Source organism: Mycobacterium paragordonae (genome assembly GCF_003614435.1).
In the GTDB taxonomy this organism is placed as follows: Bacteria; Actinomycetota; Actinomycetes; order Mycobacteriales; family Mycobacteriaceae; genus Mycobacterium; species Mycobacterium paragordonae.
Genome location: NZ_CP025546.1, coordinates 5913427 through 6028158, shown reverse-complemented (window position 1 = coordinate 6028158; position 114732 = coordinate 5913427). Strand labels below are relative to the sequence as shown.

Below are 114732 nucleotides of genomic sequence, written 5' to 3'. Positions count from 1 at the left end.
GCCGGCGGCAGCCTGGGCGGGGGTGACGGTGTTGTTGCCGTTCACCGTCGCCTGAACGGAATCGTTTGGCGTTGCACCGTTTTGCAGGCTCGTGCACACGGCGCGGCCGGTCGCGGCGGCCGTGGTCGGGTCGGTCACGGTGAGGCCGGGGATGCCGGACACCATGTTGACGAAGGCCTGGTCCGGGTCGGGCGGCCGTTGCGGCGGTGGCGGTGTTTGCGGGACGGGCGCTTGCGGGGCAGGCGCTTTCGGCACCGGAGCGACCGGTGCCGAAACAGCGGCCGGGGCTGAAGCATGGGGGCCAACGGAGGCCGGGGCAGGCGCGTGCGGCGCAGCGGAAGCCGGCGCGGGTGGCGGCGGTGGCGGCGCGTCGTTGGGCGGTGGCGGCACTGGCGCCGCGGGCGGTGCCGCCTCCGCGGCCAGCTGAGCCCGCGCCGTGACCGGTGCCGCAACGGGCGCGCCGACGTCCGGTTTGTCGTCGGCCGGGTAGCTACTGGCACCGACGCCGACCAGCGCGACCGCTGTTGCCGCGGCCGCGAAGATCCGCCGCCTCCGGCGTTGCGGCTCAGCGGTGGCTGCCGCGCTGGCGGGCTTGGGCGTGAGCGTGGGTGTTCTGACTGCCAGGGGTCTGGGCATGGTCCAGACCGAGTTGGTTGATTGTCCGATGGCGTGCACTGCGCGGGTGAATGCGTCGGCGAAGTGGGTGCATCGGTCGAATCGTTCGGTGGGGTCTTTGGCCAGGGCGATGGCGAAGACCGGGTCGAAGGCCGTCAGGGTGGGGCGGATTTCGGCGAGTTTCGGCGGTGGGGTGTTGAGGTGGCGGCTGATCACCACGGCGGGGTTGGTGTGGGGGAACAGCGGGGCCCCGGTCAGCAGGTGAAAGGCGGTGGCGGCCAGCGCGTATTGGTCGGCGCGGCCGTCGATGGGTTCGTCGGTCAACTGCTCGGGCGCGGCATAGGGGAAGGTGCCGATCATCATGTTGGTCGCGGTCAGGCCGCCGGTGTCGCCGATGGTGCGGGCGATACCGAAGTCACCCAACAGGATTCGCTGCTCCTCGGTGCCCGGGGCGGCGAGCAGAATGTTGGCCGGACCGACATCGCGGTGCAGCACGTCGTGATGGCGATGGGCGTAATCCAGTGCGGCCGCGATCGCTTCGATGATCACCCCGACCTGCGCGGCGGGCATGCCGGCCGGATACTGCTCGCGCAGCAGGCTCGCGGCGTCGGTGCCGTCGACGAAGTCCATCGCGATCCACAGTTGGCCGTCGGATTCGCCTCTGTCGTTGATGCGCACGATGTTGGGATGCCACAGCGCCGCGGCCAAGTCGGCTTCTTTGATGAAGCGCCGGCGGTAGGCCGGGTCGGCGCAGATGTCGTCGTTGAGTATCTTCAGCGCCTCCTGGCGCGGCAGGCGCGGATGCTGAGCGAGGTAGACCTCACCCATACCGCCGGCCCCCAACAACCGGTTAATTGTGTACCCGGCAAACACATCTCCGGCACCCAGGCCCACACCGGGACCCAGATGAACTGAGCTAATCATCGCACCGTCCGTAACAGAACATGCCGAGCGCAGCCTCGGCGCCAGCCCGCATTGCTGATCCGATGTTACCCGCCGATTCAACGGGTAGTCACGCTTAGTTTCCTATGAGTTTACCTTGCGTTCACCTTGACGTCCGGGGGCACGTGCGCGGGACACGGTCGACCGATGGATTCAGCAGCGGCCTCATGCCCGCGAGAACGGCAGCGGCGCAGGGAAATACGACAGCTAGTGCGGATATTGCGGACAGTAGACGCCGATGGCGGCGTTGACGCCCGCGGCAGCCTGCGCGGGAGTGAGGCCATTGTTCCCGTTGACGGTCGCCTGCACAGAATCATTGGGGCTTCCCCCGTTCTTCAGGCTCTTGCAGATCGCGCGGCCCGTTGCAGCGGCCGTTCCCGGGTCGGTGACGGTGAGCCCGGGAATGTGGGATAGCTGGTCGACGAATGTCTGGTCGCGATCGACCGCTGCCCGCTGCGGTGGGGGCGCGGGCGGTTTCACGAGCGGTGTGGTCGGAGCGGAAGCGGCAGCGGGTACCGAGGCGCCAGAAACGGGAGTCGGCGCAGGTAGGGGTGCCGGTACCGGTGCAGGTGCAGGTGCAGGTGCATTAAGTGGTGGTGCCAGCGCCACCGCATGTTGAGGCGTTGCCACACCTGCGGGCGAGGCCAGCGGTCTGCCGCCGGAGGGCTGGTATCCGCCGGCGCCGACCCCTACCAGGACGACGACCGCGGCGGCCGCCGCGACCCTCCGTCGGCGTCTTCGTTGTGGTGTCGCAGGCGCCGAGGTCGTCAGCGTGGGTTCTCTGACTGCCAGGGGTCTGGGCATGGTCCAGACCGAGTTGGTTGATTGTCCGATGGCGTGTACTGCGCGGGTGAATGCGTCGGCGAAGTGGGTGCATCGGTCGAATCGTTCGGTGGGGTCTTTGGCTAGTGCGATGGCGAAGACCGGGTCGAAGGCCGTCAGGGTGGGGCGGATTTCGGCGAGTTTCGGCGGTGGGGTGTTGAGGTGGCGGCTGATCACCACGGCGGGGTTGGTGTGGGGGAACAGTGGGGCCCCGGTCAGCAGGTGAAAGGCGGTGGCGGCCAGGGCGTATTGGTCGGCGCGGCCGTCGATGGGTTCGTCGGTCAACTGCTCGGGCGCGGCATAGGGGAAGGTGCCGATCATCATGTTGGTCGCGGTCAGGCCGCCGGTGTCGCCGATGGTGCGGGCGATACCGAAGTCACCCAACAGGATTCGCTGCTCCTCGGTGCCCGGGGCAGCGAGCAGAATGTTGGCCGGACCGACATCGCGGTGCAAGACGTCGTGATGGTGATGGGCGTAATCCAGTGCGGCCGCGATCGCTTCGATGATCACCCCGACCTGCGCGGCGGGCATGCCGGCTGGATACTGCTCGCGCAGCAGGCTCGCGGCGTCGGTGCCGTCGACGAAGTCCATCGCGATCCACAGTTGGCCGTCGGATTCGCCTCTGTCGTTGATGCGCACGATGTTGGGATGCCACAGCGCCGCGGCCAGGTCGGCCTCTTTGATGAAGCGCCGCCGATAGGCCGGGTCGGCGCAGATGTCGTCGTTGAGTATCTTCAGTGCCTCCTGGCGCGGCAGGCGTGGATGCTGGGCGAGGTAGACCTCACCCATACCGCCGGACCCCAACAACCGGTCAATTGTGTACCCGGCAAACACATCTCCGGCACCCAAGCCCACACCGGGACCCAGATGAACTGAGCTAATCAACGCACCGCCCCTCAACGGAAATCGCTGCATTGACGTTACCCAGTGAAGATCGCGAATCAGCTCTTCGTTTCCTGTGAGCTTGCCGTTAGTCGACTTTGGCGGCTTGCAACACCGCACCTCCGGATCAGAACGCGGCGACTTGCCCGTCCCGCCGTGGGTCGCTGGCCGCGAGATACCCGTCCTGCAGTCGCCAGATCGCCTGACAACTGCCGAACGCGTTGTAGTCGTCCACGGTCAGCAGGTCGTGTCCGCGCTGCCGCAACTCGTCGAGCGTCGCCGCGGGAAATCCCTTCTCGCAGGCCACTTGCAGGCCATCCACCCAGCGAAAGCGGGGGCCGTCGCAGGCCGCCTGCGGATTCTGGTCATAGTCCGCGATGCGCACCAGCACCTGCACGTGACCCTGCGGCTGCATCGGACCGCCCATCACCCCGAAACTCATCACCGGAGCCCCGTCTTTGGTGACGAAGCCGGGAATGATCGTGTGAAAGGGTCGCTTGGCCGGACCGATCCGGTTGGGATGACCCGGAGTCACCACGAAATTCGCGCCCCGGTTCTGCAGTGCGATGCCGGTGTCCGGCACCACCACTCCGGAGCCGAATCCCATGTAGTTCGATTGGATCATCGACACCATCAGTCCGGAAGCATCGGCGGCGGTCAGATAAACCGTGCCACCCCTTGGTGTTCCGGCCGAGGCGGGCTTTGCGCGCCGCGGGTCGATCAGCGCGGCCCGCTGACGGAGATACTCACTGTCGAGAAGTCGTTCGGTGGTCACGGTCATGTGGTCTATGTCGGCGACACACGCGTGCGCGTCCGCAAACGCCAGTTTCACAGCCTCGATCTGCAGGTGGACGCTATCGGCGGAATCAACCGGCAACGAGGATATGTCGAACTGGTCGAGGATACCCAGCGCCATCAAGGCGACGATGCCCTGACCGTTCGGCGGTATCTCGTGCACGGTGTATCCGCGGTATGCACCGCTGATGGTGCCGACCCAGTCGGCGCGGTGGGCCGCCAGGTCGCTGGCCCGCATCGTGCCGCCGTGCGCCGTCGAGTGCGCCTCGAGTCTGGCAGCCAACTCGCCGCGGTAGAACGCCTCGCCGCCGGATTCCGCGATCTTCTCCAGCGTGGCCGCATGGTCGGGGAACGTGAACAACTCCCCGGCTTTCGGTGCTCGTCCGTTCGGCAGGAAGGCCGCGGCGAATCCGGGCTGCGACGCGAAGACCGGAACCTGGGCCTCCCACTGCGACGCCACCATCGGAGACACCAGAAAGCCGTTGCGGCCGTAGGAGATAGCGGGCGCGAACAGCTGATCGAACGGCAGCCTGCCGAACCTCTCATGTAGCTGCATCCATCCCGACACGGCCCCGGGCACCGTCACCGAATTCCAGCCGAACGCCGGAACCCCTTGATCGCCAAAGTATTCCGGCGTCCACGTCGCGGGTGAGCGTCCTGACGCGTTGAGGCCGTGCAACTGCTCACCGTCCCAGACGATCGCGAACGCGTCCGATCCGATGCCGTTGGACACGGGTTCGACGATCGTCAGCGTGATCGCGGTGGCGATGGCCGCGTCGACCGCGTTGCCGCCGGCGGCGAGCATCGACAGCCCGGCCTGAGCGGCCAGCGGTTGAGAGGTACAGACCACGTTGGCGCCGAGTACGGGCGTGCGAGGCCAGGAGTACGGATTGTGCCAGCCGAAAGGTGCGCTCACATGACGACGGTAGACATGGTGACGACTACGCCGTCAATATCGGCGCCATCCACGTCATCTCGGCCGGCAGCTGCGAACTCCAGAACCCGCCGTCGTGACCGCCCGGTGAAAAACCGCCGGCCGGAGGGTTCGGCAGCTGAGCGATGAACTGCTTGGTCGCCGAATAGAACGGGTCGCTGTCGCCGCAGTCGATGCGGATCGGGATGGAACCCAGTGTCGGCATGCCCCACACCGAATTGGCCGCATAGTCGTCGGGCCCGTCGAAGGCACCGGGCGCGGCCGCGCCAGAGGACGTCCACAGCGCGGGGCTCACCGCGCAGATCGCCGCGGTGCGGCCGGGACCCAACCGTCCGCCGAGCAGCAAAGCTCCGTAGCCGCCCATCGACCAGCCCAGAAACCCCACCCGCGAGGTATCGAGACCGTGGCTGTCCAGCATCGGGATCAGCTCGTTCAGCACCATCGCCCCGGCGTCGTCACCGTCGGCCCGCTTGTGCCAGTAGCCGCCGCCACCATCGACTGAGACGACTGCAAACGGCGGCAACCCGGCGTTGACGGCCTGCGCCAAGCCCTGTTCGACGCCGCCGGCCATCACGGCCGCCGCGTCGTTGCCTTTCCCGTGCAGCGCTATGACCGGCCGCAGCGGTTTGGTCTGGCCCGGTGGGCGCGCGATCGCCCAGTTGGTCGATATCCCGCCCCGGGCGGCCGAGACAAACGAGCCCGTCAGCATGGTCGGGGCCGCCTGCGCGGGGGGTGCCGGATCCAGCGGCCGTGCCGGCGCCAATGGAACGTTTGTCCCAGTCCAGGAAACTGGGGCGGCGCCCGACGTCCGGGGCTGAAACAGCACGTCGAGCGCATATGCGCCGCCCGCGCCGCATGCGGCCGCGGCTCCGAGGCGCAGCACGGCGCGGCGGCTGATGTCTGGCATGCGGGTCATCATGCCATGTTCGTTTCGCGAAAATGGCAATGCAGTACCACTTTGACTGGCAGCATGGGTGGGCGTGACAGCAGCAGCAGTTACTCCAAAAGGAGAACGTCGGCGGTACGCGTTGGTAAGCGCTGCCGCCGAGCTGCTCGGCGAAGGCGGGTTCGAAGCGGTGCGCCACCGGGCGGTTGCCCGGAGGGCCGGCCTGCCGCTGGCGTCTACCACCTACTACTTTTCGTCCCTCGATGATCTGATCGCCCGCGCGGTCGAACACATCGGAATGATCGAGGTGGCGCAGTTGCGGGCCAGGGTCAACGCCCTGTCCCGGCGGCGCCGGGGACCGGAGACCACCGCTGACGTGCTGGTCGACTTGCTGGTGGGGGACGTATCCGGACCGGGGCTCGCTGAGCAGCTGATATCGCGATATGAGCGTCATATCGCCTGTACCCGCCTCCCCGCGTTGCGGGAGAGCATGCGGCGCAGCCTGCGCCAGCGCGCCGAAGCGGTCGCCGAGGCAATCGAGAGATCGGGGAGATCGGTCCAGATCGAGCTGGTGTGCACCCTGATCTGTGCGGTTGACGGTTCGGTGGTCTCCGCGCTGGTGGAAGGACGCGATCCGCGTACCGCGGCGATGGCGACGGTGATTGACCTGATCGAGGTGCTGGCCCCGGTCGATCAGCCGCCGGTGCGGGTCATCAGCACATCCCTGGGCAACGACGGCGTCGCGATATAACCCGTCGCGGCGTCGCCGTAGATGGTGATGTCGTCGGGTCGACGCTGCGCGTAGAGCGCTACATAGGCGCAGACCACGGCGTCGACGGGATCTTCGGCGCGCCGCAGTTGGCTCTTGCGCTGCGCCGTCAGGACGGCGTCGCGCAGCCGGATCCAGTCGGCGTGGTCGCGGACGCGCAGCGGTACCGGCGCGTCGGCCAAGGTCTCGACCAGATCCATCAGCCGCAGTAACTCCGACCTGAGCTGGTCGATGTCGCGGCCCGGCTTGGCTTTGTACTTCAGCGTGCGAGGCAGCTGGAACAGGGCGACCATCGCCGCGTGCGGATACACCTCGAGCGCGCGGCGGGGGATCGCCGAATACGGGTCGAGGTCCAGGTGCAGCGCTTGAGCGAGCCGCGCGGCCCGCGGCCCGTCGGCGAATTCGGGTTTGCCGGTGTTGGCCGGATGCGCCCCCGCCTCGAACCTGCGGAAATCCCGGTTGAGTGCGGTCTCTGCAGGGCGCTGGCCGGTCGGATTGGTCACCACCAGCGGCGCATCGAAACCCACCACGCACTCGGCGCGCACCCACGGACGCAACGCGTTTAGCACTTCGTCGTCGGTGCGGACCGCGCCGACGCTGACCAGGAGGCCGTCGTCGTCGACCACTGCGATCCCGGTCGGGTTGCGGCCGGCCCAGGCGAGATCGACGCCCGCGAAGTGCATGGCGGCATCATGTCAGTTGCGCCCCGCTCGCGCCGCACTCACGCCTTCCTGGGCCGCACTCGCACCGCACCTGGTGCCCCCGGTGAACGCCACCTGCGCCGCGGTGATCACTGCCCGGAGCGCGCCTCGCCGTGCCCGCCTCGCAGCGACACGGTGACTTGTCGCTGCGAGGCGGGCAAAGGAAGTGCCTTCCCGGCGCAGAGACTGCTGTGACAGTTGGGATTTGGCCGGGTCGGCGGCGGTTCGGCCCAGGCCCGCCCCCGACCGTAAGCTGTGTGTTCGTGAGCATTCCGAACGTGCTGGCCAACCGGTACGCAAGCGCCGAGATGGTGGCGATCTGGTCGCCCGAGGCCAAGGTGGTCGCCGAGCGGCGGCTGTGGCTGGCCGTGTTGCGGGCGCAGCTGGCGCTCGGGGTCGATGTCCCGGCCGAAGCAATCGCCGATTACGAGCGGGTTCTGGACAACGTCGATCTGGCCTCCATCGCGGCGCGTGAGCGAGTGCTGCGCCACGACGTCAAGGCCCGCATCGAAGAATTCAACGCGCTCGCCGGCCACGAGCACGTGCACAAGGGCATGACCAGCCGGGATCTGACCGAGAACGTGGAGCAACTGCAGATCCGGCAGTCCCTGGAACTGGTGTTCGCCCACGGGGTGGCGGTGGTGGCCCGGCTCGCCGAGCGGGCCGTGGCTTACCGCGACCTGGTGATGGCCGGGCGCAGCCACAACGTCGCCGCTCAGGCCACCACCCTGGGCAAGCGGTTCGCCTCGGCCGCGCAGGAGACGCTGATCGCGCTGACCAGGCTGCGGGAACTGATCGACCGCTACCCGCTGCGCGGCATCAAAGGCCCGATGGGCACCGCGCAGGACATGCTGGACCTGCTCGACGGCGACACGGCCAAACTGGCCGAGCTTGAGCAACAGGTTGCCGATTTCCTGGGCTTCGCAACGGTTTTGCACAGCGTCGGGCAGGTTTATCCCCGGTCGCTGGACCACGACGTGATCTCCGCGCTGGTCCAGCTGGGCGCTGGACCGTCGTCGCTGGCACACACCATCCGGCTGATGGCCGGGCACGAGCTGGTCACCGAAGGATTCGCCGAAGGCCAGGTCGGCTCGTCGGCCATGCCGCACAAGATGAACACCCGCAGCTGCGAACGGGTCAACGGACTGCAGGTGGTGCTGCGCGGCTACGCCTCGATGGCCGCCGAACTAGCCGGCGCCCAGTGGAACGAGGGCGACGTCTTCTGCTCGGTGGTGCGCCGAGTTGCGTTGCCGGACAGTTTCTTTGCCATCGACGGTCAGATCGAGACGTTCCTGACGGTGCTCGACGAATTCGGTGCGTACCCGGCGGTGATCCAGCGTGAACTGGACCGCTATCTGCCGTTCCTGGCGACCACCAAGGTGCTGATCGCCGCGGTGCGTGCGGGTATGGGCCGCGAATCCGCGCACCACGTGATCCGCGAACACGCGGTGGCCACCGCGCTGGCCATGCGGGAACGCGGCGCCGAGCCGGATCTGTTGGCACGGTTGGCCGCCGACGACCGGCTGCCGTTGGACCGGGCGGCGCTCGACGCCGCACTGGCCGACAAGGAGGCCTTCGTCGGCGCGGCCGGCGACCAGGTCGACAAGGTGGCCGCCGCCGTGGACGAACTGGTGACCCGCCATCCGGAGGCGGCCAAGTACGCGCCCGGGGCAATCCTGTGACCACGGCGGTGACGGGCATCGACTTCACCGATCTGGACAACTTCGCCGACGGGTTCCCGCACGAGTTGTTCGCCCTCCACCGCCGCGAGGCACCGGTGTTCTGGCACGAGCCCACCGACAACACCCCCGATGGCGAAGGCTTCTGGTCGGTGGCCACCCACGCGGAAACCCTTGAGGTGCTGCGTGATCCGGTGACGTACTCCTCGGTGACCGGTGGCTCCCGCCCGTTCGGCGGCACGCTGCTGCAGGATCTGGCGATCGCGGGCCAGGTGCTCAACATGATGGACGACCCCCGGCACTCGCAGATCCGGCGGCTGGTCAGCTCCGGCCTCACGCCCCGGATGATTCGCCGGGTTGAGGACGATCTGCGGGCGCGGGCACGCCGCCTGGTCGACGACGTGGTGCCCGGCGAGCCGTTCGACTTCCTGGTCGACATCGCCGCCGAGCTGCCGATGCAGATGATCTGCATTCTGTTGGGAGTGCCGGAATCCGAACGGCATTGGCTGTTCGAAGCGATCGAACCGCAATTCGACTTCGGTGGTTCGCGCAAAGCGGCGCTTTCGCAGCTGTCCATCGAAGAAGCCGGGTCGCGGATGTACACCTACGGGCAGGAGTTGATCGCCGCCAAGCGCGCGCAGCCCACCGACGACATGCTGTCGGTGGTCGCCAACGCCATGCTCGAAGACGAAGCCGCCCAAGCCTTGTCCGATCTCGAGGTGTACCTTTTCTTCAGCCTGCTGTTCAGTGCCGGGGCGGAGACGACGCGCAACGCGGTCGCGGGCGGACTGCTGGCGCTGGCCGAGCATCCGGACCAATTGCGTTTGCTGAGAGATGATTTCGAGTTATTGCCGACGGCCGTCGAGGAGATCATTCGCTGGACCTCGCCGTCGCCGTCCAAGCGCCGCACCGCGACCCGCGACGTCACGCTCGGCGGACAGCCGATCGAGGCGGGCCAGAAGGTGCAGATCTGGGAAGGTTCGGCCAACCGCGACGACACCGTCTTCGAGCGCGCGGCACAGTTCGACATCGCCCGTAAACCCAACCCCCACCTGGGGTTCGGCCAGGGAGTGCACTACTGCCTGGGCGCCAACCTGGCCCGGCTGGAACTCCGCGTGTTGTACGAGGAACTGTTGTCGCGGTTCGGCGCCGTCCGACTGGTGGAACCCCCGGAGTGGACACGCAGCAACCGGCACACCGGCATCCGGCACCTGGTCGTGGAATTGCACGCGGGGTAGTGAGACCGCCGCCCGACGTATTCGCCGCCGTCATGGCGACCGGGATACTGTCGATCGGCGCGGACCAGCACCACTACCTCAAGATCAGCGAAACCCTTGGCGTGCTGGCCACTTCCGGCCTGGTAGCCCTGCTTGCCCTGGCGCTGCTGACCCGCAGTCTCGCGTCGTGGGACCGCACCGACCCCGACGTGACGCTGCGGCTGTTCAGCTTCGTCGCGGCCTGCGCCGTGCTGGACAGTCGGCTGGCCGGCGTCGAACCCGTGGTGGTGGCACTCGCCGTCACGGCGTCGCTGTCCTGGCTGGCGCTGGTGGTGCTCACCATACGCAACATGGCCGCCAATTCCTGGACGGCACTGCGGGATCGGGCGCATGGCGCATGGGAACTGGGCAGCGTGGGCACCTCCGGGCTGGCGATCGTCGCGACCCAGGTAGCGCGGCACGAGCCCGGATGGTTCTGGGCCGCGGTGCCGCTGTGGGTGGCGGGACTGTGCAGTTACGGCCTGATGACGTGGCTGATTCTGTGGCGGGCGATCAACGAACGCGAGCATCTCGACGGCTTCGCGCCCGATTCGTGGATCCTGATGGGAGGGTTGGCCATTGCGACTCTGGCCGGGGACAGCGTCTACCGCCTGGCCCCCGGCTGGCTGGCCTCTCCGGTCCGGACGGCGACCGTGGTGACGTGGGCGGCCGCCACCTTGTGGATCCCGCCACTGATCTACTTCGGCCTGCAACGGATCAGCCGGCGACCCGGCACCCTGCAATTCGCCGGCATCTGGTGGGCCATGGTCTTCCCGCTCGGCATGTACTCTGCGGCCACCGCCGCCACGGCGGCCGAGCTCGGCAGGCCGACGCTGCGAACGGTGTCGCTGGTGTTCTTCTGGGTCGCGCTGACGACATGGGTGATCGTCGTCGTCGCCGGGCTGTTGAAGGTGCGGCGCGCAGCCTAGCCCGGGCCGACCGCCTAGGGCATGCGCAACCTGATCCCGGCCGCCCGCAGTTCCAGTGCGGCCAACCCGCGAATGACCATCGGATCCTCCTGGCGCCAGCCGCCGACCGGGTCGGCACTGACCGCCGCGAGCTTGGCGGGTGACCGGTTGGCCAACGCCCGGAACGCCAGCAGTTGCTGGCCGGCCGCCGTCGCCGCCAGGGCGGTCACCACCCACTTGCGCCGGAAGAACCGCCACCGCAGCAACAGCCAGGGCACGGTCACCGCCAGTATCGGAGGCGACGCGACCGCCAGCGCCAGCACCCAGGCCAGCCAGCTGGCCGTGTAATCCAGGCTGTGGCCCGCGCCCGCCACGTCCAGTGCCGCCTGGCTGGCCGCGTCGAGCGGCTTGCCGAGCGCATCGCCGAGCAGCGGAACGTTGTGGGCGCCGTGCCCCGCCGATGCCAGGTTGCCGGCCAGGTCCTTGGAGCCGCTCTCCACTTGCCGGCCGGCCTCGGCGATCGTCGCGATCGCGTCGTGCACCGCGATGCCGACGAACACCCAGATGACCGTCCACAGCGAAATGGTGATGTCGCTGATCAGTTGACCGAACAGGCGGAAGGGCCGGGTGGAGTACGGCAGGTACCTCGTCATGCCTCCGATACCAGCACAGCTCGCCCCCGAATGGTGCGGGCTCGCCCGATAGGCTGACCCGATGCGACCCCCTCTGTCCGATTACCAGCATGTAGCCAGTGGCAAAGTGCGGGAGATTTACCGGGTCGACGACGACCACCTGCTGTTGGTCGCCACCGACCGGATCTCCGCGTACGACTTCATCCTGGACAGCTCGATTCCCGATAAGGGCCGCATCCTGACCGCGATGAGCGTCTTCTTCTTCGGACTCGTGGACGCCCCCAATCACCTGGCCGGGCCGCCCGACGATCCGCGCATCCCCGAGGAGGTGCTCGGCCGGGCGCTGCTGGTGCACCGGCTGGAGATGCTCGAGGTGGAGTGCGTCGCCCGTGGCTACCTGACCGGCTCGGGGCTGCTGGACTACCAGGCGACCGGGACGGTCTGCGGTATCGCGTTGCCGCCGGGATTGGTGGAGGCCAGCAAGTTCGCCGAGCCGCTGTTCACTCCAGCCACCAAGGCGGAGCTGGGCAGCCACGACGAGAACATTTCGTTCGACCGGGTGATCGAACTGGTGGGCGCCGTGGTGGCCAACCAGCTGCGGGACCGCACCCTGCAGATCTACGTCCAGGCCGCCGACCACGCGTTGACCAAGGGAATTATCATCGCGGACACCAAATTCGAGTTCGGCACCGACCGCGACGGCAACCTGCTGCTGGCCGACGAGATCTTCACCCCCGACTCGTCGCGCTACTGGCCGGCCGATGAATACCGGCCCGGCGTGGTGCAGAACAGCTTTGACAAGCAGTTCGTCCGCAACTGGCTCACCAGCCCCGAGTCCGGCTGGGACCGCCACGGCACCGAACCGCCGCCGCCGCTGCCCGATGACATCATCGACGCCACCCGCGGACGTTATATCGAAGCCTACGAACGGATTTCGGGACTGCGCTTCGACGACTGGATCGGCGCATGACCGACGCGCAGGTGCCGCCCACCGCCAAACGCGTAGAGACGCGGCGCGAATTTCACGGCGATGTCTTCATCGACCCCTATGAGTGGCTGCGGGACAAGGACAATCCCGAGGTCATCGGCTACCTCGAAGCCGAGAACGAGTACGCCGATCAACACACCGCCCACCTGGAGTCGCTACGGCAGCAGATCTTCGACGAGATCAAGTCGCGCACCAAGGAGACCGACCTGTCGGTGCCGACCCGGCGCGGCGACTGGTGGTACTACGCAAGGACTTTCGAAGGCAAGCAGTACGGCGTGCATTGCCGTTGCCCGGTCACCGATCCCGACGACTGGAACCCCCCGCAATTCGACGAGCACACCGAGATTCCCGGCGAGCAGGTCTTGCTCGACGAGAACGTCGAAGCCGAGGGCCACGACTTTTTCACCCTGGGTGCGGCCAGTGTGAGCCTCGACGCCAATCTGCTGGCCTACTCGGTGGATGTTAAAGGCGACGAGCGATACACATTGCGGTTCAAAGATTTACGCACCGGTGAGGTCTATCCCGACGAGATCGCCGATATCGGTGCCGGGGCCACCTGGGCGGCCGACCACCGCACCGTCTACTACAGCACCGTGGATGAGGCATGGCGTCCCGACACCGTGTGGCGCTACCGACTGGGTTCCGGCGGACCGTCCGAGCGGGTCTACCACGAGCCCGACGAACGGTTCTGGCTCGGCGTGGGCCGCACCCGCAGTAACGCCCACGTGCTGATCGCGGCCGGGTCGTCAATCACCTCGGAGGTGCGCTACGCCGACGCGGCCGACCCCGACGCCGAGTTCACCGTGGTGCTGCCGCGGCGCGAGGGCGTTGAGTACTCGGTGGAGCACGCCGTGGTGGGTGGGCAGGACAGGTTCCTGATCCTGCACAACGAGGATGCGGTCAACTTCACCCTGGTGGAGGCTCCGGTCGACGACCCGACGCGGCAACGCACCCTGATCGAGCACCGCGACGACGTCCGCCTGGACGGCGTGGACGCCTTCGCCGACCACCTGCTGGTCAGCTACCGGCGGGCGGCGCTGCCGCGAATCCAGCTGTGGCCGTTCGACTCTGACGGCACTTACGGCGAGCCGCAGGAGATCTCGTTCGACTCCGAACTGATGTCGGCCGGACTGGGGGCCAATCCGAACTGGCGCTCGCCCAAGCTGCGGGTGGGAGCCGGGTCGTTCGTCACGCCGGTGCGGATCTACGACCTCGACCTGACCACCGGGGAACGCACGCTGCTCAAAGAACAACCGGTGTTGGGCGGGTACCGCCGCGAGGACTACGTCGAGCGCCGCGACTGGGCGCAAGCGGCGGACGGCACCCGGGTGCCGATCTCGATCGTTCACCGGGCGGGCATCGAATTGCCAGCTCCCGCACTGGTTTACGGCTACGGAGCCTACGAGATCTGCGAGGATCCCCGGTTTTCGATTGCCCGGCTCTCGTTGCTGGACCGCGGCATGGTGTTCGTCATCGCCCATGTCCGGGGCGGCGGCGAGATGGGCCGGTTGTGGTACGAGCACGGCAAGCTGCTGGAGAAGAAGAACACGTTCACCGACTTCATCGCGGTGGCACAGCATCTCGTCGACAGCGGGCTGACCACTCCGCAGCAACTGGTGGCACTGGGGGGCAGTGCCGGCGGCCTGCTGATGGGCGCGGTGGCCAATATGGCGCCGGAACTGTTCGCCGGCATCCTGGCCCAGGTGCCGTTCGTCGACCCGTTGACCACCATCCTGGATCCATCGCTGCCGCTGACCGTCACCGAATGGGACGAATGGGGAAACCCGTTGGCCGACAAGGACGTCTACGCGTACATGAAGTCGTATTCGCCGTACGAGAACGTGGCGGCCAAGCAGTATCCCGCGATTCTGGCGATGACATCGCTGAATGACACCCGGGTCTACTACGTCGAACCCGCCAAGTGGGTGGCCGCGCTGCGACACGCCAATACTGACGGCAGTCCGGTGCTGTTGAAGACCCAGATGAAAGCCGGGCACGGCGGAATCAGCGGTCGCTACGAACGGTGGAAGGAAACCGCTTTCCAGTACTCGTGGCTGTTGACGACGGCGCAGGGCGTTAAGGCGCAGGGCGGCTAAGCGGCGGGTTTGCGAGGCAGAAACGACGCCGGGACCAGCGTGCTCGCCACCAGTGCGACCGCGATGAGCATCACCACGGTGTAGGCGTGCGAGAGGTCATGCAGCAGGTTGGTGGTGAAATCGGGCCCGAGGGTCCGGGGCGGTATCGCCGACGGGTCCAGCGGCACTCCCCGCCGCGCGGCTTCCTGTTGCCGGCGGGCGAGTTCATTTGCCGCGGAGATGTTCTCGCTGTGGTTGAACTGACTGGTCAGCACCATGGACATCAGCGCGGTCCCGATCGAGCCGCCTACCTGGAAGTTGACGCTGATCAGCGTCGAACCGCGGGCGATGTCGTGCGGGCTCAGCGCCTGGACGGACGCCCCGGACAGGGGCATCATGGTGCAGCCCATGCCCATCCCCAGGATGCCCAGCCCGATCAGCAGGATCGGTGAGAAGTCGGCCTGGCGGGCGACGCCGACGGTGAAGATCGCAAGTCCCGCCGTGATGAGCGAGATGCCGAGCAGCACCGACTTACCCGGGCCTTTGCGGTCCATGAAGACCCCGGCCCACGGCATCGTCAGCATGGCGCCGAGGCCCTGGGGAATCAGGTGTAATCCGGATTGCATCGGGGTCTGCCGCATCACCTGCTGCAGGTAGCTGGGGAGCAGCAGCAGCGACCCGAAGAAGGCGATCGAGAAGATGAACGCCGTGACATTGGCGTAGGTGACCGCCGGGATCCGGAACAGTCGCAGGTCGATCAGCGGGTGATCCGCCCGGTGCGAGGCATGCAGTACGAAGGCGACGATCAGCACCAGGCCGACGATCCCCGGTATCAAGACGTGCCGGTCGGCCAGCGTGCCGCGCCCGGGGATGGAGGACACCCCGAACAGAAAGGTGGCCAGCCCGGGTGACAACAACAGCACGCCGACGGCGTCGAAGGTCTCCGACGGCGCCGGTTCATCCGGCGGGAACACGAACTTGGCCAGCAAGAACGCGATCAGCCCGATCGGCAGATTGATCAGGAAGATCCAGGGCCAACTGAAGGCGTTGATCAGCCAGCCGCCCAGGATCGGGCCGCCGATCGGTCCGAGCAGCATCGGAATGCCCAACACCGACATCAGCCGGCCCAGCCGCTTCGGGCCCGCGACCCGGGTCAGGATCGTGAATCCGAGCGGCATCAGCATGCCGCCGCACATTCCTTGTACGGCCCGAAACACATTCAGCAGCAGGATGCTCGGCGCGATGGCGCACAACAGGGACCCCGCCATGAATGCCACTACCGAACCCATCCACAGCCGCTTGGTGCCGAAACGGTCGGCCGCCCAACCGGCCAACGGGATGACGGTGGCCAGTGCCAGCGTGTAGCCGGTCATCGTCCAGCCGACGACGGTCTGCGTCGACTCGAATTGAACGATGAAGGTGCGTTGCGCGACGCTGACGACGGTGGTGTCCACCGACAACATCACCGAGGCCAGAATGCACACGCCGGCGACTCGGAGGGTGGCGGCATCAAGTTTGTCGGGATAGTCGAGGGCCGCCGACGTTCCCGGGGTGGTGGTGCGCAGCGCGGCGTCGGCCGGTGCGGAGGGCGCCTTATCCATGGCGTTGCTGAGCATATCTAACGGATTGTGGCCGACGCTTCAAGGGGAGGCCCGTTCGAGCTGATCAAAGGGCGGATATACGTCTGCCGTCCGTGTGTCCTTCACCGCCTCGACACCTGTACTCGGCAAACTGCAAATATGTCTGGAAAACTGATCGTCTCGGTTTCAGGGATCGGCGAGCAAACACTGACCGACGTCGCAGACTTCTGCGCGCAGATGGATGCCCGGTCGGTGCCTGTGTCGTTGCTCGCGGCACCGCGGCTGGGCAGTGACTATCGACTCGACCGCGACCCGCGCACTGTGGCGTGGTTGACCGAGCGGCGTGCCCAGGGTGACGCCCTGGTGCTGCACGGCTACAACGAGGCCGCCACCAAGAAGCGGCGTGGTGAGTTTGCGACGCTGCATGCACACGAGGCCAACCTGCGCATCAAGGCCGCCGACCGGGTGCTCGAGCATCTGGGCCTGCGCACCCGGCTGTTCGCGGCACCTGGCTGGCTCGTCTCCCCCGGAGTCATCAAGGCCTTGCCCAACAACGGTTTTCGCTTCGTCGCCGACGCGTACGGAATGACCGACCTGGTCCGCGATCACACGGTGCGGGCCCGCGTGCTGGGTATCGGCGAAGGATTCCTCGCCGAACCGTGGTGGTGCCGGATGGTGGTGCTGTCCGCCGACCGGATCGCACGGCGCGGCGGCGTGGTGCGGATCGCCGTGGCCGCCCGGCACCTGCGCAAGCCCGGCCCCCGGCAGGCCATGCTGGATGCCGTCGACCTGGCCCTGCTGCAGGAATGCACGCCCACCGTGTACAGCTGGCAGTCCGGCAGAGCGGTGCTGGACGCCGCTTAACGCTCCGCGGGTGCGGTCCGGCAGCGGGCACTACCGTGTACCCCCATGGATAACCCGGACGACTTCACCGCTGACGCCATCATCGTCGGAGCTGGATTGGCCGGGCTGGTGGCGGCCTGCGAATTAGTGGACCGTGGCCTGCGGGTGCTCATCCTGGATCAGGAGAACAGTGCCAACCTCGGCGGTCAGGCCTACTGGTCGTTCGGTGGCCTGTTCTTCGTCGACAGCCCCGAGCAGCGCCGACTCGGAATCCACGACAGTCACGAACTCGCCCTGCAGGATTGGCTGGGGACGGCCGCGTTCGACCGCCCCGAGGACTACTGGCCGGAGCAGTGGGCGCACGCGTACGTCGATTTCGCGGCGGGGGAGAAGCGCAGTTGGCTGCGGGCGCGCGGGCTGAAGATCTTCCCGGTGGTCGGATGGGCCGAGCGCGGCGGTTACGACGCGCAGGGACACGGCAATTCGGTGCCGCGTTTCCATATCACCTGGGGGACCGGGCCTGCTCTGGTGGAGATCTTCGCGCGTCAGCTGCGGGATAGGCCCAACGTGCGGTTCGCGCATCGCCACCAGGTTGACCGGCTGATCGTGGAGGGCGACGCGGTGACCGGGGTGCGGGGCACCGTCCTGGAACCCTCCGATGAACCGCGCGGCGTAGCGTCGTCGCGAAAGGCTCTGAGCAAGTTCGAATTTCGGGCCTCTGCGGTAGTGGTCACGAGCGGCGGTATCGGCGGCAACCACGACCTGGTGCGAAAGAACTGGCCGCGCCGGATGGGACGGGCGCCCAAGCAGATGCTCAGCGGAGTGCCGGCCCACGTCGACGGCCGGATGATCGGCATCGCCCAGAAGGCCGGCGCGCGGGTGATCAACCCCGACCGGATGTGGCACTACACCGAGGGCATCACCAACTATGACCCGATCTGGCCGCAACACGGCATCCGGATCATTCCCGGCCCGTCGTCGCTGTGGCTGGATGGGGCGGGAAATCGATTGCCGGTGCCCCTGTTCCCCGGTTTCGACACGCTGAGCACCTTGGAGTACATCGCCGCGAGCGGATACGATTACACGTGGTTTGTGTTGAACGCCAAGATCATTGAGAAGGAATTCGCCCTGTCGGGTCAGGAGCAGAATCCGGACCTGACCGGGCAGAGTCTGCGCCGCCTGGTGCGGGCGCGGACCCGGTCCGGCCCGCCGGGGCCGGTGCAGGCGTTCATCGACCGCGGGGTGGACTTCGTCAGCGCCGCGACGCTGCCGGAACTGGTGGAGGCCATGAACGGGCTGCCCGATGTGGAGCCGCTGGACTACGAGACCGTCGAGGCCGCGGTCACCTCGCGCGATCGTGAGGTGGCCAACAAGTTCACCAAGGACGGTCAGATCACCGCGATCCGCGCCGCCCGAGGGTATCTCGGCGACCGGCTGGGCCGCGTGGTGGCGCCGCACCGGCTGGTCGACCCCAAGGCCGGACCGCTGATCGCCGTCAAGCTGCATATCCTGACTCGAAAGACGTTGGGCGGCATAGAAACCGACCTGGATTCCCGGGTGCTGAAGTCCGACGGCACCCCGATCACCGGGTTGTACGCGGCGGGCGAGGCTGCAGGTTTCGGCGGCGGCGGGGTGCATGGTTACCGCGCCTTGGAGGGGACCTTCCTGGGCGGCTGCATTTTCTCCGGCCGCGCCGCCGGCCGCGGTGTGGCCGACGACATCACCTGACGGTCCGTGGCGCGAGCAGACGCGAAATCGCACGCTCTGGCACTAAATCGTGCGATTTGGCGTCTGCTCGCCAGCCGGCCCCAGCCCACCTCAGAAGGTGACCGCGTCCTCCTCCGGCAACACCTGGAAATCGGTGCTGGTCATTTCGGTCAGCCGGCCGTAGTAGATCCCCCGCGCCTCGGGTGCGACCACACCCTGGTGGATGGGCACCGCCCGCTGCGGCGCCACGGCGCGCAGATAGTCGACGGCCTCCGAGATCTTCATCCACGGGGCGGCGGCCGGAGTGGCCAGGACGTCCACCGGCTCCTCCGGAACGAACAACGCGTCACCGGGATGCATCAACCGGGCGCGGTGTTCGCCGTCGCCGACCAGAAACGAAATGTTCTCTATCACCGGTATTTCCGGGTGGATGACGGCATGCCGTCCGCCGACCGCCCGAATGCTGAGCTGCCCGACCGCGAGTTCGTCGCCGACATGCACCGCCCGGCACGGCTCACCGAGCTGCTCGGTGGTCTGCGGGTCGGCGTACAGCACGGCGTCCGGGTTGCCCTCGAGCAGGGCGGGCAGCCGCGAGACGTCGACGTGGTCGGGATGTTGGTGGGTGATCAGAACGGCCGACAGGCCGGTGATCCCTTCGAAGCCATGCGCGAAAGTTCCGGGATCGAAAAGGATCTTGGTCTGACCGAACTCGGCGAGTAAACAGGAATGTCCGAAATGCGTCAGTTGCATGTCTACGATTGTGCCTTGATGGGAGCTGTTCAGCTGAGGGTGTTTCTGGCGACCATGATGGTCGCCGGCAGCTTCGCGATCGCCCTCGTCGCCGCTACCCCCGCACAATCCGAGCCGGAAACCTGCCCACCGGTGTGCGATCAGATCCCGGGCGGCGCGTGGATCGGCCAGCGGTCGATACCCCTGCACGCGGTCTACAAGTGGCCGGCCCTGGCCGGCATCGACACCGCCGTGACCGGCGGAGCGACCCCGCAATTCAAGTTTGAGCAGGTATGCAACACCATGACGTTCCCCCAGGACAGCCGCAACTCCGCGGTGGCGGCCCGGGCCACGGTGGCCGGGCAGGAGGGGCAGTGGCAGCTGTATGCCCAGATCCTGCACTGGCGTGGGGACACCGCACGCGGCGGCGCGCTCGCCGCGTCGGTATTCGGCACCGCCGTAGCCGCTCTGCGCGGATGTCAGCTGGGAGCGCCCGCACAATCGCCCTCGGTCACCGACGACGAACCAACCAGGATGGCCGCGGTGATCAGTGGGCCCGTCATCATGCACACCTATCTGGTCGCGCATGTGGCGAGCAGCACGATCAGCGAACTCACCCTGTGGGCAGCCGGGACCCCGCAGGTGGACTGGCCGGTGCTCAGCGACGCCGCCGTCCTGGACGCCCTGATCGCCCCGCTGTGCGAGGCCTACATCGCCTCCTGTCCCTAACTGAAAAATCAACGGAGACAATGAAACTCGACGTCCTTTACAGCGCCGCCAAACATCCCTGGCCGCAGCTTCGCGACAAGGTATTGCAGGCCGAAGCCGAAGGCTTTGGCAGAGCGTGGGTTTTCGACCACATCTCCGGAGCCATGTTGTCCGGGACCCGGATGCTGGAGTGCTTCACCCTTGCCGGTGCACTGGCGGCCGCGACCTCCACCATCGGTAACGGCACCCTCGTGGTGAACGCGGCCAACCGGCCGGCCGGAGTGGCGGTCGCGGCGGCCGCTTCGGTGCAGGAGATCAGCGGCGGGCGTTTCGTCTTCGGCCTCGGCGCCGGTGCCGCACCCGGCACCTCGTGGGCCCGGGAGCACGATCTGCTGAACATCCCGCTGCATGACTCGATACGCGAGCGCCACCGCCACCTGGTTCACGTCCTGGACCTCTGCGACGCTCAGTGGGACCCCGATCGGGCGGAGAGCTGGGCCGGATTCCCGCTCCCGTCCCCCCGCCCGCCGCTGTTGCTCGGGGTCAACAGCCTGCGGCTGGCCAAGATCGCCGGCGCACGATGTGACGCCATGAACATTGCGCTCGACCACCCCCGGATCGCGGAGTTCATCGCGGCGGCCCGCTCCGCCCGCACCGCCTCTGACCTGGCCGGTCGCAGCTTCGAGGTCAATGCGTGGACAGCGCTGAGTGACGCCGCCCTGGATCCGGACGGGGACGCGCAGCGCCGCATCACCGAGCTCGGTGGCGACGGCCTGGTTCTGGTCGCCTAGGTATCGCGGCGGTCGGTAGAGTTGGCCCGGACGCGGAGGCGTCAGAGCCGAGGAGGAACGCAGTGGCCCGGGTGGTCGTGCATGTGATGCCCAAAGCAGAGATTCTTGACCCGCAAGGTCAGGCGATTGTCGGTGCGCTGGGGCGGCTGGGGCATCCCGGAATCTCAGATGTCCGTCAGGGCAAGCGATTTGAGTTGGAAGTCGACGACACCGTGGATGACTCTCAGCTCGCCGAGATCGCGGAATCGCTGCTGGCGAACACGGTGATCGAGGACTGGACCATCAGCCGGGACCCGCAGTGACGGCACGGATCGGCATCATCACCTTTCCGGGCACCCTCGACGACGTCGATGCCGCGCGAGCGGCACGCATGGTGGGCGCCGAGGCGGTCAGCCTGTGGCACGCCGACGCCGACCTCAAAAGCGTCGACGCCGTGGTGGTCCCCGGCGGCTTCTCCTACGGTGACTACCTGCGCGCCGGCGCCATCGCCAGGTTCGCGCCGGTGATGGGGGAAGTGGTCGCCGCAGCGGGCCGCGGCATGCCGGTGCTGGGCATCTGCAACGGCTTTCAGGTGCTCTGCGAGGCGGGTCTGCTCCCGGGTGCCCTGACGCGCAATATCGGGCTGCACTTCGTCTGCCGCGACGTCTGGCTGAGCGTCTCGTCCACCTCGACCGCGTGGACATCGCGTTTCGAGTCCGACGCCGACCTGCTGATCCCCTTGAAGTCCGGCGAGGGCCGCTACGTCGCACCCAAGCAGGTGCTCGAACAACTCGAAGGCGACGGACGGGTGGTGTTCCGCTACCGCGAGAACATCAACGGCTCCCTGCACGACATCGCCGGCATCAGCTCGGCCAACGGACGCGTGGTGGGCTTGATGCCGCACCCCGAGCACGCCATCGAAGCCCTGACCGGTCCCTCCGACGACGGTCTGGGACTGTTCTACTCGGCGCTCGACGCCGTTCTCACTGCCTGACCGGTCAGGCCGACAAGCTGGCGTACGGTGCTGCGGCGCTGCGTAATTCATCGAACGCCACGCTCAGCGCGTCGGTCGCGTCATGCGGATCGTCGAACGTCTGGTCGTCGGTCAGCACCGCGATGCCCAGGCGGTCCGCGTAGCTCCACACGGTGATGTTGACCGGAGCGCCAGGGGAGAGCACTCCCGTCGAATAGATCTCCGTGACCGCAGCGCCGCCCACGAAGCCCCGGGTGCGCGGCCCGATCACGCTGGAAACCGCCACATTCATGATCCTATTCGGTTCTTCGCGGCGGCCCAGCCAGCTGAACAGGGCCGGGGCCAACGGGGCGGGCAGGTACTCCATGAAGCGCCCGTACAGCCGGGGGCCGAGGACTTCGTGGTCTTCCTTTGCGATCCGGGTCGCCAGCGCCACCAGACGCACCCGCTCGACCGGATCGGCGATGTGCACCGGCAACGAGATGGACAGGCCGCTGATCTCGTTGCCGGTCACCCGGTCGGACTTGTCCGTGGCCGTCGGCACCGACGCGATGATCGGGCGCTCAGCGCCCCCTTCGTATTTGACCAACAGTCTCCGCAATCCACCGGCGGCGATCGACAGGATCAGATCGTTGACGGTCACCCCCAGGTCGGCGGCGGTGGCCTTGACATCCCCCAACGGCATTGTGGCGCTGGCGAATCGGCGCTCAGGTGACACCACGTGGTTGAGAAACGTGGGCGGGGCGTCGAACGGCGTGGCCAGATCGGGTTGCGGGCCGCGCTCCCGGTCGCGACGGCGCACCCGGCCGAAGCCGACCGCCGCATCCCTGATGAGTCCCGGCAACGCCAGCAACCGTCGCAGCTGGCTGCGCACCGCCGTCAGCATCAGCCTGGCGGATGTCGCTGCCGGGCAATCGGTTTCGGGCTCGACGGAAGTCACCTCGGTGAGATCCAGCAGGCGGGCGAGCAGGTTCGCCGATGCGATGCCGTCGGCCAGCGCATGGTGCACCTTGCCGATGACCGCGCACCGGCCGCCGGCCAGCCCTTCGGCGAAGTGAAACTCCCACAACGGTCGGCTGCGATCCAAAGGCGTGGAGGCGATTTCGCCGATCACCTCGTCCAGCTCCCGGCGTCCGCCCGGCGCCGGGACCCGAACCCGCCGCAGGTGGTAGTCCAGGTCGACTTCGCAGTTCTCCTGCCAGACCGGGTGGTCCAGCCGCCACGGAACCTCAATGAGCCGGTAGCGCAACGGCTCCAGCAGGCGCAACCGGTTGAGCAGGTGCTGCCGGAAAGCCTCGAAACCGAAGTCGCCGTCGGCGGGAGCTGTCGTCGCGTCGATGACGAACACCTTCAAGGTGTGGGTGTGCAGGTTGGGCGTCTCGCTGTAGAGCAGCATCGCGTCCATACCGTTGAGTCTCTTCATGTCACACCCGCTATCCCAGAATCGGCAGTCGGCGCTGCCCGGCCAGCCGGTCCAGCGCGGCCTGCATGACCGAGCGCACGTACTCGTCGACCTCGGCGACGTCGGGATCGTCGCCGAACCGGGCCACCACGTCGATCGGCTCCAGCACCTCGGTGACCACCTTCGCCGGCAGTGGCACGTTCGGCGGAAACAGCACGCTCAGTCCGAACGGGAACCCGAAGCTCACCGGAAGAATGTCCATCCGGGCCTTGGTCAGACCCAACTTGCGGGCCAGCCAGTTGCCTCGGGTGAGGAACAACTGGGTCTCCTGGGCGCCGATTGACACCGTCGGCACAATCGGCACTCCGGCTTCGATCGCCGTTCTGACATAGCCGGTGCGGCCGTTGAAGTCGACGGTGTTGGCACCCAGCGTGGGCCGGTAGGAGTCGTAGTCACCGCCGGGAAAGACCAGCACTACCGCGCCGGAATGCAGCGCCGCCGCGGCGTTCTCCCGGCTCGCCTCGATCACCCCCAGTCGGCGCAGCCAGCCGTCCATCGGGCCCATGAACAGGCCGTAGTGACCCAGGGTGTAGACCGGCCGGTCGTAGTCGAAGGCGTCGTAGTACGCCGGCGAGAAGATGAACACATCCGGGGTGAACATGCCCCCGGAATGGTTGGACACCACCAGCGCGCCCCCGGCCGCCGGCAGGTTGTCGAGGTGTCGCACTTCGGCGCGGTGCCAGAGCCTGACCGCGGGCGCGACCGTGTCGATGACCTGTTTGGTGAAGGCGGGATCCCACTTGGCGATCTCGCGCTCGTCGCTATTGGTGGCGTTCATACTCCCCGGCTTTCTGTGAGGCGGATTACTCTGTCGGCGCTCTCTACGTCTATAGAGGATATGTTAATCTCAGAATAAGAGAATGTCATTATCAGTAGATGTGGCATACCGCACACGGCGCGAGTTCAGGAGCGAAAATGACCGAAACAGTGCTTGTCACCGGGGCTTTCGGACTGGTTGGAACGCAGACGGTGCGGCAGCTGGCCGCTCGCGGCCACCGGGTGGTCGCCGCGGATCTGGGCACCGCGGCACACCGCCGCGCCGCCAGATCGCTGCCCGAGGGCGTCGAGGCGCGCTGGGCGGACCTCACGGACCCCGACGCGGTGGCCGGTCTGGTCATCGGGGCCGAGCCGACGGTCATCATTCATCTGGCCGCGGTCATCCCGCCGGTGATCTACGGGCAGCCGGAACTGGCGCGGCTGGTCAACGTCGACGCCACGGTGTCGCTGCTGCGGGCCGCCGAGTCCTGCCGGCGGCCGCCCCGTTTCATTCAGGCCTCGAGCAACGCCGTGCACGGGGCCCGCAACCCGCACCGCCACCAGGGTCTGCTGACGGCGCAGACGCCGCTCACCCCCTCCGATCTGTACGGCGCACACAAGGCCGAGGCCGAACACCATGTGCGGCTCTCGGGGCTGGACTGGGTGATTCTGCGCCTCGGTGGGGTGATGAGCGTCGAACCCGGCGCGATGCCCTTCACCGTCGACGCGCTGTTCTTCGAGAGCGCCCTGCCCGTCGACGGGCGGATGCACAGCGTGGACGTGCGCGACGTGGCGAACGCGTTCGCCACCGCGACGACCAGCGATCAGGTGGTCGGCGAGATCCTGCTCGTCGCCGGGGATGAGTCGCACATGCTGCGGCAGGGCGAGGTCGGCGCCGCACTGGCGGCCACCCGCGGCCTCGACAACGTCCTGCCCGTCGGCCGGCCCGGTGACCCGGACAGCGACGAGGATTGGTTCGTCACCGACTGGATGGACACCACTCGCGCGCAACAGCTGCTGTCGTTCCAGCGTCATCCGTGGCCGGACATGCTCGCTGAAATGCGCGCGGCGACCGGCTGGCGGCGATACCCGATGAAATTGGTGGCGCCCGTCGTGCGGCGGCTACTCGCCGGCCGGGCGGCCTACCGCGATGCGCCCGGGTGCCACGCCGACCCGTGGGGCGCCATCCGCGCCAAGCTCGGTGAGCCGCGGCCTGACCGGGTGCTGACCGGCCGTTTGGGCTAGCTTGCGTCGAGCAACAGCGGCGGCGTGGCTAGATCCGCGGCCAGGGTCATCCGGCTGAAGAGATCGATCGCGGCCGCGGTAGCGCGGTCCGCGAACGCCGCGAGATCGTCGAAGCGCACCCGCTCACCGATCCACCGGGACTGCTCGGCCGTGACGCCGATGCGCTGCGGGTCGGACGATCCGTGCACGATCGCGGTGACGTCGCGGTGCTGCTCGTTCCAGCTGCCGGCCAGGTCGGCCAACCGCGCGTGTTCGGAGGCGGCGAAGAAGCACGCGGGGGTGACCCGGATCGTGAACACGTCGGGGTGCAGAGGTGGGATTTCGAGATGAACATGCAGGCGCAGGGCGGTGTTGAGGACGAAGAAGAACTCGCCATCGTGCCGGCCGCGGAAGTAACGCCGCGCCCGGGTGCACAGGTAGCGTTCGATCAGATTGGTGTTCAGCGGCTCGCCCATGGGCTCAGACATGGTCCCATGCTCCGGTGCCCGGCTATGTGGAGCCTTGCGTCCGGGCCAGGAAATCCGAAGAATCAGTTGAGAATTCGCTGAGCGACTCGGCTCACGCGGCGGGAATCCGCGGAATGATTTCGCTGCCGACGATGTCGAGATACTCGGACTCCACGACGTGCGGAATCGTGACGAGAAACTGGTCGATGCCGCAGCGTTGGTACTCCATGATGCGCTCGATGCAGCGCTCGGGCGATCCAGTGATCAGCCCCGAATCGGGGATGGACGCGAACTCGGAGCGGATGCGTGTCTCCTGTTCGGCGGAGCCGGTGGGCGCCAGCAGCACCGTGACCGACATGCGCAGCGTTGCCGGGTCCCGGCCCGCCGACTCGCAGGCCCGGTTCAGAAAGTCGCGACGCTCGCTCACCTGTTGAGCCGACCACCACCGCACGTTGAGACCATGGGCCGACCGGGCGGCGATCCGTTGCACGCGATCGCCCTCCCCGCCGATCCACAACGGCGGATGGGGCCGCTGGACCGGAGGTGGATCGCAGATGGCGCCGTTCAAGGTGTAGAACTGGCCCGCGTAGCTGGGATTGGGCTGCGTCCACACCGCCTTCATCACCTCGAGCGACTCGGCCAGTGCCGAGACTCGTTCGCGCACAGGCGGAAACGGGATCCCGTAAGCGTCGAACTCACGCTGGAACCAACCGGCGCCCAGCCCGAGATCGAGGCGACCTTCGGAGATGACGTCGAGCGTCGCGGCCATCTTCGCCAGCACCGACGGGTGGCGGTAGGAGTTGCACAGCACGCTGGTGCCCAGGCGCAGCCGGGTGGTGTCCCGCGCCAGCGCGCTGAGTGCGGTCCAGCACTCCAGCAACGGAAGTGAGGTGGGAGGTGCGCTGGACTCCGCGCCGCTCGATTCACCGCTGATGCCGGCGTCTTTGACGTAGTCGTCGGGACTGATCGTGAGGAAGTGGTCGCACAGCCATACCGAATCGAAGTCGTAACGCTCTGCCTTATGCGAGACGGCGACCATGTCGGGATAGGCGCTCACTGCCAGGCCGTTGACGGTCAGCGCCAGGATGAGGCCGAATCGAGTGCCGGAAGTCATTGGTCAGTACCCACTTTCGATGATGCCGGCACCTGGGCCGTCGAGATTTCGCGGCAATGTGACGGAGAACCGGTACCGCTCTGGGCGATGGTGGAAGACCACGACTTCGAGAGGTTTGTCGTCTTCGGTGTAGGTGATCCGGTCGACTACGAGGACGGGTGCGCCGGCCGGGAGGTCCAGCGCAGTGGCGATCTCATCCGAAGCCCCCGCCGCATGAATCTCGTAGCCGGCACGACCGATGTGCACGCCCAACCGCTCCCACATCGTGTACGTGGTCTCGGTTGCCGGCATGCCTTTCAGTAACGGCTCGACGGCCGGCCCCAGGCGCGTGGGGAGGTATGCGGTGACGACGGCCAGCGGTTGCTCGTTGGTGCGGAAGAGCCGAACCACGCACAGCACTTCCGGTGCACCGAGGATGTCGGAAATCCGTTGCGGCGCGGCGATAATCTCCTGAGAGAGCACATCCACCTGCGGGGTGATACCCGAGTCGGAGAGCACCTCGGTGATGGTGCGGACGCCGCGGGAGAGTTCTTGCTTGACGGGTTCGGCGACGAAGGTGCCCAGTCCCTGGCGCCGAATCAGCCACCCCTGGTTCTCGAGCATCCCGACCGCCGCGCGCACGGTCACCCGGCTCAATCCGGTTCGATCGATCAATTCCTTTTCGCTGGGTAACCGGCCGCCCTCGGGTAGCCGTTGCGCCACGATCTGTGCTTTCAGGGCCTCCGCGAGTTGGGTGGTCGCCGGCACGCTGCCTCGCGAGATCCGGAGGTCGGCGGCGTCGAGGTCTAACCGCGGATCGGCAGATGTCATAGGACGTATTAAAACGTCTTATGGCATCGACGTCAAGTGCTGTAATGGTCGGGTGGGCTTCGTCGTCGAGCGCTTCGACCATGTGGTGATCAACTGCCGCGATGTCCAGGCCACCGCGCAGTGGTACGAGCGGGTTCTGGGCATGACGCGCGAGACGTTCGGCGAATCCAGCAGAACCGCGCTGCGCTTCGGCGACCAGAAGATCAACCTGCGCCCAATCGGCGCGCTCGCCGACGATCCTGACTGGGTCACCGGTTCGGTCGAAGCGGCGGGCTCGGAAGACCTGTGCCTGATCACCCGCACGACTCCTGAAGAGGTGCGGGCGCACCTCGTCGCGTGTGGCGTCGACATCGTGGCGGGGCCGGTGACACGAACCGGCGCGCTAGGGCCGATGACATCGCACTACTGCCGAGACATCGACGGCAATCTGATCGAGATAGCCGTGTACTGAGCGCCTCTCACAGGGGATAGAGCTCCGGCAGGTTCACCACAATCGCCTCCTGGCTGTTGCGGGCGATGACCACCTCGGCCGGAGTGGCCGGGTCCGGGTTTTCCTCCCGGTGCGGCACGAACGGCGGGACGAAGATGTAGTCACCGGGCTCGGTCTTGATGCGCACTTCCTGTACGCCATCGTGAAAGACGAACTCCGGGTGGCCACTTCGCACATAGATCGCCGTCTCGGACTCACCGTGGTGGTGATTGCCCGACGCCGTGTCCGGTTCGATGTACGTCTCGCCCATCCAGAGCTGCTGCGCGCCCACGGATTTGCCGCTGATGGCGGCGAAGCGTTGCAGCCCGTCGGTCTGGGCGGTATCCGCGTCGAGTTCGGAGGCCCGGATGTGGTGAACGCGCTTGCGGCGTTCGTCAACCCCGCAGGCGTCGGAGGGTGCGGTGGCGCCGGCGTCGAAGTCAGGGTGGAATCCGTCCATCGGGGCTCCTTCTGTCAGACCGCGACTTCCATCAGACCACTTCCATCAGACCACTTCCATCAGACCAAGACGACAAACGAATCGCGATAGCCTTCAAGCAGTCTCAGCCACAGTTCACTGATCGTCGGAAAGCACGGCACGGCGTGCCACAACCGCTCGACAGGGACCTGGCCCGCGACGGCGATGGTGGCCGCGTGCAGCAGCTCGGTAACCCCGGGGCCCACCAGGGTCACGCCGAGTACGTGTCGGGTATCGACGTCCACCACCATGCGGGCCCGGCCGGTGTATCCGTCGGCGAACAGCTTCGCTCCGGTCACCACATCGCCGATCTCGACGTCGATGATCTTGGCGCGGTGGCCTTTCTGAGCGGCTTGCTCGGCGGTCAGTCCGACGGCGGCCGCTTCGGGGTCGGTGAAGAATGCCTGCGGTACGGCGTGATGGTCGGCGGTGGTTGCGTGTTCACCCCACGGCGTGGTGTCGAGGGGCTTCCCGGCGGCGCGGGCGCCGATGGCCGCACCGGCAATGCGGGCCTGGTACTTGCCCTGATGGGTCAGCAGCGCCCGGTGATTGACGTCGCCGGCGGCGTAGAGCCAGCCGTCGCCGACGGCTGTCACCCGGCAGGTGTCGTCTACCTCGAGCCAGCTGCCCGGGGTCAATCCGATTGATTCCAAACCGATGTCGGCCGTCAACGGCACCCGCCCGGTGGCGAACAGAATTTCGTCGACCTCCAAGTCGGTGCCGTCGTCGAGGGTCAGGCCTATCGGGCCTTCCGGGTCCGGCCGCCTCAGCTCGCGGACTGAAACGCCCAGGCGCACATCGACGCCTGCCGCCGCCAGTCCTTGCCCGACGAGGTCGCCGACGAACGGTTCCATTCGCGGCAGCAGCTGAGAACCCCGAACCAGCAAGGTCACCGCCGAGCCCAAACCTTGCCAGGCCGTCGCCATTTCGACACCCACACCACCGGCACCGACGACCGCGAGCCGGCCCGGGACCGAACTGCTGTCGGTGGCCTGCCGGTTGGTCCACGGATTGGCTTCGCTGATTCCGGGCAGATCGGGGAGCGCCGGGCCGGTGCCGGTGCAGATGACGACCGCGTGCCGTGCTTCCAGAGTGACCTGCTCCCCGCTCGCGGTGGTGACCGTGACTCGTCGCGGGCCGTCCAACCGTCCGTGACCACGGATCAGCGTTGCGCCGATGCCATCCACCCAGTCGGCCTGGCCGGTGTCGTCCCAGTCGGTCACGTAGCGGTCGCGGCGGCCGAACACGCCGGCGGCATCGATCTGACCGGTGACCGCCTCGCGTGCGCCGTCCACTCGCCGGGCGTCGGCGACGGCGAGGACGGGACGCAGCAGCGCCTTGCTCGGGACGCAGGCCCAGTACGAGCATTCGCCCCCGACGAGTTCGCGTTCGACGACCGCCACGCTCAGTCCCGCGGCGCGGGCCCGATCGGCAGCGTTCTGCCCGACCGGGCCGGCGCCAAGCACCACAACGTCAAATTCGCCTACAGGCATGGTCAGTTGGTTCCTTTCGCTGGGTGCAGCAGTCGGGCAAGCTCGGGCAGGTCGCGGGCCACGAAATCTGGTTGTGGCAGCGTGTCGATCGGTAGCGGTGCGTTGCCGGGCCGGGTGATCAGCGCCGTGCCGAAACCGACGTTCCGGGCGCCCAACAGATCCCACACGTGCGACGCGACCATCAGGCAATCGGCGGGTGCCACGTCCAGTTCGCGGCACACGTATCGGTAAACCGAGGGTGCGGGCTTGAACGCCTGGCAGGCATCGACCGTGAAGCGCTGTTCGAAAAACTTTGCGAGCCCGGCGTTTTCCAGAGCGGTGGGAACACCCGGCGGGTGGGGAGAATTCGTCAGGGTGACGAGCCGAAAGCCGTTGTCGCGCAGCTCCCGGAGTCCATCGACCGTATCCGGGTAGCCGGGCATGGTGCGCAAACCTACGGTGAGACGGGCGACGTCGTCATCGGTGACGTGGGCGTGGTGGATGTCGGCCAGCATCCGTAACACCCCGCCGGCGAGCGTCGCGAAGTCGACGTAGCTGTCGGACAGTGTTGCCGTCATCGAATACAGGACGAGTTGGTTGAACCATTCTCGCAACACCCGTCGGTCACCGAATAGTTCGTCGAACAACGGCGCCATCGATTCGATATCGAGCAGAGTCTCGTTCACATCGAAAACAAGCACGCGTGGTGTGGCCACCGATCAGCCTCCTCCGCGTCAACCACGATCCATGACCACTACCATCTTGCCGCCGGCCTGTCCGGCCTCCATGACACGGTGCGCCTCGTGAATCTCATCGAAGGAGAAAACCCGCGACGGTTTCGCGTCGAGTTCGCCGTCGGCAACCTGTTTCGCAATGCCCTGCAGGGGCACGTCGGAAACGGGGAAGCCCGGGGTGCCGAAGACGAAGCTGCCGAAGAAGTTCAGGTTCACGCCACTGGCCATACGCAGCAGGGGATTGAAGTCACCGATGGGGTCCAGGCCGCCCAGCCATCCGGCGAGGCAGGCCGTGCCGCCGCGGCGCAGCATGTCGAGAGAGTCGAGAATGGTGCTATTGCCCACCAGGTCGAGCACGGCGTCCAGTTGTTTGGATTCCGGGAGGTGGGCGGCCAGGTCGGTTCTCTCCAGCTCGACACGAGCGGCGCCGAGTCCTTCCAGCATGGGGACCCGTTCGCGGCTGCGCGTCGTGGCGATGACGTGAGCCTGAGCGGCGACCGCCATCTTCAGCGCCGCCTGGCCGAAAGACGATGTCGCACCGCGGATGAGCAGCCGCTGTCCGGCCTTCAGGTCGAGGTTGCGGAACAGGCAGGTCCAGGCCGTCGCATACGTCTCGGGCAGCGCCGCCAATTGAGACCACGGCAGGTCGGATTCGATCAGCGCGACGTTAGCCGCGCGCACGCGCGTGTATTCGGCGTAGCTGCCGTTGATCGTCCGGCCCAGGCCGCCCATCAGCGCCGCCACTTTCGCACCGACCGGAAACTCTCCGCCTGGGCAGGCATCGACGGTGCCGACGCATTCGATGCCGCTGACTTCGGCGGCCTCTGCCCATTCGCCGCGCCGCATATGCAGCTCGGCGTGGTTGATGCCGAAACCCTTCACTTCGATCACCACCTCGCCGTCCTCGGGCAGCGGCTTGGGGATATCGGTGTACGCCAGACTGTCGAGTCCGCCGAACTTCTCCAAAATGATTGCGCGCATGGTCTGTTCGCCGCGCGTCTCGCGTACTACGGCCGGTGCTGTAGGTAATGCGCTCGTCTCCCGCGCGAGGGTGTCCATCGGTGTCTCCCCCAAGTCCAAGTCAACTGGGCTATATCTCCCATTATTATGGGCGGAGCATCCCATAAAGTCGAGACGCCCCGGGGTATCAGGTTTTGACGCGGCGCCGCGCGGGCCGGGGTTCGGCGTCCGTGGCAAACGAACACACATAGTCAACCGCCGCAGTGATCGCGGCGCGCATCGGCTCTGCCTGACCGGTTGCGTGCGTGATCATCGCGCCGCCCTGGTGGGCGATGACCAACGACGCTGCCAAGTGCCGTGGGTCGGCGTCGGGGCGAAGATCGCCTCGTCGGCGCATGGAAGTCAGTCCGGCTGTGAAGATTTCGATCCATTCGTCGTAACCGCGGGCGACGTCGTCATGAATCTCGCTGTCCGCGTCGATCAGTTCGCCGGCCAATGACCCGTACACACACCCGCCGAGCCGGTAGACGGTGTCCACGTCGGCGATACAGGCGTCGGCCCACGCGCGCAGGGCATCGACGTTGTCCAGCGCGCCCATGCGGTCCTGGGCGTGAAACGTTTGGACGTCTTGGCGGCGGGTGGCAATGACCTGACGGATGAGATCGCGTTTGTCCCGAAAATAGTGCGTGATCTGCGATCCGCTCACCTCGGCGCGGGTGCGCACCTCGTCGATGCTGGTGTTGGCCACCCCGCGTTCGAAGACCAGAACGGCGGCGGTGTCGACGATGCGGGATCGCGTGGCCAGTCCCTTCTGGGTGAGCCGCGGGGCGGTTTGGTCCTGTGACGCTCCTTGTGTCCGCTGGACGCGGGCACGTCGGGGCGGTCGGGGCGCTCGTTCGGCCGGGTCGGTGGCGAACATGCGCAGATAGTTGACGGCGAACCGGGTCGCATCCGCGTGCGGCCATTCCGCCCGATAGGTGAAGGCAAGGGTGCCGCCGCCTTGATGAGCGCACACGATCACCGATGCCAGCGCGCGTGGTTGCGCCGCGGCGATCAGCACCCCGTTGTCCTTCATCCGCTGGATCGCTTCCTCGAACAGCGTGATCCACTGCAGGTAACCGGCGGCCAGAGCCTCGCGTGTTGAGTCATCGGACTTGGCCAGTTGTGCGGCGAGAGTGTGATACGTGGGCGTGCCCGTGTATTTGATGCGACGCAGGTAGCGCATGTTGAGATCCAGCCAGCGCTCGTAATCGTCGAAGGTGTCCAGGTTGCCCAGCTTCGGTTGGCGATGGAAGTCCAGCACGACGCCGATCTGCCGGCTGATGACCGCCCGGATCAAGGCTCGCTTGTCGGTGAAGTAGTGCGCCAGTTGGGAACCGCTCACCGACGCGGCCTTGCGTACGTTGTCCATGTTGAACGCCGCCAGGCCCTCGGCGACGATCAATTCGGCGGTCGCCAGCACGATCCGGTCGCGGGTGGCACGCCCCTTGGCGGTCAGCCTCTGTTCGACGTCCGGATCGGCCATCGCGCCAGGCTAACCCGCCACCGGCCGCAGTTTGGGATATTCAGCCCATTGACCGCGTCACGCGGCCATCCGTTGCCCGGCCAGGAAGGTGCGGCACAGTTCAGCGACCTCCGCGTGCGCCGACTCCAGGAGGAAGTGGCCGCCGTCGAGCAGATGGACTTCGGCCTGCGGCAGATCCGTGGTGAAAGCCGTTGCGCCGGCCGGGCCGAAAATCTCATCGCCGCGGCCCCAGACTGCCAGCAACGGAACGCCGGATGCGCGGAAATACTCGTGCAGCCGGGGGTACAGCGGGGCGTTGGTCGCATAGTCGCGAAACAGCTTGAGCTGCACCAGATCATTGCCCGGCCGGGAGATCAGCGCAAAATCGTGATGCCAGCACTCCGGGTCTACCAGCGTCTCATCGGGCACGCCGGTCAGGTATTGCCAGCGGGTCGCGTCCAGAGTGAGGAACTGCCGCACCGCGGCCTCGCTCTCGGCCGTCGGGTCGTCCTGGTAGGCCCACACCGTCTTCCAGAAGTCCTCGACGAAACCGGCGTCATAACCATTGCCGTTCTGGCTGACGATCGCGGTGATCGCGGACGGGTCGCGCAGCGCCAGGCGCCACCCGATGGGTGCGCCGTAGTCCTGCACGTACAGGGCGTACCGGTCGATGCCCAGGCCGCTCAGTAACCCGGCGGTCAGATCGGTCAGTGCGTCGAAGGTGTAGTCGAATTCGTGGACGGACGGCGCGTCGGACAGTCCGAAGCCCAGGTGGTCGGGGGCCACGACGTGGAAGCGGTCGGCGAGTTCCGGGATGAGGTTGCGAAACATGAACGAGCTGGTTGGAAACCCGTGCAGGAGAACAACCGTGGGCGAACGTCGATCGCCGGCCTCGCGGTAGAACAGGCGGTGACCGTCGACGTTGGCATAACGATGGTGAACGGTCGGCATGGCGGTCTTCTGAATGATATTTTGGGTTATGTAACCCATTATGCACAGATCCGGCCGGCGGCGCTAGGGTCAACCGTGGCGACAGGCCATGAGGGAGGCACCGATGGGCAAGCTGGTCTCGGTCAACGTAGGCATGCCCAGGGACGTGCAATGGCATGCCAAGGCGGTGCACACCGGAATCTGGAAGACGCCGGTCGACGGGCCGGTCATGGTGCGCCGCCTCAACATTGACGGTGACGGCCAGGGCGATCTCGGTGGTCACGGCGGCGAACAGCGCGCGGTGCTGGTGTATCAGACCGAGTCCTACGACTTCTGGCGCGATTACCTGCACCGTGAGGATCTGGTGCCCGGTCACTTCGGGGAGAACTTCACGGTGTCCGGGCTGCCTGACGACGAAGTGTGCATCGGAGACCGCTACCGCATCGGCGACGCCGAGTTCGAGGTCACCCAACCGCGCGTCACCTGTTTCCGGGTCGGAATGCGCCTCAGCGAGCCACGCATGCCGAATCTGCTTGTCTCGCAACGTCGGCCAGGCTTCTACTGCCGCGTCATCAGGGAGGGGAGGGTGCGGGCCGGCGACGACATCGAGCGAACCCGACGCGGACGGCACGAACTCAGCGTCGCCGACGTCGACGCGCTGCTCTACCTGCCGGGCCGCAACCTCGAGCAGCTGCGCATGATCGTGGACGTCCCCGAGCTGAGCCCCGGATGGCAACAATCCTTCACCGAGATGCTGGCCGCACATCAGGGCGCGACTACCCCGGCCGGGACGGCGCCGAGCGGTTTCCGCCGACTGCGAGTGACGGCTACCAAACGGGAAACGCCCGCCGTCCTGTCGATCTGGATGACCTCCGACGACGACACCCCGTTGCCGCCGGCGCTGCCCGGTCAGTACCTGACGGTGCGAATACCCGGGGATCCGGCGCAGGTGCGCAGCTACTCCCTGTCCGGTGATCCCCGCGCCGCGGATTACCGCATCAGCGTCAAACGCGAGGAACACGGTGCGGTAAGCCGTTGGTTGCACAGCCACATCGAGCCCGGTGTCGTGGTCGAGGCCGCCGCCCCCCGGGGTGATTTCTACCTCACCGAAGACGACAACAAACCGGTGGTGTTGATGTCGGCGGGCATCGGAGCGACGCCGGTGCTGGCCATGCTGCATGCGCTGTCCGCCGGCGGCAGGGACGTCTGGTGGCTGCACACCACCCGCAACCGCGACTCCGAGGCGTTCGTCGCGGAGGTCGATGAGCTGATCGCGGATATGCCGCACGCGATCCGGCACGTCTTCTACACCGAAACGCAGGGTCGGCTCGACCGGCAGACGATCGCGGAACTGGGCCTGCCCGTCAATGGCGCCGTATACCTCTGCGGTCCAACGCCATTCATGACCGATATGCGGGCCGCGCTGACCACACTCGGATTCGACCCCGGCCGTATTCACAGCGAACTCTTCGGTGCCCGGTCGGCGATCAACCCTGGCGTCGTCACCGCGGCGGCCCGGCCCCCGCACCAACCGGCCGGCGAACCCGGCGCCGGGCCGGCCATCACCTTCGCCCGCAGCGGGTTGACGGTCAACTGGTCAACGCGGTACGGCTCGATCCTGGAGATCGCCGAAGCATGTGACGTGCCAACGCGTTTCTCGTGCCGCAGCGGGGTATGCCACGTCTGCGTCACCAGCGTGGTCGCGGGAACGACGACCTATATCCAGCCCCCCTTGGAGTCGCCCGGACCCGGCGAGGTGCTCGTCTGCTCGGCCGCCCCGGCGAGCGACCTGGTGCTGGACCTGTAGCTACCGGGCGAACGACGTCTCGCCGCCGGTGACGTTGAAGATTGAGCCGTTCACGTAACTGGCGTCCGGCGAGACGAGAAAGACCACCGCGCCGGCGATTTCGCTCGCGCCGGCGATCCGGCGCAGTGCGGTGACTCCGGCCAGCTTCTCCAGCAGGCCGGGCGTGGCCTCGGTTCCGGGAGTGTCGGTGGGGCCGGCCGCCACGGCGTTGACCCGCACGCCGGACTCACCGAATTCGTCCGCCCACACCTTGGTCAGCAGTTCCAGGCCGGCCTTGGTGGCGCCGTAGATCCCGCCTTTGCGTTTCGGGGCCGAGGCGGCAAGCGTGCTGATATTGACGATCGCACCGCGTCCGCGTGCGGCCATGCCCGGTGCCAGTTCCTGCACCAGGATGTACGGGGCACGCATGTTGACGTTCACGTGTTCATCGAAGACGTCATCCTCGGTGTCGACCGTGTCACCGAATATGAAGACGCCGGCGTTGTTGATGAGGATGTCCACGTCACCGGCCTCGGCGGCCAGTCGCCGCACCTGGCCGACATGGTTGAGCTCGGCGGCGACGAATCGTGCCCTGCCTCCGCCACTTTCGATCTCTCGCACCACCTGGCCGCCGCGTTCCGCATTGCGCCCGTGCACCACCACCTCGGCCCCGCGCTGCGCGAGCTGCAGCGCGATGGCGCGGCCGATTCCGGAAGTGGCGCCGGTGACCAGGGCCGTGTAGCCGCCGAACATCGTCATGCGCTCAGTCTCCGGGGGGAGTCAGCGCGACCGATGCCTCGGCGGTGTAGCACAGGAACGTCAGGGTCTCCTGCAGATAGAGCTGCACGGTGTCGGCGTCGTGGCTGAGGTAGCCGATCGATACGTCGGTGCCCAGTTGCAGGTCGAAATCACCACCGCGAGTGGTCAATACGAACGCGCCGTCGATGGCCGGCGCCCAGATGATGTCGCCGTCGACCAACCGGTTCAGGTGTTCGAGGATCGGATAGCCGTGTTCGGTGGTCTCACTGACCTTGGTGTACGTGTCGGCCGACAACAGCACCGAATAGGGGCCGTCGACGCCGGCCAACCGCAGTTCGGTCAGGGCCTGGGTGATCACGTCGGGGATGTCGCGCGGGTCGTCGGGCAGGGTCAGCGGAGGGTTCGAACTGCAGCTGCGGATGCCCTGGATCGACGCCGGGGCATATCCCTCGAAGATGCCGCGGTCCTCGACGAATGCCAGCTTCTTGGCGGCTACCTTGACCGGCTCCCAGTCCGAGTCGTTGGAGCCGCGCTCGACGTCGTCAATTTCGTTGCGGGACAAGGTGAACGGCACGCGCAGTCGCACCAGCGGACGGCTGTCGCGCAGGTGGGCGATGACGCCGTCGGTCGGCGATTCCAGGTCGATCAGCCGTCCCGTGCTGACGGCAGCCGCCACCGGACCGCCGGGCTCACTGACGTCGACGACCCGGCGACCGGCGATGTGCCGCTTGAAAGTCCGTGCCGCCTCCACTTCGATTTCCGCCCAGGCGGATTCGGTGATCGGCGCCAGGTCGCGGTACAGATTGTTCATCGGGAGGTTCCTTTCAGGCTGCCGATCGAGAGTGAGCCGTCATGCGAGGTCGAAGGCGCGGCCGCAGCCGGCGCGGGGGATTGCGGCAACGCCGGTGGGTCGTCGAGAAAGTCGACGGTGGGAGAGAAGAACAGCCCGCCGGTGACGGCGGTCGAGAAGTCGAGGACCCGGTCGGTGTTGCCGGGTGGATCGCCGAGAAACATGTTGCGCAGCAGACGTTCGGTCACCGTGGGTGTGCGCGAGTAACCGATGAAGTAGGTGCCGTACTCGCCCTTGCCCACCTCGCCGAAGGGCATATTGTGCCGCACGATCTTGAGCTCGGTGCCGTCTTCGTCGGTGATCACATTCAGCGCGATGTGCGAGTTGGACGGCTTGACGTCGTCGCCGAGTTCGATGTCTTCCAACTTGGTCCGCCCGATCACCCGCTCCTGCTCGGTGACCGACAGCGAATCCCAGGACGTCATATCGTGCACGTATTTCTGCACGTGCACATAGCAGGAGCCGGCGAAGTCGGGGTCCTCGTCGCCGATTGCGGAGGCGCTCACGGCGATCGGGCCGTCCGGGTTCTCGGTGCCGTCGACGAAACCCAGCAGGTCGCGGTTGTCGAAGAAACGGAAGCCGTGCACCTCGTCGACCACCGTCACCGCACCGGCCATCGCCTTGACGATGCGCCCGGCCAGTTCGAAGCACACATCCATGGACTCCGCGCGAAGGTGGAACAGCAGGTCGCCGGGCGTCGCGGGCGCGGAGTGGCGCGGGCCGGTCAACTCGGTGAACGGATGCAACTCCGCGGGCCGCGGGCCGGAGAACAACCGGTCCCAGGCGTCGGATCCGATCGAGGTGATCGCCGAGAGCCTCTTGGTCGGGTCACGGAAGCCGATCGCCCGCACCAAACCGGAGATGTCGGGCAGCGCGGCGTGGACCGCCTCCTCGCCACCGTCATTGATGGTGGCCACCAGAAAGATCGCGGCTGGCGTCAACGGCGCCAGTATGGGCTGCGGCTGAACAGCGGGCACAGGCAAGACCCTAACTCTCTTGTGCGGCGGCCGGTGCTTAACCTCTCTGTATGGTGGCCACCGCCTCGGGCCTGGGTGAATTCATTGATGCGTCCCCGTCGCCGTTCCATGCCTGTGCCACGGCGGCGACGCGGTTGCGCGATGCCGGATACACCGAACTCAGCGAGCTCGATCGCTGGCCCGAACAGCCGGGCCGCTACTTCACCGTGCGCGCCGGGTCGTTGGTCGCCTGGAGTGCGCAGGCCGGCCTGACGCCGTTCCGGATCGTCGGCGCGCACACCGACAGCCCCAACCTGCGGGTCAAGCAGCACCCGGACCGATGCGTCGCCGGCTGGAAAGTGGTGGCGCTGGAGCCCTACGGGGGCGCCTGGCTGAATTCGTGGCTGGACCGCGACCTGGGCATCAGTGGGCGGTTGTCTGTGCGTGACGGTAGCGGGATCAGTCATCGGCTGGTCCGGATCGACGAGCCGATCCTGCGGGTTCCGCAGCTGGCCATCCATCTGGCTGAGGATCGCAAGTCGCTGACGCTGGATCCGCAACGACACCTCAACGCGGTCCGGGGGGCCGGTGACGCGGCCGAGTCGTTTGTGGGTTACGTCGCCGAGCAGGCGGGAGTGGCCCCGGACGACGTGCTATCGGCCGACCTGATGACGCACGACCTGACGCCCTCGACCGTGGTCGGCGCCGACGACAGCCTGCTGAGCGCGCCGCGGCTGGACAACCAGGCGAGCTGCTACGCGGGACTGGAAGCCCTGCTGGCCCTCGACCTGTCCCTAGACGCGGCGCCGGCCGGAGTCCAGCCGGTGCTGGTGCTGTTCGATCACGAAGAGGTCGGCTCGACCTCCGACCACGGCGCGCAGTCCAACCTGCTGGGCACCGTTCTGGAACGGATCGTGCTGGCCGGCGGCGGCACCCGCGAAGACTTTCTGCGGTTACTGCCCGCCTCGTTGCTCGCGTCCGCCGACATGGCGCATGCCACGCACCCCAACTACCCGGAGCGCCACGAGCCGGGACACCAGATCGCGGTCAATGGAGGTCCGGTGCTCAAGGTGCACCCCAATCTTCGGTACGCCACCGACGGACGTACCGCCGCGGCCTTCGCCGTCGCCTGCGAGCAGGCGGGGGTGCCGCTGCAGCGTTACGAGCATCGGGCGGACCTCCCGTGCGGCTCGACGATCGGGCCGATGGCCTCGGCGCGAACCGGCATCCCGACGGTCGACGTCGGCGCCGCCCAACTGGCCATGCACTCCGCGCGGGAATTGATGGGCGCGCACGATGTCGCCGCGTATGCGGCTGCTCTGCAGGCGTTTCTCGCGCCCGAATAAAGGGCTATACAGAAGCCATGGCACTCAAAGTGGAGATGGTCACGTTCGACTGCACCGACCCGGCGACGCTGGCCGGCTGGTGGGCAGAACAATTCGGCGGACAGACGCACGAGTTGATGCCCGGAGAATTCATCGCCGTGATGCGCGACGAGGGGCCTCGGTTGGCTTTTCAGAAGGTGGCCGACCCGACCCCCGGGAAGAACCGCGTGCACCTGGACTTCGGCGCCGAGGACATGGAAGCCGAGGTTGCCAGACTGACCGCGGCCGGTGCCAGTGAGATAGAACGGCACAGCTTCGGCGACAACTTCCACTGGGTGGTGCTCGCCGATCCGGAGGGCAACCAGTTCTGCGTGGCGGGTACCTGACTCAACCCCGGCCAGCGGTACTCAACCCCGCCAGCGGTCGAAGTCAGCTGGTTTTCCGGCGGGAACCTAGACTGTGGTCCGTGACGAGCCCCCACGTGACTGACACCGTCGAGCACGCCGCGAACAGCCCCGACCACGCGCAGCCGTTTCACGAGTTGGGCCTCAAGGACGACGAGTATCAGCGGATTCGCGAGATTCTCGGGCGCCGGCCCACCGACACCGAGCTGGCGATGTATTCGGTGATGTGGAGCGAGCACTGCTCGTACAAGTCGTCCAAGGTTCACCTTCGGTATTTCGGTGAGACCACCACCGACGAGATGCGGACCGGGATGCTGGCCGGCATCGGCGAGAACGCGGGCGTCGTCGACATCGGTGACGGGTGGGCGGTCACCTTCAAAGTGGAATCGCACAACCACCCCTCGTACGTGGAGCCCTACCAGGGGGCGGCCACCGGCGTCGGCGGGATCGTCCGCGACATCATGGCGATGGGTGCGCGGCCGGTCGCGGTGATGGACCAGCTAAGGTTCGGCGCCGCCGACGCGCCCGACACCCGCCGGGTCCTCGACGGTGTGGTTCGCGGCATCGGCGGCTACGGCAACTCGCTCGGGCTGCCCAACATCGGCGGCGAGACGGTCTTCGACGCCTGTTACGCAGGCAACCCGTTGGTGAATGCGTTGTGCGTCGGCGTATTACGGCAGGAGGACCTGCATCTGGCGTTTGCCTCCGGCACCGGCAACAAGATCATCCTGTTCGGGGCGCGCACCGGCCTGGACGGCATCGGTGGGGTTTCGGTGCTGGCCTCGGACACCTTTGACGCCGAGAATTCCCGCAAGAAGCTGCCGTCGGTGCAGGTCGGGGACCCCTTCATGGAGAAGGTGCTCATCGAGTGTTGTCTCGAGCTGTATTCCGGCGGCCTGGTGATCGGCATCCAGGACCTCGGCGGCGCTGGATTGTCCTGTGCCACATCGGAGTTGGCGTCCGCCGGGGACGGCGGCATGGCGATCGACCTGGACACGGTGCCGCTGCGCGCCAAGGAGATGACCCCCGCCGAGATCCTGTGCAGCGAGTCGCAGGAGCGGATGTGCGCGGTGGTCGCGCCGGAGAACGTCGAGGCCTTCATGGCGGTGTGCCGCAAGTGGGAGGTGCTGGCCACCGTCATCGGTGAGGTCACCGACGGCGACCGGCTCCGCATCACCTGGCACGGCGAGACCGTGGTCGACGTGCCGCCGCGCACGGTGGCCCACGAGGGACCGGTGTATGAGCGTCCGGTCGCCCGGCCCGACACGCAGGACGCGTTGAACGCGGACTCGTCGAAGAAGTTGCCCCGGCCGGCCTCCGGGGACGAACTGCGTGCGACTCTGCTTGCGCTGCTTGACAGTCCGCATCTGTGCAGCCGCGCGTTGATCACCGAGCAGTACGACCGGTACGTGCGCGGCAACACCGTGCTGGCCGAGCACGCCGACGGCGGTGTGTTGCGCATCGACGAGGCGACGGGCCGGGGCATCGCGCTGTCCACCGACGCCTCGGGGCGCTACACCAAGCTGGATCCCTATACCGGTGCGCAGCTCGCGCTCGCCGAGGCTTACCGCAACGTGGCCGTCACCGGCGCCACCCCGGTCGCGGTGACCAACTGCCTCAACTTCGGCTCGCCGGAGGACCCGGGCGTGATGTGGCAGTTCTCCCAGGCGGTGCGTGGGCTGGCGGATGGCTGTGCGGCGCTGGGCATTCCGGTCACCGGCGGCAATGTCAGTTTCTACAACCAGACCGGGTCGTCGGCGATCCTGCCGACGCCGGTGGTCGGGGTGCTGGGAGTGATCGACGACGTGGGCCGGCGCATTCCGACCGGCTTGGGCACCGAACCGGGGGAAAGTCTGCTGCTGCTCGGCGACACCCGCGACGAATTCGACGGTTCGATCTGGGCTCAGGTGACCGCCGATCATCTGGGTGGGCTACCGCCGGCCGTCGATCTGCAGCGCGAGAAGCTGCTGGCCGAGGTGCTTGCCGCCGGCTCGCGCGACGGGCTCATCACCGCCGCGCACGACTTGTCCGAGGGCGGCCTGGCGCAGGCGATCGTGGAATCGGCCCTCGCCGGTGAAACGGGTTGTCGCATCGTGCTTCCCGAGGGTGCCGACCCCTTCGTGACGCTGTTCTCCGAGTCCGCCGGGCGGGCGCTGGTCGCGGTGCCGCGCACCGAGGAGAGCCGGTTCCGGTCCATGTGTGAGGCGCGGGGACTGCCGGCCGCCCGCATCGGCGTCGTGGATCAGGAGTCTGGCGCGGTGGAGGTGCAGGGGCTGTTCACGGTGTCGCTGGCCGAGTTGCGGGACACGTCCGAGGCGGTGCTGCCGCGATTCTTCGGTTAAGGCTTCGCGCACTGGGTTTGGCCGCCGCTCTGGTGGGCTGGAGCTTTGTCAGTCCGCGGTTACCGCCGGCGTACCGAACACCGGTGCAGGCCGCCGCCGGCAGCCTGCTGGCGTTGATGACGCGCGCGCCGTTGGGGTTTCGCCCACCACAGGTGTGGACCGGATTGCGACTGGGCTCGACGGTAGCGGCGCTCGTGACCGCCACCATTTTGGGGACGACGCCGGTTCCGAAGGTGCGCCTGTCGATGTCGGCGCGCGAGGTGCCCGCGTCGGTGCCAGGCTGGCTGGGTTGGCAGATTCCGGTCGGCACCGTGTGGGCCGAGGAGGCCGCCTTCCGCGGGGCGCTGGGCAGCACGGCCGCGCAGGGCTTCGGCGTCACGGGCGGGCGGCTGCTGCAGGCCGGCGCATTCGGTTTGTCGCACCTCGCCGACGCGCGTGCGCTGGGTGAGCCGCTGCTGCCGATCGTGGTGGTCACCGGCTTGGCGGGCTGGGTGTTCGGCTGGCTGGCCGAGCGCAGCGGAAGCCTGGCGGCGCCCATCCTGGTGCACCTGGCCATCAACGAGGCGGCTGCCGTGGCTGTGGTGTTCGTGCAGGGCCGTCGTTGAGAGCCGGAAGTGGAACGGCTCACACGGCGCGCGAACTGGCGGTTGAGGCCCTACACTTGTTAATTGCTTGTTAAATCCCCAGCTAGAGAGGGCGGCACCGCCGGTGCACAGACTCAGGGCCGCGGAGCACCCGCGGCCGGACTATGTACTCCTGCACATCAGCGACACCCACCTTGTCGGCGGAGACGGTCCGCTCTACGGCGACGTGGATGCCGACGGCCGGTTGGGTGAACTGCTCGGACAGCTGAATCACTCCGGGGTGCGCCCCGACGCCATCGTCTTCACCGGTGATCTCGCGGACAAGGGTGAGCCCGCCGCCTACCGCAAGCTTCGCGACCTGGTCGAGCCGTTCGCGGCCGACCTCGGCGCCGAACTCGTCTGGGTGATGGGCAACCACGACGACCGGGCCGAACTGCGGCGCCTGCTGCTGGACGAAGCGCCGTCCATGGCCCCGCTGGACCACGTGCGCATCATCGACGGGCTGCGCATCATCACGCTGGACACCTCGGTGCCGGGGCACCATCACGGCGAAATCCGGCCGGCTCAATTGGATTGGCTCGCCGAAGAACTGGCCACGCCGGCACCCGACGGCACCATCCTGGCGATGCACCATCCACCGATACCCTCTGTGCTGGACCTGGCCGTCACCGTCGAGCTGCGTGACCAGGCCCCGCTGGGGCGCGTGCTCAAAGGTAGCGACGTGCGGGCCATCCTGGCCGGGCACCTGCACTACTCGACGAACGCCACCTTCGTCGGGATCCCCGTGTCGGTCGCCTCTGCCACCTGCTACACCCAGGACCTCACGGTCGCCGTCGGCGGAACCCGCGGCAGGGACGGTGCGCAGGCTTGCAACCTGGTGCACATCTACCCGGAAACCGTTGTGCACTCTGTGATTCCGCTGGGTGGCGGCAACACCGTAGGCACGTTCGTCTCTCCCGGTCAGGCGCAGCGCAACATCGCCGAGGCGGGCATCTTCATCGAGCCGTCCCGTCGAGACTCGCTGTTCAGGAACCCTCCGATGGCGCTGACGTCGACGGCACCGCAAGATTCGGTCGACTGACCCCGCCTGCGACCTTCTCCCACGGTGCCGGGATCGGGAAATACCGCTCCAGGAAATCGATGACCCGGGCGGCGCGTTCGGCCGCCGCGACTTCGGGGAAACTGCTGTCGTTCAGGCAGAAGAAGTGGTGCCGGCGTTTCTTGCGCAACTCGGGCAGCAGGTTCAGGCCGGCCCGGGTGGTCGTGTTGACGTACCGGACGCTGGCCTTCTCCTGCTGTACGGCGCGCCCCGTCAACAGTGCGTAATAGTGATAGAAGGAATTGGTTACCGAGATGTCGGTGCTGGCGCGAAATGGGCTGGCCTGGGTGCGGGCGAACTCGTCCGGGAATTCGCGCTCCATCTCCTGAAGAACGCTCTTGCGCAGCGGGACGGCGGTGTGCTCGAGATGGCGGGTGATGAGCTGCCCGAACCGGTCGGCAAGCAGTTTCCTGTTCACCCGGGCCGCGTTCTCGAACCCGCTGCGTCCGGGATCGTTGGCGCCCAACCCGATTCGGGTGTTGGCTTCGATGAATTTGCTGACCCCACCCGGGGAGAAGAACATGCCGGGCCGCAGCGGCCGGCCGAAGAACATGTCGTCATTGGAGTACAGGAAATGCTCGCTGAGGTCGGCGATGTGGTGCAGCTGGCTCTCCACCGCGTGCGAATTGTAGGTCGGCAGTGCGGCGGGGTCCGAGAAGTGTTCGATCGCAGGAACAATGGTGATCTTCGGGTGCTCGGCCAACCACGCGGGTGGCGTCGAATCGGTGGCGATGAAGATGCGACGGATCCACGGGGCGAACATGTTGACCGATCGCAGCGCGTATTTCAGTTCGTCGATCTGCCGGATGCGGGCGTCGGCATCGTCGCCTTCGCCCACCACATGACCGGACATCTGAGCGGCCCGCCGGGCCCGGAATTCCGGGTCATTGCCGTCGACCCACGAGAACACCAGGTCGATGTCGAACGTCACGTCGCCCGCGTGCGGTGCGAACATGCCTTCCAGGGTCGGCCACTTGTAGCCGTAGAGCTTGACGGTCGCCGGGGTGACTTCGGTGCGGGGCAACACCGTGCGGGTCAGTGCGTTCTCCACCGGGCATCCGATCGCGGTCTCGTCGAATGCCCAGAACTGCAGATCGACACCGAACGCCGGTCCGTAACGGAACCCCCCCGGCGCGACCCTGTTCCGGTACAACCGCAGGGTGCGCGAGTCGGGTACGGCGGACAGCTCCCCGTGCGCCAGAAGATGCTGTCCGTCAGCGCTTTTCGCGTACATCGGCTCATCGGCGCAGGCGGCTGCCAAGGCCCGCTCGACGGCGCCGCGCAACCGGATGTCGACGGCGAGGGCTGGTCGGTCCTTGTGATCGCGAACCAGCAGGTAGGGAATATCAGCCCGGTTCAACGCTTTTCGGAGAAAGACCAGATCCTCGATCTGTGCCTCGTGCGGGGTGAGGCTGGCTTCCACGCGCGCGATCCGGCCGCGGCGGGTCACCATGACGGGTGAGCCCGGAACGGACCGATCGCCGTCACGGCAAAAAGCCTTTGGCATCGGAACACCGCCTCAGTTCGAAGTCGCACCGTCAACCGCAGAATCCCATACTTTCTCCGGGGCTGCGCGGTGGGACGATAACTGTTGCAGGACAGTCGATTCAGCCGATTTCCGATACCTGGACTTAACTGTCAGTTCACGTTGATGTCATGTCCGGCGCGATTCAGTGAACCCGGTCCTGCTGGTCGGGCACAACGCGGCCGTCGGGGCCGCGCAGGGCGGCCTGACCACCGTCGGGTTCGTCGAAGCCCTGGGTGGCGCACGGATACGGCGGGCTCGGTGGCAGTGGGTCGATGAACGTCGGATTGATCAACCAGCGACCGTCGGAGTCGGCGTAGGCGCGGCACATCAACTCGATCTGGTTGCGGTTGAGGACCAGTCGCAGCGCGGTCGCATCCGGCACGAAGGTGGCGTCGCCGTCAGAGTCCCCGGCGGCGAACACCTGCCGGCGGGCTTCGGGCGCCGGCGCGAACGCCGCCGCGCCCTGGATGCCGAGCACCTGCTGGTTCACCCGGCACCGCTTGCCCTCGTTGAACGGCATCGACGGCTCGCCGCCACACGTCGCCAGACGTGGTGTCACCACGTCGCCGTCGTGTTCGGAGAGCACGCCCATCACCCGGTCGGCGGGGATGCCGACATCCGCGGCCCAGACCCGCACCACCAGTTCGGGTGAGGCGGAGATGACGCGGACGTCGAAACCGTTGGCCTGCAACGTCCCGACGAGATCCCGCATCTGCTGGTAGTAGCGCACCCAGGCGGTCTGCCGGGTGCTGCCCACGGTCTGCTCGGCGCCCTGCGGTGCGTCGATATTCTCTTGCCGTGCGGCGGAGGCGAATTGGGTGATATCGGCGTCGGTCCAACCGGCGAGCAGCTGCAACAGCCATGCGTCCACCGGTTTGAAGCGGCGGTGGTTGAAGCCGGTGAATGCCGTTTCACCCGAGCGGGTTTGGCCGTTGGAGTAGATCGACACCAGCTCGTCGGCGCAGCCGGTGTCGCGGTCGGTGGGCAGCGGCTCGCCGGGCGGCGCGAGGCTCCCGCACGCGGCCGCCAGGGCGGCGGCGGCCCGCGGCGCCAGGAAGGGGCTGGTGGCGCTCCAGTCTTTCGGCTGGCGCACCTTGGAGTTCCGCACCACCCAGTAGAAGGTCGCGTGGCCGATGTCGTTGCGGATCATGGTGTTGTCCCAGTCGAACAACGCCAGCGGGGCTGTGTCCCTGGTCTTCCCGCAGCTGCCGAGTTGCTTGATCATCGCGTCGATCCGGTCGCGGTTGTCGCCGTACCAGCCCGAGTCGACGGCGAGTGTGCGGCAGCTGTCGTGGTGGGCGGAGTTGGTGCTGTGGCAGGCCGTGACCACGAGCAGGGCCACGGTCAGAGCGGTAAGTGCGCGCGACACCGGCGTCATGGATTGATTGTGTAGTCGCCGATTTGCCGCCCCCACACGTAGTCGAGAATCATCGGTGAACCGATCTCGAAATGGTTGTACGGCGCGAGGTCGTAGCCCGCGTCCATCACCAGGTAGGGCGCGGGCCACAAGTCCCTGGTGATCTTCTGCCAGCATCCCGGTCTCCCGCCGGGGCCACCTCTGGTGTTGGTCCGGGGCAGATTCTCCGGGTAGATGTACGGGCCCGGCGCACCGGTGATGGCGCCCGCTGAAGTCGCACCGAGTGCGTAGCCGTTGAAGCCGAGTGCATTGCGGATCCTGGGCGCCACCTCGTCGTAGTTGCGGATGGTGCACACGATCTGCGGGCTGTACTCGTCGAGCAACTGGGCCGTGGGAAGAAGGTCGGCGGCCCCCCGTGCGAGGTAGGGACCCGATCGCTGAAACACCGGGGTCGCGGTGTCGGCGAACCCGGCCGCCGCCAGCAGGGCGGCATCGAGGTCGTTGCGCTGCTGGCTGACGGTGCGCGACGTGGTCGCCGCCGCATCGAGCGCCGCCAGCAGGTCCGGGGCGGCGTCGGCGTAGACGTCACCAAGAGCCGCCAGTCGTTGCACGTCTCGGCGGGCCGCGGGCAACTGCGGGTTCAGGTCGTCGAGGATCGCGTTTCCATTGGTCAGCGACTCGCCGAATTTGTCACCCAGGCCGGCCAGCGCCAGCCCGGCCGCACTCAGCGTGAGGTTGAGCTTGACCGGGTCGACCTTCTCGGCGATCGCCGTCAAGGTCTGGAACAGCGTGTTGAATTCGGTGGTCACCTTGGTCGCGTCGATCACCACAGACGGTGTGATATGTTGCGGCGCAGGTGTTTTGGGCGAGCTCAGGGACACGTACTTGTTGCCGAACACGGTGGTGGCCTTGATCTCGGCGGCCACGTTCGCCGGGATCTGCGGGATGTACTTCGGGAAGATGTCGAGGACGAACTGGGCCGCCGGGACGCCGTCGCGGGTGATTTCGGAGATCTCGGCCACCCGGCCGATCTGCACGCCGTTATAGGTGACCTTCGCGCCCGGGTCCATCACCAGACCCGCACGCGGAGCGACCATCGTCAGCTTCGTCTTCGGGGTGAAGTTCCCGCGGAACTGCCAGTACAGCGCGCTCAGGACGAGCGTCAGCGCCACCAGCGCGATCAGGCCGATGGTCCGATACGGTGGCCGCGCGCCCGAGCGCCGACGCTCCATGATTCTGAGACCCTAAGGTATGGCTGCCCGCCCCAAGGCCGATCCGGCAAAGACACGGCAGGCCGTGTCGGCTGTCGCGGACTGGTTGCGGGACGAAAACCATCCCGCGCCCGACCGGGCCGCCCTGGCGAGCGCCGTCCGGCTCACCGCCCGCACCCTGGCCGACCTGGCACCCGGCGCCAGCGTGGAAGTGCGGATCCCGCCGTTCGTCGCGGTGCAGTGCGTGTCCGGTCCGCGGCACACCCGCGGAACACCCCCCAACGTGGTGGAAACCAACCCGCGCACGTGGCTGTTGGTGGCAACGGGACTGATGGGGTTCAGTGAGGCGGCAGTGAGCGGCGACCTGACCCTTTCGGGCTCTCGCGCCTGTGAAATAGAACACTGGCTACCGGTTTCGCGTTTAACGCCCTGACCTCTATTGACCTGGAGTTTCGGCCGCGACACGCGGATTCTCCCCGGCGCAACACGCGGTCCGGCATTGCGCGGCCGGCCCGCGGTGCCCGTAGACTCCGTAGCGTCACCAACCGCGCCCTAGGGAGCCGCCACACCGTGACCGCGCAGCAGCCCGAAGAAGACTTCAGTTCGCCTCGTGAAGAGTGTGGCGTATTCGGGGTCTGGGCCCCCGGTGAAGACGTCGCCAAACTCACCTATTACGGCCTCTACGCCTTGCAGCACCGCGGCCAGGAAGCCGCGGGCATCGCCGTGGCCGACGGATCCCAGGTGCTGGTGTTCAAAGACCTCGGCCTGGTCAGTCAGGTGTTCGACGAGCAGACGCTGGCCGCCATGGAGGGCCACGTCGCCATCGGGCACTGCCGTTACTCCACCTCCGGGGACACCACTTGGGAGAACGCCCAGCCGGTCTTCCGCAATACCGCCGCCGGCACCGGAGTTGCGTTGGGGCACAACGGAAATCTGGTCAACGCCGCCGAACTGATGGCGCGCGCCCGCGACGAGGGCCTGATCGCGAAGCGGGCACCGGCGCCGGCAACCACGGATTCCGACATTCTCGGCGCGCTGCTGGCGCATGGTGCGGCCGACTCCAGCCTGGAGCAGGCCGCGCTCGAACTGCTGCCGACCGTGCGCGGTGCGTTCTGCCTGACGTTCATGGACGAGAACACCCTGTACGCGTGCCGCGACCCGCACGGCGTGCGGCCGCTGTCGCTGGGACGGCTGGACCGCGGTTGGGTGGTGGCGTCGGAAACCGCGGCCCTCGACATCGTCGGCGCCTCGTTCGTCCGGGACATCGAGCCGGGTGAGCTGCTGGCGATCGACGCCGACGGAGTGCGGTCCACCCGCTTCGCCAACCCCACCCCGAAGGGGTGCATCTTCGAGTACGTCTACCTGGCCCGGCCGGACAGCACCATCGGCGGGCGGTCGATTCACGGCGCCCGGTTGGATATCGGTCGCCAGCTCGCCCGCGAATGTGCGGTCGACGCCGACCTGGTCATCGGGGTTCCGGAGTCCGGCACACCCGCCGCGGTGGGGTATGCGCAGGAATCCGGCATCCCGTACGGGCAGGGCCTGATGAAGAACGCCTACGTCGGGCGCACCTTCATCCAGCCGTCACAGACGATCCGCCAGCTCGGCATCCGGCTCAAGCTGAACCCGCTCAAAGAGGTGATCCGCGGTAAGCGGCTCATCGTCGTCGACGACTCGATCGTGCGCGGCAACACCCAGCGCGCCCTGGTGCGCATGCTGCGGGAGGCCGGGGCTGTCGAGGTGCACGTCCGGATCGCGTCGCCGCCGGTCAAGTGGCCCTGCTTCTACGGGATCGACTTCCCGTCGCCGGCCGAGTTGATCGCCAACGCCGTCGAGGACGAAGGGGAGATGCTCGAGGCCGTCCGGCACGCCATCAACGCCGACACGCTCGGCTACATCTCGCTGCGCGGTCTGATCGCGGCCACCGAGCAACCGGCCTCGCGACTGTGTACGGCCTGCTTCGACGGCACGTACCCGATCGAACTGCCCAGCGAGAGTGCGCTGGGCAAGAACGTCATCGAGCACATGCTGGCCAACGCGGCGCGCGGTGCCGGCCTGGGCGACCTGGCGGGCCAGGACGCGCCGGAAGTTCCGGTCGGACGCTGACGCGGGCTCTGCGTAGGTAACCGTCACCGGCGGTGCCTAGGACCGGTAGCCTTTATCGCGATGACGGATCCCGAACTTAGCGCCAAACGCGGCGCGGGCAACCAGGGCATCACCTACGCATCGGCCGGGGTGGACATAGAAGCCGGTGACCGCGCTGTCGACTTGTTCAAGCCGCTGGCGACCAAGGCCACCAGACCCGAGGTGCGCGGTGGGCTCGGCGGCTTCGCCGGGTTGTTCGCGCTGCGCGGTGATTACCGCGAACCGGTGCTTGCTGCCTCCACCGACGGTGTCGGCACCAAGCTGGCGGTTGCCCAGGCGATGGACAAGCACGACACCGTCGGCCTGGACCTGGTCGCGATGGTGGTCGACGACCTCGTCGTCTGTGGCGCCGAACCGCTGTTCCTGCAGGACTACATCGCCGTCGGCCGCACGGTCCCGGAGCGGGTCGCGGCGATCGTCAGCGGCATCGCCGAGGGCTGTGTGCGCGCCGGCTGCGCGCTGCTCGGCGGCGAGACCGCCGAACATCCCGGCCTGATGGAGCCGGACCACTATGACATCTCGGCCACCGGTGTCGGCGTCGTGGAAGCGGACGACGTCTTGGGACCGGACCGCGTCAAACCCGGCGACGTCATCATCGGGATGGGTTCCTCGGGACTGCATTCCAACGGGTACTCGCTGGCGCGGGCGGTGCTGCTCGAGATCGACCGGATGAATCTCGCCGGCTATGTCGAGGAGTTCGGGCGCACGCTGGGCGAGGAGCTGCTCGAGCCGACCCGGATCTACGCCAAGGATTGCCTGGCGCTCGCCGCGGAGACCCAGGTCCGCACCTTCTGCCACGTCACCGGGGGAGGGCTGGCCGGGAACCTCGAGCGGGTCATCCCGCACGGTCTGGTCGCCGAGGTGGATCGCGGCACCTGGACGCCCGCACCGGTATTCGCGATGATCGCCCAGCGTGGCCGCGTCGCCCGGCCCGAGATGGAGAAGACGTTCAACATGGGCGTCGGGATGATCGCCGTCGTCGCACCCGAAGACACCGACCGCGCGCTGGCTATCCTGACCGCGCGGCACTTGGACTGCTGGGTCCTGGGCACCATCTGCAAGGGTGGAAAAGAAGGCCCGCGCGCCACGCTCGTCGGGCAGCATCCGCGATTCTGAACAGCTCTACGGTGCCGACACGTGCGGTCGCCGCGGTCGGGGCGTCAGATCAGCGACGCCAGGTGTCCTCGTCGTCCCATGAATCGCCTTCGGCGCTGTCGGATTCATCGGTGCTCGTGCTCGTCCCTGACAACTCGCGCTGAAGCCGCGTGAAGTCGGTCTGCGGGGAGCTGTATTTCAGTTCTCGAGCAACCTTGGTCTGCTTTGCCTTAGCCCGGCCGCGGCCCATGGGGGGACCCCCTCGCGAAATAACGGAGCGGCCTACGAGTAGGCGGCTCCGATCTCTAGTGTCTTTATTGTCCTGTCGACAGCTTACCGTGCCGCGCGGCTGAAGGTGGCCGCGCCCTGCCTAGCCGCACATGGCGGATGTCACAGTCTTATAGCGCGCCGCCGCGCAGCCGATCGACCGCGAGGCGTCCGGCGCCCACCCCATCCACGGGCGGCAGCGAATCCGCGTCGATCACGGCGGCGACGGCGCCGTCGGCGCCAGTCGTCAGTTGCGTGTCGGCGGGGATGCCGCGCTTGACCAGCGCCAGTGCCACCGGTCCGAGGTCGACGTGCTCGACCACTGTTCCCAGCCGCCCCACGGCGCGACCGCCGGCAAGCACCGCGGCACCGGTGGACGGCCGGTCCGCCGAGCCGTCGAGGTGCAGCAAAACCAGCATCCGCGGCGGTTTACCCAGGTTGTGCACTCGCGCCACCGTCTCCTGGCCGCGGTAACAACCCTTGTCCAGGTGCACCGCGCCCTGGCCGGGCCCACCGATCCAGCGCACTTCGTGCGGGATGGTGCGTTCGTCGGTGTCGACGCCCAGCCGCGGCCGCAGGGCCGCCACCCGGTGAGCCTCGTAGGCCCACACCCCGGCCGGCCGCACGCCGGCACCGGTCAGCCGCTGCCGCCAGTCGGCGGCTGAATCGCGGGGCACCAGCAGGTCCAGCTCGATCGGACCGTTCGGCGTGCTCGGCATCCGGCGCAGGAATCCGCCGGTGGGCAATGGGACGGCCGACCATTCCGGCGGCAGTGCAGCCACACCCAACGCCGCCAGTACCGGGGCGTCAGCGAGTCGAGGCCCGATGAGCGACAGCACCGCCAGGTCCGTGATGGCCGGGGCCACGTCCGACCAGAAAACCATTTTGCGCAGGTAACCCAGCAGCGGTTCGCCGCGCCACGGCTCGGTATCCAGGTAGGTGGTGTCGCCCAGTTCGGTCTGTACCCAGTGGTCTTCGACCCGGCCCTGGCCGTCCAGGCTGAGGTTCTGCGTGCTGGCGCCCTCGGCCAGCTCGCTGACGTGTTGGGTGGAGATGTTGTGCAGCCAGGCGCGCCGATCGGCTCCGGTCAGCGCGATCACGGCACGGTGTGAGCGGTCGACCAGGACGGCGTCGGTCTGGCTGGCCCGTTGCTCGCCGAGTGGGTCGCCGTAATGCCAGATCGCGCCGGCGTCGGGCCCGGGATCCGGGGCGGGGACTGGATTCATTTGCGCCGCTCCTCCTCATCGCTTCGCTCTGCATCGTCGTCGGCGCGGTTCACACATCAACTCTACGGGGGCCCATCTCACCGACCGCCGAGCCTGAAGCTGGCCGCACGGTCGCCGCCGAGCGTGAAGCCAGCCGCACGCTCGGCGACGGTCTGGGCGGTTAGGCTCTCTCCCCATGACGGGTGTGGTCGTCACTCTGGACGGCGAGGTTCTCGATTCGGGCGCTCCGCTGCTGCACGCCGACGACCTCGCGGCGGTGCGCGGCGACGGAGTCTTCGAGACGCTGCTGGTGCGCGACGGCAGGGCATGCCTGATCGAGTTGCACCTGCAGCGACTGACCCACTCGGCGAAGTTGATGGACCTGCCCGAGCCGGACCTGGCCCAATGGCGGACAGCGATCGAAAAGGCGACCAGTCAGTGGCTGACGCTCACCGCCGATGAGGCCGCCATGCGCCTGGTGTACAGCCGCGGCCGGGAGAGCGCGCTCGCGGAGCCCACCGCCTATGTCATGGTCAATCCTGTCCCGGAACGGGTGGCCGCGGTGCGCCGCGACGGTGTCGCCGCGATCACGCTCGATCGCGGGCTGCCGGCCAACGGCATCGACACCATGCCCTGGCTGCTGGCGGGTGCCAAGACGCTGTCCTACGCCGTGAATATGGCCGTCCTGCGGCATGCCGCCCGGCAAGGCGCGGGTGACGTCATCTTCGTCAGCACCGACGGGTTCATCCTCGAAGGTCCGCGCTCCACGGTGGTCATCGCCGTCGACGGCGAGGACGGCCGCCCGTGCCTGCTCACCCCGCCGCCGTGGTACCCGATCCTGCGCGGAACCACCCAGCAGGCGTTGTTCGAAGTTGCGCGCGCCCGCGGGTACGACTGTGACTACCGCGCGCTGCGGGTCTCCGATCTCGCCGCGGCGCAAGGCATCTGGCTGGTGTCGAGCATGACGTTGGCCGCGCGTGTGCACACGCTCGACGGACGCTGGCTACCGCGGGTCCCGTTCGCCGACACGTTCGCCGAACTGGTCGACGCGGCGATCGTCATTGATCGCTGAGCGCTTAAATCTGTTGTCGCCGGGCCGGAGTCGCGGTAGCGTCGGCTTTACACAAGAGAGGAGGTGGTCCGCGAAATTGATAGCTTCATGGACATGTGAGGTGGCTGCGCGCTAGCTGCATTGGCTCGGAAGAGTCAGCGATCTACGCGCGCTGGCGAATTTCCCGCAGCCACCCGGCCCTCGAGCGTCCGGTCTGTCCAACCGGAGCGTCGCTCGGGGGCCGCTCCATCTCCAGCGCCTTCCCGAAGGCCCGTTACTTATTCGCCCGCGCCACGATCTGCTCGGCCAATTTCGCGCCGCCGTCGGTGATGTCGTTGCCACACGCCTGAACCTCGACGACCAGATCGCCCGCCGCGCTGAGCGCATGCTGGCAGGTGCGGGTGTTGTTGTCGGTCTCCGCGCGCGTCATGGTGATCTTCGGCGCAGCGCCGTTGACTTCGCCGAAACTCCATTCGGTGCTCTTGCTCGTACCGGTGAACGTGACGGTCTTGTTGGCGCACGCCTGCCACTTGCCGGCGGATGCCTCGACGAACGCCCGTGCCTTCTCGGCCGACGGGAATCTCGCGACGGCCTCGACGACCCGATGAGCGTCACCGGGCGATTGAACGGACTGAGTGTGGATCGCAGTGGGGTCGTGCGGCCGGTACACCGATTCCTCGAACGGTTCGAAAGCCGACAAACACTCCGGATCGGACAACGTGCCCTGCGGGCCACGCAGTTGATCGCTGCGTGCGCCTTCCCTCATGTTGGGGTCACCCAGCACGTTCCCGATGTCGGCGGCACCGAGCAGGAGGGACCCGGTCTCGGCCGGGGCCGAGGCCCCGTTGGAGACCCCGTTGGAGGGTCCGGTGGCAGCGCCGCTCGGCTTCGCCGCCGGCTTGCGGGTGTTGCCGCCGGTAGCGAACACCACGATCAACACGATGGCGACCACGGCGGCCAGGGCGGCACCGCCGATGATGAGCAGCTTCTTGCTCGACTGTCCGGAGCTGGGCGCCGGCGCGGCGTGACCGGAGGTGGGGCGGGCCGGTGGTGCGGGCGCGGGAGCCCCGGCCGCCGGGGCCGCGGCAGCGGGGGCCGCCGGAGCCGAGGCCGCCGGAGCTGAGGCAGCGGGGGCAGCCGGGGCCGTCGCCGGCGATCCGCCCGGTGGGCTGTCCTTGGCCTCGATCTCGGCCAGCACATTGTCGATCTCGGTCCGGGTGCGGTAGGTGACGTCGTGCCGCATCCGCAACATCCGCAGCAACTGGGCGATGTCGCCGCGGGCGCTGGGGTCGTCGCCGTCCTCGTCGAGCCCCGTCCGCAACTCGATCAACAACTGGAGCTGCTGCGCGGGCGTGAGCTCCTTCTCCGACAGGTCGTTGCCCAGTCGCATGATGTATCCGAATGGCACCGGCGGCTCGTCGGGCAACGGCGACGGCAGCGGCGTGGCCTTCTGGCTCATCGCGTGGATCGCGGTCACGAGCTGGATGCCGGCGTCGACGGTCGGGTTCTGGTAGTCGATGATCTGCAGCGTGGAGACGGGATTGACCCGGACGCTGTCCACCGGCCCCACCTTGACCGGCAGGATCGGGCGGTTCAGGGCTTGCGCGTAGCGCAGCTCGGCCAGGCTCGGCTTGGACTGCAGCCAATTGTTGGACAGGGCGACGATGAAAACGTCGCAGGAGCGGATCTGCTCGAGGATCGCGTTCCACCAGGCGTCGCCGCCTCCGAGTTCCTGATCGAACCAGACCTTCTGCTGCGCGCGCTTCAGAGCGGTCGTCAGCGCGTCGAGCGACGTCCTGTCCTGGCTCGAGTAGCTGATGAATATGGCCACGGCAGTCTCCTCAATTGAGGGCAGGGGGAGGCGGATACGGCGAAACCGTCATGGGGACGGTAGCGCATGGTAGGGGTAGCAGCAATCGACTCTGGCAAACCGCCGGCGTCTAGTCGGCGGCTGGGACAGGCGCGTCATCCGGTGGGTGGAACTCGGCGTAACGCTGGTCGAACTCATGGCCCGGTACCGGCCACTGCTCGCCCTCCGCTCCCCGCACCACCCAGTCGCCGTCGGCCGCGTTCGTCGTGCCCTCCAGGGTGTTGATCGACTCGCCCGGCTGCGCCGGACGGGCCTGGACGCGCCCTTTCCGGCGCCATAGTCCGTCACCGGCCGGCTCGTAAGTGGCGTGGAAGATGTCGTCGCGCACCGACCAGGTCTTGCCGTCCGCGCGCACCTCCCAGTCGCCGGCGTCGGCGTGCATGGTGTGCCCCGAATCCGACTTCCATGTCCATGGCGCGGTGCGCTGCTCGGCGGAGACCGTCCCCACCCGGGTGAATGTGCGCCACAGCGGGCGGGACCGGTAACCGAGTTGGCGCAGGCTCCACAGCGTGGCCGCCAGGCTGCGCACGGCGGCGTTGAGCAGGTCGGGGCTGCTCTCGACGGTTGACCAGTCGACCAGTTTGTCGTGGATCTTGCGGGCGTCGTCCCGTGGCGTGCCGTATTTCCAGCCGTTGCGGCGGTAGTAGCGGCACCAGTCCTCGTGCTCGGCCTGCGCCATGGCCAGTGCCGAGTACCGGTCGAAGCCCATCAGCGCCAACTGTTCCAGCGGCGGCGAGTCCGCCATATCGCGTCCGGACAACTGGGCGGGCGGGCTGCCCCAGGTGTTCCAGGTGTGGCCGGCGATCTGTTCGACCATCCACAACGCGTTGCGCACCTGGCGCCGGTTGGAGCCGCGGTAGAACTCGTCGAGTTCTATCCACGGCACCGAGGCGGGGCCCCGCGGCCAACTGGGATCGATGGTGGCGACATACCGCTCGTGGATCAGCCGGGCCGCCCGTTCCCAGGCGTCCTGAACCTGACCCTCCCGGCTGTCCAGCACCAGGGAGTACGACTGCAGCATGCCGACCACCTGGATCGAGTCGTCCGCGATGCTGGTGTTCAGATCCGAGGTGTAGACCGGCATTTCGGGGAAGCGGGCGGCCAGCCTGGTGCCGGTGGTCGCGGTGTGGGTGTCGACCAGGATCACCGCGCTGGTGGTGGGGTCGGTGTCGCCGATCAGCCGCAGGATCGTGGGAATCGTCGGGCCCTCGGACACCGCGTCGATCGACGGTCCGTCGGAGGCGAAACCGGCTTGCTGACGGTAGAACTCGTGATCCTTCAGGTATTCCTCGGCGTCGCGTTCCACCAGGGTCAGCGACGGCAGCGGGACGGCACCCGGCGGTGTGTAGAAGTCGCGTTCCAGCGCGCGGCGGGTCAGATCCGCGCACAGCGCCAGGGTCAATTGTGAAGTGCCACAGACGAATACACGTTTCGTGCGACCAGTCGCGATGATGCCGTCCAGCAGCCGGCTCGCCGTGACCTCGTACTTGCCGACGACGTCGGCCGCCCATCGGGTGTCGGATCCGCCGAACTGCTGGGCGCGCCAGGCCTCGGCGAGCCAGGGATCGTCGATGCGCACGATGAGCGGCAGCCGGCGCTTGTTGGCGACTTCGGACAGCCGACGGCTGATCAGGTCCAGCCACAGCAGGTTGATGGCCGGGTCGGGCGCCATCAGGTACAGCCGGCTCAGGTGGCGCCACAGCCGCAGCGTCACCAGCGTGGCGGGCGTGGTGAAGTCCACCAGCACGACGCGGGCGCCCATCCGGCGCACCCGCTGGACGCGGTCGTCGTTGGCGCTGGTGATGACGACCAGGGTGCTGCGCCGGTCCAGCGTCCGGGCCACCCCGCTGATCATCGACTCGGTGTCGTCATCGACGCCGACGATGGCGGTGACGGAATCGGCGAAATTGGCCCGCAGCCGGTCCACCTGCGACCGGAACACCCCGATGACCACACCGCCCAGGCCGGTGAAGATCGCCGAAACGGCTGCCATTCGGGCCAATTCGAGACCGACCGGGGTCGGGCTGGGGCAGACGTGCCCACCCAGCGAGTAGTCGCTGCTGCTGCCTTTGATCAGCTGGGCGGTCAGCATCAGCGGGGTGAAGACGGCGGGATGGTTCTCGTCGTGGCAGTTCCAGTACGAGCTGAGTCCCAGAATGGCGCTCATCGTGATGAGCACCGCGATCACGGTGAACGAAACGCCCACCAGGCGGTGGCTGGTGTTGGACCGGAAGGTCATCACGCACACCGCGACCAGCACCGCGACCACGATCGCCGTGGTCGTCATCGATCCCGGCCGGCCGAACCAGCCCAGCCCGGACGGCAGCAGGTCCAGGATCGCGGGTGCGAGCGCCACCGCGGCCAGATAGCCGATCAACAAGACGGCGAGGAGGGACATGCCCCAGCGCACCGGGGGTGGGGCGATTCTCTTCTGGCCCATCAAACCTCGCTTCGCCAAGCCTTTTTTCCGGGCCTGCTCGGACGCGAACAGTACACGCGCAAGTGCGCGGGAAGGCAACAAGAAGAGCTCGTTAAGGAGGCCGGTTTCAGCCGACGAAACGGGACAAGCGCGCCGACAGGTGGGGGACCAGGCCGCCGTCGGCGTCCACCCGCTCTTCGACGTAGGCGAGATCGCCGCCCTCGACTATCCCGTAGAGCCGTTTGGCACCGCCGACCAGTACGCCGGACCGGCTGCGGGCCAGCGCATCGGTGACGAGTTCCCAGGACGACTGGTTACGGGGGCGCCCGTAGAACAGCTCGACGTAACCGGACGAGTGCGCCAGCAGCAGCTCGATGGCCTGCGATTCGGAGGGGTCGTCGGGATCGGCGACGAACCGCCAGAATCCGGTTTCCCGCAGCGCCGGCTGGTGGTATTCGCCCGCCTCGTCGAGGCGCCAGGACCGGGCTTCCCAGTTCAGGTAGTCGCCGCCGTCATGGGAGACCACGATCTGTTGGCCGAACCGGTAGTCGCCGTCGTGCGCGCGGCCTTCGCCCTCGCCGCGCCAGACGCCTACCAGCGGCAGCAGCGCCAGCAAGGCGTCATGCAGGTTGGCGCCTTCCCGGAGGTTCGCGGTGTCCGCGGGCACCGGAAGGTCGTCGTACGCGGGGATATTCCGGGTAGCGGTCAGTTTCGCCCGCTCGGCCGCCTGTGACAGTTCGTCTGAGGCGTCTGCGCCCTCGGTAGAGGTCACGACTCGTCGGTGATCAACCGATACAGCGCATACAGCGCGAACCAGGAGATGACCACAGTCGCGAGGACCAGCATGATCTCGAAGAACAGCACCACGTGGATGAGTCTATGCGATCGGCCCCGCCGTTGAGTCTGCGTAGCGGGCGGCGGTCACTCGGACTTCGTCGCCCTCAACGCAGAGTGAACAGCGGTGGCGGCGGCCTCAGGCGACCTTGATGTCCACCTCGTGGATGCCGGCACCGGACGGCGCGACCACGGCGTCGCCGTTGCCTACCCGGGACAACGCCCGCAGCGTCCACGATCCGGGCGCCGCGAAGAACCGGAAGTCACCGGTGGCCGATGCCACGACCTCGGCGGTGAACTCGTCGGACGAGTCCAGCAGACGCACGAACGCCCCACCGACGGCCTGGCCCTCACCGTCCACGACGCGCCCGGTGATCACCGTTTCCTTCTCCAGGTCGACGCTGGCCGGCATCGTCAGTCCTTGCTTTGGTGCAGTGCACATGTCAGTTTCCCAACTCGATCGGGGCACCCACCAGGGAGCCGTATTCCGTCCAACTGCCGTCGTAGTTCTTGACGTTTTTGTGTCCGAGCAATTCCTGCAGGACGAACCAGGTGTGCGACGAACGTTCCCCGATCCGGCAGTAGGCAATCGTTTCCTTCTGTCCGTCCAGGCCGGCGTCGGCGTAGAGCTTGGCCAGCTCCTCGTCGGACTTGAACGTGCCGTCCTCGTTGGCGGCCTTGCTCCAGGGCACGTTGATCGCGGTGGGGACGTGGCCGGGGCGCTGGCTCTGCTCCTGCGGCAGGTGCGCGGGTGCCAGGATCTTGCCGGAGAACTCGTCGGGGGAGCGCACGTCGACCAGATTCTTGGTGCCGATGGCGGCGATGACCTCGTCACGGAAGGCACGGATCGAGTTGTCGGGCGCCGAGGCCGTGTATGAAGTGGCGGGCCGGTTCACCACCTCGCTCGACAGCGGCCGGCCGTCGAGTTCCCACTTCTTGCGGCCACCGTCGAGCAGCTTCACCTGGTCGTGGCCGTACAGCTTGAAGTACCAGTAGGCGTACGCCGCGAACCAGTTGTTGTTGCCGCCGTAGAGGATCACGGTGTCGTCGTTGGAGATGCCGCGGTCGGACAGCAACTTGGAGAACTGCTCGGCGTCGACGAAGTCGCGCTTGACCGGGTCCTGCAGGTCGTCTCGCCAGTCCAGCTTGACCGCGCCGGCGATGTGGCCGCCGTCGTAAGCGCTGGTGTCTTCGTCCACCTCGACGAAGACGACGTTTTCGGCATCCAGATTGCTCTCAGCCCAGTCGGCGGAGACCAGGACGTCGGAGCGTGCCATGGGGGATCCTTTCGATTTCTTCTTTGAACAGCGTTGGGGTGCTGGGTATGCCTGTTGCGCGAGGAAGACATGCCACGGGAAGGGGCCCTGGCCGCTTCGAGCACTGCGCAGAAAGGCGCGGCTACTCAGCAGCTACAGCAACAGCAACAACCCGCGACGCGGCACAGCTGAACTGCGCGGCGCTTGATGAGCACATGCTCGATGCGGGCTGACACGTCGGTCAGCTTACCCAATGAAACAGTGATCAAGCCAACAGCGGCGGACAGCTCCCAGCCAACGGGCAGTCACGACTGCTTGAAACCTTCCAGCGTGACGGTGACACCCCGGGTGATGCCCTCGATGATCACGTCGGAGCCGCGCGCTCCGACCGTGTTGGGCGCCACCCCGAACGGGAGCCGCTGGTTCGGCAGCCGGCTGGCGAATGCCCGCAGCACCGCGTCGCGTTTGTCGTCGGGAACCGCCTGGTTGGCGGTTTCGGGTCCGGTGAGCACTCCGGTGGGGGTGATCACCAGCGTGGCCGGGTCCTCGGGGGCGATGGCCAGATCCACCGAGATGCTGACCCGGTGGTCGAAGTCGGCCGATTTCGGTGTGCCGCTGAAGACCAGTCCCCGGCTGCCGGATATGCCGGACTCGGTGGTGCCTCCGGTGGCGTCGTTGGATTCCTGAGGAGGCGCCTCAACCATCAGGTCGGTGATGCCCATAAAGCGGCCCAGGTGCACCGAGTCGATGATGATCCGGCTCTCCAGCTTCCCGACCGGTAGCTTGGCCTCCGGCCTGATCAGCCAGGACGCCTCGGTCAGGTCGATCGAGTGCATGGTGGCCTCGAGGGTCGCCTTGCCGACGGTTGCGTGGTCGACGGCGCCGGCCTTGATCTCCAGCTCGTCGTAGTGGTGGCGCACCGCCTGCGGGATGAATGGAAAGGCGATGATGGCCACGAACGGGTCAGACCCGAGGTTGCCCGCCTTGCGCACGGCGGTCGAGAGCCGGTACTCGGCGTAGATGCTCGCGCCGTAGTCGACCCCGACGGCGCCGAGCGCGATGACGCCGACGGCGATCGCCGCGGCGGTGGCAGTGACCGTGGTAGAGGCCAGAACTTTACGCACGCGGACATTCTGACACCGTCGGGCGTGTTGGGTTGCTCACAGCCGTTTCGAGACTGCGGCCCCCGCTCGCAGGTCAAAAGGGCTTGGGCTAACTGAGGGCTAACTTTCCGACTTCCCGCGGGTGTGTTACGTAAGGCCTCGTCGCCAGGCCGAATACCCCGCAGCAAGTTATCGTTAGATGATCTTGCCGCTAACGTCATATGTCGCGATGATCTGGGAGGCTTTGCCCACGACGCAGGAGGGGCGTGTTGGAGCTACTACTGCTGACCTCGGAGTTATATCCCGACCCGGTCCTACCCTCGTTGTCCCTACTGCCGCACAGCGTGCGTACCGCGCCTCCGGAGGCATCTTCGTTGCTGGAGGCCGGTAACGCCGACGCCGTGCTCGTCGACGCGCGCAACGATCTCTCTGCGGCGCGCGGCCTGTGCCGGCTGCTGAGCACGGCCGGCCGGTCCGCGCCGGTCCTGGCGGTGGTGAGCGAAGGTGGGTTGGTGGCCGTGAGCGCCGACTGGGGCCTGGACGAGATCCTGCTGCCCAGCACCGGGCCGGCCGAGATCGACGCGCGGCTGCGGCTCGTCGTGGGCCGCCGGGGTGGTCTGGCCGACCAGGAGAGTGTCGGCAAGGTGAGCCTGGGTGAGCTGGTCATCGACGAGGGCACCTACACGGCGCGGCTGCGGGGGCGCCCGCTCGACCTCACCTACAAGGAATTCGAGTTGCTGAAATACCTGGCCCAACATGCGGGCCGGGTGTTCACCCGGGCCCAGCTGCTGCACGAGGTGTGGGGCTATGACTTCTTCGGCGGCACCCGGACCGTCGACGTGCACGTCCGCCGGCTGCGCGCCAAGCTCGGCCCCGAGCATGAGGCCCTGATCGGCACGGTGCGCAACGTTGGCTACAAGGCGGTCCGGCCCGCACGCGGCCGGGCCCAGGCCGCCGAGCCCGACCGCGAATCTGAGGACGACGAATCCGACGCCGAGATGGACCCGCTGGCCGACCCGTTGCGCAGTCAGTGACCCCGCCGCAGTGGCGCACCGCCCTGGCCCGCGATGAACAGCACCAGGTTCGTGAACTCATAACGGCGGCAACAGAATTCGATGGTGTGGCCCCGGTGGGCGAGCAGTTGCTGCGGGAACTGTTGCGGGACCGCACCGGGCACCTGGTGGCCGCGGATGACGGCGGCGCGATAACCGGCTATCTGAACCTCACCCCGTCGCGCGATGAGGACGGGGCTGTATCGGAACTGGCTATGTCGGAACTGGTGGTGCGCCCACAAGCCCGGCGGGCCGGCGTCGGCACCGCACTGGTGCGCGCGGCGCTCGCCAAGACCGGCGGGCAGACCCGGTTCTGGGCGCACGGCACGCTGGAGCCGGCCCGCGCCACGGCGTCGGCGCTGGGTCTGGTCGCGGTGCGCGAGCTGCTGCAAATGCGTCGGCCGCTGGGGGATATCGCCACACCCGTGCCGCCCGACCGGTTGCGAGAGGTGCGGATCCGCACCTACGCGGGCCCTGCTGATGACGCCGAACTGCTGCGCGTCAACAACGCCGCGTTCTCCTACCATCCGGAGCAGGGTGGCTGGACCGAACGCGAGATCGAGGAGCGGCGCGGGGAATCGTGGTTCGATCCGGACGGCCTGTTCCTGGCATTCGGCCGCGACGACAAACTGCTCGGCTTCCACTGGACCAAAGTGCATCCCGACCCCGCAGGCTTGGGCGAGGTCTACGTGCTGGGAGTCGACCCGTCGGCCCAGGGCAGTGGTCTTGGGCAGCTGTTGACCTCGATCGGTCTGGCGTCGCTGGCACAGCGGCTGCACGGCAGGCCCGACGCCAACGCCATGCTCTATGTGGAGTCCGACAACGCGGCCGCGGTGCGGACCTATGAGAAGACCGGGTTCGCCGTCTACAGCGTCGACACCGCATACGCGGCCGGCTGAAACCCTTCCGCGGACGCCTTTTTCGCGGCGGGAAGCATAGTTTCCGGGCTACTTGGCAATGTTCCCGGAGATGAAACCCGGGTCGGCACTCGCAGCGACGGCCGTCGCGGTGACGATCTGCGGCGCTGCCGTGACGGCCTGCGGCAGCGACGACAACCGCGGCGCCGTGTCGCCGGGCTCGCGGGTATCCGGCGAGGGGTCGTGCGGCGGGAAGAACGCGTTGACCGCTGAGGGTTCGACGGCCCAGGAGATCGCGATCGCGGTGTTCAACCAGGTGTGGGGCCAGCTGTGTCCCGGGAAGTCGGTGGCCTACAACCCGACCGGCTCGGGTGCCGGTCGCGAGCAGTTCATCGCGGGCCATGTCGACTTCGCCGGATCGGATTCGCCGCTGGTCGCCTCCCAGATCGGGCCGGCTGCCCAGCGGTGCAACGGGAGTTCGGCGTGGGATCTGCCGCTGGTGTTCGGACCGATCGCGTTGGTGTACAACCTGCCGGGTGTTCCGAAGCTGGCCGTCGACGCCGATGCGCTGGCCAAGATCTTCAGCGGCGGCATCCGCCGCTGGGACGATCCGCTATTGGTTGCGCTCAATCCCGGTGTGGCACTGCCCAATACGGCAATAACGCCGATCTACCGCAAAGACTCCTCGGGTACCACCGACAATTTTCAGAAGTACCTGACCACGGCGGCGCCGCAGAGTTGGAGCCGTGGCGTGGGAACCGAGTTCCAGGGTGGTGTGGGTGAGGGCGCCCCTCGGTCGGCCGGCGTGGTCGAGGCGGTGCAGACCACGCCGGGAGCCATCGGGTACGTCGAGAAAGGTTTCGCCGATCGCGCCCGGGTGCCGTTCGCGCAGATCGACACGGGCAACGGCGTCGTCCCGCTGACCGACGAGACCGCCCGCAACGCCGTCAACGCCGTCACGTTCGCGGCCAGCGGGAACGATCTGGTGCTGGAGCTGGGCTCGATGTACGCCATCCAGGAGCCGACGTCCTACCCGCTGGTGCTGGCAACGTACGAGATCGTGTGCTCGGGGGGCTACGACACGGCGACGGCCGCAGCAGTGAAGGCCTTCCTCACCACTGCCGTCGACAAGGGCCAGACCGCGCTCACCTCCGCCGGGTACGTCCCGTTGCCGGATAAGGTCAAGGAGCGCCTGATCACCGCGATCAACGCACTGCAGTAACCGCACGCCGACGGGATCAACAGTGACGACGCCAAACCCAGCCGACGCGGGTTCGGGGGAAGTCGTTGCCGCGCCGTTCCCGGAACCGCCGGTGGTCCCGATCAGCCCGTGGGGCTACGGCCGGCCGCCGCTGGCGGATCGGATCTTCCGCCGACTCTCCGTGGGTGCCGGCCTGTTCGTCGTGGCCGTGATCGCCGGTGTCGGTGGTTTCCTGCTCTGGCACGCCCTGCCGGCGCTGGCCCGAAATCGGGTGAACTTCTTCACCTACCGCGGAAACTGGGTGACCGCCGACCCGTCGGCGATGCGGTTCGGCATTCTCGAACAGCTGCACGTGACGATCTTCGTGTCGGTGTTCGCGTTGGTGCTGGCGATGCCGGTGGCGTTGGGCGTGGCGCTCTATCTGACCCAGTACGCGCCGCGCAGGCTGGCAGCGCCACTGTCGTACACGGTCGATCTGCTGGCCGCGGTGCCGTCGATCATCTACGGGGTCTGGGGCCTGTATGTACTGGCGCCGCAGGTGCGGCCCGTGGCCGTCTGGCTCAACGCCCACCTCGGGGCGGTGTTCCTGTTCTCGACCGGCAATGCGTCGGCGGCCGGCGGCGGCACCATTTTCACCGCCGGGATCGTCCTGGCGGTGATGATCCTGCCGATCATCACCGCGGTGACCCGGGAAGTGTTCGTCCAGACCCCGCAGGACGAGATCGAGGCCGCGCTCGCATTGGGGGCCACCCGCTGGGAAGTGGTCAAGACGACGGTGTTGCCGTTCGGGAGATCCGGCTTCATCAGCGGGTCGATCCTGGGGTTGGGGCAGGCCCTGGGTGAGACGGTCGCTCTGCTGATCATTCTGCGCGGCACGCAGACGGCGTTCGGCTGGTCGCTGTTCGACGGCGGGTCCACTTTCGCCACCAAGATCGCCGGTGCCGCGCCCGAATTCAACAACCAGTACCAGGCGGGCGCCTACCTCGCGGCGGGTCTGGTGCTCTTCCTGCTCACCTTCGTGGTCAACGCCCTGGCCCGCGCGGCCGTGGCCGGGACCCGGGCCGCAAGGTCGCGGTCATGACCTCGATGCTGGACCGCCCGCTGAAGTGGCGGACGCTCGCCGGCCGCGGCCGGCGCCGTCGCATCGCCAACACCGTCGCGACCATCCTGGTGACGCTGGCGATGCTGCTCGCACTGGCGCCGCTGCTCTGGTTGCTGTGCTCGGTGGCGATCAACGGCTTCAAGGCGCTGACGTCGAGCACGTGGTGGACGCACTCGCAGGCCGGAACCACGGCTCTGAATCCCGGCGGCGGTGCGTACCACGCCATCGTCGGCACGCTGCTGCTCGGATTGGCATGCGCGGCGATCTCCATCCCGATCGGCGTGCTGGTAGGCATCTACCTGGTGGAATACGGTGGCCGCAGCCCGCTGGCCAGGCTGGTCACCTTCACGGTGGATATTCTCGCGGGGGTGCCCTCGATCATCGCCGCGTTGTTCATCTACGCGGTATGGGTCGCGGCGCTCGGTCTACCACGGTCCCAGTTCGCGGTGGCGTTGGCGCTGGTCCTGATGATGCTTCCGGTGATCGCGCGGGCGACCGACGAGATGCTGCGGATCGTTCCGGTGGATCTCCGGGAGGCCAGTTACGCGCTCGGGATACCGAAGTGGAAGACCATTGCCAGGGTGGTGATTCCGACCGGCCTGTCCGGCATCCTCACCGGGATCCTGCTGGCCCTGGCCCGGGTGCTGGGCGAGACGTCGCCGCTGCTCATCCTGGTCGGCTATTCGCGCGCTATGAACTTCGACATGTTCAGTGGGTTCATGGGGTCGTTGCCCGGCATGATGTATGACCAGACGGCCGTTGGCGCCGGTGCCAACCCGGTTCCGACGGAGCGGATGTGGGGTGCCGCGCTTACTCTGATCTTGCTGATTGCCATCATCAATATCGGGGCCAGGGTGGTCGCCAAGACCTTCGCCCCGAAGAAGACTTAGCCAGGAGCTGTGCCAGTTGGCCAAACGGTTGGACCTCAAAGAGGTCAACATCTACTACGGGTCGTTTCATGCGGTCGCCGACGTGACCCTGTCGGTGTTGCCGCGCAGCGTGACGGCCTTCATCGGCCCGTCCGGTTGCGGCAAGACCACGGTGCTGCGCACGCTCAACCGCATGCACGAGGTGGTGCCCGGCGGCAGGGTGGACGGCAGCGTGCTGCTCGACGATGAGGACATCTACGGCGCGCGGATCGACCCCGTCGGCGTACGCCGGGCCATCGGCATGGTGTTCCAGCGACCGAACCCCTTCCCCGCGATGTCGATTCGCGACAACGTGGTGGCCGGTCTGAAGTTGCAGGGTGTGCGCAACCGCAAGGTGCTCGACGAGACCACCGAGCACTCACTGCGCGGTGCCAACCTGTGGGACGAGGTCAAAGACCGGTTGGACAAGCCCGGCGGCGGCCTCTCCGGCGGCCAGCAGCAGCGGTTGTGTATCGCCCGCGCCATCGCCGTGCAACCCGACGTGCTGTTGATGGATGAACCCTGCTCGGCGCTGGACCCCATCTCGACGATGGCGATCGAGGAACTGATCAGCGAATTGAAGCAGGAGTACACCATCGTCATCGTCACGCACAACATGCAGCAGGCGGCGCGCGTGAGCGATCAGACGGCGTTCTTCAACCTGGAGGCCGTCGGCAAGCCCGGGCGCCTGATCGAGATCGACGACACCGAGAAGATCTTCTCCAACCCCAGCCAGAAATCCACCGAGGACTACATCTCCGGCCGGTTCGGGTAAGCGTCCCCGCGCGGCGGGGGTTGCGCGCGGCGTCTGACGCCGTCAGTGCGAGGTGGGGCTGGGCTCGCCTTCGGCGAACTTGCCGGTGGCCTGGAAGATGACCCGGCGGGCCACCTCGACGGCGTGGTCGGCGAAGCGTTCGTAGAATCGGCCCAGCAGCGTGACATCCACCGCGGCAGCTACGCCGTACTTCCACTCCCGGTCCATCAGCACGTTGAACAGGTGCCGGTGCAGGTCGTCCATCGCGTCGTCTTCTTCGCGGATCCGGGCCGCCTTCTCCGGGTCGTGGGTCTGCAGTACCTCTTGCGCGCTGTTGCCCAATTCGACTGCGATGCTTCCCATTTCGGCGAAGTAGCCGTTGACCTCTTCGGGCAGCGCGTGCTGCGGGTGCCGGCGGCGGGCGATCTTTGCGACGTGCAGCGCCAGCGCGCCCATCCGGTCGATGTCGGCGACGATCTGGATCGCGCTGACGATCGACCTCAGGTCACCGGCTACCGGCGCCTGCAGGGCCAGCAGGACGAAGGCGCTCTCCTCCGCCTGGGCGCTGAGCGCCGATATTCTCTCGTGGTCGGTGATGACCTGCTCGGCCAGCACCAGATCGGCCTGCAACAAGGCTTGAGTAGCCCGCTCCATCGCAATCCCGGCCAGCCCGCACATCTCGCCGAGTCGCTCGGATAATTCCGCGAGCTGCTCATGGTAGGCGGTTCTCATGTGTAAAGCCTACGTTCTGGACATAGCCGATGGCGTGCAGCGGCACGTCCTGTTCACAAACGATGTTGTGCTATTCGCAGGTGGTGTCGGCGGCATTGGTGACCGTCAGATCCTCCGGCAGCCGGGTCGGCGGGCTGCTGGTGTTCCGGCTGACCTGCATGCTCACCGAGGAGCCGCTGGGCGGCGGCGAACTCACCGCGCTGAAGTCCGGCCCGAGCACCACCTGGACCACCGAGCCGATCCCGGTGACCCGCTCCACCTTGGAGTTACCGAACGCCGCGGCGACCGTGGCGGCGGCCTGCTCGTTGCCGGGCGAGAAGAACACCGTCGTCGACTTCAGCGAACTCGGGTAGTCGTCCGGCGTCATCACGTTGAAGCCGTTGCGCTTGAGCTGGCCCGCGGCGGTGGCGGCCAGACCCTCGGTACCGGTGCCGTTGGACACCTGGACCGTGACCTCCTGCGGGGAGGTCGTCGTCACCTGCTCGCGGTGCAGGTCGGTGGCCGGGGCCGAGTCCGGTTGCGGCTGTGGCGGCTTCTTGGTCGTGCTGGGGCCGGTCCCGGACGTCTGCGAGGTGCCCAGACTCTGCGCGTTCTGGTCGTTTTCCTTGGGCAGCGGATCGTCGTTGATGATCGCGGTGAACAGCGCCTTCATGTCCGCGGTCCGCGGCGGCTCGTTGCCGTCCTGGTCCGTCACGCCGGTGGGCACGGTCACGAACGTGACGTGCCCGGCCGCCATGTGCTGCAGGGAACGGCCGAGTTCGACCAGGTCTTTGGTCTTGACGTTGTCCACGTAGCTGTTGCCGATGAACATGTTGACGACGTTGTTGAGCTTGTTGAGGTTCATCAACGTGTCCTCGGAGATCATCGTCCGCAGCAGCGAGGACAGGAACAGCTGCTGACGCTTGATTCGGCCGTAGTCGCCGTTGCTCTCCGTGGTGACCTGACGGGCGCGCACATAGTTCAGCGCGGTCGGACCGTCGATGACCTGGCGACCGGCGTGGGCCAGCACCGTCCCCAGCTCGTAGTCCTTCAGCGGCGTCGTGCTGCACACCTCGACTCCGCCGAGGGCCTCGACCATGCGCCCGAAGCCGACGAAGTCGATGGCGATGAAGCGGTTGACGCTCAAACCGGACAACTTCTGGATCACCTTCACCAGGCACTTGGGGCCGCCGAAGGAGAACGCGGAGTTCAGTTTGGTCTCGGTGTAGACCATCCGGGGACCGGTCTTGCCGGTCTTCGGGTCGTAGATCGGCCCGTACTTGCCGTCCTCGGGATTCCAGGCCTCGCACTGAATGGGGTTGATCGCCAGGTCGCGGGGAAACGACACCGCGACCACCCGTTTGCGGTTAGCGGGAATGTTGACCAGCATCACCGTGTCCGAACGGGCGCCACCGGCGTCCTCGGTGTCGCCGGCCCCCACATTGGCGTTCGCGCCCAGGCGCGAGTCCATGCCGACGATCAGGAAGTTCTCGTCGCCGTACTGCGCGTTGGGGTCGACGATGTCGGCGGACCCGGGGTCCAAGGCGCTGACGGTGTTCAGCTGATTGTTCTTCGACGAACTCCAGTGCCACGCGCCGCCGGTGAGGACCAGCGACAGCAGGGCGATGAGCGCCACCATGGACCGGCCCGCGATCAGGATGGGCCGCCGGCGGGACTTGCGCTTCGGGGCTTTGGCGTCGGACGCGGCAGCCGGGGAGGAGGCACGGCGTCGCTTCCGGCGCGGCGCCTGGTCCGCATCCTCCGGATAGTTGGCCGCCCCGAGGTCGGGGATTTCGGAGAGCAGTTGCAGCGAGTACGCCGGAGTGGGGATGACCTGGGTGTCGAGCAGGTCGTCGCGGTCGGCGATCTCTGGCACTTCGGCGGCCGCGGGCCATTCGGCGGCCGCGGGCTCTTCGGCGGCCGCGGGCTCGTCCTCGACCACCTCTGGTTCGTCGGCCACGTGGTGATTGGTGGGACGGTCCGGAAGGGTGGCGCCGAGCTTCGCGATCAGGTCCGCGACGCTCAGGACGCCGTCGTTGTGGCTGCCCGCGGCTTCCCGGGGTTCGGCTCCACGAGAAGAATCCGGCTCGGCTCCGGAGAAGGTGCCGGCCGACCACCGGCTCATCTCGTCGTCGGCGTGCGGTGCGGTGAAACGCTCCCACGGCGCGGCGCCTCGCAATGGCTGTGAATTTGCGGTAAGGAAGTCAGCATCACCGGCGCTCCGCGCACGCCGATGGTCAGGAGTGGCGTCTTTCCCGCCGTCACTCATGTCCTACCGGCCTCCGAAAGTCACTATGCGGACGTCCCCACCGATGGTGTGGCTTCTTCGGGCACAACGCGCACACGTAAACGCAGCACCGCCGTATCGGGCGCCGCGGAATTGCATTAAGGCTCATATCGTACTGATTTCTCGGCTGAGACGCGATTTCGAGAGTGTCTCGGTTCAGCCACCCCGGCTTGCGGATCAGCCGCCGGAGTGCATGACGTCGGCGCCTTCCGGCACCCGGCAGTCGTCGGGATCGTTGAGCCAGCCGTCGGGCAGCGACACTCGGGCCGGTGAACCCTGCCGGCCGCGTGGGCCGTTGCCGGCTTCCGGGAACGTGACGTCGCGATCCAGCCGGTCGAGCAGGTCGTCGAGTTCGTCGAGTGTCTTGACCAGCGCCAACGCCCGCCTCAGGTCGGACCCGGCCGGGAAGCCGTGCAGATACCAGGCGACGTGCTTGCGGATGTCGCGCATGCCCTTGTCTTCACCGAAATGGGCGGCCAGCAGAGCGCCGTGCCGTCGGATGATGTCGGCGACCTCGCCGAGGTTGGGCGGCTCCGGAGCCGGTGTGCCGGTGAACGCGGCCGACAGCTCGGCGAACAGCCAGGGTCGGCCGAGGCAGCCGCGGCCGATCACCACGCCGTCGCATCCCGTGGCGGCCATCATGGCCAATGCGTCGCTGGCGTCGTAGATATCGCCGTTGCCCAGCACCGGGATGGTGCGGACCTGCTGCTTGAGCAGGGCGATCTGATCCCAGTCGGCGGTGCCCGAATACCGCTGGGTGGCGGTGCGGGCGTGTAGCGCGACGGCCGCCGCGCCTTCGGCCTCGGCGATACGCCCCGCGTCGAGGTGGGTGTGGTGCTGGTCGTCGATGCCGATGCGGAACTTGACGGTCACCGGTATGTCGGTGCCGGCGGTGGCGCGCACCGCGGCGGCGACGATCTGACCAAACAGCCGCCGCTTGTAGGGCAGCGCCGCTCCGCCGCCGCGCTTGGTCACCTTGGGCACCGGGCAGCCGAAGTTCATGTCGATGTGGTCGGCCAGTCCCTCGTCGGCGATCATCTTGGCCGCGGCGAAGGTGGTGTCCGGGTCAACCGTGTACAGCTGCAGCGAGCGCGGCGACTCGTCCGGCGCGAACGTCGTCATGTGCATGGTGACCGGGTGGCGCTCGACGAGAGCGCGCGCGGTCACCATCTCGCAGACGTACAGTCCGCTGACCGTGCCTACCTTCGCCTGCTCCAGCTCACGGCACAGCGACCGGAAAGCGACGTTCGTCACCCCGGCCATGGGCGCCAGCACGACGGGGCTGGCCAGCTCGATGGTGCCGATGCGCAAAGGGCACTACCGCCCGCTCAACGTCAGCTTGCCGGCGGTCTGGTGCAGCTCGAACGCGGTGGTCTTCTTGCCCGTGCGGACTTCCCGGTCCAGCTGGCGCTGCTTGGACTGCTCGAACTTGTCGCAGGACGCTTCGAGTTCCTTGACCAGCACACCGAGATCGTCGCGCAGCGCGGCGGCCTCGCCGGTGAAGTCCTCGCGCTCGAAGATGCGCCATTTCTTCAGCACAGGCATGACCACGTCGTCGAGGTGGATGCGGGGGTCGTAGACGCCGCCGACCGCGATGACCACCGCCTTGCGCCGGAATTCGGGCACCTGGTAGCCGGGCATCTGGAAGTTGCGCAGGATCTTGTGCAGCGACTTCATCGCCTGGTTGGGCGCGATCTCGAACCCGGCCTCGCTGACGTCGCGATAGAAGATCATGTGCAGGTTCTCGTCGGCCGAGATCTTGGCCAGCATCTGGTCGGCGATCGGCTCGTTGCAGGCCTTGCCGGTGTTGCGGTGCGAGATCCGGGTGGCGAGCTCCTGGAACGTGACGTAGATGACCGAGTCGAACAGGCTCTCGGCGAACAGGTCGTCGCGCACCTGGTGGTTCTGGCCCGGGCTGAAGCCCCGGTTCACCACCTCCATGCGCAGCTTCTCCAGCTCGTAGGGGTCGACGGCGCGCGTCACCACCAGGTAGTCGCGCAGCGCGATCCCGTGCCGGTTCTCCTCAGCGGTCCAGCGGTTCACCCACTGGCCCCACGGGCCGTCCAGGCCGAAGTTCATGGTGATCTCGCGGTGATACGACGGCAGATTGTCTTCGGTCATCAGGTTCTGCACCATCGCGACCTGCGCGATGTCGGACAGCTTGGACTGCCCCGGCTCCCAATCCTGTCCACCGAGCGCGTAGAAGTTCTTCCCGTCCGACCACGGGATGTAGTCGTGCGGGTTCCAGTCTTTGTGCATGCTCTCGTGCCGGTTCAGGTACTTCTCGACCATCGGCTCGAGTTCCTGTAGCAGCTGCAGATTGGTCAGCTCGCCTGACATGGCAACTCCAGTTATCTGTGTCTGTTGGTTGCAGTCAATATATCTGTGTCCGTCAGTAGCATTCAAGTTTGCCGACGGTGTGGCGCATCACGGTGCGGTCAAGGTTGAGGAGGCTACCGCTGCAAAGGGTGCCCGGCGTGGCGCGCGGCTAATCGTGCGGCGCGGACGCGACCGCGATTTCGGCCGAGCCCTGTTCGACGTAGGTGGCGGCCGTGCCCAGCAACATGTCGACGCAGTAGTCGATGAACTGCTGGCGGGTGGCACCGAGCTGGTTGTTCAGGTACGCGGTGAACAGGGCCGTCAGCGCGCCGATCAGGCTGGTCGCGACCAGCTTCTGGGTGACCGGGTCGACGATCCGGGAGAGCTTGCGCTGCAACAGATCGATGAAGTTGGGCATCCACTCCGCCCCGGAGCGGGTCAGTACCGGCTCCACTGCGGGTGCCAGCAGCAGGACGCGCCCGCGCACCGGGTCGTCGACCATCAGCGCCACGAACTGCTCGACGGCTGCGCGGGGGGTCTTGGCCGACGTCAGCGTCGCCATCGCGCGGGTGCAGACGTCGTCGTAGACCGCGCGGACGAAGTGCTCGCGGTCGGTGAAGCTCTCGTAGAAGTACCGCTCGGTCAGGTTGGCGTGGCGGCAGACGGCGCGCACCGTGAGTGCGGGCCCGCCTTCGCCGCCAAGCAGTTCGACGCCGGCCGCCACCAACGTGTCGCGGCGCAACGCATGGCGGTCCTCCAAGGGGACGCCTGACCAGCGGCCCCGTCGTTGACCCGCCTGCACTTCGCTCCTAGAATCGATTCTGACAACGCGTGTAGTCAGATTTCTGACAGCTGAGGAATGACACCAGTGACCCAAGATACGTCCGCGGCGTGCCCGGTGACCAGCGCCGAGCCAGACGCCCCCGCCGACGGGCAGGCCGATCTGGCCGTCGGCTGCCCGGTATCACCGCTGGGCTACGAGGCTCCGCCGCAGCCGCTCGGCCCCGACTCGCTGACATGGAAGTACTTCGGCGACTGGCGCGGCATGCTGCAGGGGCCGTTCGCGGGATCCATGCAGAACATGCACCCCCAGTTGGGCGCCGCCGTGAAGGACCACTCGACTTTCCTGCGGGAGCCCCTCCCGCGGGTGATGCGGTCCCTGTACCCAATCGGCGGCGTGGTCTTCGACGGTGACCGCGCCCCGACCACCGGTGCCGAAGTGCGCGACTACCACATCGACATCAAGGGTGTCGACGACCAGGGGCGGCGCTACCACGCGTTGAACCCGGACGTCTTCTACTGGGCGCACTCGACCTTCTTCGTCGGGACGCTACACGTGGCCGAGTGGTTCTGTGGCGGTCTGACCGAAGCGGAGAAGCGGCAGCTGTTCGACGAACACGTCCAGTGGTACCGGATGTACGGGATGAGCATGCGGCCGGTGCCGAAGTCCTGGGAAGAGTTCCAGGTCTACTGGGATCACATGTGCCGCAACGTTTTAGAGGACAACTTCGCGACCCGGGTGGTCCTTGATCTGACGAATTACGGCAAGCCGCCGATCGCGCCGTGGCTGCCCGACTGGCTGTGGTCGGCCATGACCAAGCTGTCCGCGCCGTTCTTTCTCTGGCTGACGGTCGGCCTGTATCACCCGGCCGTCCGGGAGCGGTTGGGTTATCGGTGGTCAGGCCGCGACGAGTGGCTGCACCGGCGCTTCGGCAGCGTGGTGCGCGCGGTTTTCGCGTTCGTGCCGGTCCGGTACCGGAAGCACCCGCGGGCCCGTGCCGGACTCGACCGCGCATCCGGGCGCATTCCGGCCGACGCACCGCTGCCGCAGACGCCGGCCCGCAACCTGCCACCGCTGGACGAGCGGGGTGACCCCAAGCACTACTGCCCGGAGGTCTGAGGGCTCAGTGCGTGTGGCTGTGCACCTCTTCGAGACCGGACTGGTGCACGTGCTGGTGCGTGTGTTCGGTGCCGTCGCCGTGTGAGTGAGCGTGCTCGTGCGCGACGTGCTCGTGCTCATGGGTGGTGTGGGCGTGGCTGTGGTGCACGTCCCCGTGTTGGTGTTCGTGGGCGTGGGCCTCATCGTGGGTGTGCTCGGACATTTTCTTTCTCCTTATCGTGAAAATTATTGTGACGCTTGACGTTTGATCGCCTTGACGCCGCCGTCGCCGCGATGGTGGCCGGGAACTCCGGGGCCGGCGTGTTCGGCGTTGTAGACGGCGTCGATGACCAGCTGGCGCACGTGGTCGTTCTCCAGGCTGTAGAAGATCGTGGTGCCGTCGCGACGGGTCCGCACCAGGCGTGCCATGCGCAACTTCGCCAGGTGCTGGGAGACCGAAGGGGCGGGTTTGCCCACATGCTCGGCGAGTTCGTTGACCGACATCTCGTGTTTGGCCAGCGACCACAACACCTGCACGCGGGTGGCGTCGGCGAGCATCCGGAAGACCTCGACCACCAGGCCGACCTGGTCATCCGGCAGCCGATCAGCTCTACTATCTGCGTGCATACGTAGATAATAGTTTAGTCTGCGGGCGCGGTGTCAAGCTGAGCGCGTTGTCAGTCGGGAACGACGGTCGCCTGGCGCCGGCCGCCGTTGCGCTGCTGCCACGTGCGGTAGACGTCGACGGCGGCCTCCTGGATCTCCGGGCGGGTTTCCTCGCGAATCGGCAGCCGGCGGTCTCGCCAGTCCTTGGCGAACTCGTCATAGAACGTGGCCAGCTCGAAGTATTTGCGGTCGTCGACGTAGTACGGCTCGTAGGCGTCGCGGGTCGTCAGGAACACGACCTGGTCGGGGGAGCAGTAATAGAGCGAACCCAGGCACATCGGGCAGGGGTGGGCCAGTACGTAGATGGTGGTGCCGACCAGATGCTCGGTGCCGAGTCTGGTGCATGCCTCGCGGATCGCCAGGATCTCGGCGTGCGCGGTGGGGTCGTGGGTCTGCGCCACCTTATTAGCGCTTTCGGCGAGAACCTCACCGTCCTTGACGATGACCGTCGCGAACGGGCGACCCCCTTCGGCGACGTTCCGGCGGGCGAGGTCGATGGTTCGCTGTGCGAAGTCGGTCACATCCCGCAGGGTAGCCCGCAGAATCATTGGTGGTTCTGTGATAGTAACTAGGTTATCTATATTTCTCGGTTAAAGGCTGACTTAGAGGGAGTGCAATGGTGCGTACCGATCGGGATCGCTGGGACCTTGCGACGAGTGTCGGTGCGACGGCAACCATGGTCGCCGCCCAGCGGGCGCTGGCTTCCGACCCCGAACACGCGCTGATCGACGACCCGTTCGCGGCGCCGCTGGTGCGCGCGGTGGGCATCGACGTCTACACCCGCCTGGTGAATGGTCAGATTCCGGTCGACGACGACTCCGAGTTCGACCCGCAGCGGATGGCCCGGGGCATGGCCTGCCGGACCAGGTTCTACGACGACTTCTTCATGGACGCCACGCGCAGCGGCGTGGCTCAGGCGGTCATTCTGGCGTCGGGTCTGGATGCGCGCGCCTACCGGCTGCCGTGGCCGGCGGGCACCGTCCTCTACGAGGTCGACATGCCGGAGGTGATCGAGTTCAAGACTCTGACGCTGAGCGACCTGGGCGCCGAGCCCACCGCCGAGCGCCGGACCGTCGCCGTCGACCTGCGTGACGACTGGGCTTCGGCGCTGCGGGCGGCCGGGTTCGACGCGTCGGCCCCGTCGGCGTGGAGCGCCGAGGGCCTGCTGGTGTATCTGCCGGACGACGCGCAGGACGCGCTGTTCGACAACATCACCGCGCTGAGCGCGCCGGGCAGCCAACTGGCGTTCGAATTCGTCCCGGACACCCGGATCTTCCAGGACGAGCGTTGGCGCGCACACCATGACCGGATGGCCGAACTCGGCTTCGAGATCGATTTCAACGACCTCGTCTACCACGCCGAGCGCAGCCACATCCTCGATCACCTGGCAGGCGCCGGCTGGCAGACCTCCGCGCACACCACCAAGGAACTGCACGAGGCCAACGGGTTCGCCTACCCCGACGATGAACTCGCCGAGGCGTTTGCGGACGTGACGTTCGCCAGCGCGGTGTTCCGGCCCTAGCTGGGGCTGGGCTGGTTCCGGAGCAGTTCGTCCTTCAGGCGGCTGGTGAGCATGTCCTGGAACACCGTCTGCGCCGGGGCGTAGAGGTCCCGGTAGGTCGAGACGAGCGCGTCGCGGTTGTACTCCGGGATGGCGCCGGTGGGTGGCGTCCAGAAGCTGTCGATGTCCATCAGGAAGAACTGGCCGGTCTGGGCCGGCGTGACGCGGCGCAGGTGGTAGCTCGGGTCGAGCGCCTGACCGACACCCGGTCCGTACCGCACGATGAGTGACTTGCCCGGCTGGGCCTCGCGGTAGACGGCGGCGCCCTGCCATTCGGTCAGGGTCAGTCCGCCGGGCGCCAGGCGCTGCGGGCCGAGCAGGCTCTCGTCGATCCAGTTGGTCCACTCGATCCGGCCGTCGACCCCGGCGGGGACCCGGATCTCCAGGACGTAGCGCAGACCGATGCGCTCGATGCCCACGATCGACGAGACCGCCGAACGCGCGTCGACGACCCGCAACGCGATGTCCAGGAAGGTGTCGAAGTTGCTGTATGCGCTGGTCTCGACGACGATCGCCTGATTCTTGAGCGACGCGGCGGTGGTGTTCTCGCGGTTGGAGTAGCGCACGAAGCGATCCGCCACCGGCTGCGGGGGCTGACCGGGGGCGGTCATGCCCCACTGGACATCCTGGGCCTGGCGTTCGATCGGCAGGTCGTTCAGCAGCAGATGCTTGAGTTCGCGGCTGGCCGTCTCGGTCAGAGAGTCTGTTGCCGGGTGACGGATCTCCAGCGTCACCAGGGCTACGGGGGCGTTGGGTTGTACCTCAGCGGGATTCACGTCCGGAAGCATAGCCGCGAGCTTAACGAAGCGTGATGGCAATCACCCGGAGCGTCCGATCTCGGCTCGTCCTTTCGGGCTTTGAACGGGTGGCGCGCCAGGTCGCAGCCGTTTGAGGGCGGTTCGACGCCGGGTGGGTGCCCCCAGTAGGACTCGAACCTACGACCTGCGGATTAAAAGTCCGTAGCTCTACCAACTGAGCTATAGGGGCGGCGGAGACTCACAATACTGGGTGCCGGCGGAGGGCTCGTTTGAGGATTGGGGCCGGGGTGACCTAAGCTGGCTTGGCTCCCAACAGTAATTGCGTTGGCAGTGCCCCGGAGAGATTCGGTTCTGGCCCCCTTCGTCTAGCGGCCTAGGACGCCGCCCTTTCAAGGCGGTAGCGCGGGTTCGAATCCCGTAGGGGGTACTGGCTACGCGGGTACCCGTGGAGCAAAGCAGTACAGCAAGGCCCTGTGGCGCAGTTGGTTAGCGCGCCGCCCTGTCACGGCGGAGGTCGCGGGTTCGAGTCCCGTCAGGGTCGCCAGCACGGCGAGGCACACGCTGCCTGCCGGCTTTCGGCCAGGTAGCTCAGTCGGTACGAGCGTCCGCCTGAAAAGCGGAAGGTCGGCGGTTCGATCCCGCCCCTGGCCACCATCTCTGACCTGCTTGTATGCGGCGACAGCACTCTTTGGATTGATTGCCTTGTCCGGTTCCTGTCCGTTCACCAGGTTGGCGACGGTGCTGCAAAGCGTGTCGAGGTTGGCGGCTACTTGACCGAGGTCTGATCAGAGGTCGCTGTCGGCATTCGCGCTAACGGTTGGTGTCAAATGCCTGATTGTTTTTTGGACGTAGCGAAGGTCGGCGCCTGATACCCGGGCCAGGCTGGCGTAGACGTGCCGAAGGTTGTGAATCGTTAAGGGTTAGTTCGGCTTTCCTGAGTGTGTCGTTCCAGTGGGCGTGTCCGGCGCCGGAAAAGCCACCTGCCTGCCCCTCGCCACCGGGAAGACGTTTTCGATGACCAAGTCGTCACCGCCGCCATGACCGACCGGATTGTGCATCACGTCGCGGACGTCCTGGCCCTCAACCGTTCCAATTGCCGACTCGACGAAGACGCCAGAATCGATACGTGTCCCCGCCCGAGCAGACAACACGGCACAGTGGATTCGATTACGTGGGCACTTTTCTGCCGATCATAAAAGCTTCAAGCGGGCCGCCAAATCCTTATAACTGCGGTAGCCGAGCGCTATGACCCTCTTTGCACGGTTGCCTTTGAAACGTCTCCACGCTCAACGGGACGCGAAGGGTCCTCGGACAGACCAGGGTGCACCGGCCCTCGGGCCCGGTTATTGGCATCTAAAGTCGTCAGACGAGGACGGCCACATCGCGTTCTTGTCTCATAGCGTCGGAGTGTTTCGCAGCTCAAATGATCGCTAGGGTCGTACCCTGGGCGCGCTTAAAGTGCCGACACACTTGCATCAGCAACCGCCGAGGCCACTTCTTTGGGAACATCACCGTATTTCAGCTGGCGGACAGAGTGAGCGTACGCGAACGCCATCACGGCTTCTTCAGAATCCGACTCTAACGCCCACTGGCGGCAGGCAGCAGCGAAGCTCCTAAACGGACTCGAGTCGTAGCATGCCTCGACATCGGGCCACAAATCCCAGCGGATGCTGGAGTGAAATTCAGCTGCTCGAGCAGGGCCCTGCCGATTGTAGATAAGGCTAAGTTCGAGCGTCACAGGGTCGACCGCCGTGTAATCGACCCCAACATCGCCGTAGTCAACGATCATTGGGCGCCGATCACTATCCACTAATACATTACCGCCGTGCAAGTCGCCATGAACGATTCCTTGCCGCATTGATATCGAACGTGCTTCCCTACGCCCAAAGTCGTTAGCGTCAAATCCGTTAGAGATCAGCTCCGCGTCGGATATGCGAGATTGCCTCAGGTCTCGAAGATCCACTGGAATTGTGTTCGTGACCTCGGACCAGGGTTGCAAAGCCTGACGTAGTCTAGCCACGACCTCGGCGGCACAACCAGGCGTTTGTCGCAAGAATTCGAATAAGGTCATATATCGGTCATCTGCTAAAGTCAGGACGAGGGCAGACTTCTTCCTTAATCCTGCTCGCATAGGCGGTAATGCAGGCGCAAAGTGCCCTGGCTGGAGGCGATTAGCCACATACTTGTTGTACCGCTCGGATTCGTCGGCGGAATTGCTGTGAGAATCAAGCTTGATCAACACCTTCGCCGATGCTTGGATGTCAGATTCGAGTCGGACACGCCCAACGGCTGCACCTGAAAGGCCGGACGAGGCCTCGACGACGACCCTGCTGTGACCAGTTGACGCAGCATAGACGCGGACCGCTCGATCAAACATCGGTTCATCAAGTTCAGAACCCGTGACAGTGCAAGAGGACTGCAACGATTCGCAAGCTCCTAATAGCGTCTCAAGATACTGTTCGAGCCCCATAAGATCGTCTTTTTCGATCAATTGGACAAGCCGAAAATTCGCAATACCAAAGACATTTTCAAGCCCACCACCGGACAGATGGTCTTTTGTATTCTTTGGCGTGGCGAAGGCGGTTAAAAATGCGAGTGGAGTACCGGGGGCCAGCTCCCGTGCACGACCGTGTACTGCCAGCCCGTGACTTTCGTCCACATCCGCACTCTCGTTATTTGGTGGAATGCGAAGATCACATATCACCAGATCAAACGAGCGCTGTTCGATTTCCGCGATTGCGTCGTCGCGACATCTAGCGACGCTGATTTCACAGCTGTTTGAAATGCGCCTAATGATCGAGCTTGTCTGTCGCGCGCTTCTATCCTCATCCTCGACCAGAAGAATCTTCACTCGTCCTCCAGTTGCCGCTGTTGCTCGAAAACCCACAGAATCTCACACGCCGTCCCGCCGTGTTCTCGAGGATACAGGCGGATACAGCCACCGAGCGAGTGAATCGCACGCCGCGCTATAGGAAGACCAAACCCAAAATGCTCTTCTTTCGATTTCTTTGTGACACCCGGCATCCAAACTTTTGTTGCACTTTCGGGAAGGCCGATTCCTTCGTCGAGTATGGCTACCCAAGCTTTTCCTGACGAAGCGCCGCAATTTACCACAACTTGTTTGCCGGTCGATTCACTCGCTTCGACTGCATTACGAAATGCATTTTGTAGAGCCAACTTTAGAAGGTTCGGATCGCCTTTTACAATCACTGGGTCACTCCGAGTAGCTACGAGCTGGTCTTGCGAAAACTTCCCATTGGCAATTTCTTCCACAATCAGATTTCCCAAGTCGAACTCGATAAGCTGAGGCGATGAGGCAGCTTCATTCAACCGTTGAATAGCTTGAAGAAATTCACGAATACGAATAATGGCCCGGGCCGTCTTAGATGTCTCGAAAGCAGCGCCAATCTCGTCGCGTGCGAACACATTTATATCCGTAACCAACGGCCGGATTTCATGTAAGAACGACTTGGTTACGAATTCGATAGCTTGCGCTCGGACATCTTCGAGGTCTACGGCACTGGCTTCGGATATCCAGCCTTCCCCACGGTCTGGGGCACCACTCCTTTCCCACCGTTGCAAAGCGCGATCTAATGCCGCTCGCACCCATGAACTCGGTTCTTCGTTCCGTAGCCTTCTTATTTCAGCTAACGAAGGAGCTGTTTCTAGTGCGATCAACATTCTTGCGCCGCGAAGACGTTCAGACGAATCTTTATGTCGGAGGAGCGCACTGACTTCATCGGCGTTCACGAAAGCTCGATTCCCTCTAACTCGTAAAAACGTGATCGCTTCGTAAACGCCTCTATCCCGCCTTCCATTAATGCTGTGATGTGTAACACCGTATTCCGGTCGTCGAGCGGACCTACGTGTGAGACAGAGCCGTGTTCGCCGTCTGATGTCATGACAGCCACTTGATCCGCCTCTCCGAGAACGGGGATGTTGGCATTATGTGACGAAAATATAAATTGGTCTTGTCCGCGCCTTTGCCGCAATGCAGTTACTAGAGTGGATGCAATGAATGCGTTGTCCAAGTGGTCCTCGGGCTGGTCGATTATCAGAGTGTCGCCATGACGGCCGAGAAGAACGGGAAGTACAACGGTGCAACGCTGCCCAATGGACAGCCGGTCAGTCGACTTATATTCGGGCCCGTCCAGAAGTTCGAGAGCGATACCGTCGCCGATTTCTGCAGCAATGATGTCGGCTAGTTGCCGACCGTTAAGCGCGGATATTATGGTTTGTGCGCGATCTGATCTGATGCCGAGTGCGGATCCAAGGGCTGCTGCGTCGTTTAATTCGACCCATTGGACCAGCTCAAATGGAGCGACTTCTCTTGCAATTTGGGGCGCAAGGTTATTGTAATGTATGCCGCTACCGCGTAACGCCGAGATAATCGCAGACTGGTAAGCGTCAACGTTCTCGGACTGGGTCACCCTCGCCCGAATTGCGGGCGACAGGTCACGACTTAATTGGCTGCAAATGTTCTGACGCTCTTTAAAGATCGCACTGCGTCTTTTCTCGAGATCAGCGTAAAGCCCGTCCCGCTCCTCCGCCAAGCGATCGAATCGTTTTGTTCTTTCATCCAGAAGGTTCGCCAAGGCCTTCAATCGGCCATGTTGTTCCTCTAATTCCGCCACGCGACGGGATGCCTGGCCAATACCTGCCTGCACTAAGTCGAGCTGCTGCCGAAGATGTCGACTTTGTGTTTCCACGGAGGCGCGAAGAGCCGCAGTTTGTGCGATGGCAGATGTCAGATTAGCATCCAGTTGGGACAACGCTTCTCTCGCTGACCCGAGCGCATCATGCAGTTGTCGTAGGTGGACTCGGTATGTGACAGCAACATCAATTGCAGCGGTTTCGGGCCATGGCTGAATTAATCTATCAGCCCGTCTGTACAAGTCCGTTAGATCTCTGGCAAAGCTTGTGACCTCTTCGACATCCTGATTGAGTATCGTCTCGCGGGTTGCAATAACGCTGCTTACCTGTTGCAACTCTTGAAGCTCGTTCTGCTGAGCTTGCGTGGTACTCGAGACATCGAGGATGTCTTTTTGCTGTTTCCTCGCTGTATCCAGCGTTTCTTCGATAGCACTCAGGGCTTCGGTTTCGTCTGCAATAGCCCGCATTTCCTTAAGTAGTGCAGCTAATTCGGCGGTCTGGCTTTTTAGTCGCGAACGAATCGAGATAAGCTCCCGATTGTCTTCCTCCCGTTTGCTGCGAAAGCGGTCAATCAGATGGAGGCGACCTGCTGCTTGGGCACCCACTGCTTCGACTTCACTTTGGGCCAAGACGGTGCACGAAAAATTGGCTTTTGGTTGAGAATATGTAAAATTTCCAGCCGCTGATCTAGTTACCGTGTACCGCTGGTTTTGATCACTAAAAGTGATAGTTACTGCGCCGCCGTCTAAGATGGCTACGGCTTGCTGGTGACCGCGACTTAACGCGTCTTCCGTAAACGCACCCGCGCCTGTGCAATATCGAATCAGCTCGATAAGAGATGTCTTGCCTGTGCCTCTTGCGCCTATAATGACGTTTAATCCGGGCACGAAATCAAGATCGAGTCCTGCCAGGAAACCCTCTGATTCGACCTGCAGTCGCTCTAGGTACATCGGTGGCTTCCTCCTGTCGATCCTGCGGTAAATGCAATGAGCGTTCCTAACCCGTTGTACTCGTCCATCGTCGTGACTCCGCGTCTACACCTGCTGACGCGTTTGGAAGGCGAAGTAGGACAGGATGGCGGGGATCTTCGGGCATACAGCTTAGTAGCGAGACATCGCCGAGCGCGGACTTGGCGGGTGGTCTTTCTACTGCGGCCTGTGGTAACGACGCCGGGCTTAACCTAATCAATAAGCCCCTACGATTCGTGTGAAATTTGAGCGGATGCACTCTATTCGCACTCAACGAATTAGCTCACCAATTGGCGCACGATAAATCTCCGTCAGAAGTCCATCGCGTAATTGACGGATCAGCCGCGGTTCATACTGCGCGATTTCCTCGAGCGCAATCTCCAAAATCTCTGATGCCTCAGAATCACGAATCGCTGCAAGGATGCTCGTAACGCTGCCGGTACCGGGGTTGCCATGCCTATGAATGTGGCGAAGGACTGAATCTGCGGTCGCGAGAACTTCAGCCGTCTTGCCGGACGTGCCGGCCAACAGCAGGGTGTCACGGTACCGATCCCAGTGATTTTCGGGCGACGCTGAGGCGCGTTTCAGTCCGGCTACCGCGATAGCGCGAACATCACCGAGTCCCATCGCATGCAGGGTAGCCCCTGCTTCCCGACCAGCGGTGCCAACTGAGGCTCGGATTTCTTCCGCAGTTTCCTGCGAAACGGGAGATCCCGCGAGTGCGTTGCGCAGAGCGTCCGCGATAGCTGTGCGGTTTCTGTCCGCGACGTCTGCGGCCCGAACTAACGCACGCGCGATGGACAGAGGATCTGATGGGCTCGGCAGACTCAAGATGCCGAGGCCGTGTACGAGTAGCTCGTCGTAGAACCTGGGGTGCGCTCGAGCCATGCCATCGTCTACAAGTTCGAGAGCAAGAGCCGGTCCGACGGGGCACACAAGCCCAAGTCGCTGAGATGCATTCTTATCGACCTGCTTAACCAGCTCCACCAGCGCGGCATGTTCGTGCGGCTGCGGCTCTGCAAAGCAGCTGCCAGCGGCGAACAGCCAGACGTTTCGCCAATGCGGACTAGCAGCAGCGGTCTGCAACCGTTCGGCCACCCGCTCATTGGTGCCGGTGACAATGTATCGAGCTGCCATAAGCTCCTGGAGCGAGCGAACGTCGAAGCCAAAGCCCTCTTCGTGATCCTCCCGCGGTGCAAGCAGTACCAAACGGTGCGTTGCAGCGGTAACTATCTGATCGAGAAGTCCACTATCCGCAGTAGAAGGTCTAAACCCTGCTTCTTGAAGCACTAGCCAGGCGGTTTCACGCAGTCTCGATAGAGAGATTGTGGCCGTTGCGCCTTCTGCCGATTCGCTCAAAACCTGCAGATCGAACCCCACTCGCTGGTGGAGAGTGAGAATATGCGGAGCGTGTTCTTGCAGTAAGCGAGCTGACCATAGAGGCTTACTGCGCTCCCGCTTGAATACGGTGTCGTAATATGTCCAGAATAGACTGTACCTGTCAGGAGTAAGCCGGCCTGCACCTTCTAAGATTATTGTTATAATTAATACTTGAAGCGGAGTTTGTATGAGATTGCGAAATACTTCCATTTCCGCGGCTTTGCGTAGCTCGGACTCAATGCGGTCTACCTTATCTTGATCGCCTCGTAGTCGAACCCGTGTAGCTTTAATCCCGTAGCTAACCGCCTGTGTTTTCTGTAGCCGTGAAAGATCAATTCGTTCAAATAAAAGAGGCGCAATATTTTCGACGTAGCCCATTGGCCGTGTAGTCAAAATAACCAATAAGTCCCAGTTGTCGGCATCAGCCTCGGCCACGAACTCGGTTATCTGCCTGATCAATCGCCGACGCACAGAAGGCTCGGTGACCTCATCTAACCCGTCGAGGACGAGAATGCAGGGCCATTGTCGCATCCAGGCGTCGAGTGCTGCGGGTGCCACGGAGCCCGCATTCGAGCGCCGCGAAATTTTGTGCGCTATCCATCTTAACAGGGTTGAATCTTGACCCAAGCCGTCTTCCTTTGCGTATTCTGCGAGATCAATACGCATGGGCCATCGCCGGTGTCTAGGAAGACCGCCATGCTTGAGATCAACCAGTGCCTCGGCCGTAGCTTTTACTGCAGCGCTATGTTCGGTTCCTAAGGCATTATCGCCGAACACAAATGCGGCTCGGTACGCCTGTATGACAAACTTAGATAATGTCGTTTTTCCGTTTCCCGGGGCGCCCGCCAAGACCAGATGTCGTGGTCCTTCATGCAATGACAGGGATGGCCTGAGAATGCGCTCCGCACGCTCCAATATATAGCCAAGCGCCGTACGTCTGGATCCGTCTGATGCGGGCGTTATCGGGAGATCAATAGCAATTTGCTCGATGGGTGTTCCTGTGCTGTCGCCTGCGCCTGCCTCGTCAAAATAGATCGAACGTTCTCCAACTAAAGCCGCCCTAGCGTGCTTTCGTAGCGCGGGCTCAAGCTCGTCTACGGGAAGTGTATCCGTAAATTCTGTTATGCGAGAGAACACATCTTGAGCAGTCAGTAGCGCTGTAAATGCCCGCCGAACAGCAGCATAGACATTGAGATAAGCTTCGATTTGGATCCTGTCCCATATGCGCCAGTCCCGAATGCGACTGAGTCTTGCGCGCCTTGCTTCTCGCTGTCGCCTCGTGCTCGGACTTATGTCTTTTGATGCGTCATCGAACGACTCGATAAAGTTTTCAATTTGTGCATCCACCAACGCGAGGCCGCCCGTGTCGGGAGTGGGGGTCAGTGGTACGTTGCTCACGAAAACGAGGTAGTTGGGTACTGGTTCTCGACCGGAATCAGGGTCTGCCCACTGCTCTAATTCGCTCCGAATTTGGGTCCACAGCCATTGAGCATTCTTGCCAGGAATGGAGTCTATGCTGGTTTTCTGCTTGACCTGGAAAACGGTGTATCCATCCCAGACTTCTGCCATTTCTTGCCCCTGGTCCGCCCAAGCGATGCGGCCACGACAGAACATGTCGCGTCCACCGTCTCGACCGACTCCTAGGGCTTGCACGTGCCGACCGCACGCGGCCACCGCTAACGCTGCCGCAAGCTCCTGAAATCCAGCAGGACCGAGTTGCTCCAACGGATACTGCACCGGACGATCCTCTCAGGTGCGACGGTGTGTTGTGTGCATTCCACGCGCGATGTCACGGCGTAGGAAAGGTGTGCAGCTGTGTTTGAGTTCCGAACGTATCCATATGAGACCTGCCGGAGCCAGGCGGTCAAGTGCAGGGACCTGGTGTACGACGTCGTTGTGTGATTCTTCGATGTCGTGACTGATGCGGTTAGTGGCGCGGGGTTGTCCTCCCGTTCTGCTGGTGTCGTGGTGGGCACACAGGATTTGCTGAATACGTCGATGCCGACGTAGCGCCGTGACTCGGCCCATTTCGTCGTGTTGTTCGGCCATCAGAGGGACGACGAGGCGGATCAGAGCGTCGCGGTGGGAAAGATTCCGACGACATCGTTGCGGCTGCGAATTTCTTTTGTCGATCCCGCCCCTGGCCACTGTAGTTCTCGCAGAAGGATTTTCATCCGGCCGATGCCCGGCGGGGTGCTCTCGGGTTCAGCTGAGGCAGTTCACGACACCGCGTCCAGACCCAATTCATCGCCCGGCGCCGTCAGATACCGCTGCACCGCGGGACCGACCAGCGCGACCACCTGTTCGGCACTCAGCGACGACAGCGGCGGCACTCGCATGACATACCGCAGCATCGCCGTGCCGACGAGGTTGGTCGCCGCGAGCATCGCACGCAACTGCACCTCCTCCCCGCCGCCCAGCGCCGCGGTCACCGCGGCCATCACGTAGCTCTGTAGGAATTCCCGAAACGCTTCGTGCGCATCGCTGTTCGACGTCGCCGACTGCACCATCGAGACCATGCTCGCGGCGGTATCGGGTGCCTCCCAGACGCTCAGGTAGGCCCGGACGATGCGGCACCCGAGGTCGCCGTCGGCCTCGGTCAGCTGTGCGGTGATGACGTTGGGGTCGAGCACCAGCTTGAGTGACTCGCGGAACAGTTCGGCTTTGGAGCCGAACAGGTAGAGCAGCATCGCCGGATCGACGCGCGCGTCGTCGGCGATCGCACGCAGCGTCGTCTTCTCGTAGCCGCCCCTGGCGAACTGGCGCTTGGCCGCGTGCAACACCGCGTCGCGGGACACCGGTTCGCCTTGACGTCTACCCCGCCGCTTCTCCTTCGCAGCACGTGAGGGCACCTGGCGACAGTATCATTTCAATGGCTATTGAAATAAGTATCGACCGGGCTTACGCTGCTGGCATGATTTCATTGGACGTTGAAAAAAGCCCCGGCGGCCACCCGCACGAGCGGCGTTCGACGACGGCGCGCACCGGCGGAGCGGTCACGCGCGCGGTCGTGATCGTGTTCGCGCTGACCGCCGCGATCACGGTCATCGCCATCGCCTTCGCGCTGCCGGCCGCCCGCAGCAAGCCCCACGACGTGCCGATCGGTACGGCGGGGCCGCAAGCCGAACAGGTCGCCGCGCTGGTTCGGCAGAACGCCCCCGGCGCGTTCCGCGTCACCCCCTACGCCGACGAGGCATCGTTGCGCGCGGCGATCCGCAACCGCGACGAATACGGCGGCCTCGCCTTCGGGGCCGCCGGCCCCGCCCTGCTCACCGCATCCGGCGCCAGCCCGACGGTGGCGCAACTGCTGACGCAGTTCGGCAACGGCATCGCACAGCGCGCCGGGATGCCGTTGCGCACCGAGGACCTGGCGCCACCGACCTCCGCTGACCCGCGCGGTGCAGGTCTGTCCGCATCCGTGCTGCCGATCACGCTCGCCGGCCTATTGCCCGCGATCGCGCTGGTGCTCCTGCTGCCGGCGCGGCCATGGCTGAGACTCGTTGCCCTGCTGTCATTTTCGGTGCTTGCCGCGGGGGTGATCGCCGTCGTGCTACGAAATGTGTTGGGCGCCATTGACCAGAACGTGGCGGCAGTGGCCGCGGGATTGCTGCTCGGATTGCTGGGATCCGGACTGGCCGTGCTGGCACTGGGTTCGCTGTTCGGGCGGGCCGGGTTGATCGTCGGGTCGTCGTTGGCGCTGCTGTTGGGCAACCCGCTGTCCGGGCTGACCAGCGCCCCGGAGATGTTGCCACGCGGATGGGGGACTTTCGGTCAGTATCTGCCCCAGGGCGCCACCGCCACCCTGTTGCGCTCCACCGCGTTCTTCGACGGCGCGGGTGCCGGCCGGGCGATCGCCGTGCTGACCTGTTGGGCCACCGGCGGAGCCATTCTGCTTGCCCTCGCTGCACTCAAAGCCCAAGCGCTGCACCGTAATTCCGACCAGGCGGAACCGGCTGCAGTCGACAGCCCGGTTGGCTGAACGCGCCGAGGATGGGGAGTCGCTGATGTCGTCCTTTGTTGTCATCGCACTTGATGTCGTGGTCGCGGCGTCGCAGGATCTGACACGTATCGGGTCGGCGGTCCAGTCCGCGGGTGCGGCGGCAGCGACATCGACGACGACGGTGGTGGCGGCCGCCGGCGACGAGGTGTCGGCGGTGATCGCGTCACTATTCGGCACGTTCGGTCGGCAATATCAGGTGCTCAGCGCGCAGGCCGCGGCATGGCACGAGCGGTTCGTATCGGCCCTGACGTCCGGCGCGGCCGCGTATGCCGCGGCTGAAGCCGCCAATGCGTCGCCGTTACAGGCGCTGGAAGAAGGCGTTCTCAAGGCAATCAATACCCCGACCGAATTGGCGTTGGGGCGTGCGTTGATCGGCAACGGTGCCGACGGCGCGGCCGGCACGGGTCAGGCCGGTGGGCCGGGCGGCTTATTGCTCGGCAACGGGGGCAACGGAGGCTCAGGCGCACCGGGTCAGGCCGGCGGGCCGGGTGGCGCGGCGGGGTTGCTGGGTAACGGCGGGGCCGGCGGGGCCGGTGGTGCCGCGGCGGCCTTCGGCGGGACCGGCGGTATCGGCGGTGTCGGCGGTCCCGGTGGGTTCCTGGGCGGATTCGGTGGGGCCGGCGGCGCCGGCGGTGCCGGCGGAGCGGCCGGCGTGGTGGGTGGCGCCGTGCTGGGTCCCGGCACCGGAGGCGCCGGCGGTGTGGGTGGCACCGCGCGGGCCCCGCTGTTCTGGGGCGGCGGTGTGGGCGGACCCGGCGGTGCGGGCGGGATGGGTCTCGCCGGTGACGCGGGTACCGCCGCCGCGGCCGCGGGAGCCGGGAGCACGGGCGGCACCGGGGGAGCCGGGGGACCCGGCGGGGCCTCGACGGGGCTGTTCAGTCTTGGTGGGAGTGGAGGTACCGGGGGGGCCGGCGGTACCGGCGGGACCGGTGGGGCCGGCTTCAGTGGTGTCGGCTACGGCGTCGATGGTGCCGTCGGTGGCACGGGCGGTACCGGCGGGACGGCGGGGTCTGGCGGGGCCGGGGGAACGTCGCCGCTCGGGTTCGGCGGCGCGGTTGGACATGCGGGAGTCGGTGGCACCGGAGGAACCGGCGGCTCCGGTGGGGCCGGTGATGCGGCGGTCACCGCCGGCGCGACCGGATTGACCGGCGGCGCGGGCGGACAGGGCGGCGCCGGCGGGTCATCGCCGGCCGGGGGTGTCAACGGCACCGGCGGTGTCGGCGGAAACGGCGGAACGGGCGGCCGCGGCGCCGACGGCGTCGCGATTGCGGGTGCCGATGGCCAGGCCGGCGGCGCCGGAGGCAGCGGCGGGAGGGCCGGTTCGGGTGGTGCTGCGGGCGAAGGCGCGGGCGCCTCGGGCACGGTGGGCCATGACGGTGTCGGCGGAACCGGAGGCGTCGGCGGCAACGGCGCGGCTGCGGAAGACAGCCCGAAGGCCGGATCCGCCGGGTTCGACGGTGGCACCGGGGGTGCCGGCGGTCAGGGTGGCAGCGCCGGGATCGGAGGCACCAACGGCGCTGGTGGCCGGGGCGGCAACGGCGGCGCCGGCGGGGTCGGCGCGGACGGCGCGAATGGCGTCGGGGCCGCAGGTCAGGCCGGTTTCGCGGGCGGTAAAGGCGGTGCTGCCGGGGCCGGCGGCGCCGCCGGGAGCGGGGTGGGCGCCGCGGGCGGCGCCGGCGATCACGGGTTGGGCGGCAGCGGCGGTGTCGGCGGTAACGGCGGGATCGGTGACACCGGGTCGTCACCCGGCGCGCCGGGCTTCTCCGGTGGAGCCGGCGGCGCGGGTGGACAGGGCGGCGGTGCGGGCGCGGGCGGCACCAGCGGTGACGGTGGCACCGGCGGTAACGGTGGCCTGGGCGGCCGCGGGGCAGACGGCACCGCGATCACGGGTGCCGCTGGACAAGCCGGCGGGACCGGTGGACGCGGGGGTGACGCCGGTCCGGGTGGTGCGCCGGGTAGCGGTGCGGGCCGGTCGGGCCTGACCGGTCATGTCGGTGTCGGCGGGGACGGCGGCACCGGCGGTAATGGCGGCACCGGTGATGCCGGGAAGACCGGCATGGCGGGCGGCGTCGGCGACGTGGGCTTTGCCGGCGGCGCCGGTGGTGCCGGCGGGCAGGGCGGGAGCGCGGGTGCCGGTGGCGTCAACGGCAATGGCGGGCTGGGCGGAAACGGCGGCACGGGCGGCGTCGGCGGTGCCGGCGGCGTCGGTGTGGGCACGGACGGCGGTGCCGGCGGCGTGGGCGGCGTGGGCGGCGCCGCGGGAGCAGGCGGGGCCGCCGGTGGAGGTGTCGGTGCGGTGGGTGCCGCGGGTAGCTACGGGGTGGGCGGTATCGGTGGCCTCGGTGGCCAGGGCGGCACCGGAGGCGTCGGTACCGCCGGCGGCGCGGGTGCCGATGGCGGCACCGGATTCAGCGGGGGTGCCGGTGGTGCCGGCGGCGTTGGCGGCAACTCGGGTGTCGGCGGCACCAACGGGTCTGGCGGCCTGGGTGGCAACGGCGGGCAGGGCGGCAGTGGTGGCACGGCCGGTTTCAATAGTGGTGGCCGAAGCGGAAACGGTGGAAACGGTGGGGTGGGCGGCAACGGCGGCGTGGGCGGCGCGGCCGGCAGTGGCGGCACCGTGGCGGGTAGGGCCGGCGGTGGCGGAGATGCCGGAGACGGCGGTGCCGGCGTCGTCGGGGCGATGGGGGGTTCCGACTTCTTCGACGGAAACGGCGGCCGCGGCGGGAACGGCGGGACCGGCGGCACCGGCGGGGCCCCGGGTGGGGTGGGCGCCTCCGGCGGCAGCGGCGGTAACGGCGGCTCCGGCGGTATCGGCGGCAACGCCGGTGACGCGTTCGGCATCAACGGCAGCGGCGGCACGGGTGGTCAGGGCGGCGCGGGCGCCGACGGTGCGGCGGGCGACGACGTCCTGGCCGGCGGCACCGGCGGTAACGGCGGACACGGCGGCGCCGGCGGAGGCACCGGATTTGGCGGTAACAACCACGGTGTCAACGGCGCCGGCGGCAAGGGGGGATCCGGAGGCCGCGGCGGCGACGGGGGCAACGGCATGGACGCACGGGTCAACGGCACCGCCGGCGGCAATGGTGGTGCCGGCGGTGGAGGCGGCAGCGCCGGCGGAGCGGGCGGCAACATCCTCGGCGTGCTGGCCGCGAACGGTGACGGCGGCGCGGGCGGTGCCGGTGGTCAGGGAGGTCTGGGCGCATCCAGCCTGACGCAGGCCGGTGACGGCGGTACCGGCGGCAACGGCGGCAGCGGCGGTGCGGCCGGTGCCAACGTCTCGGCGGCGCCGGGGACCGCGGGCCGGGGTGGCGCCGCGGGGGCAGGCGGCGACGGAGGTGCGGGAATCTCCGCCGCCGTCGACACCAGTACTGCCGGAGGCCACGGTGGTGACGGCGGCGCCGGCGGTACCGGCGGTGACTCGGGGGGCCCGACCGCCACCGGCGGCGCCGGCGGCCACGGCGGCAAGGGCGGCGACGGCGGCGCCGGCGGAACCGTCGCTGCCCCCCTGGACCCCGTCACTGCCGTCTCCGGCCAGGGCGGCAACGGCGGCCACGGTGGCAATGGCGGTACCGGCGGCGGCACGCCGAACGGCGGAGTCAACGGCGACGGAGGAGCCGGTGGACTCGGTGGTGACGCCGGCCCCGGCGGTGGTAGCGCGCCCATCTCCATCTCATCGGGGAGCACGGTCGTGAGCGGTGGCGGTGGCGGGGGCGGCGCGGGCGGCCACGGCGGTTCCGCCGGCACCGGTTCCGGCGCGGGCGGCACCGGCGGCAGCGGCGGGAGTGGGGGGAACGGCGGCGCCGGTGGCACCGTCATCCCCGCGGGTGATGCCGCCATCGGATTCGGCGGCGTCGGTGGTAGCGGCGGTGGCGGCGCCAACGCATCTGGCGCTGACGGCGGAATTGGCGGCGCCGGCGGTGGCGGCGGGGCGGGCGGGGCGTCGTCCGGACAGGCGGGCGTCGGCGGTGGCGGTGGTGGCGCTGGTGGGGCCGGCACGCCGAGCGCTACGGGTGGCAGCGGCGGGAGCGGCGGGAGCGGTGGCGCCGCGATCAGCTCGGGCGGAGCGTCGAAGGGCGGCCACGGCGGCGCGGGCGCGGCCACCACAGGCGGTGGCGGTGGCGGCGGCGGGGGCGCGTTCTCCGAACCCGGCAACGCGGTGGGCGGCGGTGACGGCGAGAGCGGTGCCATCACCGGCGCGGGCGCCGGCGGTGTCGGTGGCGTCCCGGGTGGCGGCAACGACGGGGGCTCCGGTGGCACCGTCACGCACGGCGGTGGCGGCGGGCTGAGCGGGGGCGGCGGCGTTGGCAATGGCAGCACCGGTCAGGACAGTTAGCGCAGAACGATTGCCCCGCAACGGTCCATCACGCACCGGCGCGAGACGCATCAATTCTGATTGATGTAATTTAAGTTAATGCATATCGGCCCGGACGTGGCCTCGCCGCCCGCGTTCTTGCGGCTGGCCGGCGAGCCGCTGCGCTGGCGACTGCTGTCCGAGCTGTCGCGCAGCGACCGGCGCGTGGGCGAGTTGACCGAGTTGGTCGGACAGCCCCAGAACGTGGTCTCCTACCACCTGGGCCGGCTGCGCACCGGTGGGCTGGTGTCGATGCGGCGCAGCTCCGCCGACGGCCGCGACAGCTATTACCGCATCGAATTAAGCCACTGCGCAAAGCTTCTCGCGGCGACGGGCGCGGCGCTGCACCCCGGGTTGGCGACAGACGCCCCGACGGTTCACGCAGGCGGGTCGACGCCGGTGCGCGTGTTGTTCGTGTGTACCGGCAACAGCAGCCGCTCGCAGATTGCGGAGGCGCTGCTGCAGCAGGCCGCCGGCCGGCGCGCGCGGGTGGCCAGTGCAGGGTCCAGACCAAAGCCCATCCACGCCAACACATTCCGTGTTTTGCGCGAGTACGGCATTGACGTGACCGGCCGGCGCAGCAAGCACCTCGACGAACTGCGCAGACGGCGGTTCGACTACGTCATCACCGTGTGCGACAAAGTTCGCGAGATCTGTCCCGAGTTTCCCGGAGGGCAGGCCATCCACTGGAGCATCCCGGACCCGGCTACTGCCGGGGCCGGACGGGCCGGCTATCCGGCCTTCCGCGCGGTGACGGCCGACCTGCACAGCCGCATCCGCTACTTCGCGCAAGCCATCAAACCGACCCGGAAAACCGTAGGGGGAGAAACATTGTGACCGATCTCGACGACAGTGTGGTCAGCGTCCGTTATCTCGTCGACGACGTGGCGGCCGCGATCGATTTCTACACCACCCACCTCGGCTTCAGCGTGCGTAGCGCGCATCTGCCGGCATTCGCCGACGTCACCCGCGGCAACCTGCGCCTGCTGTTGGCGGGTCCTGCCAGCTCGGCTGGCCGGCCCATGCCCGACGGGACGAAACCCGGTCCCGGCGGCTGGAACCGCATCCACCTGATCGTTTCTGACGTGGACGCAGAGGCGGCGCGGCTGCGCGCCGCGGGGGTCAGGTTCCGCAGCGACGTCATCAGCGGGCCCGGGGGGCGCCAGATCGTGCTCGACGACCCGGCCGGCAACCCGGTCGAACTGTTCACCCCCGCCGGGCCGAGATGAGCAGCGGCACCCGGCGGGATTTCCTGAGGTGGAGCGGCGCCGCCGCCGCGCTCGCCGCCGGTGTGGCCGGCTCGACGGCGGGCTGCTCGCGGCCCGGGCCCCCGTCCCCGCCAGGCGGCAAGCCGGACTACACCCTCCGGATCGGCACCGGCACCGTTGAGCTGGCCCCCGGCCACATCGTGCCCACCCTGCTGTACAACGGCCAGTTCCCCGGACCGCTGGTCCGGCTGAAAGAGGGCCAGCAAACCTCGATCGACATCTACAACGACACCGGCACCCCCGAGCAACTGCACTGGCACGGCCAGCACGTGGGTGTCGATGTCGACGGCGCCGCCGAGGAGGGGACGCCGGACATTCCCGCACACGGCATGCGGCGCATTTCCTTCGTCCCCGGCCCGGCCGGCTATCGCTTCTATCACACGCACGTGGTGCCACGCGACGATCTCTCGCGGGGGCAGTACAGCGGGCTGGTGGGCCCCGTCTACATCGAACCCAAACAGAATCCGGGCCGCTACGACCAGGAAATCTTCTTGACGCTCAAAGAGTTTGAGCCCGCCTTCAGCCGCGGGGGAGACATGGCCAGCGATTTTCTGGCCGGTGACGAAGACCCCGACCTCAAGCAAAAAGGCGAGTCCGCGATGAACGCGTCGCTGAACCGGGGTGATCCGCACGGGTTCGAAGTCGGTTACGGCGCATTCGCCGTCAACGGACGCATGCTCGGCCACGGTGACCCGATCCGGGTACAGACCGGGCAGCGAGTGTTGCTGCATGTGCTCAACGGCAGCGCCACCGAGACCCGCAGCCTGGCCCTGCCCGGGCACGCCTTCGAGGTCATTGCCCTGGACGGCAACCCGGTGCCCAACCCCGCGACGGTGCCGGTGCTGTGGCTCGGTGCCGCCGAGCGGATCTCGGCGGTCGTCACGATGACCAATCCCGGAGTGTGGGTGCTCGGGGACCTGTCCGACGACGACCGCGGCCACGGGATGGGCATCGTCGTGGAATACGCCGGGCAGAACGGCGATCCGCGATGGGTGCCGCCTCCCGCGTTCACCTGGGACTACCGCCTGTTCGCCCCACCCGGCGCGGCGCCGGGCACCCCGCCGGATCACACCATCGATCTGCTGATCGAGAAACGCAACGCCGCCGACAAGGGGTTCAACGTCTGGACGTTCAACGGCACACCGTTTTCCATGGACGGACCGATGTTCGGCCTGACGCTGAACAAGCGGTACCGACTTCGCTTCCGCAACGCCACCGACGACATGCACCCGGTGGATTCATACGGTCAGTGCAACATCCGTGGATTTAGGGGTTGCGATGCCGAGTGGATATCCGCATTCGAAGTGGGTGCGTCGGGAGTTCTTTGATCGGGTGTGCGGCGGTGTGCCGGTGCACCGTGCCGCCAAGGCGATGGGCGTGTCGACAACGCGTGCGTGGATTTGGTGGCGTGATGCTGGGGCGATGCAGCTCGTCAATGGCGGTAGGAATGCTTGCGGTTTAGCAAACCCAGGTGATTGGTCAAGGCGGCCGGGAGGTCCGGGTCGCAGGATCTGCGGCGAGGAACGCATCGAGATCATGCGGTTGCGTGATGCAGGGCTCTGCGCTGCTCAGATCGGACAGCGTCTGGGGCGCCATCGCTCTACGATCGGTCGTGAGTTCGAGCGGAACAGCTTGCCTGATGGGGATTATCACGCGTTGATGGCGCATGCTCGAGCTGCTGAACGAGCGCGCCGGCCCAAGGGATTCAAACTGGTTGATCATCCACTGTGCGCGGCCATCGAGGCTTGGATGGAGCAAGGTTGGAGCCCCAAGCTCATCGCTGAGGTGTTGGCTCGTGATCATCCTGGTGACAAGCTGGCCAGGGTGAGCCACGAGACCATCTACCAATGCTTGTATGTGCAGACCCGTGGCAGTTTGCGCGCTGACCTCAACAAATGCCTGTCCACCAAACGAGCCAGCCGCAAACCGCGCGGTCGCAACACCAGCCGTGGGGTCTACAGCAGCGGTGAGGAATTCACCATCAGCGACCGCCCTGCCGAGGTCGCCGACCGTGCGGTGCCTGGTCATTGGGAAGGCGACCTGATTGTGGGGCCCAACAACAGCGCTATCGGAACCCTCGTCGAGCGCAGCACCCGATTCACTATCTTGCTGCACCTGCTTGGCGATCGCAGCGCCGAAACCGTCGCCACCGCAATGATCGAGGCGATGAAAGAATTGCCCGAGCATCTGCGGCGCTCGATCACCTGGGACCGAGGCAGCGAAATGGCCAACTGGCGCGACATTCAGCTACAGCTGGGGACCCCGGTCTATTTCTGTAACCCCCACTCACCCTGGCAGCGCGGCAGCAACGAAAACACCAACCGCCTCCTACGGTTTTGGTTCCAAAAAGGCAGCGACCTCAGCGGCTACACCAAAGCTGACCTCAAACACATCCAAGACACCCTCAATCGCCGACCCCGCCCCACCCTCAACCTCGACACCCCCGCCCAGCGCCTTTACGTCCTACTCCACCAAGCCGCCTAGGCCATGTTGCACTGACCACTTGACAATGAGCCCCATGCATCTGCATCGGCACACCTTCGAGATCACCCGCTTCGCCGGAACACCCACCGGTGGCGTACGCAAGGACGTCGCCATGCTGGGCGGTTATCAGACGATGGAGGTCGACTTCGTCGCCGATCAACCCGGCCTGTCACTGCTGCACTGCCATCAGCAGATTCACATGGACTACGGCCTGATGGCGCTGCTGAACACCAAATGAACGGAGGTCGCGTGGTGGGACCCGAGCGGGCGCTGTTCGTTTTCGAGGACGTCGAAGTAGAGCGCGACGGCGTGCGAGCCCTGGACGGCTTCGATGCCACGGTGCCCGAGGGTGGGGTGACGGCAGTGTTCGGTCCCTCCGGATCGGGCAAGTCGACGATGCTGCGGCTGTGCAACCGACTGGAGGTGCCCACCGGTGGCCGGGTTCTGTTCCGGGGAGCCGACATCGCCGATCTGGATCCGTTGCGGCTGCGCCGCGAGGTCGGCATGTGTTTTCAGCGCCCGACCCCGTTTCCCGGGACCGTGGCCGACAACCTGCACGTTGCCGAACCCGAGGCAACTGAGGCGCAGATGGAACAAGTGCTGGCCCGGGTTGCGCTGACGGGCTCATGGCTGGACCGCGACGCGACCGCGCTCTCCGGAGGGGAGGCGCAACGAATGTGCTTGGCCCGCGCGTTGATTGCGCGACCTGACGTGTTGCTGCTCGATGAGCCCACATCATCGGAGGACGCCGTGGCCGCGCGGGTAATCGAGGAGGCGGTACGGGAACTGGCCGACGCGGGGCTGTCGGCGCTGTGGGTCAGCCACAACGCCGAACAGGTGGCCCGCATCGCCGACCGCGTGCTGCGCATCGAGGATGGACGCTGCCTCGGAATCACACCGGTCCCCGCGGATCCCGGGGAGGTGGCGCGATGAACGGGCCGGTGTCCTGGGTCGGGTTGGCCATGTCGCTGGCGCTTGTCGCCTTCGCCGCCGGGATCTCGCTCTGGCAGCGGCTCGGCCTGGAGCGGCAGGTGCTCTGGGCCGCGACCCGGGCCCTGATCCAATTGCTGATCGTCGGGGTGGCCCTGGCCTGGCTGTTGCAGCCCGGCCGCTCGCTGTGGTGGTCCTGGGCCTGGACCGCGGGCATGGTTCTCTACGCCGGCGACGTCGCGCGCCGACGCGTCCCCGAGGTGCCCCGCCTTGGCAGGCTGGCCGTCATCGCGTTCGCCGCCGCCGCGGTGGTCACGCTGGGAGTGGTGTTCGGACTGCGGGTCTTCCCCCTGCAGAGCCGCACCCTGGTGCCGATCGTCGGCATGATGATCGGCAACTCCATGACCGCCGTGGTGCTGGTGGCCCGTCGGCTGGTCGATGAGCTGCGCGACAAACGGGACGAGGTCGAAGCCAGGCTCGCTCTGGGCCAGCCGTCGCGCCAGGCCGCCACCCCCTACGTCCGAACCGCCCTGCGCTCGGCGCTCACGCCGCAGATCGAGTCGACCAAGGCCACCGGGCTGGTCTTTCTGCCCGGCGCGATGACCGGTCTCATTCTGGCCGGCGTGCCACCCCTGCAAGCCGTGCTGGTACAGGCAGTGGTCATGTTTCTCGTCCTCGGATCGACCGCGACCACCACCGTCGTCATCGCCCTGGGTCTGCTGCGCCAGATCTTCACGTCCGACCATCGGTTGCGGCCGCTGCCCCGACTCCCGGAGGTCACCCCGTCGCGCCGGCGCAACAATCGGTCCGCAGCCTGATCGCGGCGACGCGGTGCCCGTGCGATGTGATCAGGGACCGGTAAACGGCGTCCCCGTCACGATCGAATCCCCCGCCACGGCCACGCTGGCGAGCTCTAGACCCGCCAAGAACGGAAGCAACCCCATGTTCGCGGCGATCGGGTTGCCGATCGCGTTCACCAGTCCCTCTATGGGCTGCCCGTTGACCATCTGAATCAGCCCGTCCAAGAACAGGTTGTAGTCGTACGACGGCAGTGAGATCAGCGCCGCAGCGGCGATATCCGCGGTCGGCAGCAGCGTCGAGTAGGCGGTCGACAGAGCCATCGTCGATGACCCGACGATTTGGCTGTTCGCGCTTTGTATTTCGCGCAGCAGGTCGGTGACGCTGGGGAGTGCCGGAGTGCCCGGCCCCGCGGAAAGCGGTGAGACGATATCCGAAAAAGACGGCAACGCAGGCGAAGTGGGCGGTCCGATGGTGGACAGGTGGGTTGTTCCAGCAAGCATCCCCTGCTGAAATCCGTTGAGCAGGGCCGGCCCCAGGGCGATGGTGGTCTCGGGAGGCGGCAGGAACCCGAATGGCGTGGGCACATTCGCGGGTCCAGTGGACCAGCCGTAGTTCGGGTCGCCGTACCCCCAGTTGATCAGGGGTCGGAGGATCGGTTGCAGTACGTCGGCCATCGGATCCCCGATGACGGGGAGATAGCGCAGCGGTTCCAGCAGCGGCAGGTTTTGACTCGGGATCATGTAATAGGTGCTGGTGGTCGGTCCCTGGGTGGGCAGGATGATCGCCGAATTGAGTTGCGCTGCAGTGAGACTGTCGTATCCGCCGTGCACGGTCACCATGCCGAAGAGGGCGTTCAGGTCGGACAGGATATTGATCGGGTATCGCGGAAAATCGGCCCAGCCGTCGTATTCGATCGTGTACGACGTGGTCGGGAAGGAGTTGGTCGGTGCCGCGCCCAGGGCCGTGAATCCCAGACTCGGGAAGGTCAGGCCGGGGAAGCGGGCGTCCCAACCGCCGTTGGGATTCATCGAATTTCCAAGCAGCACAAAGTTCACCGGTAGTGAGCTGGGCGTCCCGGTGGGGTTCAGCTGCTGCATCACCAGCGAGGCGATGTTGGCGCTCTGCGAGTAGCCGACCACGTTGACGGTTTTTCCAGCGGCGAGTTGCTGCTGGATGGTGGTGGTCAGGATATCGACGCCGCGCGCTATCGACACATCCGAGGTGAGATCTTTGATGCCGCTGTCGGGATACTCGCCCGCCGGCAGAAAGAGTGGCTTCACCACCCCGGCGGGGAAGTAGGGCGTCACGTACCTGCTGACCACGTTGGCGACGAAATCGGCTGGCGGGATGGGTGTTCCGCTGCCACCCATGACCAAGGTGACGTACGGGCCGGCCGCAACGGCGTCGGTCAGCGCACTCGTGCCCCCGGTCAGCGGTGCGGCAAGCGCGCTCAGGTTGGCGGCCTCCGCACTGGCGTAGGAGTTTCCGGCCGCGGCCAGTAGGTGGGCGAACTGGTCCTGAAACACGGCGGCCTGCGCCATAGCCGCCTGGCCCTCACGGGCGAAGGCGTTGAACAGGTTGGCCACCGCCTCGGACACCTCGTCGGCGGCCATTGCCGCCATGTCCCCGGTCGCATGCGCCGCTGCCGCAGTGGCCTCCGTGATCGACGAACGAATGGAAGCCACGCCCGCGGCCGCGGACGCCAGCACCTGCGGCTCTGTCTGCACGTATGTCACTCGCCCATCTCCCCCACAACACGACACTGCCACGTGGGTTCGGATTTGGTCAGGCGGATCGGCGATTACCTAAGCTACGTCCAGCCAATTCTCAGCTCGCACAAAGCAATCCGTTGGCACAAATGGAAAATGGCGAGGCTTACCGGAATTTTTCGTTTTGCCGATGTGTATTTCGCGCTCGCGAATTCAGACGCGCAGCCGCGAATTGTCAGGCACCGTCAGGGGCATTCGATCGCCGGTTTTCGCGACGACTCAGCTTGCTATGGGGCCGGGCCAGGCGCCGATTCGCGCAGTGGAATAAGAGTCGGAATCACGCATAGTGATCCACGACGGTTCATACGCCGGCATCTTGGTGAAGGATGTCCGCCCAATTCCGTGGTTGCCTGTCCCCGCCTCGCTGGGGCAGCAGAAGGCGCACAGGGTGGGGTGCAGTGTCGGATAGCCACACGCGGGGCAGATATTGGTGGCCATGTGCTGCGACTCCTCGAGAGATGTGTGCGGACAATCTGCGGACTACCCCGGGTCTGGGAGCTGTAAACCAGCTGTGGACTCGCTGTGGTGATCATCAAAGTCCGCCGACCGATACACCCAAAAGGGTGGTTATAAGCCCGCTGGATTAGGGAACCCGCTCAGCAGAGGCGGCCGCTCGGGGCGCCCAAAGGTCAGGAGTCTGAAATGGTCGGAACAATTGTCTTGGCTCTTGTTGTCGGCGCAATCATCGGTTTGGTGGCGCGGGTTGTCATGCCGGGTAAGCAGAACGTCGGCATGATTGTGACGGTTCTTCTCGGCGCCGCGGGCGGATTACTCGGATCGGCTATTGCAAGCCATTTCGGATACTCCAATGCCAACGGTGGAATCGCCTGGATTCCCTTCTTCATCGGAGTGGGCCTGGCGGTCATCTTCATCGCGGTTTACGAAGCGGTCACCGGGCGCCGCACCCGGACCGGGACGCTCCGCTGAGTCTGGCCTCGGGGCCAGGTCAGTGCCGATAGGCCGGTAGGTTCTGGGCCAGTTCGTCGAACAGCGCCTGGTTCAGGCTGAAGGCGACCCGCACCTCGTCGACGGCGCGATCGATCGCGTCGTCGGCGAGGTCGAGGGCGTCGAGCCTGGCCCGGTAGGCATCCTTGTACGGCTTCGGGCGCACCGGGAAGTGGTAGAAGGCCAGGCCGGCTCCGGCCAATTCGAACGTGCGGTTGAGAATCCTGCCGATCGCCTGTCCGCCGGAGAGGTCGCCCAGGTAGCGGGTGTAATGGTGAGCCACCAGCGCTCCACCCCAGGGGGCGCCGGCCAACCGGTGCCGATACGCCAGCGCGGCGGCGGAGTCGGATTCGCGCGTTTCACCCGGTGCCCAGTACTCCAAATCCGCATCGATGGCTGCCAGGCGTTCCAGTGACGGGTCGTACACGGCGGCAACCAGCGGGTCGTCCCGGTGGGCGCGCACCGCGACCTCCAGCGCCTCGTAAATCACTCGCAACCGCAGCAGGTAATCGGCGTAGCCGCGCCGATTGACGCGACCGGACAGCAATTCGGAGACAAAAGGCGAGCGCTCGGCCGCCTCGTGCTCGGCCGTCGACCCTTCCTTCATCGCGACCGAGAAGGGGCGGGCCGCCTCGGCGGTCCTTGGTCGCATCACGGCTCCACATCCCGGTCAAAGGTCTTCAGAATCTGTCCAAAACTTACTCCGGCAGCAGGCGTCGGCGCGAGTTCGGCGATGGCGAGACGCAGATGATGCGCCTGCTGGCGGGCACCTCATACGTAGGATGGTCAGCGGGCAATGAAGAAAAGGGGACAGGGGCGGGTGCGCTCGCCCGGGGAATCGTCGCAGCCAATGCGTCGCCGACCGCGGATGTAGTCCGCAGAGAACGGCTTGTCATGACGTCATCGATGAAGGGGCCGATACGGGGTCTGGTTGCCGGTTGCGTGCTGCTGGCGGTGGCGGCGTGTTCGCATGACGGCACCTCGGCTCACCCCAGCACCCCGGCCGTCTCTCGCGCCGATGCGCTGATCGTCAGCATCGAAGAAGTGCGTCGTATCGCCAACTACGAGGAACTCACCGCGCATTCGCACGCGGATCTACGGCAGCCGCCAGCCGGTGACATCAACGCGCCGGGGCCGTGTCGTGCCGCCGGCATCAGCGACGTCACCTTCGGCAGCGGTTGGTCGGAGTTTCGCAGTGCGGGCTACCACGGCATCACCGACGACCTGAAGCCTGGCGGGCCTGCCATGATCCAGACCGTCAGTCAGGCTGTCGCCGTCTACCCCGACTCGAGCACTGCCCGCGGCGTGCTGCACCAACTCGATACGTCGTTGCAGGCGTGTGCCGCGCTGGGCGACCCGCGCTATGACTTCACCATCGACCGGCCGGATTCGGCCACCGTCCGGATCAATGCCCGCGCGTGGAGTCACGTGTACCGCGAGAAGTCCGCGGTGTTGATGTCGGTGGGGGTGTTGGGACTCGAACCGGCCGACCAGATCGCCCGGACCATCCTGCAGACGGCTACCGAGCGCATCGATTAGGCCTGATGGTCGCGACCCGTTGCGACCGGCTACGCCGCTCTTACGATCGCGACTGGCCTGATGGTCGCGACCCGTTGCGACCGGCTACGCCGCTCTTACGATCGCGACTAGCTAGTTAACCGATGACCGGCACCAGCAACCGCGACGACGAGCGGACGGTGTTGCGGCTGCTGGTGCCGACGCTCGCATGACGGAAGTCCATGATCGCCGGGGTCGACGGGTCCTGGTCGTCGCTGGTGAGCACTAGCCGGATGCGGTGGCCTGACTGGAACCGTCGAGCGTTGGGCACCAACGGGATTCGATACTCCACGTCCTGGCCGATCGGCACCGCCTGTGGGTTTCGGCACGGCAACACCGGAGCGCCGGGACGGCTGGCCGCCTCGTCGATCTCCCGCAGGCTCGCGCGTAGCCACCCGGCAGTCACGTCGGCGATCTCACCGTCGGGCGCCACGTCCTGCAGGGTCACCATCCAGGCGGTGTCGATTGCGGTGGCCGATGCGACCAGGCGCAGCTCGAACTCACCGGCCAGGTCCAGGTCCTCGGTGAGTGGGGCGGTGGTCCAGGTCAGCAGCGCGGGCGGGTCGATCGCGCTGGGCTTGGCGCGACCCAGTCCGGCGCCCAGGGCCAGGTAGTCACGCGAGCCCGGCTCGCCCTCGTCCGCGCTGAGGACCCCGTCGGCGCGCAGCGCGAACTCCCGGGGCGCGGCTTCGGGTGGCGGCCAGGATTCGGCGGTGCGCCACTCGCCGGCCTCGGGCAGGAAGTAACGCACCGGCGGGCCCTCGAGGATGCCGGTGTCCCGGCCCTTCAGCCAATGGTCGTACCAGGCCAGCGCTTCGGTGTGCATGCTCTCCCACGGCCAGGTCAGGCCGAACTTGTCCAGCATGCCCATCCGCACGCAGGCGTTGTCCGACAAGCCTTTCCACGCGGCGAACGTCGACGGCAGATGGAGCGGCACGTTTTCCCAGTCGCACCCCAGATACACCGGGATGTCGATCTCTTTGAGCAACGGCAACAGGTTTCGCTGATCCCACCACTCATCATGTGTGGGGTGGTTGACCGCCGCGTCGAGCCACAGCTCGTCCCACGGGTGCGGGTTGTGCGGCAGTTTGATCAGTTGACGCAACATGGTGACCGCGGACTCGCCGTTCATGGTGGCGAACTTCTTGTGCAGCCGCGGCGTGTGCAGCACCCGCCGGGCCAGACCCACCGGCAGACTGCGCCACAGCTTGTCGCTGCGCTCGGAGGTCAATCCGGTCATCGCCAGGAACGGCGTGACGAAGGACGAGCTGAACAGGCCGTGGTGGCTCGCGGCCTCGTAGAGGTCCGCCGTCACCGCGACCGGGAAGATCGCCTCGAGGTGCGGCGGTCGCTCGACGGCAGCTTCGAGCTGGGACATCGCGAAGTAGCTGATGCCGATCATGCCGACGTTTCCGTCGCACCACGGCTGGGCGGCGACCCACTCGACGAGGTCGTACATGTCCCGCCGCTCCTGGGCATCGAAGAAGCCGAAGGTTCCGCCCGAGCCGCAGGTACCGCGAACGTTGGCGATCACGTGCGCGTAGCCGCGCGGCACCCAGAAGTCGGTGACGCCGGCTTCGATGAAACCCGCCGGGGCGCCGAAGTCTTGCATCTGACGCGGATAGGGCGACGCCGCCAGCAACGCGGGGAAGCGGCCCTGCGCATCGGGCCGGTGGACGTCGGCCAGCAGCGTGACGCCGTCCCGCATGGCGACCGGCACGTTGTTCTCCCTGCGGCGGCGGTGCTGCGGCTCGCTGAGGTTGTGGTATGTGCGGCCGGTGGTCTGGGGGCCATTGAGCGCGTTCGTCATAGTTTCACGCTACGTTGAAATTAGTCTCAACGCAAGAGGAAATTCAACGGCACACGTGACTGTGCGCGTGGCGCTGACCGGCGCGCTCCCGGGGCCGGGACAATATCGGGGTGCGTGCTTTGAAGCCCCTGCTGATGGCTGCCCTGATCGCGGCGTCTGCTGCCGGCCAGCTTGCGCTGCCGGCACCGCCGGGCGGCCCGGCAGCCTCCCGGCCGGTCACGGCGCTGCCCGTCCGGCCCGTCGGTACCACCGCCCCGTCCGGTCCGGGCGTGCCGCCGCTGAGTCAGGAGGCGCATGCCGCTGAGTTCGTCGACGTCCGGGTCGTGGTTCCGGACGCGCTGGTCAACCTGCGATATGCGACGACGAACAACTTCACCAAGACGCAGTTGTATCCCGCCGATGCGCGCTGCCTGGTGCACCAATCCATGGCGCCCGGGTTGACGGCGGCGGCGAGCGCGCTGCGTGCGCAGGGTCACGTGCTGGTGTTCTGGGATTGCTACCGGCCACATGACGTTCAGGTCAAGATGTTTCAGGTCGTTCCGAACCCGGCCTGGGTGGCACGGCCCGGTCCGTACGCAACCAGCCACGAAGCGGGGCGTTCGGTTGATGTCACCTACGCCGGCGGGCGGCCGCAATGCCCGGCGCAACAGCTCGTCAGCGGAATCTGCCTGGCCGACATGGGCACCGACTTCGACGACTTCACCTCGCGGGCAACTGCTTTCGCCACCCAGGACGTCAGCGTCGAAGCGCAGGCCAACCGCAAGCTGCTGCGGGACGCGATGAACTACGGGGGACTGACCGTCTATTCGGGCGAGTGGTGGCATTTCGATGGTCCCGGCGCCGGTGTGCAACGCCCGATCCTCAATGTCCCGCTCGATTGAGTGTCTCACATAGTGAGTTAAATATCTCAAAATATGATCCGCGGCGCTAGACTGGGCCGAACCGCCTACGCGAGGCACCTACCGCGAGCAGACGCGAAATCGCACCGCAAGCGGAGCTTTTGTGCGATTTCGCGTCTGCTCGCGCCAACATGTCAGGAGCCGCCATGAGCGAGCAACCTCGAGCCGTCTACACGCACGGACACCACGAGTCGGTGCTGCGCAGTCATCGCCGCCGGACCGCTGAGGACTCCGCGGCATACCTGCTGCCGCACCTCAAGCCTGGGCTGTCGCTGCTCGATATCGGTTGCGGCCCAGGCACGGTCACGATGGACCTGGCCACCCGCGTGGCACCTGACGGATCGGTGACGGCCGTCGAGCCCACCGACGGCGCGCTGAACCTCGCACGCGAGGAGGCGCAGCGGCGCAACGCAACCAACGTCTCGTTCGTCACCTCCGACGTGCATGCGCTGGACTTCCCCGATGACAGCTTCGATGTCGTCCACGCGCATCAAGTGCTGCAGCACGTGGCCGATCCGGTGCAGGCGCTGCGCGAGATGCGACGGGTCTGCCTGCCGGGCGGCGTGGTCGCGGTTCGAGATGCCGACTACGCCGGGTTCGTCTGGTTTCCCCGCATTCCGCTGCTGGACCGTTGGCTCGAGTTGTATGAGATGGCGGCGCGTGAGAACGGCGGTGAACCCGACGCGGGCCGGCGGCTGTTGTCCTGGGCCCGGCAGGCCGGCTTCGGCGACATCACACCGACCGCCGGCATGTGGTGCTACGCGACGCCGGAAACCCGGGACTGGTGGGGTGGGATGTGGGCCGATCGGATCCTGCAATCGGACCTGGCACGCCAGTTGGTGCACACCGGCCTGGCGAATAGCGATGAGCTACAGGCCATTTCGGAGGCCTGGCGAGAGTGGGCGGCGACGCCGGACGGGTGGCTGGGGATCCCGCATGGCGAGATCCTCTGCCGCGCGTAGTTTTACCGCGACAGCTTGCTGCGGGTGAAGTCCGCGGCCTGATTGGCCATCCCGTTGTCCCGGTAGGAGCTGTGCGCGGCGCGGTCGCGCCCGCCGGGCGCGCACACCGGATCACCGTCGGCGCACAGTTGCAGGGTCTTGCCGGCGTACAACGCACCGATGTTGATGGGCGGCGCGCTGCGGTCGACCAGGTGCAGGAACCCGTCGGACGGGGGCGCGAAGAGCACCACGGCGGCGACCTTGGCAGCCACGCCTGGCGGCATGGGCCCTATCCCGTCGGGCAGGGCAACGCCGTCGGGAACTGAATCGGTGGTGGTGTAGGCGGCGACGGCCGCGCCCTGGGAGTAGCCACCCAGGACGATTTTCGTGTTCGGGCAGTTGGCCGCGGTGGCCTCGACCTTGCTGCTGGCATCGGCGACGCCGTCGACCGCCCGGCCGAAGTCGAGGGAGGCCGGGTAGTTGACCGGGTCGACGCCCACGGTCTTGCCGCCCAGGCGCGCGTTCAGGGCATCGACGAACGCCTGACCCGTGGCGCCGACTCCGGGAGCTTCGAAGGTGCCGCGCGCGAACACGACGTCGACGTCGGGACAGACGGGATCGGCGGCCGCTCGTGGCGCGGTGCCCAGCGATCCGGTCAGGCCCACCACGGACATGACTACCGCGGCCAGCCACAGCGCCATCCGAGGCAACGAGGGGACGGGCAATCTGCTGCGGCTCAAGGTCGGCTCTTTTCGTCGGGCTTGTTCGTCGGGCTTGTTCGTCGGGCTTGTTCGTCGGGATTGTTCGTCGGGAGAAGGGGCGGTACCGCCGATTACGAACCTGTGGCGGGCGCAGTTTGTTCCGGCGTGGTCGGTTTGTTCCGCCGTCCGGGCCCCTCTTCTTCAGGCGCGTGCTGAGCTTAAATGACCCTGCGACCCGCCGCAGCGCGCGCAAGAAGGGGCCGTAGCGGGTGGGCACCAGGCGCGACGGTCGTGTTTACGCACTTAGTAACTGGTCTCGGGCACCCGCGGGGTAGGGCGTCCGAACCCGGCCGGTGTGGTCATGTTCACACCGGTCGCCCGCGGACCGCCTTGGCGCCGGAAAACCACACCAGCGAGCCTCGTGCAGCTCCGGTAGAGCGGGCGACGGCGGCATTTGGCCAGCTCAGACTATGGTATTGGCATTCTCTTTTTTTGCAAGTACGTTATGCACTGATGGATAACGCAGCCCAGACCCCATCGGGCATCCCGCTCGCGCCGGTGTACGGCCCGGCAGATCGGCGCGCCGACCCGCCGCCGCCGGGGGAGTACCCCTTCACCCGGGGCAACTTCGCGTCCGGCTACCGCGGCAAGTTGTGGACCTTCCGGCAGTACTCGGGGTTCGGCACGGCCGAGGAGTCCAACCGCCGCTACCGCTACCTGCTGGACCAGGGGGGTACCGGGTTGTCGGTGGCGCTCGATTTGCCCACCCAGTGCGGGTACGACTCCGACGATCCCGACTTCGGGGAGGAGGTCGGCCGGGTCGGCGTCGCGGTCGACACACTGGCCGATTTCGAGATCCTGTTCGACGGCATCCCGCTGGACAAACTCAGCACCAGCATGACCATCAACGGCACGGCGGCCATCCTGCTGGCCTTCTATGTCGCCGCGGCAGAGCGGAAAGGGATACCACGGGCCAAGCTCACCGGGACCATTCAGAACGACATCCTCAAGGAGTACGCCTCGCGCGGGACCTGGATCTGGCCGCCCGAGCCGTCGCTGCGTCTGATCGCCGACACCATTGAGTTCTGCGCGGCGGAGGTGCCGAGGTTCAACGCGATCTCGGTGGCGGGGGCGCACTTTCGGGACGCCGGCGCGACGGCGGTGCAGGAGATGGCGTTCACCCTGGCCGACGGTGTCACCTACTGCGACACGGTGGTGGAACGCGGGCGCATGAGCATCGACGAATTCGCGCCCCAGATCTCGTTTTTCTTCTACACGCACGGCGACTTTTTCGAAGAGGTCGCCAAATACCGTGCGGGACGGCGACGTTGGGCCACGATTGTGCGGGAGCGTTACGGTTCCAGCAAGGACAAGGCGTCGATGTTCCGCTTCGGCTGCGTCTGCGGCGGAGCATCGCTGTATGGGCCGCAGGCACAGAACAACGTGGTGCGTGTCGCCTACGAGGCGATGGCGGCGGTTCTCGGCGGGGTCCAGTCGATGTTCACCGCCGCCTGGGATGAGCCTTTCGCGCTGCCGTCGGAGGAGTCGACCACCCTGGCGCTGCGCACCCAGCAGATCCTCGCCTATGAAACCGGCGTCGCCCAGGTCGCCGACCCGCTGGGTGGCTCCTACTTCGTCGAGGCGCTCACCGACGCCACCGAGGCCCGCATCATCGAGATCATGGCCGACCTTGAGCAGCACGGCGGCATGGTCAGCGCGATCGAAGACGGTTACCTGCAGGGCCTGATCGCCGACGAGGCCTACAAGATCCACCAGGACATCGAGTCGGGCGCGCGTCCGGTGGTCGGGGTCAACCGGTTCGTGTCGCAAGAGCCCGAGCCCGACGTCGTCACCTACGAACTCGATGCCGAAGGGCGCGATCTCCAGTTGAAGCGGCTCTCCAAGGTGAAGGCCGAAAGAGACAGTGCGGCGGTCGAATCCGCTCTTGCCGCGCTGTCCCGCGGTGCCGAGGGAACCGACAACCTGATGCACAAACTGATCGACTGCGCCAACGCATACTGCACGGTGGGCGAGATGGTCTCCGCCCTGAAGGCGGTCTGGGGCGAATTTCAGCAGCCGGTGGTGTTCTAGATGGCGGCACGGATTCTGGTTGCCAAGCCCGGTCTGGACGGACACGACCGCGGCGCCAAGATCGTCGCCCGCACCTTGCGCGACGCGGGTTTCGAGGTCATCTACACCGGTATCCGCCAGCGCATCGAAGACATCGCCTCCATTGCCGTGCAGGAAGACGTCGCCGTGGTGGGCTTGAGCATCCTGTCCGGCGCGCACCTGACCCTCACCGCACGCACCATCGAGGCCCTGCGCGCGGCCGATGCCGCGGACATCGCCGTGGTGGTCGGCGGCACCATCCCGCACGCTGACGTGCCCAAGCTGCTGTCCGCCGGCGCGGCCGCGGTATTTCCCACCGGAACGGCGCTGGACGTTCTGGTGCGCGAGATCCGCGCGCTCACCGGGACAGCCGAACCTGCACGGGAGGAATCGTGCGCGTCGGAGTGATGATCGGTGCCGAGCGCGGCGACATGGCCCGCAAGGTGGCCAAGCTGATCGCCGATATCGAATGGGCCGAATCCGCGGGGCTGGATACCGCGTGGATGCCGCAGGTGCCCGACGACTTCGACTGCCTCACCATGGTGTCGCTGATGGCCGCGCACAGTTCGCGTATCGAGTTGGGCACCGCAGTCGTGCCTTTACAGGCCCAGCATCCCATTGCCCTTGCCCGCCAGTCGCTCTCGACGCACGCGGTGGCGGGCGGCCGGCTGGCGCTGGGCGTCGGCCCGTCGCACCACTGGATCATCCGCGACATGCTCGGCCTACCGTACGAGAAGCCGGCGGCGTACACCCGCGACTACCTGCAGGTGCTCAACGCCGCGATCGCCGGGCCGGGACCCGTTGACGTCGAGAATGATTCGTTCGTGGTGCACAATCCGACAGTTCTCGCGGCTGATCCCCCGATGCCGGTGCTGGTCGCCGCGCTGGGGCCGGTGATGCTGCAGATCGCGGGCGAGCTGGCCGATGGCACCGTGCTGTGGATGGCCGACGAGCGTGCGATCGGCGATCACATCGCACCGAAGATCACCAAAGCCGCCGCCGATGCCGGTCGTCCGGCACCGCGGATCGTTGCGGGAATACCGGTGTGTCTTTGTGCGCCTTCGGAAATCGACGCGGCCAAGGAACGGGCCAACCGCATCCTGGGCGAGGCGGAGGTGTCGCCCAACTACCAGCGCCTGCTGGAACGCGGCGACGCCCGGGATGTCGGTGATCTGTGTGCGGCCGGCGACCCGGAACAGATTCTGGCCCGGATGCGTCGTTTCGCCGATGCCGGCGTGACGGACCTGTCGGTGCGGCTCCTGCCGATCGGCGACAACCGCGACGAACTCGTCGCGTCCAAACGCCGGACGCGGGAGATGATCGCAGAGTTGGCTGCGGAGCTCCGGTGAGCTCACCGACGCCGGCTCGCGAGACCACGGGACCGCTGGCGGGGATCCGGATTCTGGAAGTCGGCACCATGCTGGCCGGGCCGTATGCCGCCATGCTGCTCGCGGATCTGGGTGCCGAGGTCACCAAGATCGAGCCGGCCGGCGGCGAAATCTCCCGTGGGGTCTCCGACAGCTACTTCGCCAGCCTCAATCGCAACAAATCCAGCATCTGCCTCGACCTGAATTCGCCTGCAGGGCAACAGCGATTGGGTGAGCTCGCGGCGAATGCTCATGCGCTGCTGGTGAATCTGAAACCGTCGGCGATCCGCCGGTTGGGACTCACCTATGACGCCCTGAGCCAATACAACGACAAGATCGTGTGCGTCGCCATCACCGGCTTCGGGCTGGACGGCGGTGACGATCCGGCGTTCGACTATGTGGTGCAGGCCGGCGTCGGCATCGCCGCGCTGACCGGCGATCCGGACGGCCCGCCGACCCTGCCGGGCTATTCGTCGGCAGACAACTCGACCGGAATGTCTGCGGCGCTAGGGCTTTTGGCCAAGATCGTCTCCGGCAGCGGCGGGCAGGTGGACGTGTCGTTGCGCGATGTGATGTTCTCGCAATTGAACTATCACGCGGCGGCCTACCTCAACGACGGCGTCGAACCGCAGCGTCGTCCCTACGGTGCCCACTCCTATTACGTTCCGGCACAGCTATTTCCGACCGCCGACGGGTTTCTGGCGTTGTTCATCACCCACGACGGATTCTGGAAGTCGTTCGCGAAAGAGGCCGGCATCGACGGTTTCGAGACGATGACGCAACGGGTCGCTCGGCGCGAGGAGGTGCTGGCCGCGGTCACATCCGCGCTGGCGACCGACACCGCGGCAAGCTGGGAAGGACGACTGCGCCCGCTCGGCGTGCCCGCGGCGGCGGTGCGATCGCTGCCCGAGGCACTCGAAGCGACCCCGGAAGTGGTGGTGCAGGCCGGCGACATGCGACTGGTCGGCAGTCCGATCCGGGTCTGGGGCTACCAACCCGACTATCGTCCGCCGCCCACGCTGGAAGGCTGAGGCCGGCTTCCGCGGGCATGCGGAAATACCTGGCCGGCGATTGCGGTTCCTCTCGGTACACAGAGGGAGGCCGGGCAATGGCTGACAATCCTCGAGCCGCCGCGGTCGGGTTCCATCCCGGCGAGCTTGCCGTCCAGCGTCAGGCGGGCGTGCAGGCGGCCGCGGCCCGGCTCGCCCCGATGGTCGCGGGCGGCAAGTTGGGCGCCGGCGCCGGCGCATTTCTCGCCACCGCGACGTTCGCCGCCTTGACTGCCCGTGACGCGGCCGGCCGTCTCTGGGTATCGCCGCTGTCCGGTCCCGCTGGCTTCCTGCGGGTCGCGTCGCCAAGCAGGCTGCGGATCGAGACGACGGCACGCGCGGCGGACCCATTGCGCGAGTTGCCGGTTGACCAGCCGATCGGACTGGTCGTGATGGACTTCGCGCACCGCCGACGACTGCGGATCAACGGCATCCTGACCGGCGCCGGGTCCGAGGGGCTCGCGGTCGACGTGGAGCAGGCGTATGGCAACTGTCCGCAGTACATCACCCCGCGACACCTGCGCAACGGTACCGATCACAATCCAAACGTGTTCCGCGGCAACGAACTGCGCCCGCAAGACATCGATCTCGTGCAGGCCGCGGACACCTTCTTCCTCGGTACCACCCACCCCGACTCCGGCAATGACGCGTCCCACCGCGGTGGCCCCGCCGGTTTCGTCCGCGTCGCGTCCGACGGGCTGTGGTGGCCGGACTTCCCGGGCAACAACATGTTCAACAGCTTCGGGAATCTGATCGTCGACCCAACCGCCGCCTTGTTGTTCGTCGACTTCCGCAGCGGAGCGACGCTTCAACTCACCGGCACCGCCTCGGTGCATTGGGACACCGAACCCGGCGCGCGCCGGGTGATGTTCGCCCCGCACGAGGTGATTGCGATCGACGCCCCGGTTTAACCTCCCGAGGGGTACTCCGTTGTCACTTCGAGCAGCCGCGGAATCGGCGGCGGATCGAGTTGCAGTGCACTGGACATGGTGAGCTTGGCCCCGCTCATGCCCTGCAGGACGGCCTGCAGATCGTCGCCTTCGATCTCGTAGAGCGCGACGTAGGGCCCTTCGCCGTTGACCGGTCGCAGCCGGCGTGCCGAGGTGATTCCGTCGATGGCCACGAGTTCCGGCAGGTGGACCTCGTCGTACCAGGTGTTGTACTCCTGTTCGCGGTCCGGCGAACTCGGGTAGGTCTCGACGTAGATGATGCCTTTCGCCATGGTCGCTGGCCTTTCGTGACTACTCGTAGTGAACGGTGATCGGCGTCGTGTCCGGAATGCCCTGGCACGTCAGAATGTAACCGTCGGCCACCTCGTCGTCGTCCAGCGCATCGTTGACACGCATGGTGGCGCTGCCCTCACTCAGCCGGGCCATGCAGGTGCCGCAGTTACCCGCTTCGCAGTTGAACGGCGGATCCAGGCCCGCCCGCCGCGCGGTCTCCAGCAACGTCTCGCCGGGCACCAGCGGCACCGACACTTTCCTGCGGTCGAGGTGAATCGTCACCACGGCGGCCTCGGTCATACGCACCTTCCACGCACTTGTATTCTTCACTATAGAGAATACTATTCTCACTAGACGATAGGACCTTCTCAAGACCGCCGGAAGGATCGAGACGTGACCGAACCGGCCGCGCTCGTGTTCGAGGATCGGCACTTTTGCCAGCCCGAACTCGATGTGCTGACGGATAGTCTGGCTGCGACCCTACGCACGAGAGGCGTCAAGGCCGGGCAGCGGGTCGCGCTCATGGCGTCCAACCGGCCGGAGTTCATCGTCGCCGTACAGGCGATTTGGCGCGTCGGCGCGGCGGCCGTTCTGATCAGCCCGGCCTGGAAAAGCGCCGAGGTCGAGCACGCATTGGCCCTGACAAATCCGGCCGACGCGATCGGCGACCATCCGGTGCTGGCCGCACTGATGCCCATGCTGCACCTGGATGAACCGCTCGCCGTGGCCGAATCCGGGATGACGCCGGCGGGGCCGGCCGGCGACGCAGTGCTGGTGTTCAGTTCCGGCACCACCGGACTGCCGAAGGCCGTGCGGCACACCCACGCCTCGCTGAACGCGGCGGTGCGACACTGGCGCGCCGCGCTGGCATTGACCGAGCGGGACCGCCTGCAGGTCACCACCCCGCCGTCGCACATCCTGGGCCTGCTCAACATCCTCACCGCGCTGCGCACCGGCGCTCGGGTCGGGCTGCACCCGCGCTTCGATATCGACCGGATGCTGCGGCACATCGAAAGCGACCGCATCACAGTCGAAATGGCCGTCGCGCCGATCGCATTGGCAATGGCCTCGCACCCAGACCTGGAGTCCTACGACCTCTCGTCGCTGCGGTACATCATGTGGGGCGCCACTCCGGTGACCGTCAGCATCGCCGAGACGGTGACCCGGCGCACCGGCATCGGTTGGGTGCCGGCCTACGGCACCACCGAACTGCCGGTGATCGCGTGCAACCCGGTGACCGGGGCTCGCCTGGATTCGGTGGGCCGCGCGGTGCCCGGCGTCGAGCTGCGGGTGGTCTCGCTGGACTCCGGCGAACCGGCCGGTCCGGGCGAGGTCGGCGAGATTCAGGCACAGTCGGATTCGCTGATGGCGGGCTACCTGCCAGCTGCGGCCACCGCCGAGGTGTCTGACGACGGCTGGTACCGCACCGGGGACGTCGGGTGGTTGGACGCC

103 protein-coding genes, 4 tRNA genes and 3 pseudogenes (2 of these 110 cut by a window edge) are annotated in these 114732 nt (G+C 66.6%); 54 read left to right on the top strand and 56 right to left on the bottom strand.

The features are described 5' to 3' along the window. The 4 genes from C0J29_RS26920 to C0J29_RS26905 form a co-directional block, all read right to left on the bottom strand. On the bottom strand, nucleotides 1-1539 hold the 5' portion of the coding sequence (locus C0J29_RS26920; protein WP_120794095.1) for a serine/threonine-protein kinase. 45 nt of this gene lie to the left of the window's left edge; only the first 1539 of its 1584 coding nucleotides appear in the window; it begins with the start codon at nucleotides 1537-1539; its stop codon lies beyond the left edge, outside the window. Nucleotides 1540-1764: 225 nt separating this feature from the next. Beyond that, nucleotides 1765-3264: a serine/threonine-protein kinase gene (locus C0J29_RS26915; RefSeq protein ID WP_371872466.1), complete on the bottom strand. Its 1500-nt coding sequence runs from the start codon at nucleotides 3262-3264 to the stop codon at nucleotides 1765-1767. A 124-nt stretch (nucleotides 3265-3388) separates the two neighbouring features. Continuing rightward, complete coding sequence (gene ggt / locus C0J29_RS26910; protein ID WP_120794093.1) at nucleotides 3389-4972, bottom strand: gamma-glutamyltransferase; 1584 nt, start codon at nucleotides 4970-4972, stop codon at nucleotides 3389-3391. Between the two features lie 25 nt (nucleotides 4973-4997). Continuing rightward, on the bottom strand, nucleotides 4998-5909 hold the full coding sequence (locus C0J29_RS26905; protein ID WP_120794092.1) for an alpha/beta hydrolase-fold protein: 912 nt from the start codon (nucleotides 5907-5909) through the stop codon (nucleotides 4998-5000). Between the two features lie 55 nt (nucleotides 5910-5964). Between C0J29_RS26905 and C0J29_RS26900 the strand changes: the two genes are divergently transcribed. After that, nucleotides 5965-6627 (top strand): TetR/AcrR family transcriptional regulator, encoded by a 663-nt coding sequence (locus tag C0J29_RS26900; protein ID WP_120794091.1) that lies wholly within the window; start codon nucleotides 5965-5967, stop codon nucleotides 6625-6627. Here C0J29_RS26900 and C0J29_RS26895 read toward each other — a convergent pair. After that, entirely contained in the window at nucleotides 6570-7328 is a 759-nt protein-coding gene (locus C0J29_RS26895; protein ID WP_120794090.1) for a DUF429 domain-containing protein, read from the bottom strand. The two genes, C0J29_RS26900 and C0J29_RS26895, sit on opposite strands and share 58 nt — an antisense overlap. Before the next feature lie 281 nt (nucleotides 7329-7609). Between C0J29_RS26895 and purB the strand changes: the two genes are divergently transcribed. From purB to C0J29_RS26880, 3 genes are read left to right on the top strand one after another with little or no spacing between them, the layout of a single operon-like run. Next, nucleotides 7610-9028, top strand: coding sequence for an adenylosuccinate lyase (gene purB / locus C0J29_RS26890; RefSeq protein ID WP_120794991.1), 1419 nt, complete (start codon nucleotides 7610-7612; stop codon nucleotides 9026-9028). Continuing rightward, nucleotides 9025-10263 carry a cytochrome P450 gene (locus tag C0J29_RS26885; protein ID WP_120794089.1) on the top strand — a complete coding sequence of 413 codons (1239 nt, stop codon included), beginning with the start codon at nucleotides 9025-9027 and terminating at the stop codon, nucleotides 10261-10263. The genes purB and C0J29_RS26885 overlap by 4 nt, the downstream gene beginning before the upstream one ends. Before the next feature lie 32 nt (nucleotides 10264-10295). Further along, the gene (locus C0J29_RS26880; protein WP_242460558.1) at nucleotides 10296-11210 is read left to right on the top strand and encodes a tellurite resistance/C4-dicarboxylate transporter family protein; all 915 of its coding nucleotides are present in this window, start codon (nucleotides 10296-10298) and stop codon (nucleotides 11208-11210) included. A gap of 14 nt (nucleotides 11211-11224) precedes the next feature. Here the strand turns inward: C0J29_RS26880 and C0J29_RS26875 are convergent, their stop codons facing one another. After that, on the bottom strand, nucleotides 11225-11842 hold the full coding sequence (locus C0J29_RS26875) for a hypothetical protein (RefSeq protein WP_120794087.1): 618 nt from the start codon (nucleotides 11840-11842) through the stop codon (nucleotides 11225-11227). 61 nt (nucleotides 11843-11903) lie between these two features. Between C0J29_RS26875 and C0J29_RS26870 the strand changes: the two genes are divergently transcribed. After that, a complete protein-coding gene (locus C0J29_RS26870; protein ID WP_120794086.1) occupies nucleotides 11904-12791 on the top strand; it encodes a phosphoribosylaminoimidazolesuccinocarboxamide synthase in 888 nt (295 codons plus the stop codon). Further along, on the top strand, nucleotides 12788-14905 hold the full coding sequence (locus C0J29_RS26865; protein WP_120794085.1) for a S9 family peptidase: 2118 nt from the start codon (nucleotides 12788-12790) through the stop codon (nucleotides 14903-14905). Before C0J29_RS26870 ends, C0J29_RS26865 begins: the two co-directional genes overlap by 4 nt. Here C0J29_RS26865 and C0J29_RS26860 read toward each other — a convergent pair. Next, nucleotides 14902-16500 (bottom strand): DHA2 family efflux MFS transporter permease subunit, encoded by a 1599-nt coding sequence (locus C0J29_RS26860; RefSeq protein ID WP_065162385.1) that lies wholly within the window; start codon nucleotides 16498-16500, stop codon nucleotides 14902-14904. The genes C0J29_RS26865 and C0J29_RS26860 overlap by 4 nt on opposite strands. Before the next feature lie 123 nt (nucleotides 16501-16623). Between C0J29_RS26860 and C0J29_RS26855 the strand changes: the two genes are divergently transcribed. Next, the gene (locus C0J29_RS26855; RefSeq protein ID WP_065046956.1) at nucleotides 16624-17328 is read left to right on the top strand and encodes a DUF2334 domain-containing protein; all 705 of its coding nucleotides are present in this window, start codon (nucleotides 16624-16626) and stop codon (nucleotides 17326-17328) included. Nucleotides 17329-17373: 45 nt separating this feature from the next. Then, a complete protein-coding gene (locus C0J29_RS26850) occupies nucleotides 17374-19035 on the top strand; it encodes an FAD-binding dehydrogenase (RefSeq protein WP_120794084.1) in 1662 nt (553 codons plus the stop codon). A gap of 90 nt (nucleotides 19036-19125) precedes the next feature. Here C0J29_RS26850 and C0J29_RS26845 read toward each other — a convergent pair whose 3' ends face one another. Next, a complete protein-coding gene (locus tag C0J29_RS26845; RefSeq protein WP_065046960.1) occupies nucleotides 19126-19764 on the bottom strand; it encodes an MBL fold metallo-hydrolase in 639 nt (212 codons plus the stop codon). On the opposite strand from C0J29_RS26845, the gene C0J29_RS26840 reads away from it, so the two are divergent. The 4 genes from C0J29_RS26840 to purQ all read left to right on the top strand — a co-directional run bounded on the left by C0J29_RS26840 (nucleotide 19741) and on the right by purQ (nucleotide 22215). Then, nucleotides 19741-20472, top strand: coding sequence for an ATPase (locus C0J29_RS26840; protein ID WP_174814869.1), 732 nt, complete (start codon nucleotides 19741-19743; stop codon nucleotides 20470-20472). The genes C0J29_RS26845 and C0J29_RS26840 overlap by 24 nt on opposite strands. 20 nt (nucleotides 20473-20492) lie before the next feature. Next, the gene (locus C0J29_RS26835) at nucleotides 20493-21242 is read left to right on the top strand and encodes an LLM class flavin-dependent oxidoreductase (RefSeq protein WP_120794082.1); all 750 of its coding nucleotides are present in this window, start codon (nucleotides 20493-20495) and stop codon (nucleotides 21240-21242) included. A gap of 62 nt (nucleotides 21243-21304) precedes the next feature. Next, nucleotides 21305-21544, top strand: a complete 240-nt coding sequence (gene purS / locus C0J29_RS26830) for a phosphoribosylformylglycinamidine synthase subunit PurS (protein WP_055581507.1) — start codon at nucleotides 21305-21307, stop codon at nucleotides 21542-21544. Then, on the top strand, nucleotides 21541-22215 hold the full coding sequence (purQ, locus tag C0J29_RS26825) for a phosphoribosylformylglycinamidine synthase subunit PurQ (RefSeq protein WP_065162390.1): 675 nt from the start codon (nucleotides 21541-21543) through the stop codon (nucleotides 22213-22215). The genes purS and purQ overlap by 4 nt, the downstream gene beginning before the upstream one ends. A gap of 4 nt (nucleotides 22216-22219) precedes the next feature. Here the strand turns inward: purQ and C0J29_RS26820 are convergent, their stop codons facing one another. Both C0J29_RS26820 and C0J29_RS26815 read right to left on the bottom strand, forming a co-directional pair. After that, on the bottom strand, nucleotides 22220-23617 hold the full coding sequence (locus C0J29_RS26820) for a WS/DGAT/MGAT family O-acyltransferase (protein ID WP_120794081.1): 1398 nt from the start codon (nucleotides 23615-23617) through the stop codon (nucleotides 22220-22222). A 10-nt stretch (nucleotides 23618-23627) separates the two neighbouring features. Beyond that, a complete protein-coding gene (locus C0J29_RS26815) occupies nucleotides 23628-24434 on the bottom strand; it encodes a lysophospholipid acyltransferase family protein (protein WP_120794080.1) in 807 nt (268 codons plus the stop codon). A gap of 137 nt (nucleotides 24435-24571) precedes the next feature. Here C0J29_RS26815 and C0J29_RS26810 point away from each other — a divergent pair, with 137 nt between their 5' ends. After that, a complete protein-coding gene (locus tag C0J29_RS26810; protein WP_120794079.1) occupies nucleotides 24572-25657 on the top strand; it encodes an NAD-dependent epimerase/dehydratase family protein in 1086 nt (361 codons plus the stop codon). Here the strand turns inward: C0J29_RS26810 and C0J29_RS26805 are convergent. The 3 genes from C0J29_RS26805 to C0J29_RS26795 form a co-directional block, all read right to left on the bottom strand. Then, nucleotides 25654-26124 (bottom strand): hypothetical protein, encoded by a 471-nt coding sequence (locus tag C0J29_RS26805; protein ID WP_240744065.1) that lies wholly within the window; start codon nucleotides 26122-26124, stop codon nucleotides 25654-25656. The genes C0J29_RS26810 and C0J29_RS26805 overlap by 4 nt on opposite strands. A 91-nt stretch (nucleotides 26125-26215) precedes the next feature. Continuing rightward, the gene (locus tag C0J29_RS26800; protein ID WP_120794077.1) at nucleotides 26216-27217 is read right to left on the bottom strand and encodes a TIGR03619 family F420-dependent LLM class oxidoreductase; all 1002 of its coding nucleotides are present in this window, start codon (nucleotides 27215-27217) and stop codon (nucleotides 26216-26218) included. Between the two features lie 3 nt (nucleotides 27218-27220). Continuing rightward, nucleotides 27221-28027, bottom strand: a complete 807-nt coding sequence (locus C0J29_RS26795) for an Rv0792c family HTH-type transcriptional regulator (protein WP_120794076.1) — start codon at nucleotides 28025-28027, stop codon at nucleotides 27221-27223. Nucleotides 28028-28079: 52 nt separating this feature from the next. Between C0J29_RS26795 and C0J29_RS26790 the strand changes: the two genes are divergently transcribed. Next, complete coding sequence (locus C0J29_RS26790; RefSeq protein WP_120794075.1) at nucleotides 28080-28478, top strand: VOC family protein; 399 nt, start codon at nucleotides 28080-28082, stop codon at nucleotides 28476-28478. Between the two features lie 7 nt (nucleotides 28479-28485). Here the strand turns inward: C0J29_RS26790 and C0J29_RS26785 are convergent, their stop codons facing one another. From C0J29_RS26785 to C0J29_RS26760, 6 genes are all read right to left on the bottom strand, one after another. Then, complete coding sequence (locus tag C0J29_RS26785; RefSeq protein WP_120794074.1) at nucleotides 28486-28956, bottom strand: cupin domain-containing protein; 471 nt, start codon at nucleotides 28954-28956, stop codon at nucleotides 28486-28488. A gap of 59 nt (nucleotides 28957-29015) precedes the next feature. Next, nucleotides 29016-30467 (bottom strand): dihydrolipoyl dehydrogenase family protein, encoded by a 1452-nt coding sequence (locus C0J29_RS26780; RefSeq protein WP_120794073.1) that lies wholly within the window; start codon nucleotides 30465-30467, stop codon nucleotides 29016-29018. Between the two features lie 2 nt (nucleotides 30468-30469). Beyond that, nucleotides 30470-31162, bottom strand: a complete 693-nt coding sequence (locus tag C0J29_RS26775) for a haloacid dehalogenase type II (RefSeq protein WP_120794072.1) — start codon at nucleotides 31160-31162, stop codon at nucleotides 30470-30472. Between the two features lie 18 nt (nucleotides 31163-31180). Continuing rightward, nucleotides 31181-32239: a zinc-binding alcohol dehydrogenase family protein gene (locus C0J29_RS26770; RefSeq protein WP_242460557.1), complete on the bottom strand. Its 1059-nt coding sequence runs from the start codon at nucleotides 32237-32239 to the stop codon at nucleotides 31181-31183. Between the two features lie 88 nt (nucleotides 32240-32327). Further along, nucleotides 32328-33665 (bottom strand): TetR/AcrR family transcriptional regulator, encoded by a 1338-nt coding sequence (locus C0J29_RS26765; protein WP_120794070.1) that lies wholly within the window; start codon nucleotides 33663-33665, stop codon nucleotides 32328-32330. A gap of 57 nt (nucleotides 33666-33722) precedes the next feature. Beyond that, nucleotides 33723-34595, bottom strand: a complete 873-nt coding sequence (locus C0J29_RS26760) for an alpha/beta fold hydrolase (protein ID WP_065046986.1) — start codon at nucleotides 34593-34595, stop codon at nucleotides 33723-33725. Nucleotides 34596-34698: 103 nt separating this feature from the next. Between C0J29_RS26760 and C0J29_RS26755 the strand changes: the two genes are divergently transcribed. Next, a complete protein-coding gene (locus C0J29_RS26755; protein WP_120794069.1) occupies nucleotides 34699-36381 on the top strand; it encodes an MOSC and FAD-binding oxidoreductase domain-containing protein in 1683 nt (560 codons plus the stop codon). Here C0J29_RS26755 and C0J29_RS26750 read toward each other — a convergent pair whose 3' ends face one another. The 3 genes from C0J29_RS26750 to C0J29_RS26740 are packed head-to-tail and all read right to left on the bottom strand — an operon-like array spanning nucleotide 36382 to nucleotide 38952. Beyond that, entirely contained in the window at nucleotides 36382-37119 is a 738-nt protein-coding gene (locus tag C0J29_RS26750) for an SDR family NAD(P)-dependent oxidoreductase (protein ID WP_308494759.1), read from the bottom strand. Nucleotides 37120-37123: 4 nt separating this feature from the next. Beyond that, complete coding sequence (locus C0J29_RS26745; protein ID WP_065046992.1) at nucleotides 37124-37930, bottom strand: family 1 encapsulin nanocompartment shell protein; 807 nt, start codon at nucleotides 37928-37930, stop codon at nucleotides 37124-37126. Continuing rightward, a complete protein-coding gene (locus C0J29_RS26740) occupies nucleotides 37927-38952 on the bottom strand; it encodes a Dyp-type peroxidase (protein ID WP_162951558.1) in 1026 nt (341 codons plus the stop codon). The genes C0J29_RS26745 and C0J29_RS26740 overlap by 4 nt, the downstream gene beginning before the upstream one ends. Before the next feature lie 44 nt (nucleotides 38953-38996). On the opposite strand from C0J29_RS26740, the gene C0J29_RS26735 reads away from it, so the two are divergent. From C0J29_RS26735 to cpdA, 5 genes are all read left to right on the top strand, one after another. Next, nucleotides 38997-40271 carry a M18 family aminopeptidase gene (locus tag C0J29_RS26735; protein WP_120794067.1) on the top strand — a complete coding sequence of 425 codons (1275 nt, stop codon included), beginning with the start codon at nucleotides 38997-38999 and terminating at the stop codon, nucleotides 40269-40271. A 17-nt stretch (nucleotides 40272-40288) separates the two neighbouring features. Continuing rightward, on the top strand, nucleotides 40289-40636 hold the full coding sequence (locus C0J29_RS26730; RefSeq protein ID WP_120794066.1) for a VOC family protein: 348 nt from the start codon (nucleotides 40289-40291) through the stop codon (nucleotides 40634-40636). A gap of 95 nt (nucleotides 40637-40731) precedes the next feature. Then, on the top strand, nucleotides 40732-42996 hold the full coding sequence (gene purL / locus C0J29_RS26725; protein ID WP_120794065.1) for a phosphoribosylformylglycinamidine synthase subunit PurL: 2265 nt from the start codon (nucleotides 40732-40734) through the stop codon (nucleotides 42994-42996). Continuing rightward, the gene (locus C0J29_RS26720; RefSeq protein WP_197748255.1) at nucleotides 42984-43601 is read left to right on the top strand and encodes an Rv0804 family intramembrane glutamic endopeptidase; all 618 of its coding nucleotides are present in this window, start codon (nucleotides 42984-42986) and stop codon (nucleotides 43599-43601) included. The genes purL and C0J29_RS26720 overlap by 13 nt, the downstream gene beginning before the upstream one ends. Before the next feature lie 103 nt (nucleotides 43602-43704). After that, entirely contained in the window at nucleotides 43705-44661 is a 957-nt protein-coding gene (gene cpdA, locus C0J29_RS26715; protein WP_120794064.1) for a 3',5'-cyclic adenosine monophosphate phosphodiesterase CpdA, read from the top strand. Here the strand turns inward: cpdA and C0J29_RS26710 are convergent. The 3 genes from C0J29_RS26710 to C0J29_RS26700 all read right to left on the bottom strand — a co-directional run bounded on the left by C0J29_RS26710 (nucleotide 44606) and on the right by C0J29_RS26700 (nucleotide 48796). After that, the gene (locus tag C0J29_RS26710) at nucleotides 44606-46186 is read right to left on the bottom strand and encodes a stealth family protein (protein ID WP_120794063.1); all 1581 of its coding nucleotides are present in this window, start codon (nucleotides 46184-46186) and stop codon (nucleotides 44606-44608) included. The two genes, cpdA and C0J29_RS26710, sit on opposite strands and share 56 nt — an antisense overlap. Before the next feature lie 163 nt (nucleotides 46187-46349). Continuing rightward, on the bottom strand, nucleotides 46350-47585 hold the full coding sequence (locus C0J29_RS26705) for a haloacid dehalogenase-like hydrolase (protein ID WP_120794062.1): 1236 nt from the start codon (nucleotides 47583-47585) through the stop codon (nucleotides 46350-46352). Continuing rightward, nucleotides 47582-48796, bottom strand: coding sequence for an MCE family protein (locus tag C0J29_RS26700; RefSeq protein WP_120794061.1), 1215 nt, complete (start codon nucleotides 48794-48796; stop codon nucleotides 47582-47584). Before C0J29_RS26700 ends, C0J29_RS26705 begins: the two co-directional genes overlap by 4 nt. Nucleotides 48797-48815: 19 nt before the next feature. Between C0J29_RS26700 and C0J29_RS26695 the strand changes: the two genes are divergently transcribed. The 3 genes from C0J29_RS26695 (at nucleotide 48816) to purM (ending at nucleotide 52036) form a co-directional block, all read left to right on the top strand. Continuing rightward, nucleotides 48816-49208: a sterol carrier family protein gene (locus C0J29_RS26695; protein ID WP_120794060.1), complete on the top strand. Its 393-nt coding sequence runs from the start codon at nucleotides 48816-48818 to the stop codon at nucleotides 49206-49208. Nucleotides 49209-49345: 137 nt separating this feature from the next. Continuing rightward, complete coding sequence (purF, locus tag C0J29_RS26690; protein WP_055581487.1) at nucleotides 49346-50881, top strand: amidophosphoribosyltransferase; 1536 nt, start codon at nucleotides 49346-49348, stop codon at nucleotides 50879-50881. A 60-nt stretch (nucleotides 50882-50941) separates the two neighbouring features. Further along, entirely contained in the window at nucleotides 50942-52036 is a 1095-nt protein-coding gene (gene purM / locus C0J29_RS26685) for a phosphoribosylformylglycinamidine cyclo-ligase (protein ID WP_065047009.1), read from the top strand. 49 nt (nucleotides 52037-52085) lie between these two features. Here the strand turns inward: purM and C0J29_RS26680 are convergent, their stop codons facing one another. Both C0J29_RS26680 and ygfZ read right to left on the bottom strand, forming a co-directional pair. Continuing rightward, the gene (locus C0J29_RS26680; protein WP_065047011.1) at nucleotides 52086-52265 is read right to left on the bottom strand and encodes a DUF3073 domain-containing protein; all 180 of its coding nucleotides are present in this window, start codon (nucleotides 52263-52265) and stop codon (nucleotides 52086-52088) included. A 148-nt stretch (nucleotides 52266-52413) separates the two neighbouring features. Further along, nucleotides 52414-53508, bottom strand: coding sequence for a CAF17-like 4Fe-4S cluster assembly/insertion protein YgfZ (gene ygfZ, locus C0J29_RS26675; protein WP_120794059.1), 1095 nt, complete (start codon nucleotides 53506-53508; stop codon nucleotides 52414-52416). Nucleotides 53509-53692: 184 nt separating this feature from the next. On the opposite strand from ygfZ, the gene C0J29_RS26670 reads away from it, so the two are divergent. After that, on the top strand, nucleotides 53693-54559 hold the full coding sequence (locus C0J29_RS26670) for an aminodeoxychorismate lyase (RefSeq protein ID WP_120794988.1): 867 nt from the start codon (nucleotides 53693-53695) through the stop codon (nucleotides 54557-54559). A gap of 253 nt (nucleotides 54560-54812) precedes the next feature. Here C0J29_RS26670 and C0J29_RS32990 read toward each other — a convergent pair whose 3' ends face one another. The 6 genes from C0J29_RS32990 to lmeA all read right to left on the bottom strand — a co-directional run bounded on the left by C0J29_RS32990 (nucleotide 54813) and on the right by lmeA (nucleotide 62041). Further along, entirely contained in the window at nucleotides 54813-56369 is a 1557-nt protein-coding gene (locus C0J29_RS32990; protein ID WP_162951557.1) for a sensor domain-containing protein, read from the bottom strand. Nucleotides 56370-56478: 109 nt separating this feature from the next. After that, complete coding sequence (locus C0J29_RS26650) at nucleotides 56479-58848, bottom strand: RyR domain-containing protein (protein WP_120794986.1); 2370 nt, start codon at nucleotides 58846-58848, stop codon at nucleotides 56479-56481. Between the two features lie 106 nt (nucleotides 58849-58954). Next, nucleotides 58955-59599, bottom strand: a complete 645-nt coding sequence (locus C0J29_RS26645) for a heme-binding beta-barrel domain-containing protein (protein WP_065162418.1) — start codon at nucleotides 59597-59599, stop codon at nucleotides 58955-58957. 201 nt (nucleotides 59600-59800) lie between these two features. Further along, a complete protein-coding gene (locus tag C0J29_RS26640; RefSeq protein ID WP_065162419.1) occupies nucleotides 59801-60103 on the bottom strand; it encodes a DUF1416 domain-containing protein in 303 nt (100 codons plus the stop codon). 1 nt (nucleotide 60104) lies between these two features. After that, nucleotides 60105-60938 (bottom strand): sulfurtransferase, encoded by an 834-nt coding sequence (locus C0J29_RS26635; protein ID WP_065045313.1) that lies wholly within the window; start codon nucleotides 60936-60938, stop codon nucleotides 60105-60107. A 284-nt stretch (nucleotides 60939-61222) separates the two neighbouring features. Further along, complete coding sequence (gene lmeA / locus C0J29_RS26630; RefSeq protein ID WP_120794058.1) at nucleotides 61223-62041, bottom strand: mannan chain length control protein LmeA; 819 nt, start codon at nucleotides 62039-62041, stop codon at nucleotides 61223-61225. 245 nt (nucleotides 62042-62286) lie between these two features. Here lmeA and C0J29_RS26625 point away from each other — a divergent pair, with 245 nt between their 5' ends. From C0J29_RS26625 to pstB, 6 genes are all read left to right on the top strand, one after another. Beyond that, a complete protein-coding gene (locus tag C0J29_RS26625; protein ID WP_120794057.1) occupies nucleotides 62287-63054 on the top strand; it encodes a winged helix-turn-helix transcriptional regulator in 768 nt (255 codons plus the stop codon). After that, nucleotides 63051-63971 (top strand): mycothiol synthase, encoded by a 921-nt coding sequence (mshD, locus tag C0J29_RS26620; protein WP_120794056.1) that lies wholly within the window; start codon nucleotides 63051-63053, stop codon nucleotides 63969-63971. Before C0J29_RS26625 ends, mshD begins: the two co-directional genes overlap by 4 nt. Before the next feature lie 70 nt (nucleotides 63972-64041). Continuing rightward, complete coding sequence (pstS, locus tag C0J29_RS26615; RefSeq protein WP_065045342.1) at nucleotides 64042-65151, top strand: phosphate ABC transporter substrate-binding protein PstS; 1110 nt, start codon at nucleotides 64042-64044, stop codon at nucleotides 65149-65151. A 22-nt stretch (nucleotides 65152-65173) separates the two neighbouring features. Further along, nucleotides 65174-66211, top strand: coding sequence for a phosphate ABC transporter permease subunit PstC (gene pstC / locus C0J29_RS26610; protein WP_120794055.1), 1038 nt, complete (start codon nucleotides 65174-65176; stop codon nucleotides 66209-66211). Next, nucleotides 66208-67122 carry a phosphate ABC transporter permease PstA gene (gene pstA / locus C0J29_RS26605; protein WP_065045309.1) on the top strand — a complete coding sequence of 305 codons (915 nt, stop codon included), beginning with the start codon at nucleotides 66208-66210 and terminating at the stop codon, nucleotides 67120-67122. The genes pstC and pstA overlap by 4 nt, the downstream gene beginning before the upstream one ends. Before the next feature lie 16 nt (nucleotides 67123-67138). Further along, nucleotides 67139-67915 (top strand): phosphate ABC transporter ATP-binding protein PstB, encoded by a 777-nt coding sequence (gene pstB / locus C0J29_RS26600; protein ID WP_065045308.1) that lies wholly within the window; start codon nucleotides 67139-67141, stop codon nucleotides 67913-67915. A 42-nt stretch (nucleotides 67916-67957) separates the two neighbouring features. Here the strand turns inward: pstB and phoU are convergent, their stop codons facing one another. The 5 genes from phoU to C0J29_RS26575 all read right to left on the bottom strand — a co-directional run bounded on the left by phoU (nucleotide 67958) and on the right by C0J29_RS26575 (nucleotide 74013). Further along, nucleotides 67958-68626, bottom strand: coding sequence for a phosphate signaling complex protein PhoU (phoU, locus tag C0J29_RS26595; RefSeq protein ID WP_120794054.1), 669 nt, complete (start codon nucleotides 68624-68626; stop codon nucleotides 67958-67960). A 70-nt stretch (nucleotides 68627-68696) separates the two neighbouring features. Beyond that, entirely contained in the window at nucleotides 68697-70730 is a 2034-nt protein-coding gene (locus C0J29_RS26590) for an LCP family protein (RefSeq protein ID WP_371872505.1), read from the bottom strand. Between the two features lie 339 nt (nucleotides 70731-71069). After that, on the bottom strand, nucleotides 71070-72203 hold the full coding sequence (gene dusB, locus C0J29_RS26585) for a tRNA dihydrouridine synthase DusB (protein ID WP_120794052.1): 1134 nt from the start codon (nucleotides 72201-72203) through the stop codon (nucleotides 71070-71072). Nucleotides 72204-72209: 6 nt separating this feature from the next. Further along, nucleotides 72210-73232 carry an acyl-ACP desaturase gene (locus C0J29_RS26580; RefSeq protein WP_065045304.1) on the bottom strand — a complete coding sequence of 341 codons (1023 nt, stop codon included), beginning with the start codon at nucleotides 73230-73232 and terminating at the stop codon, nucleotides 72210-72212. 148 nt (nucleotides 73233-73380) lie between these two features. Beyond that, nucleotides 73381-74013: a TetR/AcrR family transcriptional regulator gene (locus C0J29_RS26575; protein ID WP_082978042.1), complete on the bottom strand. Its 633-nt coding sequence runs from the start codon at nucleotides 74011-74013 to the stop codon at nucleotides 73381-73383. A gap of 66 nt (nucleotides 74014-74079) precedes the next feature. Here C0J29_RS26575 and C0J29_RS26570 point away from each other — a divergent pair, with 66 nt between their 5' ends. After that, nucleotides 74080-75111 (top strand): oxygenase MpaB family protein, encoded by a 1032-nt coding sequence (locus C0J29_RS26570; RefSeq protein WP_120794051.1) that lies wholly within the window; start codon nucleotides 74080-74082, stop codon nucleotides 75109-75111. Between the two features lie 4 nt (nucleotides 75112-75115). On the opposite strand, the gene C0J29_RS26565 is transcribed toward C0J29_RS26570, so the two are convergent. The 3 genes from C0J29_RS26565 to C0J29_RS26555 are packed head-to-tail and all read right to left on the bottom strand — an operon-like array spanning nucleotide 75116 to nucleotide 76304. After that, complete coding sequence (locus C0J29_RS26565) at nucleotides 75116-75313, bottom strand: zinc transporter Slc39a7 (protein WP_120794050.1); 198 nt, start codon at nucleotides 75311-75313, stop codon at nucleotides 75116-75118. Between the two features lie 23 nt (nucleotides 75314-75336). Further along, entirely contained in the window at nucleotides 75337-75717 is a 381-nt protein-coding gene (locus C0J29_RS26560; protein WP_120794049.1) for an ArsR/SmtB family transcription factor, read from the bottom strand. A gap of 50 nt (nucleotides 75718-75767) precedes the next feature. Further along, a complete protein-coding gene (locus C0J29_RS26555) occupies nucleotides 75768-76304 on the bottom strand; it encodes a nucleoside deaminase (protein WP_120794048.1) in 537 nt (178 codons plus the stop codon). A 68-nt stretch (nucleotides 76305-76372) separates the two neighbouring features. Here C0J29_RS26555 and C0J29_RS26550 point away from each other — a divergent pair, with 68 nt between their 5' ends. Further along, entirely contained in the window at nucleotides 76373-77278 is a 906-nt protein-coding gene (locus C0J29_RS26550) for an SAM-dependent methyltransferase (RefSeq protein WP_065162429.1), read from the top strand. On the opposite strand, the gene C0J29_RS26545 is transcribed toward C0J29_RS26550, so the two are convergent. Both C0J29_RS26545 and C0J29_RS26540 read right to left on the bottom strand, forming a co-directional pair. Continuing rightward, nucleotides 77275-78105: a TIGR04255 family protein gene (locus C0J29_RS26545; RefSeq protein WP_065045298.1), complete on the bottom strand. Its 831-nt coding sequence runs from the start codon at nucleotides 78103-78105 to the stop codon at nucleotides 77275-77277. The two genes, C0J29_RS26550 and C0J29_RS26545, sit on opposite strands and share 4 nt — an antisense overlap. Nucleotides 78106-78231: 126 nt before the next feature. After that, nucleotides 78232-78304 (bottom strand) — tRNA-Lys (locus C0J29_RS26540). 125 nt (nucleotides 78305-78429) lie between these two features. On the opposite strand from C0J29_RS26540, the gene C0J29_RS26535 reads away from it, so the two are divergent. The 3 genes from C0J29_RS26535 (at nucleotide 78430) to C0J29_RS26525 (ending at nucleotide 78729) form a co-directional block, all read left to right on the top strand. Beyond that, a tRNA-Glu gene (locus C0J29_RS26535) sits at nucleotides 78430-78502 on the top strand. A gap of 40 nt (nucleotides 78503-78542) precedes the next feature. Continuing rightward, nucleotides 78543-78619 (top strand) — tRNA-Asp (locus tag C0J29_RS26530). 33 nt (nucleotides 78620-78652) lie between these two features. Continuing rightward, nucleotides 78653-78729: transfer RNA gene (locus C0J29_RS26525), tRNA-Phe, on the top strand. A gap of 35 nt (nucleotides 78730-78764) precedes the next feature. Here C0J29_RS26525 and C0J29_RS34020 read toward each other — a convergent pair. From C0J29_RS34020 to C0J29_RS26490, 7 genes and pseudogenes are all read right to left on the bottom strand, one after another. Further along, nucleotides 78765-79035 (bottom strand): annotated as a pseudogene (locus C0J29_RS34020) (site-specific integrase); the annotation flags it as partial. A gap of 493 nt (nucleotides 79036-79528) precedes the next feature. Continuing rightward, complete coding sequence (locus tag C0J29_RS26515; RefSeq protein WP_162951556.1) at nucleotides 79529-80926, bottom strand: response regulator; 1398 nt, start codon at nucleotides 80924-80926, stop codon at nucleotides 79529-79531. Beyond that, nucleotides 80923-81825 (bottom strand): sensor histidine kinase, encoded by a 903-nt coding sequence (locus C0J29_RS26510; protein ID WP_162951555.1) that lies wholly within the window; start codon nucleotides 81823-81825, stop codon nucleotides 80923-80925. The genes C0J29_RS26515 and C0J29_RS26510 overlap by 4 nt, the downstream gene beginning before the upstream one ends. Continuing rightward, nucleotides 81822-83678, bottom strand: a complete 1857-nt coding sequence (locus tag C0J29_RS26505) for an AAA family ATPase (protein ID WP_120794045.1) — start codon at nucleotides 83676-83678, stop codon at nucleotides 81822-81824. Before C0J29_RS26505 ends, C0J29_RS26510 begins: the two co-directional genes overlap by 4 nt. Before the next feature lie 288 nt (nucleotides 83679-83966). Beyond that, nucleotides 83967-86645, bottom strand: coding sequence for an NACHT domain-containing protein (locus C0J29_RS26500; RefSeq protein ID WP_162951554.1), 2679 nt, complete (start codon nucleotides 86643-86645; stop codon nucleotides 83967-83969). A 353-nt stretch (nucleotides 86646-86998) separates the two neighbouring features. After that, nucleotides 86999-87202: pseudogene (locus tag C0J29_RS26495) on the bottom strand (transposase); the annotation flags it as partial. Nucleotides 87203-87295: 93 nt separating this feature from the next. Continuing rightward, nucleotides 87296-87928, bottom strand: a complete 633-nt coding sequence (locus tag C0J29_RS26490; protein ID WP_120794043.1) for a TetR/AcrR family transcriptional regulator — start codon at nucleotides 87926-87928, stop codon at nucleotides 87296-87298. A 62-nt stretch (nucleotides 87929-87990) separates the two neighbouring features. Between C0J29_RS26490 and C0J29_RS26485 the strand changes: the two genes are divergently transcribed. The 9 genes and pseudogenes from C0J29_RS26485 (at nucleotide 87991) to C0J29_RS26445 (ending at nucleotide 98927) form a co-directional block, all read left to right on the top strand. Then, a complete protein-coding gene (locus C0J29_RS26485) occupies nucleotides 87991-89055 on the top strand; it encodes an ABC transporter permease (protein WP_242460556.1) in 1065 nt (354 codons plus the stop codon). 25 nt (nucleotides 89056-89080) lie between these two features. Next, the gene (locus C0J29_RS34540; protein WP_120794985.1) at nucleotides 89081-93409 is read left to right on the top strand and encodes a PE family protein; all 4329 of its coding nucleotides are present in this window, start codon (nucleotides 89081-89083) and stop codon (nucleotides 93407-93409) included. A gap of 78 nt (nucleotides 93410-93487) precedes the next feature. Beyond that, nucleotides 93488-94264, top strand: coding sequence for an arsenate reductase/protein-tyrosine-phosphatase family protein (locus tag C0J29_RS26475; RefSeq protein ID WP_120794042.1), 777 nt, complete (start codon nucleotides 93488-93490; stop codon nucleotides 94262-94264). Beyond that, a complete protein-coding gene (locus C0J29_RS26470) occupies nucleotides 94261-94656 on the top strand; it encodes a VOC family protein (RefSeq protein ID WP_065045295.1) in 396 nt (131 codons plus the stop codon). The genes C0J29_RS26475 and C0J29_RS26470 overlap by 4 nt, the downstream gene beginning before the upstream one ends. Further along, the gene (locus tag C0J29_RS26465) at nucleotides 94653-96023 is read left to right on the top strand and encodes a multicopper oxidase domain-containing protein (protein ID WP_120794041.1); all 1371 of its coding nucleotides are present in this window, start codon (nucleotides 94653-94655) and stop codon (nucleotides 96021-96023) included. Before C0J29_RS26470 ends, C0J29_RS26465 begins: the two co-directional genes overlap by 4 nt. Next, complete coding sequence (locus C0J29_RS26460) at nucleotides 95974-97179, top strand: IS30 family transposase (protein ID WP_065048717.1); 1206 nt, start codon at nucleotides 95974-95976, stop codon at nucleotides 97177-97179. Before C0J29_RS26465 ends, C0J29_RS26460 begins: the two co-directional genes overlap by 50 nt. A gap of 25 nt (nucleotides 97180-97204) precedes the next feature. Further along, nucleotides 97205-97417, top strand: a pseudogene (locus tag C0J29_RS26455) (multicopper oxidase domain-containing protein); the annotation flags it as partial. Next, nucleotides 97414-98112, top strand: a complete 699-nt coding sequence (locus tag C0J29_RS26450) for an ABC transporter ATP-binding protein (protein ID WP_120794040.1) — start codon at nucleotides 97414-97416, stop codon at nucleotides 98110-98112. The pseudogene C0J29_RS26455 and the gene C0J29_RS26450, both read left to right, overlap by 4 nt. Further along, entirely contained in the window at nucleotides 98109-98927 is an 819-nt protein-coding gene (locus C0J29_RS26445) for an ABC transporter permease (protein ID WP_120794039.1), read from the top strand. Before C0J29_RS26450 ends, C0J29_RS26445 begins: the two co-directional genes overlap by 4 nt. A gap of 30 nt (nucleotides 98928-98957) precedes the next feature. Here the strand turns inward: C0J29_RS26445 and C0J29_RS26440 are convergent, their stop codons facing one another. Further along, the gene (locus tag C0J29_RS26440; protein WP_120794038.1) at nucleotides 98958-100646 is read right to left on the bottom strand and encodes a PE family protein; all 1689 of its coding nucleotides are present in this window, start codon (nucleotides 100644-100646) and stop codon (nucleotides 98958-98960) included. A gap of 675 nt (nucleotides 100647-101321) precedes the next feature. Here C0J29_RS26440 and C0J29_RS26435 point away from each other — a divergent pair. Beyond that, nucleotides 101322-101606 (top strand): GlsB/YeaQ/YmgE family stress response membrane protein, encoded by a 285-nt coding sequence (locus C0J29_RS26435; RefSeq protein WP_065045292.1) that lies wholly within the window; start codon nucleotides 101322-101324, stop codon nucleotides 101604-101606. Between the two features lie 19 nt (nucleotides 101607-101625). On the opposite strand, the gene C0J29_RS26430 is transcribed toward C0J29_RS26435, so the two are convergent. After that, nucleotides 101626-102276 carry a biliverdin-producing heme oxygenase gene (locus C0J29_RS26430; protein ID WP_065045291.1) on the bottom strand — a complete coding sequence of 217 codons (651 nt, stop codon included), beginning with the start codon at nucleotides 102274-102276 and terminating at the stop codon, nucleotides 101626-101628. Nucleotides 102277-102518: 242 nt separating this feature from the next. Between C0J29_RS26430 and C0J29_RS26425 the strand changes: the two genes are divergently transcribed. Next, nucleotides 102519-103163, top strand: a complete 645-nt coding sequence (locus C0J29_RS26425) for a sensor domain-containing protein (protein WP_242460554.1) — start codon at nucleotides 102519-102521, stop codon at nucleotides 103161-103163. Between the two features lie 115 nt (nucleotides 103164-103278). Here C0J29_RS26425 and C0J29_RS26420 read toward each other — a convergent pair whose 3' ends face one another. Next, complete coding sequence (locus tag C0J29_RS26420) at nucleotides 103279-104991, bottom strand: CocE/NonD family hydrolase (protein WP_120794037.1); 1713 nt, start codon at nucleotides 104989-104991, stop codon at nucleotides 103279-103281. A 134-nt stretch (nucleotides 104992-105125) separates the two neighbouring features. On the opposite strand from C0J29_RS26420, the gene C0J29_RS26415 reads away from it, so the two are divergent. Both C0J29_RS26415 and C0J29_RS26410 read left to right on the top strand, forming a co-directional pair. Continuing rightward, nucleotides 105126-105872 (top strand): M15 family metallopeptidase, encoded by a 747-nt coding sequence (locus C0J29_RS26415; RefSeq protein WP_120794982.1) that lies wholly within the window; start codon nucleotides 105126-105128, stop codon nucleotides 105870-105872. Nucleotides 105873-106036: 164 nt separating this feature from the next. Further along, nucleotides 106037-106852 (top strand): methyltransferase domain-containing protein, encoded by an 816-nt coding sequence (locus C0J29_RS26410; RefSeq protein ID WP_120794036.1) that lies wholly within the window; start codon nucleotides 106037-106039, stop codon nucleotides 106850-106852. Nucleotides 106853-106854: 2 nt separating this feature from the next. On the opposite strand, the gene C0J29_RS26405 is transcribed toward C0J29_RS26410, so the two are convergent. After that, the gene (locus C0J29_RS26405; RefSeq protein WP_277950754.1) at nucleotides 106855-107505 is read right to left on the bottom strand and encodes a cutinase family protein; all 651 of its coding nucleotides are present in this window, start codon (nucleotides 107503-107505) and stop codon (nucleotides 106855-106857) included. A gap of 540 nt (nucleotides 107506-108045) precedes the next feature. On the opposite strand from C0J29_RS26405, the gene C0J29_RS26400 reads away from it, so the two are divergent. From C0J29_RS26400 to C0J29_RS26380, 5 genes are all read left to right on the top strand, one after another. After that, complete coding sequence (locus C0J29_RS26400; protein ID WP_065164236.1) at nucleotides 108046-109623, top strand: methylmalonyl-CoA mutase family protein; 1578 nt, start codon at nucleotides 108046-108048, stop codon at nucleotides 109621-109623. After that, nucleotides 109624-110049, top strand: coding sequence for a cobalamin-dependent protein (locus C0J29_RS26395; RefSeq protein ID WP_065045285.1), 426 nt, complete (start codon nucleotides 109624-109626; stop codon nucleotides 110047-110049). Further along, nucleotides 110034-110990 (top strand): LLM class F420-dependent oxidoreductase, encoded by a 957-nt coding sequence (locus tag C0J29_RS26390; protein WP_120794034.1) that lies wholly within the window; start codon nucleotides 110034-110036, stop codon nucleotides 110988-110990. The genes C0J29_RS26395 and C0J29_RS26390 overlap by 16 nt, the downstream gene beginning before the upstream one ends. Then, nucleotides 110987-112039, top strand: coding sequence for a CaiB/BaiF CoA transferase family protein (locus C0J29_RS26385; RefSeq protein ID WP_120794033.1), 1053 nt, complete (start codon nucleotides 110987-110989; stop codon nucleotides 112037-112039). Before C0J29_RS26390 ends, C0J29_RS26385 begins: the two co-directional genes overlap by 4 nt. A gap of 77 nt (nucleotides 112040-112116) precedes the next feature. Then, nucleotides 112117-112968: a pyridoxamine 5'-phosphate oxidase family protein gene (locus C0J29_RS26380; protein WP_120794032.1), complete on the top strand. Its 852-nt coding sequence runs from the start codon at nucleotides 112117-112119 to the stop codon at nucleotides 112966-112968. On the opposite strand, the gene C0J29_RS26375 is transcribed toward C0J29_RS26380, so the two are convergent. Next, nucleotides 112965-113279, bottom strand: a complete 315-nt coding sequence (locus C0J29_RS26375) for a DUF4286 family protein (protein ID WP_065045281.1) — start codon at nucleotides 113277-113279, stop codon at nucleotides 112965-112967. The two genes, C0J29_RS26380 and C0J29_RS26375, sit on opposite strands and share 4 nt — an antisense overlap. Before the next feature lie 19 nt (nucleotides 113280-113298). Continuing rightward, a complete protein-coding gene (locus C0J29_RS26370) occupies nucleotides 113299-113580 on the bottom strand; it encodes a 2Fe-2S iron-sulfur cluster-binding protein (RefSeq protein ID WP_065045280.1) in 282 nt (93 codons plus the stop codon). Nucleotides 113581-113673: 93 nt separating this feature from the next. Between C0J29_RS26370 and C0J29_RS26365 the strand changes: the two genes are divergently transcribed. Continuing rightward, on the top strand, nucleotides 113674-114732 hold the 5' portion of the coding sequence (locus tag C0J29_RS26365; protein WP_120794031.1) for a class I adenylate-forming enzyme family protein. The gene runs 345 nt beyond the window's last position; the window shows 1059 of its 1404 coding nt (coding positions 1-1059); the start codon lies at nucleotides 113674-113676; its stop codon lies beyond the right edge, outside the window.

Coding starts and splice junctions, on each gene's coding strand:
- C0J29_RS26905 (WP_120794092.1), bottom strand. CDS start 5,909: ATGATGACCCGCATGCCAGACATCAGCCGCCGCGCCGTGCTGCGCCTC.
- C0J29_RS26895 (WP_120794090.1), bottom strand. CDS start 7,328: ATGCACTTCGCGGGCGTCGATCTCGCCTGGGCCGGCCGCAACCCGACC.
- C0J29_RS26880 (WP_242460558.1), top strand. CDS start 10,296: ATGGCGACCGGGATACTGTCGATCGGCGCGGACCAGCACCACTACCTC.
- C0J29_RS26875 (WP_120794087.1), bottom strand. CDS start 11,842: ATGACGAGGTACCTGCCGTACTCCACCCGGCCCTTCCGCCTGTTCGGT.
- C0J29_RS26870 (WP_120794086.1), top strand. CDS start 11,904: ATGCGACCCCCTCTGTCCGATTACCAGCATGTAGCCAGTGGCAAAGTG.
- C0J29_RS26865 (WP_120794085.1), top strand. CDS start 12,788: ATGACCGACGCGCAGGTGCCGCCCACCGCCAAACGCGTAGAGACGCGG.
- C0J29_RS26860 (WP_065162385.1), bottom strand. CDS start 16,500: ATGCTCAGCAACGCCATGGATAAGGCGCCCTCCGCACCGGCCGACGCC.
- C0J29_RS26855 (WP_065046956.1), top strand. CDS start 16,624: ATGTCTGGAAAACTGATCGTCTCGGTTTCAGGGATCGGCGAGCAAACA.
- C0J29_RS26850 (WP_120794084.1), top strand. CDS start 17,374: ATGGATAACCCGGACGACTTCACCGCTGACGCCATCATCGTCGGAGCT.
- C0J29_RS26840 (WP_174814869.1), top strand. CDS start 19,741: ATGTCCGAAATGCGTCAGTTGCATGTCTACGATTGTGCCTTGATGGGA.
- C0J29_RS26845 (WP_065046960.1), bottom strand. CDS start 19,764: ATGCAACTGACGCATTTCGGACATTCCTGTTTACTCGCCGAGTTCGGT.
- C0J29_RS26835 (WP_120794082.1), top strand. CDS start 20,493: ATGAAACTCGACGTCCTTTACAGCGCCGCCAAACATCCCTGGCCGCAG.
- C0J29_RS26820 (WP_120794081.1), bottom strand. CDS start 23,617: ATGAAGAGACTCAACGGTATGGACGCGATGCTGCTCTACAGCGAGACG.
- C0J29_RS26815 (WP_120794080.1), bottom strand. CDS start 24,434: ATGAACGCCACCAATAGCGACGAGCGCGAGATCGCCAAGTGGGATCCC.
- C0J29_RS26810 (WP_120794079.1), top strand. CDS start 24,572: ATGACCGAAACAGTGCTTGTCACCGGGGCTTTCGGACTGGTTGGAACG.
- C0J29_RS26805 (WP_240744065.1), bottom strand. CDS start 26,124: ATGTCTGAGCCCATGGGCGAGCCGCTGAACACCAATCTGATCGAACGC.
- C0J29_RS26800 (WP_120794077.1), bottom strand. CDS start 27,217: ATGACTTCCGGCACTCGATTCGGCCTCATCCTGGCGCTGACCGTCAAC.
- C0J29_RS26795 (WP_120794076.1), bottom strand. CDS start 28,027: ATGACATCTGCCGATCCGCGGTTAGACCTCGACGCCGCCGACCTCCGG.
- C0J29_RS26785 (WP_120794074.1), bottom strand. CDS start 28,956: ATGGACGGATTCCACCCTGACTTCGACGCCGGCGCCACCGCACCCTCC.
- C0J29_RS26780 (WP_120794073.1), bottom strand. CDS start 30,467: ATGCCTGTAGGCGAATTTGACGTTGTGGTGCTTGGCGCCGGCCCGGTC.
- C0J29_RS26770 (WP_242460557.1), bottom strand. CDS start 32,239: ATGGACACCCTCGCGCGGGAGACGAGCGCATTACCTACAGCACCGGCC.
- C0J29_RS26765 (WP_120794070.1), bottom strand. CDS start 33,665: ATGGCCGATCCGGACGTCGAACAGAGGCTGACCGCCAAGGGGCGTGCC.
- C0J29_RS26760 (WP_065046986.1), bottom strand. CDS start 34,595: ATGCCGACCGTTCACCATCGTTATGCCAACGTCGACGGTCACCGCCTG.
- C0J29_RS26755 (WP_120794069.1), top strand. CDS start 34,699: ATGGGCAAGCTGGTCTCGGTCAACGTAGGCATGCCCAGGGACGTGCAA.
- C0J29_RS26750 (WP_308494759.1), bottom strand. CDS start 37,119: ATGACGATGTTCGGCGGCTACACGGCCCTGGTCACCGGCGCCACTTCC.
- C0J29_RS26745 (WP_065046992.1), bottom strand. CDS start 37,930: ATGAACAATCTGTACCGCGACCTGGCGCCGATCACCGAATCCGCCTGG.
- C0J29_RS26735 (WP_120794067.1), top strand. CDS start 38,997: ATGGTGGCCACCGCCTCGGGCCTGGGTGAATTCATTGATGCGTCCCCG.
- C0J29_RS26730 (WP_120794066.1), top strand. CDS start 40,289: ATGGCACTCAAAGTGGAGATGGTCACGTTCGACTGCACCGACCCGGCG.
- C0J29_RS26710 (WP_120794063.1), bottom strand. CDS start 46,186: ATGCCAAAGGCTTTTTGCCGTGACGGCGATCGGTCCGTTCCGGGCTCA.
- C0J29_RS26705 (WP_120794062.1), bottom strand. CDS start 47,585: ATGACGCCGGTGTCGCGCGCACTTACCGCTCTGACCGTGGCCCTGCTC.
- C0J29_RS26700 (WP_120794061.1), bottom strand. CDS start 48,796: ATGGAGCGTCGGCGCTCGGGCGCGCGGCCACCGTATCGGACCATCGGC.
- C0J29_RS26695 (WP_120794060.1), top strand. CDS start 48,816: ATGGCTGCCCGCCCCAAGGCCGATCCGGCAAAGACACGGCAGGCCGTG.
- purM (WP_065047009.1), top strand. CDS start 50,942: ATGACGGATCCCGAACTTAGCGCCAAACGCGGCGCGGGCAACCAGGGC.
- C0J29_RS26680 (WP_065047011.1), bottom strand. CDS start 52,265: ATGGGCCGCGGCCGGGCTAAGGCAAAGCAGACCAAGGTTGCTCGAGAA.
- ygfZ (WP_120794059.1), bottom strand. CDS start 53,508: ATGAATCCAGTCCCCGCCCCGGATCCCGGGCCCGACGCCGGCGCGATC.
- C0J29_RS26650 (WP_120794986.1), bottom strand. CDS start 58,848: ATGGGCCAGAAGAGAATCGCCCCACCCCCGGTGCGCTGGGGCATGTCC.
- C0J29_RS26640 (WP_065162419.1), bottom strand. CDS start 60,103: ATGTGCACTGCACCAAAGCAAGGACTGACGATGCCGGCCAGCGTCGAC.
- C0J29_RS26635 (WP_065045313.1), bottom strand. CDS start 60,938: ATGGCACGCTCCGACGTCCTGGTCTCCGCCGACTGGGCTGAGAGCAAT.
- pstS (WP_065045342.1), top strand. CDS start 64,042: ATGAAACCCGGGTCGGCACTCGCAGCGACGGCCGTCGCGGTGACGATC.
- pstA (WP_065045309.1), top strand. CDS start 66,208: ATGACCTCGATGCTGGACCGCCCGCTGAAGTGGCGGACGCTCGCCGGC.
- phoU (WP_120794054.1), bottom strand. CDS start 68,626: ATGAGAACCGCCTACCATGAGCAGCTCGCGGAATTATCCGAGCGACTC.
- C0J29_RS26590 (WP_371872505.1), bottom strand. CDS start 70,730: ATGAGCCGGTGGTCGGCCGGCACCTTCTCCGGAGCCGAGCCGGATTCT.
- C0J29_RS26580 (WP_065045304.1), bottom strand. CDS start 73,232: ATGTCAGGCGAGCTGACCAATCTGCAGCTGCTACAGGAACTCGAGCCG.
- C0J29_RS26565 (WP_120794050.1), bottom strand. CDS start 75,313: ATGTCCGAGCACACCCACGATGAGGCCCACGCCCACGAACACCAACAC.
- C0J29_RS26560 (WP_120794049.1), bottom strand. CDS start 75,717: ATGCACGCAGATAGTAGAGCTGATCGGCTGCCGGATGACCAGGTCGGC.
- C0J29_RS26555 (WP_120794048.1), bottom strand. CDS start 76,304: ATGATTCTGCGGGCTACCCTGCGGGATGTGACCGACTTCGCACAGCGA.
- C0J29_RS26550 (WP_065162429.1), top strand. CDS start 76,373: ATGGTGCGTACCGATCGGGATCGCTGGGACCTTGCGACGAGTGTCGGT.
- C0J29_RS26545 (WP_065045298.1), bottom strand. CDS start 78,105: ATGCTTCCGGACGTGAATCCCGCTGAGGTACAACCCAACGCCCCCGTA.
- C0J29_RS26505 (WP_120794045.1), bottom strand. CDS start 83,678: ATGTACCTAGAGCGACTGCAGGTCGAATCAGAGGGTTTCCTGGCAGGA.
- C0J29_RS26500 (WP_162951554.1), bottom strand. CDS start 86,645: ATGGCAGAAGTCTGGGATGGATACACCGTTTTCCAGGTCAAGCAGAAA.
- C0J29_RS26485 (WP_242460556.1), top strand. CDS start 87,991: ATGATTTCATTGGACGTTGAAAAAAGCCCCGGCGGCCACCCGCACGAG.
- C0J29_RS34540 (WP_120794985.1), top strand. CDS start 89,081: ATGTCGTCCTTTGTTGTCATCGCACTTGATGTCGTGGTCGCGGCGTCG.
- C0J29_RS26475 (WP_120794042.1), top strand. CDS start 93,488: ATGCATATCGGCCCGGACGTGGCCTCGCCGCCCGCGTTCTTGCGGCTG.
- C0J29_RS26465 (WP_120794041.1), top strand. CDS start 94,653: ATGAGCAGCGGCACCCGGCGGGATTTCCTGAGGTGGAGCGGCGCCGCC.
- C0J29_RS26460 (WP_065048717.1), top strand. CDS start 95,974: ATGCCGAGTGGATATCCGCATTCGAAGTGGGTGCGTCGGGAGTTCTTT.
- C0J29_RS26450 (WP_120794040.1), top strand. CDS start 97,414: ATGAACGGAGGTCGCGTGGTGGGACCCGAGCGGGCGCTGTTCGTTTTC.
- C0J29_RS26445 (WP_120794039.1), top strand. CDS start 98,109: ATGAACGGGCCGGTGTCCTGGGTCGGGTTGGCCATGTCGCTGGCGCTT.
- C0J29_RS26435 (WP_065045292.1), top strand. CDS start 101,322: ATGGTCGGAACAATTGTCTTGGCTCTTGTTGTCGGCGCAATCATCGGT.
- C0J29_RS26430 (WP_065045291.1), bottom strand. CDS start 102,276: ATGCGACCAAGGACCGCCGAGGCGGCCCGCCCCTTCTCGGTCGCGATG.
- C0J29_RS26425 (WP_242460554.1), top strand. CDS start 102,519: ATGACGTCATCGATGAAGGGGCCGATACGGGGTCTGGTTGCCGGTTGC.
- C0J29_RS26420 (WP_120794037.1), bottom strand. CDS start 104,991: ATGACGAACGCGCTCAATGGCCCCCAGACCACCGGCCGCACATACCAC.
- C0J29_RS26415 (WP_120794982.1), top strand. CDS start 105,126: ATGGCTGCCCTGATCGCGGCGTCTGCTGCCGGCCAGCTTGCGCTGCCG.
- C0J29_RS26410 (WP_120794036.1), top strand. CDS start 106,037: ATGAGCGAGCAACCTCGAGCCGTCTACACGCACGGACACCACGAGTCG.
- C0J29_RS26405 (WP_277950754.1), bottom strand. CDS start 107,505: ATGTCCGTGGTGGGCCTGACCGGATCGCTGGGCACCGCGCCACGAGCG.
- C0J29_RS26400 (WP_065164236.1), top strand. CDS start 108,046: ATGGATAACGCAGCCCAGACCCCATCGGGCATCCCGCTCGCGCCGGTG.
- C0J29_RS26395 (WP_065045285.1), top strand. CDS start 109,624: ATGGCGGCACGGATTCTGGTTGCCAAGCCCGGTCTGGACGGACACGAC.
- C0J29_RS26380 (WP_120794032.1), top strand. CDS start 112,117: ATGGCTGACAATCCTCGAGCCGCCGCGGTCGGGTTCCATCCCGGCGAG.
- C0J29_RS26375 (WP_065045281.1), bottom strand. CDS start 113,279: ATGGCGAAAGGCATCATCTACGTCGAGACCTACCCGAGTTCGCCGGAC.
- C0J29_RS26370 (WP_065045280.1), bottom strand. CDS start 113,580: ATGACCGAGGCCGCCGTGGTGACGATTCACCTCGACCGCAGGAAAGTG.